Here is a 94,457-nt window from a genome sequence, read left to right on the forward strand (position 1 = left end):
CGCCACGGCGGCGGCCCGCTTCGCCGGTCCGCGGACGGCGAGCAGGGTGAGCAGCACGCCGAAGAGTCCGGCGAGCACGCAGGTCACGGGGGACGGCAGCAGGTCCAGGTGCACGGGCCGAGGTCGGCGCCGCGGGCGAGGGCGGTGGCGGCGGCGCCGAGCCCGAGGCCGGCCAGGACGCCGGTGGCGGAGGCGCCGATGCCGAGCAGCAGTCCCTGACGGGCGATCAGCCGGCGGATCTGCGCCCGGTCGGCTCCCACGCAGCGCAGCAGGGCGAGTTGGCGGGTGCGCTGGGCGAGCATGACGGAGAAGGTGTTGCTGACGACCATGCGGGCGACGGCGAGCGCGATCAGCACGAAGGACATCGCGGCGATCAGGACGACGCCGTAGAGGGTCTTGCTCTGCCGGGTCGCCTCGGTCACGGACTCCGCCCTGGTGCGGACCTCGGGTCCGCTGCCGAGGGCGGTGCGGAGCGCCTCGGCGGTGGCGGTGCGGGGGCGTCGGGGCGGAGCCGGACGTCGAGCCGGGCGGCGGTGACGGCGGTGGCGTACCGGCCCACCGTGCCGTCGGGGACGGCGAGGACCGGGTGTCCGGCGAGGCTGGGCGCGCCGCGGCCGTCGAGGGTGCCGGCCAGGCGGGCGGTGGCGGCGGTGCCGTCGGCGCGGGTGAGCCGGACGTCCGAGCCGGGTGCGGCGTCGATGCGCGCGGCGGTGTCGGCGTCGAGGAGCACCTCGTCGGGGCCGGCCGGCCACCGGCCGTCCTTCAGCAACTGCCAGCGCAGGGCGGGGTCGGCGGCGATCGCGGTCACGGTCGCGGCGTCGTCGAGCGGCTGTCCGTCGGCGGCGAGCAGTTCGCCGCGGCCGGTCTGCCGGAGGGCGGCGCCGGCGACGCCGGGGTCTGCCGGGCCCGGTCGGCGGTGGCGGGGTCGAGTCCGCCGTCGGCGGCGGGCCTGGTGACCTGGAGGTCGCCGGGGCCGACCTCGGCGGCGGCGGTCTGGCTGTAGGAGTCCACCAGCGCGCCGCTCCCGCTGACGGAGGCGATCAGGAAGACCACTCCGAGGGCGATCGCGGCCCCGCTCAGGACGAGCTGTCGCAGCAGCTGCCCGCGCAGCTCGGCCACGGTGTATCGGTACGTCGTCATCATTCCTCGGTTCGCAGGCCCCTGAACAGCGGTGACGTGCCGTCAGGGGGATGTGAACGAGCCTAGGGACGGCGTCGCGGCGGTCCGTAGGCACCGAGTCCTGATCGCGGTCGGCCTGCGGGCCGAGGGCGCAGCCGGTCCTCTCCTCCTCGGGAGGTACGCCGCCCCGGAGGCGGGCCCGCGGTTCACCGCTTCGGGTGGCGACGCTCCCGGGCCGGCCGAAGCGGTGGACCGCCGGTGTTCGATCCGGATCCCCCTGCGCGGCGGGGGAAGCGGCCGGTGCGGGGTGCGCGTTCGCACAGCGCCTGACGGAAACCTTACGCATCCACTCGGGTACGTTCGGTGACATGACGGAACGGTTCGGCACGCGCCAGGGGTGGAAGCTCCTGTGGGTCGCCGCCGTTCTCGCGGCGCTGGTGCACTCGCTGCTCTGCGTGCACGCCCCGCTCTCGGCGGCGGCCCCGACGGACTCGCTGCCGGCCGCCGCCCACTGCCCGGCCCCGGCGGGCCCGCAGCACGGCGCTCCGCACGAGGGCGACCGGCACGGGACGCCGTGCGCGGACGAGGACCAGCCGGTGACGGTCCATCAGGGCGACCGCCCGCTGCCGGCCCCCGCCGGGGCGCTCCTCGCGGAGCCGGCGGCGTCCGCCGCACCGGTGCGGCCCGCCGCCCGCGGGTCCGCTCCCGCGGTGCCCCGGCCGGACGGCGGCCGGACCAGAGCGGTGCTGGGCGTCTGGCGGACCTGACGGGCCCCGCCGCGGCTCCGTCCCGGAGTGCTGCGGCCGCCGCGTCCTGATGGCCCGTCACCCATGTACCGGCCCGCCGCGCGCGGGCCGCAGGAGATCCCTGCCATGACCTCTCTCGTGTCCCGTCCCGTCGGTTCCGTTCCCCTCTCCCCCGCGCAGCTGCTCGCGCCCGCCGCCCGTTCGGCCCGCACTCCCGCCGGGCTGGTGGGCGACACGCCCGTGCTGTGGGTGGGCGAGCCGTTCACCGCCCCCGGGCGCGGTTTCTGGGCGAAGCTGGAGGGCCGGAACCCGGGCGGCATCAAGGACCGCCCGGCCCTGCACATGGTGCGCGCCGCCCGGGAGCGCGGCGAACTGCGGCCCGGCGCGCGGATCGTGGAGTCCACGTCCGGCACGCTGGGCCTCGGCCTGGCGCTGGCCGGCGTCACGTACGGGCACCCCGTCACCGTGGTGACCGATCCGGCGATCGAGCCGCTGATGACCGGGCTGCTCACCGCGCACGGCGCGGACGTCGCGGTGGTGGACGCGCCGCACCCGGTCGGCGGCTGGCAGCAGGCGCGGCGCGACCGGGTCGCCGAGCTGCTCGCCGCGGAGCCCGGCGCGTGGTGCCCCGACCAGTACCACAACCCGGACAACGTGGCCGCGTACCGGCCGCTGGCGCTGGAGCTGATCGCCCAACTCGGCCGGATCGACGCCTTGGTGGTGAGCGTCGGCACCGGCGGGCACTCGGCGGGGGTCGCCGGGGTGCTGCGCGAGTGGTTCCCGGAGCTGCGGGTGGTCGGGGTGGACACCGTCGGTTCGACGATCTTCGGGCAGCCCGCGCTGCCGCGGCTGATGCGCGGGCTGGGCAGCAGCATCCACCCGCGGAACGTGGCCTACCCGCTGTTCGACGAGGTGCACTGGGTGGCCGCGCCCGAGGCCGTCGGGGCGGCCCGCGCCCTCGCCGTCTCGCGCTGGGCGACCGGGGGTTGGAGCGTCGGCGCGGTCGCGCTGGTGGCCCGCTGGCTGGCGGCCGCCACCGCCCCGGACACCCGGATCGCGGCGGTCTTCCCCGACGGCCCGCAGCGCTACGCCGGCACCGTCTTCGACGACGGCTGGTGCCGGGCCCGCGGCCTGCTCGGGCACCGGCTGCCCGAGCGGCCGGACGAGATCGCCCACCCCGGCGAGCGGACCGTGACCCGCTGGACGCGGTGCCGCACCGTCCTCGACCCGCTGGCCGGCGCGGGCCCGCTGCGGTCCGCCGGCGACCGCTCCGGCCCGGCGCGGGCCGCCCGGTGAGGGCGCTGTGGCGGCAGACCCGCTCCTTCGGCCCGACCGCCCGGCTGCTGATGGCCAATCAGTTCGCCATCAACCTGGCCTTCTACATGCTGATGCCCTACCTGGCCGCGCACCTCGCCGACGACCTGGGCCTCGCCGCCTGGACGGTCGGCCTGGTGCTGGGCGTGCGCAACCTCTCCCAGCAGGGCATGTTCCTGATCGGCGGCACGCTGGCCGACCGCTTCGGCCACCGCGGCCCGATCATCGCGGGCTGCCTGCTGCGCACCGCCGGCTTCGCGCTGCTCGGCCGGGTCGAGTCGCTGCCGGCGCTGCTCGCCGCGTCCGCCGCGACGGGCTTCGCCGGCGCGCTGTTCAACCCGGCGGTGCGCGCCTGCCTGGCGGCCGAGGCGGGCGAGGAGCGCCGGGTGGAAGCGTTCGCCGTGTTCAACGTGTACTACCAGGCCGGCATGCTGCTCGGCCCGCTGGCCGGACTCGCCCTGCTGGCCGCCGACTTCACCGCCGTCTGCACGGTGGCCGCGGCGGTCTTCGCGGCGCTCACCGTGCTCCAGTGGCGGGCCCTGCCGGCCCGCGGCGGCGGGCCGGGCGGGAGCGGGAGGGCGTCCTCGCGCAGTGGCGGACGGTGCTCGCCAACCGGCCGTTCCTGCTGTTCTCCGGCGCGATGACCGGCTCGTACCTGCTGACCTTCCAGGTGTACCTGGCGCTTCCGCTGGCCGCCGGCCGCGCCCTCGGCGCGGACGGCGCGAAGGCGACCACCGGCCTGTTCCTGCTGTCCGCGGCCGTCGCCGTGGCGGGCCAACTGCGGCTCACCGGCTGGGCCGGGGCCGCTTGGTCGCCCTCGCAGGCGCTGGTGCGCGGGCTGGCCGCGATGGGAGCGGCCTTCCTGCCGCTGGCGCTGCTCCCCCGGGCCGGCGCGGCGGCCCAGCTGGCGGCGCTGGCGGTCGCGGTGGCCGTCCTCGCCGCGGCGGGCGCGGTGGTCTACCCGTTCGAGATGGACACTGTGGTGACGCTCGCCCGGGGCCGCCTGGTCGCCACCCACTACGGCCTGTACAACACCGTCTCGGGGGTCGGCATCACCCTCGGCAACCTCGGGGTCGGCGCGCTCTGGGACTACGCCGCCCGCCACCGCGCCCCCTGGCTGCCGTGGCTCGCGCTGGCCGCCACCGGGCTGCTCTGCGCCACCGCCGTCCACCGCCTGGCCCGTACCGGGCGGCTTGCCCACCCGCCGCGGGAGGCGGCCCCCGCGCCGGCCTGACCCGGTCGTATTGCACACTATTTGCAACTGCAAATCTGATGCGAGAGTGGTGCGGGCCGATGCCGGAGTCGCCGGTGGTGCTGGGAATCGAGTCGTCCTGCGACGAGACGGGGGCCGGGCTGGTCCGGGACGGGGTGCTGCTCGGGCAGGCGGTCGCGTCGAGCATGGACGAGCACGCCCGGTACGGCGGGGTGGTGCCGGAGATCGCGGCCCGCGCCCACGTCCACGCGATGGCCCCGGTGGTGCGGGAGGCGCTGGATCGGGCCGGCCTGACGCTCGGTCAGGTCGGCGCGGTCGCGGTCACCACCGGGCCCGGCCTGTCCGGGGCGCTGCAGGTCGGCGTGGCCGCCGCCAAGAGCTACGCGTTCTCGCTCGGCGTGCCGCTGTACGGCGTGCACCACCTGGCCGGGCACGTGGCCGCCGCCGGGCTGGCGGGCGGCCCACTGCCGAACCCGTGCGTGGTGCTGATCGTCTCCGGCGGTCACACCTCGCTGCTGCTGGTCCGCGACCTGGCCCGCGACCCGATCGTGCACCTCGGCGACACCCTGGACGACGCGGCCGGCGAGTGCTTCGACAAGACCGCCCGCATCCTCGGCCTGCCCTACCCGGGCGGCCCGGCCGTCGACCGGGCCGCCCGCGACGGCGACCCGCACGCGGTGCGGCTGCCCCGCCCGCTCACCGGGCCGGGCGACCACCCGTACGCCTTCTCCTTCTCCGGGCTGAAGACCGCCGCCGCCCGCTGGGTGGAGGGCCACCGCGCCGCCGGCGCCGAGCCGCGGGTGGCGGACGCGGCGGCCTCGCTCCAGGAGGCGATCGCCGACACGCTGACCCGCAAGGCCGTCCGGGCCTGCGTCGACCACGGCATCGGCACCCTGGTGGTGGTCGGCGGCGTGGCCGCCAACTCCCGCGTCCGGGCGCTGACCGAGCAGCGCTGCGCCGCCGCCGGGATCGCCCTGCGGGTGCCGCCGCTGCCGCTGTGCACCGACAACGGCGCGATGGTCGCCGCGATCGGCGACCTGTTGGTCCGCGCCGGGGCCGCGCCCGCGCCGCTGGACGTGTCGATCGACCCGTCGGCGCCGCTGGAGTACGCCGCGCTGACGCCGCGGGCCCTGCGCCCGGCGGGTGCCGCCTGACTCCCCCGGCCAAGTCTCGCGGCGGGCGGGCGGGTTGACCGGAGCCCGGGCACGCCGGCGCCCCCGACCGGCCCGTACGGGGCTGGTCGGGGGCGCCGACTTCAGTGCTGCCGGGGCTCAGCTCACTGGGCGCTGTAGGTCGCGCCCGAGCCGACGAACTCGCCGGAGATGCCGTCCTGGCCGGCGAAGACCCAGAAGTTGCTGAACTGCGGGCCGTCCGGCGAGACGACCGAGTTGGTGTCCATGACCCCCGCACCCTGCTCGCCGACGTAGAACTGGCCGTGGCCGTAGTCGGCGTTCAGGCCTTCCTGGGCGGAGGCCAGGCCGGCGCAGCCGAGCAGGACCGGGGCGGTGAGGGCGAGGGCGGCAACGGTGCGGTGAAGAGCGCGCATGAGAAAAAGGTCCTTCCGATAACGGAGTTGAGGCGGAGGCGAACGGCCTCCCTGCACCCAGGAGACCCGAGCCCGACCGGGGCGGCCAGCCGGTGCGGGGCCGAATACTCCCCATGGCCGAGCAACGTGGCTCGTGCGGCCGACAGGGCCCGCCGTCCGGGCCACCTTGCGCCGGGCCACCCCTCCCCGCCGCCGTTCCGGGCCACAACACGGTTGCCCCCGAACGGAGTTGGCGGTCGCTCTCGCTCCAATGGCGGCGGCCGGAAATCGCTTGGCGCGCGCCGCTGCCTAGGATACCTTGGCTCAAAACTAGGGATCCTAGGCAGGGAGTGGGGAAGCCATGCAGGCGCTGACCGAGGCGGCGATCCGGGCGTCGTTCGTCAACTGCACCAAAGGGGAGGCCGGTCGGGCCCGGCTGCCGCGGGAGCTGGCCGAGCTGGACTGGGAGGGGCTGGACTTCCTGGGCTGGCGGGAGCCGGGCGCGCCGGAGCGCGGGTACCTGGTGGCGGAGTTCGAGGGCCGGACGGTGGGCGTGGCGCTGCGGCTGGCCAGCGGCCGGGCGCGGGCCGGGGCGGGGCGATGTGCTCGATCTGCCTGACGGCCCATCCGGCCTCGGGCGTGGCCCTGATGACGGCCCGTCGGGCGGGCCGGGCGTCGGCGGAGGAGTACGCGTCGGCGGGCGAGTACTTCTGCAGCGACCTGGCGTGCCCGCTGTACGTGCGGGGCCGCCGGCGGGTCGCGGCGGGCGGGGCGCGGATGGCCGAGAGCCTCGGCACGGAGCAGCGGGTGGCGCGGATGCGCGCGAACCTGGCCGGGTTCCTCGGGCGGGTCGTCCGGTGACGGCGCGGGAGGAGCCCGGGCCGCCCGGCGGGCCGATGGTGCGGACGGCGCTGCTGCTGGCGGCGGGGGCGTTCGTCGCACTGCTGGACACCACGGTGGTGGGGGTGGCGCTGGAGTCGTTCGCGCGGCGGTTCGGCGCGGGGCCGGCGCAGGTGCAGTGGGTGGCGACGGCGTACCTGCTGGCGATGTCGGCGGTGATTCCCGCGACGGGCTGGGCGGCCCGCCGGTTCGGGGCGGTGGCGTGCTGGACGGCGTCGCTGGCGGTGTTCCTGCTGGGGTCGGTGCTGTGCGGTCTGGCCTGGTCACTGGTGGCGCTGGTGGCGTTCCGGGTGGTGCAGGGGCTGGGCGCGGGGATGCTGTTCCCGTTGATGCGGATCCTGGTGGTGCAGGTGGCCGGGCCGCGACGGATGGGGCGGATGATGGCGCTGATCGCGGCGCCGGTGCTGCTGGCGCCGCTGGTGGGGCCGGTGGTGGGCGGGGCGCTCGTGCAGGGCGCCTCGTGGCGCTGGGTGTTCCTGCTGAACGTGCCGGTCTGCCTGGCCGTGGTGGTGCTGTCGCCGCTGCTGATGCGCAATCAGCGGGGCGACGGGCCGGGCCGGTTGGACGTGGCGGGCCTGGTGACGGTGAGCGGCGGGCTGACGGCGGCCGTCCTCGGGTTCGCCCGGCTGGGCGGGGGCCGGCCGGCGGGCGATCCGGGCGTGCTGGTGCCGCTGCTCGCGGCGGCGGGGCTGCTGGTGGCGCACGGGGTGCTGGCGCGCCGCCGGCCGGAGCCGGGGGTGGTGGACTTCGGCCTGTTCCGGGACCGGGCGTACGCCGCGTCGACCACCGTCTCGCTGCTGAACAGCTTCGGCCTCTACGGGGCGGTGGTGCTGGTGCCGCTGTTCTTCCAACAGGCCGGTGGCCGTGGGCCGTTGGCCACCGGCCTGATCATGGTGGCGCAGGGGCGGGCGCGGGGCCGCGGTGCTGCTGGTCGGGCGGGTGATCGACGCCCGGAGCAATCCGCGGGCGCTGGTGCTGGCCGGGCTGGCGCTGGTGGCGGCGGGGCTGGCGGTGTTCGCCCGGGCCGGCAGCGCGGAGCCCGGGGCCCTGCTGCTCCTCGCGCTGTTCGCGCAGGGCGTCGGCCTGGCGCTGGCGGCCTCGCCGGTGATGGTGACGCTCTACCACTCGCTGCCGCCGGCGGCGGTGCCCGCCGCGACCACCGCGAACGCGGTCGCGCAGCAGCTCGGCGCGGCGGCCGGCACGACGGTGGCGGCACTGGTGCTGCAGCACGCCTCGCACGGCGGCGCCGGGACGGTCGCGTCGTTCCGCACCGCGTTCGCGGTGGCGCTGGCCTTCGTGCTGCTGACGGCGGTCCCGGCGGCCTTCCTGCCCGCCCGGCGGAAGGTCTAGGGCCAGTTCTCCAGCAGTTGGTGCAGGCCGGCCACGATGCGGCGCCAGGAGCCGTCCACCTCGCGCGGATCGTGGAAGCCGCCGTTGGCCTCGATGCCGATGAAGCCGTGGAAGGTGGAGCGCAGCAGGCGGACGGCGTCGGTCAGGTCGGGCTCGTCCAGGCGGTAGTGGCGCATCATCGCGTAGGTGAGTTCGACCGTCCGGGCGAGTGCGTCGGTGCCGGCGAAGTCGGCCGGTTCGAAGCGCAGTTGGGTGGCGGCGTAGCGGCCGGGGTGCTGCTGGGCGTACGTCCGGTAGGCGTCGGCGAAGGCGGTGAGGGCGTCGGCGCCGGAGCGGCCGGCGACGGCGGCCGCGATGCGGTCGTTGATCTCCTCGGTGGCGAGCAGGGCGACCCGGGTGCGGATCTCCCGGAGGCTCTTGACGTGCGAGTAGAGGCTGGCGTCCTTGACGCCGAAGCCGCGGGCGAGCTCGGAGGCGGTGACCTTGTCGATGCCGACGCGGTCGGCGAGTTCGGCGGCGGCGCGGGTGATCCGGTCGACCGTCAGGCCAGCGTGCGCGCCCATTTTCCCCGTTCCGAAACCTCGACCTGCCGAGCCTGCGTCAGTGTATCCGGGTGGATCGGGGCGGATTCGGGTGCGACGTTCCGGCGTGACGAGGCGTCTGGAAGGTGGGGCCTTCGCGCCCCAAGCCGGGAAGATCATCTGATGTCCCATCAGATGGTAATGTACCGGACAAAACGGGGGCGTGGGTGACGCACGTGCCCCGGCCGATCCGCACTCTGGAGCCACCCGTGTCCGCACGCCTGTACCGCCGCAGCATTCCGCTCGCGGCCGCGGTCCTCGCCGCCTCGCTGCTCGCCGTCTCGGCCCAGGCCGACGACCCGGCGCCGGCCGACGCCACGCTGACCGCCGACCTGAACACGCTGCTCTCCGACCCGCGGCTGGCGAACGCGCAGGCGGGCGTCGAGGTGCTGGACGCCACCACCGGCGAGGTGCTGTACGCGCGCCAGCCGCAGGCGCTGTTCACCCCCGCGTCGACCCTGAAGACCGTGACCTCGACCGCGGCGCTGGACCTGCTGGGCGCGGACTACCGGTTCACCACCGAGGTCCGCAGCACCGGCACCACCTACAACGACACCCTGGTCGGCGACCTGGTGCTGCGCGGCGGCGGCGACCCCAGCCTGCTGGTGCAGGACCTCGACGAGCTGGCCTCCAAGGTCGCGGCGACCGGCATCTCCACCGTCACCGGCCGGGTGCTGGCCGACGGCACCCGCTACGACTCGACCCCGCTCGGCCCCGGCTGGGCCTGGGACGACGAGCCGTACTCGTACAGCCCGCAGATCTCCGCGCTGACCGTCGCCAACGACGCCGAGTACATGATGGACACCGCCCAGGTGGTGATCACCCCCGGCGCGGTCGGCGAGGCCGCCAAGGTCACGACGGTGCCCGCCGAGGCGCCGATGAAGTTCGTCGGCACGGTCGCCACCGGCGCGGCCGGCACCGGCTCGACCGCCGGCGTGGACCGCCGCCGCGGCAGCAACGACGTGTCGCTGTCCGGCAGCGTCGCGGCCGGCTCCGCGCCGGTCACCGCCTGGGTGACCGTCGAGGACCCCAGCACGTACGCCTCCAAGGTGTTCGCGGGCGCGCTGGCCCGGCACGGCGTGAAGGTGCAGCGCGGGGTGCAGGCCGCGAACGGCTCGGAGACCTCGCAGCCGCTGGCCTCGCACCAGTCGAAGACCCTGGCCGAGCTGATCGTCCCGATGCTGAAGATCAGCAACAACGGCATCGCCGAGCACCTCACCAAGGAGATCGGCAAGGTCAAGGGCGGTCGCGGCGACTGGGCGACCGGCGTCAACCAGGTCAACGCCTTCCTGAAGGCGAACGGCGTGAACGGCCCGACCACCCGTCAGGTGGACGGCTCCGGCCTGTCCCGCTACGACCTGATCACCCCGGCGAAGATGGCCGACCTGCTGAAGGTCGCCCAGAGCAAGCCGTGGTTCGACGCCTGGTACAACGCGCTGCCGGTCGCGGGCAACCCGCAGCGGATGGTCGGCGGCACCTTGGCCGCCCGCATGCGCGGCACCAAGGCCGAGAACAACGTGCACGCCAAGAGCGGCTCGATGAGCGGCGTCGACAACCTGCTCGGCTACGCCACCGCGCCCGACGGCCGCAAGCTCGCCTTCGTCGTGATGGTCAACAACTACGCCGGCACCAGCCCGCGCCCGGTCGTCGACGCGATAGCCGTCCGGCTGGCCACCGGGCCCGCCGCCGCCCCGGCCCAGCTGAAGTCCAACTCGCTGGTCGCGCCCTCCGGTTCCGGCGACGCCTACGCCGGCACCCGCTGGGAGGACTGCGAGACGCTGTCGCACTGCTGACGCTCCGTCACCGTGGGCCCCGTCGCACCGGCGACGGGGCCCACGGCCGTTCCCGGGGCCGGAGGATTTCCTCAATCAAGCGCTTGATCAGCGGCCCGCGCCGCGCGTACGCTCCCGCCATGAGCCAGCCCCTGACGGCCGCCGAGGCGAGCCGGGAGCGGATCCTCGCGGCCGCCACCGCCCTGTTCGCCGAGCACGGCTACGACGGCACCACCACCCGGACGATCGCCGGCGCCGCCGGACTGAACGTCGCCACCGTCGCCTACCACGTGGGCACCAAGGCCGACCTGTACCGCGAGGTGATGCGGCGGGCCCACGAGGCGGAGCGGGCCGCCGTCACCGCCGCGCTCGCCGGGTTCGCCGCCGCCGCCCCGGACGACCCGGCCCGGGCCGCCGCCGAATTCGCCGACCGCTACCTGGACTTCTGCCTGGACCAGCCGCAGGTCCCCGCACTCTGGATGCGCCGCTGGATGGCCGACGCCGCCGAGTTCGCCGACCTGGAGGAGCGCTACGCCCGCCCCCTGCTGGACGCCGTCCGCGACGGACTCCGCGCCGCACTCCCCCGGTTGACGCCCGACCGGGCCGAACTCGCGGTGTGGACGGTGCTGTGGACCACGCACGGCTTCTGCCGCTCCATGATCCGCGCCCAGGTGCCGCGCTTCCGCGCCCACCTGCGGGCGCTGGTGGTCCGCGAACTCGGCCTCGGCGAACCGATATGACGGACCGTCCGGAACTGTCCCGGCGGGAGCTCGCCGGGTACGCGATCGGCTCGGTCGGCACCGGCATCCACTCCACCGTCCCCGGGCTGCTGCTGCTCTACTTCATGACCGACGCGCTCGGCGTGCCCGCCGGCCTGGCCGGGCTGGTGGTCGCCCTGCCCAAGGCCTGGGACGCGCTGTTCAACCCGCTGGTCGGCGCGGCCAGCGACCGCGAGGCGCTGCGCACCGGACGCCGCACCCGGATCCTGCTGGCCGGCGCGCTCGCCCTGCCGGTCGCGTTCGCCGCGATGTTCCTCTCCCCGCTCACCGGCGCCGGCGCCGCCGCCTGGGTCGCCGTCACCTTCGTGCTCGCCTCCAGCGCCTTCGCGCTGTTCCAGGTCCCGTACGTGGCGCTGCCCGCCGAGATGTCCGACCGGCCGCGGCCCGCACCCGGATCATGGTCTGGCGGATCGTCTGCCTGACCGTGGGCATCCTGGTCGCGGGCGGCCTCGCCCCCGCCCTGGTGTCGCTGGCCGGCGGCGGGCGCGGCGGCTACGGCGTGATGGCCGCCGTCGTCGCCGCCCTGCTGCTGGTGACGCTGCTGGTCCCGGCGCTCGGGGCCCGCCGGGTGCCGGCCCGGCCCGGCGCCGAACCGCTCGGGCTGCGGGCGGCGCTGCGCACGGCGCGCGGCAACCGGGCGTTCTTCGCGCTGCTCGGCGCGTTCGTGCTGCAGGCCGCCGCGGTGGCGATCATGCTGGCCGCCGCGCCGTACGCCGCCACCTACTGGCTGGGCGGGTACGGGCTGACCTCGGTGCTGTTCGTCTGCCTGGTCGCGCCGAGCGCGGTCGCCGTCCCGCTCTGGGGGCGGGCCGCCGCCCGCTGGGGCCGGCTGCGCTGCCTGACCGCCGCGACCGGCCTGTTCGTCCTCGCCTCGGCCGCGCTCTGGCCCGCCGCGCACCGCGCGCACGGGCAGGCCGGGCAGGCCGGGCTCGTGCTGGCGCTGTGCGCGCTGCTGGGCGTGGCGTACGCGGCGCTGCAGGTGCTGCCGCTGTCGCTGCTGCCGGACACCGTGCACGCGGACGCGGCCCGCACCGGCCGGCTCCAGTCGGGGGCGTTCACCGGGCTGTGGACCGCCGGGGAGACGGCGGGGCTGGCCGCCGGGCCCGGACTGTTCTCGCTGGCGCTGGCCGCCGCCGGGTTCGCCTCCTCCACCACCGACCACCCGGTGGCGCAGACCGGCGCCGCCCGGGCCGGGGTGCTGCTCGGCTTCAGCCTGGTGCCGGCCGCCCTGATGCTGCTCTCGCTGCCCGCCCTGCGCGCCTACGGCCGGCGCCGGGCCGCTTCCGCCCCGCCCGCCGTCAACTCCCCGATCGGAGCCGAGTCATGACCGTCCCCCACCCCGGCCTGCCGCAGTCCGGCCGCCCCGCCGAGGAGTTGCTCGCCGAGCTGCGCGCGCTGACCGCCGGCGACCTGCCCACCCGGGGCGGGCGCACCACCGCGTACACCTACGACGCGGGCCGGCCCGAGGTCCGGGAGGCCGCCGAGCGCGCGTACCTGGCGATGCTGGAGGTCAACGGCCTCGACCCGACGGCGTTCCCGAGCGTCGTCGCGCTGGAGCGGCAGGTGGTCGGCGCGGTCGCCGCCCGGCTCGGCGGGGACGACGGCACGCCCGGCATCTTCACCAGCGGCGGCACCGAGTCGATCCTGCTGGCGGTGAAGGCCGCCCGGGACGCCCGGCCGGACGTCGCCGAGCCGGAGATCGTCGTCCCGGCGACCGCGCACGCCGCGTTCTTCAAGGCCGGCCGCTACCTGAAGGTCGCGGTGGTGCCGGTGCCGGTCGACCCGTCGACGTTCCGGGCGGTGCCGGCCGCGATGGCCGCCGCGTGCGGCCCGAACACCGTGCTGGTGGTCGCCTCCGCGCCCTCGTACGCGCACGGCGTGGTCGACCCGGTCGCCGAGATCGCCGCCGGCGCGGCCGCGCGCGGCCTGCCCTGCCACGTGGACGCCTGCGTGGGCGGCTGGCTGCTGCCCTGGCTCGCCGAAGCGGGCGCGCCCGTCCCGCCGTTCGACCTGTCGGTGCCCGGGGTGACCTCGCTCTCCTGCGACCTGCACAAGTTCGGGTACGCGCCCAAGGGCGCCTCCGTGCTGCTGTTCCGGGACCGGCCGATGCGGCTGGCCGCGTACTTCGCCTGCGCGCAGTGGCCCGGCTACCCGGTGGTCAACTCGACGGTGCAGAGCAGCAAGGGCGCGGGCCCGCTGGCCGCCGCCTGGGCCACCCTGCAGGCCCTCGGGGCGGACGGCTACCGGGAGTTGGGGCGCGCCGCGCTGTCCGCGACGCGTCGGCTGATCGCCGGCGTCGACGGGATCGACGGGCTGCGGGTGCTCGGCTCCCCGGACGCGACGCTGGTCGCCCTCGGCGCGGACGACCCGGCGCTCGACCTGTGGGAGCTGGCCGACGAGTCGCGTGCCCGGGGCTTCTTCCTGCAACCGCAGTTGAGCGTCTCCGGCCTGCCCGCCAGCCTGCACCTCACCCTCACCGGCGTCAGCGAGCAGGGCGTGGACGGACTGCTGGCCGTCCTCCGCGACGCCGTCGCCGCGGTCCGCGCGCGCGGCCCGGTCGCCCCGCCGACCGAACTGCTCGCCCTGCTCGGCGAGTTCGACCTCGCCGAGCTCGACGACCCGGCCTTCGCCGCGCTCCTCCCCGCCACCGGCTTCGCCCCGTCCCGCAGCGCCCCCGTCAACCGCCTCCTCGACGCCCTGCCCCCGCACCTGCGCGACCGGCTCGCCACGCGGTTCCTGTCGGTGCTCTACAGCCCGTACCTGGACTGAACCCGGCGGGGCCGGGGCACTTGGGGGCACGGGCGGTTCCGGGGGAGACTGGCCGCGGAACGCAGGGCCGGACGAGGGGTGCAGCCGTGACCGTCGACAAGCGCGTGGGACCGCCGAGGTTCGGGAGCGAACGCGAAACGCTGCGGGCCGCCCTCGACTACCACCGCGCGACGCTGGCCATGAAGTGCGAGGGGCTCACCGACGAGGAGCTGCGGCAGCAGTCGGCACCGCCGTCCACGCTCTCGCTGCTCGGCCTGGTCCGGCACCTGGCGGAGGTCGAACGCGCCTGGTTCCGCCGGGTGTTCGAGGACCACGACGCGCCCATGGTGTGGTCCGACCGGATCGACTTCCAGGCCGCGTACGACGCGAGCGCGTCGACCCGGGACGAGGCGTTCGGGGCCTGGGAGGCGGAGGTGGAGAACTCGCGCCGGATCGAGCGGGAGGCGGAGTCCCTGGACCGGGCCGGGCACCAGCCGCGCTGGGGCGAGGACGTGTCGCTGCGGATGGTGATGGTGCACGTGCTCCTGGAGTACGGCCGCCACAACGGGCACGCGGACCTGCTGCGCGAGGGCGTCGACGGGACGGTGGGCGCCTGAGGCGGCCCTACGACGGTCCGCCCGAAGCGGTTCCGCCCTGCGGGAGGAGGGCGGCGAGGCCGTCCGCGAGGCGCTGGAGGCCGAACTCGAAGCGGGTGTTCATGTCGGGGTCGGTGAGGTCGTCGGCGAGGGCGACCAGGTTGGGGTAGGTGTCGCCGGGGAGGGTCCGGAAGGTCTCGCCGGCGGCGCGGGCGGCCTCGCCGCGGCTGGCGCCGGCGGCCTCGGCGGCGGACAGCGGGGACTGCTCCTGGAGCACGAAGCCCTGGACGTACGCGGACAGCAGGTAGGAGGCCATCGCGGCGTCGGCGTCGCCGAAGCCGGCGGCGCGCAGGCGGTCGAGCTGGTCCTCCAGGACGGCGAGGGTGTGCGGGCCGGGGGCCAGGCGGCCGGCGACGACCTTGGCGGCGTCGCGGCGGGCGAGCAGCAGGGCGCGGTGGCGGCGGCCGTACTCGAGGAACTGCTCGCGCCAACTGCCTTCCCGGGGCGGGATCTCCGCGTCGGCGATCAGCGCGTCGTTGAGCAGGTCGAGCAGTTCCTCCTTGTTGCGGACGTGCCAGTACAGCGAGGCGGCCCGGACGCCGACCTCGGCGGCGACCTTGCGCATGGACAGGCCGGCCAGGCCGTCGCGTTCGAGGACGCGCAGGGCGGCGGCGGCCAGGCTCTGGCGGGTGACCGCGGGGGTGGGCTCGGCCATGTCGGTTCCTCGGGAGGGGTGGTCCGGGGCGGTGGATCGCGCTTGCAATCTAACACTGTTAGGGCCATTCTGAGGGCTCCAGCAGCCCCTAACATCGTTAGGGGCCGGTCGACATGCCCGGAGGGGGACGGTTTCGGTGGAAGGCTCGGCCGGCGCGCGCGAGGCGCGCCGCAAGTGGCAGGCGCTCGGCACGCTCTGCGTCACGATGTTCATGGCGATGCTGGACAACGTCATCGTCAACATCGCGCTGCCCCGGATCGGCCGGGACCTGGACGCGGGCATCAGCGGCCTCCAGTGGGTCGCCGAGGGCTACAGCCTGGTGTACGCGGCGCTGCTGCTCACCGGCGGCACGCTCGGCGACCGGTACGGCCGGACCCGGGTGTTCCGGCTGGGCCTCGCGCTGTTCACCGCCGGCTCGGCCGCCGCCGCACTGGCCGGCGGCGTCGGGATGCTGGTCGCGGCGCGGATGCTGCAGGGCGTCGGCGCGGCCCTGCTGACGCCGGGCAGCCTGGCGATCCTGCGCGAGGTGTTCACCGACGAGCGGGAGCGGGCCCGGGCGCTCGGGCTGTGGTCGGGGGTGTCCGCGCTCGGCCTGTCGATCGGGCCGGTGATCGGCGGCCCGATGGTGGACGCGTTCGGCTGGGCCAGCGTGTTCTGGATCAACGTGCCGGTCGGGCTGCTCGGCCTGGTGCTCGCCCACCGGGTGCTGCCGGTGATCGCGCCGCGCGAGCGGCGACTCGACCTGGCCGGCCTCGGGCTGTCCGCCGCCGGTCTCGGCGCGCTGGTCTACGGCCTGATCGAGGGCCCGGGCCGCGGCTGGACGTCCCCGGCCGTGCTGGCCTGCGGGGCGGCGGCCGCGGTGCTGCTGACCGCCTTCGTGCTGGTCGAACTGCGGGCGCCGGAGCCGATGCTGGAGCTGCGGCTGTTCCGCGACCGGGTGCTCGCCGGGGCGCTGCTGAGCGGCCTGATGGTCAGTTTCGGCATGTTCGGCGCGCTGTTCTTCCTGCCGCTGATGCTCCAGGGCGTGATGCGCTGGAGCCCCACCGACGCCGGGTACGCCGGGCTGCCGATGTCGCTCGTGATCACGCTCGCCGCCCCGCTGTCCGGCAGGCTGACGTCCCGTCACGGCCCGCGCCTGCCGCTGGTGCTGGGCATCGCGCTGTGCGCGGCCGGCCTCGGCGGGCTGTCGCTGTACGGCGGGCACGCGCACTACTGGTCGTACCTGTGGACGCTGGTGGTGCTCGGCTTCGGCATGGGCCTGACCTTCACGCCGGTGTCGATCGCGGTGCTGCAACGGGTCGCCCCGGCACGGACCGGGATGGCCTCGGCGACCGTCAACACGCTGCGCGAACTCGGCGGCGTGCTCGGCATCGCCGTCCTCGGCGCCGTCCTCACCGACCGCCTGACCGGCTCGCTCACCGGTGCGTTCGGCCGCCTCGGACTGCCCGCCGACCAGGTGCCGCACGCGGTCTCCGCGCTGACCGGCCACGGCGCCGGACCCGCCGCGGCGCCGACTCCCCTGCCGGTGCGGGCCGCTGTCGACACCGCCTTCGTCGACGCCCTGCACCTGGCGCTGCGCTGCGGGTCGGCCGCCCTGGCCGCCACCGCCGTGCTGGTCGCCGTGCTGCTGCACCGCGCGGCCGGCCGCCGGCCCGCAGCGGTGGCCGCGCCCGCCGTGGAGCCGGCCGGGGTCGGCCGGTGAACGGCGGTGCGGCGCCCCCGGGGTGACGGCCGTCCGTCGCCCCGGGTTCACCCGTTCCGGTAAAGCGGCGTCAAAGGGAACACCAAGTAGGGTGACGGGCAGCACAACGAGGATTGCGCGGGGATGTGGTGAACGGGGCTGGTTCGACGCCCCGTCTTCGCTAGCATGACCCGCTCAAGTGGTCGGACCGACACCGGTGTTGGGGGATGGCGTGCGCGACGTGGGCCCAGGCGGGAGTGGCGGCGGGTTCCGGGTGGCACCGGACGAGCTGGAGGCGGCGGGGCAGACCGCGGGGGGTGTCGCCGAGCGGGTGCCGGGCGAGACCTCGCGGGTGCTGGGCGCCTCCGACGACGCCGAGGGCGGCCTGCGCGGCTGGCTGACGGGCAGTGAGCTGGACGCCTGCACCACCGAGTGGAAGTCGATCCTGGACAAGCTGTCCGCGGAGATGGACCAGCAGGGCGACAACCTCCGGCAGACCGCGGCGAACTACCGCCGCGCCGAGCAGGAGGCGGGCAGCGGCATGACCGCGCCCGCCGGGCGGTGACCATGGACATCCCCACGCTCCGCGACGCGGACCCGAACCGTCTGTTCGGCGCCGCCGACGCCTACGCGGCGCTCGCCGCCTCCTTCGCCGACCACGCCGGGACGTGGCGCGACGGCGTCGACGGCCGGGTGCAGTCCTCCGGCTGGAGCGGCGACGCGGCCGAGCGCGCCCGCCAGTCGCTCTCCCGGACCACCGGCAAACTCACCGCCGCGCAGATGGAGTTGGCCCGGATCGCGCCCGTCCTGCGGGAGGGCGCGGAAGCCTTCGTGCTGGCCCAGGCCAAGCTGCGGGCCGCGCTGAACGACGCGCAGGCCGGCGGCTTCCAGGTCTCCGACGACGGCGGCATCTCCTGGCCGCCGCCCAGCGCCGCCGAACGGCACGACCCGGACGCCCCGGACCGCACCCGGCAGGGCACCGAACTGCGCGACCGGATCGGCGACGCGCTGACCGAGGCCGCGCACGCCGACCAGGTCACCGCCGAGCGGCTGCGGCAGTACACCACCGACGCCCGCACCGGCGCCGGACTCGACCCGGGCACCGCCGCGATGCGCCTGAACAGCGCGGTGCTCGGCGCGCTGAACCCGTTCGGCGGCAGCGAGGACCTGGTCCGCGCGGGCATGCCCGGCCAGGACGCCTCGCCGACCGAGGTGAACTCCTGGTGGAAGTCGCTGCCGGCGGACGAGCAGCAGCGGCTGATCAACGAGTACCCGGCCGACCTCGGCAACCGCGACGGCATCCCGACGCCGGCCCGCGACCAGGCCAACCGGATCCACCTCGACCAGCTGATCAGCGACCTGTCGTCCCGTCAGAACCCGTCGGAGTGGGACAAGAAGAAGCTGGAGGGCTTCCGCGCGATCCACGACCGGCTCCAGGACGACCAGGGCAAGCAGCCGCCCGCGTACCTGATGGTGATCGGCGACCAGGGCCAGGGCCGGGCCGCGATCGCCTACGGCAACCCGGACACCGCGGACGACGTGGTGGCCTACGTGCCCGGCCTGAACACCGAGGTCAAGAACATGGGCGCCGGTGACGCCAACCGGGCCCGCGACCTGTGGCAGTCCGCGCACGACACCGACCCGAGCCGCTCCACCGCCTCGATCGCCTGGCTGGGCTACGACACCCCGCAGGCCAAGGGGATCGGCCCGGACGCGCTGGCGGTGGCCGGCGACGAGCGGGCCAAGCAGGGCGGCGAGGCCTACCAGGGCTTCCTGCAGGGCCTGCGCGCCACCCACGAGGGCCAGCCGGCCCACCTGACGGCGCTCGGCCACAGCTACGGCTCGTTCACGGTCGGGCAGGCCGCGCAGCGGCCCGGCGGCATCCCGGCGGACGACATCATCCTGGTGGGCTCCCCGGGCACCGGCGCGCAGCAGGCCTCGCAGCTCGGCGTGGACTCCTCGCACGTCTGGGTGGGCGCGGCCGAGCACGACCCGGTGTCGCACCTGCCGAGCCACGCCGAGGCGAAGGGCATAGGCATCGGCGCCGGCATCGGCGGCCTGATCGGCGGCCTGCCGGGCGCGGCGCTCGGCGGCTTCATCGGCGACAAGATCGCCGGGCACGACGACCCGCACGAGCTGTGGTTCGGGCAGGACCCGGCGAGCTCCGAGTTCGGCGCCCGCCGCTTCGACGTGGCGGACGGCCCGATGGGCTTCCAGTCGCACTCGGACTACTGGAATCAGGGCGACGGCCGGGACGGCCACTCGCTGCGCAACATGGGCATGATCGTCTCCGGTCACGGCGACCGGGTGATCGGACAGGACCGGCGATGAACGACTTCGCGGCACCCCACCCCTCGGCCGAACTGCTGGCCGCGAAGGCGGCGGTGGACGAGCTGCTGGACTCCGCCCCGGCGGCGCTGAACCCGCCGGCCGACTGGGCGGACGGCCCGTACGTGGAGGTGGAGCACGAGCACGCCTACACCCGGGAGCCGGACGGCACCGCGCACCTGGAGAAGCGGCGCTACCTGATGACCCGGCTCTCCGCCGACCGCTACCCGGAGCTGCTCGCCCAGCTGGGCCTGGCCTGGCGGGCCCGCGGCTGGCAGGTGAGCGGCGAGGACGATCCGGTGCTGCCCGTGCTGCGGGCCGAATCGCCGCTCGGGACGCTGGAGTTGAGGATCGGCATCCCGGGGAATGCGACACTGCTGGCACGGGTGCAGGACGTGCCGCCGAGCGGCACCTCGTACCCGTTCGGCGGCGACAGCACCGTCCCGCTGGGGCCGGACGGCGTGATGGACACCATGCCGCGCCGGCACGACCCGTTCTGGTCGGTGTAGGGCCGGGTCGGGGGCGGGACAGGTGGCGGCGGAAGAGGGACTTCGGATGAGACTGCGGGTGGCGGGCGCCGTCGCGGCGCTGGTGCTGGGCCCCCTGCTGGCGGGCTGCGGCCCGTCCGGCGGGACGACGGGCGCGGCGGGCGCGGCGGGCGCGGCGGCGCCTCCCCCGGCGGACCGGGCCCGGGGGCAGTTGCAGGAGCTGGTGGACGGCACCACCTCGGCGCTGACCCCGGCGGTGCGGTTCGCCGACGACGCGTTCCGCTCGGTGCCGCACGAGAACGCGAACCGGGACAACGACGGCACCGCGCAGTTGACGCTGCGCCGGTACGTGCTGACCAAGGTCGGCGAGGCCAACCGGCCCCGGCTGCTGGAGCAGGTCAAGGCGTACTGGACCGGCCGCGGCTGGACGCTGACCGAGAACTCGGCGTACGCGGCGGGCGCGCGGACGGCGGACGGGACCGGGGTGACGGTCACCATCGGCGTGCCCGGCAACGTGACGGTGGCCGCCACCGCACGGGTGAAGGACCCGGGCGCCACCGAGCCGTTCGGGCCGGCGCCGTCCCCGCTGCCGACCGCCCCCGGCGGCGGCCCGGACACCGTGCCGCGGTTCGAGGATCCGGCCTGGTCCTGAACCTTTCCGCCCTCCCGCCCCCGCCCCTGACCTGGACGAACCGGGCCGGAACGGGTCTGATCGGGCGTCAGCACGGGTGACGTGCGCGGCATTTGCCCGGGGGCCTCTGGGGTGGCGTGGTCATGCTGGCTATAGTCGCCCATGATCTAGCCGGAACGGCGGCCGGCCGAGGGGGTTCCCTCGGTATTGCCATGCCGCCTTCCGCCATGCCGCCATACCGTCCGGTGTCCTCGGGCCGTCGTGTGTTCCGCCGTTGACCACGGGGAGAGACGACGACCATGGCACACACGACCCGACGGGGGCGCACCGCGCTCGTCGCCGTCATCGGTGGGGCACTGCTGCTCGGCGGCTGCGGCACCGGCGGCTCCCACGACAAGAAGGTGGACCTGCACGCGCTGCTGCCGGAGGCGGTCCGCAAGTCCGGGGTGCTGACGGTGGGCGCCTCGTTCACCGCCGCGCCGGTGGTGTACCGCAACGACCGCAACGAACCGGACGGGCTGGACCCGCACCTGGCCGAGAAGCTCGGCGAAGTACTCGGCATCCGGCTGGAGTTCCAGGACGCCGGAGCGTTCGCGAACGTGCTGCCGGGCCTGATGAACCGTCAGTACGACGTCGCGATGTCCGGCATCACCGACACCCGCGAGCGCGAGGAGGGCCTGGACAAGGACGGCAAGCCGACCGGTCCGGGCGTCGACTTCGTCGACTACTTCATGGCGGGCATCGGCATCGCCGTCGACAAGGGCAACCCGCAGAACGTCACCGACATCGACCACCTGTGCGGGCACACCGTGGTGGTCAAGAAGGGCACCACCCACGACGACCTGGTGCAGCGCCAGACCAAGGTCTGCGAGCACCAGTCGAAGCCGCTGAAGCTGGTGGAGACCGACACCGACACCGCCGCGCTGGACAAGCTGAAGGGCCAGGCGGACGCGTTCATCACCGACTACCCGAAGGCCCAGTACGCGGCGCAGACCGTCGACAACGGCAACGCGTTCCAGATCGGCGGCCCGCAGATCCAGCCCCGACCGTTCGGCATCGCGCTGCGCAAGGACGACGCGGCGCTGCGCGACGTGCTGATGCGGGCGATGAACCGGCTGATCACCGACGGCACCTACGACCAGGTGCTGTCCGACCACAACCTGGCGGTCGGGGCGATCCAGAACTCGGTGATCAACGGCTCGACCTGATCCCGGCCGGGCTCCTCCGGGCACTCCGGCCCGCGCCGGGGTCAGCCCGCGCGGAAGGCCAGCACCGCGAGGTCGTCGCCGAGGGTGCCGGCGTGCCGGCGGACGTCCTGGTCGAGGAAGGCGACCAGGGTGTCCGGGTCGGTGATCGGCAGCGTGCCCAGCCGGGCCGCCAGCGGGTAGAACGCGCCGTCGCGGTCGCGGGCCTCGGTGACGCCGTCGGTGTGCAGCAGCAGGCTGTGCCCGGGCGGCAGCGGCACGGCGGCGGGCGGGCGGCCGGCCCGGCCGCGAGGTGGCCGAGGCCGAGCGGGAGCTCCTCGGCGCAGCGGACGGCGGCGACCGTGCCGGGCCCGACCACCAGCGGGGCGAGGTGGCCGCGGTTGACCAGCTCGAACTGCCCGGTGACCGGGTCGTGCTGGAGCAGGACGGCGGTGACGAACAGCTCGCCGTCGCCGCGCCGCTCGGCCGCGCGCCGCACCTGGCGGTCGAGCTGGGCGGCGAGTTCGCCGAGGTCGGCGGTCTCGTGGGCGGCGATCCGGAACGCGCCGATCACGTCGGCGACGGTGCGCACCGCCTCCAGGCCCTTGCCGCGGACGTCGCCCAGCAGGATCCGGGTGCCGTGCCGGGTCTCGCACACGTCGTAGAGGTCGCCGCCGATGCCGAAGTCGGCCTCGGCGGGCCGGTACAGCCCGGCGGCGCGCAGGGTGCCGGCCCGCGCCGGGACGGGGTGCAGCACGGTGTGCTGGAGGGTGTCGACGACGGCCCGCATCCGGACCAGGGCGCGGGCCTGCCGGCGCCGCTGGGTGGAGAGCCCCGCGCCCATCACCCCGGACAGCACGGTGGCCAGGTACGTCCACAGGTGGTGCTGCTCGTGCAGGTGCCCGGAGCGCATGGCGAGCAGCGCCTGCAGGCCGACGGTGAGGACGGTGGCGCCGGCCACCGCGGCGGGGCCGACGCTGAACGCCACGACCACCGGCAGCACGGTCAGCAGGAAGCCCGCGGCCACGGACCGCGGGACGGACTCCTCCAGCGCCAGATCGGCCACCAGCAGCAGGACCGGCAGCAGCCGCGCCCAGACCGGCGTGCGCAGCGCCTCCGCCATCGCCGCCTCCCAGCGGGCGGTGGCCTCGCGGCCGTGCTGGGGGCGCGGCTCCTCGGCGGGGGCGACGCGAACGGGACTCACGGTGGGCGCGGGCATGCTGACCTCCTCGGCGGGCGCCCGGATGCGGGTGCGGTTCCCCTCCATCGTCCCGTGCCACGGGTCGGGACCACCCCTTGCCAAGGTCCCGACGACTTGGGCCGTTAGGCCCGATTCGATCATATTTCAACCATTTGCCGTGAGGTGCGTCACCCCGGTCCGCCGACGGACCGTCAGCGGACCTGCCCCCCGCGCCCCGGTGCCCCCTCCCGCCGGCGGACCGGCGGCCGACCGGCGGCGGTTCAGCGGCCGTTCAGGACGACCGGCAGGGTGCGGTAGCCGCGCAGCACCAGCCGCTCGCGGCGGACGGCCGGGCCGGCGGGCGCCAGCCCGGGGAAGCGGCGCAGCAGGGCGGGCAGCGCGGTGGTGGCCTCCAGCCGGGCGAGCTGGGCGCCGAGGCAGTAGTGCGGGCCGCCGCCGAAGCTGAGCGGCTGGCCGTCGCGGCGGGCCGGGTCGAAGCGCGCGGGATCGGGGAAGCGCCGCGGGTCGCGGTTGGCGGCGCCGAGCAGCAGCAGGACGCCGGTGAGCCGCGGAACCGGCCGGCCGCCGACGGTGAGGCCGTCGGCCAGCGCGATCCGGGAGGTGAGCTGCACCGGGGAGTCATAACGGAGCACCTCGTCGACCAGGGCGGCCGGGTCGAGGGTGCCGTCGCGGAGCCGCGCGGCGACGTCGGGCCGTTGCAGGAGCAGGGCGAGGGCGTTGCCGAGCAGGTTGCCGGTGGTCTCGAAGCCGGCGATCAGCAGCAGCGCCAGGTTGGCCAGCAGCTCGGTGTCGGACAGCCGCCGCGGGTCGGCGTCGGCGGTCGCCACCAGGGCGCTGACCAGGTCGTCCTTCGGGTCGGCGCGCCGACGGGCGGTCAGGTCGGCGAAGTACTGGGCGAGTTCGGCGGCGGCGCGGTCGGCAGCGAGCAGTTCCTCGTCCTCGATCAGCACCTCCAGGGTGGCGGTGAGGTCGGCGGCCAGCGGGCGGAACAGGTGCCGGTCCTGCTCGGGGACGCCGAGCAGTTCGCAGATCACGCCGATCGGCAACCGGAACGCGAAGGCGTCGAGGAAGTCCAGCGGCCGGTCGCCGTGCGCGGCGAGTTCGTCGAGCAGGCCGTCGACGGCGGCGGTGACGGCGGGCGCGAGGAGGGCGACCCGGCGCGGGGTGAACACCGAGGCGATCAGCGAGCGCATCCGGCCGTGGTCGGGCGCGTTGCGTTCCAGGATCGAGTCGCCGAGCAGGGTCTTGCCCTGGTGGTCGGCGTAGTCGGCCACGAACTGGGCGCTCAGCTCCGGGTCGAGGACCCCGAAGGCGGGGGTGCGCAGGACTTCGTTGGCCTCCTCGTAGCCGGTGACCATCACCATGTACTCGTCGGTCTGCGCGGCGGGCCCGACCGCCCGCAGCTGCTCGTACAGCGGGTACGGGTCGCGGCGGCCCTCCGGTCCCAGCAGTCGGCCGACGATCGTCTCGATGTCCATGTCCGTCTCCCCCGTCGGTGGTGGTCCGTCTCTCCGCTGCGCCAACGGCCGGGCGGCGCGCCGGGGTTCCCCGCGCGCGGCCGGCGGGCCGGGGCGCTCGGTAGGCTGGCCGGCCATGGAGATCTGGATCAATCCGCGGTGCAGCAAGTGCCGTACCGCGCAGAGCGAACTCGACGCGGCGGGCGTGGAGTACACGGTGCGCCGCTACCTGGACGAGCCGCCGACGGCCGCCGAACTGACCGCCGTGCTGGGCCGCCTGGGCCTGGAGCCGTGGGACGTGGCCCGGCTGGACGATCCGGTCGCCAAGGAGCTGGGGCTGCGCTCCTGGGGCCGCGAGGACGCCGACCGGGCCCGCTGGGTGGAGGCGATGGCCGCCAACCCGGCGCTGATCCAGCGCCCGATCATCACCGCCGACGACGGCTACACGGTGATCGGCCGCACCGCGGACGCGCTGAAGGACGTGCTCTCGCACTGACGGCCGCGCGGCGGGTGACAGCGGGCTGACAGCGAGCTGTGAGCGGGCCGCGGCAGGCTGGGCCGAACCTCCGATCCGACGGGAGCCCAGCCGTGCCCGACCTGCCGATCCGTCAGCTGACCGTCACCGCCGTCCGCCGCCCCACCCCGCGCACCGTGCGGGTGAGCTTCGCGCTGCCGCCGGGCGGCTTCGCCCTCGCCGGGCCCGACCAGCAGGTCAAGCTGTACTTCCCGCGCCCCGGCCAGGACCGGCCCGAGCTGCCCGCGGCCGCCCCCGGCCAGGACCTGATGGACTGGTGCCGGGCCTGCCACGCCGTCCCGGAGCACCGCCGCCCGTGGATGCGGTCCTTCACGATCCGCGCCCACGACGCCGAACTGCACACCGTGGACGTCGACTTCCTGCTGCACGGCGACGGGCCGGCCGCCGACTGGGCGGCCCGCGCCCGGCCCGGGCAGGTGCTCGCCGCGTTCGGCCCCTCCCCCGAGTTCGCCCGGCCGTTCCCGCTGGACGGCGACCGGCCGCTGCTGTTCGCCTGCGACGAGTCCGCGCTGCCCGCGCTCGGCACCCTGGTCGAGGCCCTGCCGGCCGGCGCCCGGGCCCACGCCTGGATCGAGACCGCCGGCCCCGAGGAGCACCAACCCCTGCTCGGCTTCGGCGAGTTGACCGCCCACTGGGTCGACCGCGGGGACGCCGCGCCCGGCGAGCGGCTGCTCGCCGCCGTCCGCGCCGCCGAACTGCCCGCCGGCCTCGACCGCGCCTGGCTGGCCGGCGAGGCCGGCACCGTCCGGGCGCTGCGCCGCCACCTGCTGACCGAACGTCAGCTGACCCGCGAGAACGTCCACTTCACCGGCTACTGGCGGCTGCGGCTGACCCAGGACGACGCGCCCACCGCCGAGGACCTCGCCGACGCCCGGGAACTGCTGGCGCAGTACGGCGGCTGAGCACCCGCCTGGTACCGTCCGCCGGTGACCCTGTTCCCGCCGCCGCTGCTCACCCGCCTGCTGTCCGCCGAGCGGATCCTGATCGCCGGCGCCGGCGGCGGCTTCGACGTGTACGCGGGCCTGCCGCTGGCCCTCGCGCTGCGCGCCGCCGGCCGCGAAGTGCACCTGGCGAACTCCTCGTTCAGCAACCTGTACGGCCTCGGCCTCGACGTCTGGCAGGCCCCCGACCTGGCCCGGATCACCCCGGACGTGCGAAGCGCCGACTCCTACTTCCCCGAACGCTCGCTGGCCCGCTGGCTGCGCGCCCACCGGCAACCGGACACCGTCTGGGCGTTCCCGTCCACCGGCGTGCAGCCGCTGCGCGCCGCCTACCGGGCCCTGGTCGAACAGCTCGGCATCGACGCGGTCCTGCTGGTCGACGGCGGCACCGACATCCTGCTGCGCGGCGACGAGGCCGGACTCGGCACCCCCGAGGAGGACATGGCCTCGCTCGCCGCCGTCGCCGGACTCACCGAGGTCCCCACCCGGCTGGTCGCCTGCCTCGGCTTCGGCATCGACGCCCACCACGGCGTCAACCACTCCCTGGTGCTGGAGAACCTGGCCGCCCTGCAACGCGACGGCGGCTACCTCGGCGCGTTCTCCCTCCCCGCCGACAGCCCCGAGGCCGCCCTCTACCTGGACGCCGTCGAGCACGCCCGGGACGGGTGCCCCGAGCACCCCAGCATCGTGCACGGCTCGATCGCCGCCGCGCTGCGCGGCGAGTTCGGCGACGTCCGCTTCACCGAACGCACCGGCAACAGCGCGCTGTTCATCAACCCGCTGATGACGCTGTACTTCGGCGTCACCGTCGAGGCCCTCGCCGCCCGCAACCTCTACCTGGACCGGCTGGAGGACACCGTCCTGATGCGCCAGGTCGCCACCGCGATCGCCGCCTTCCAGGACTCGCTGCCCCGGCAGCGCCCGCCCCGGGCCTACCCGCACTGAGCGGCCGTCAGGCCTTCCGGGCCGCTGCGGCGATCTTCGCAGTGGTGTGGAAGAAGCGCGAAGTGGCCTGACCCCGGTAGGACTTGGGGAAGGCGGTGGCCGGGTTGCCGTTCATCCGGCCGCCCCGCAGGCGCATCACCACGAAGGCCGCGTCGCCGCTGGCGCCGATCATCTCCCAGTCGCCCTTCGGGGACGCCACCGGCAGGACCAGCTCCGGCGGCGGCGGCTCGGAGAGGAACAGCACGCACAGCCGGACGTCCTCGGTGACCTCCACCCCCGCGAACGGGTCCAGCGCGACCAGCGCCTCGACCTCCTCGACCGTCCGCAGCATCACCGGCACCGGGTACCCCAGGCCCTCCGCGAGCCCCGCCTCGATCCGCGCCGTCAGCGCCGCCCGGTCGGTCTCCGCGCTGCGGAAGAACACGTTGCCGCTCTGGATGTACGTCCGCACCCCGTCCAGCCCGAGGGCGGTGAACAGCTCCCGCAGCCGGTCCATCCTCACGGTGCGGCCGCCGACGTTGACCGCCCGCAGGAAGGCGATGTAGGTCTCCATGCGCGGAGTGTAGGCCGGGCCGCCGACAATCCCGCGCACCGTCGGCGCCGAGGTCGACTTCCAGCAGGCCGCGGCGTCGAGGTGGTGGAACGCCGGTAGCGGCCCCGGCGAGCCGGGCCGCCCCCGCCGACGGGCCGTCAGCCGTTCGGCAGGACCACCGCGCGCCCGTTGACCTTCCCGGCGTGCAGCCGCTCGTACGCGACCGGGGCCTGGTCGATGCCGTACGTCTCCACGTGCACGTCGATCACCCCGGCCCGGGCCAGGTCGAGCACCTCGATCAGCTCGGAGCGGCTGCCCCAGTACGGGGAGCTGACCGAGACCTCGTAGGGCAGCACGCCGAAGCCGACCGCCAGCGTTCCGCCGCCGATGCCGACGATGGTGACGTCGCCCTCCACCGCCGCCAGCTGCCCGGCCAGCGCGGTGGTGGGCGGCGCGCCGACGAAGTCGAACACGGCCTCCGCGCCGAGCCCGGCGGTCAGTTCGCGGACCTTGCCGGCGGCCGCGGCGTCCGACAGCACCGCCTCGTGCGCGCCGACGGCCCGGGCCAGTTCGAGCTTCTCCTCGCTGATGTCCAGGGCGACCACCCGGGCCGCGGTCATCGCGCGCAGCAGCTGGATGGCGACGTGGCCGAGGCCGCCGGTGCCGATGACGACCGCCGTCGAGCCGGGAACCAGCTTCGGCAGCGAGCGCTTGATCGCGTGATAGGGCGTCAGGCCGGCGTCGGTGAGCGGCACGGCGCGCACCGGGTCGAGGTCGCCGAGCGGCACCAGGTGCCGCGGGTCGTCGACCAGCAGGTACTCGGCCAGTGCGCCGGGCGCGCCCAGGCCGGGCGGCATGATGCCCAGCTCGCGCGCCCGCAGGCAGTAGTTCTCCTTGCCCTCGGCGCACTTGGCGCAGCTGCCGCAGCCCCACGGGCCGTACACGGCGACCGACTCGCCCTCGGTGAAGCCGGTGACGCCGGCGCCGAGCGCGGCGACCGTGCCGACGCCCTCGTGGCCGAGGGTGAGCGGCAGCGGGAACGGCAGCTGCTCCGCCGTCCAGCTCATCACGGCGATGTCGGAGTGGCAGACACCGGCGGCGGAGACCTTCAACAGGACCTGCCCGGGGCCGGGTTCGGGATCGGGGACGGTGACCACCTCGGGGTGGCCGCCGACGGTGCGGTACTGGACTGCCTTCATGGCTGGAAAACCCTCCTGAGCGCGGAATCCCCCCTGACGGGCGGTCAGCGGGCGGAGTAGCCGCCGTCGACCAGGTGGTAGCTGCCGGTGACGAACGAGGCCCGGTCGGAGAGCAGGAACGCCGTCAGCTCGGCGACCTCCTCGGCCCGGCCCAGCCGTCCGGCGGGGTGCAGCGCGATCAGCTGCTCGCGCCCGGCCGGGTCGGTGTCCTTGAGCAGCGGGGTGTCGATGAAGCCGGGGCCGACCGCGTTGACCCGGACGCCCCGCGCGGCGTACTCCAGCGCGGTGGTCTTGGTCAGGCCGACCACGCCGTGCTTGGCGGCGACGTAGGCGGGCGAGCCGGCGAAGCCGTTGGTGCCGAGGATCGAGGCCATGTTGACGATCGCGCCGCCGCCGGCCGCGAGGATCTCCGGCAGCTCGTGGCGCATCGAGTAGAAGACGCCGTCCAGGTTGGTGGCGATCACCCGCCGCCAGGCCTGCGGGTCGTACTCGCCGGTCGGGGCGGTCGCGCCGCCGATGCCGGCGTTGTTGACGGCCAGCGACAGCGGGCCGAGGCCCTGCACGGTGGCGCGGACGGCGGCCTCCACGGACGCCGGGTCGGTGACGTCGACCTGCACGGCGAGCGCGTTCGCGCCGGTCGCCCGGATCGCGTCGGCGGCCTCCCGGGCGCCGTCCAGGTTGTAGTCGGCGACGGCGACGTCCGCGCCGCGCGCGGCGAGCAGGGTGGCGACGGCCAGGCCGATGCCGGAGGCCCCGCCGGTGACGAGGGCGGTACGTCCGGTGAACTCCTGGGTGGTCATGGGCGGTCGGTCCTTTCGTGCGCCGCGCCGGGGTGGGCGCGGGTGGTGCGGACGGCGCCGGCGGTCGGCCGGTGCGCGGGTTCGGCGGCGACCAGGTCGAAGGCCCGGTCGATCAGCGCGGGCAGGTCGCCCGCGGGGTCGCGCACCCAGGTGCGGGTGGCGGCGTGCAGGGCGGCGACGCCGAGGCCGACGGCGACGGCGGGCCGCAGGTCGGTCTCGGGGTGCAGGCCGAGCCGGTCGGCGACCAGCCGGATCGACCGCTCCTCCTCGGCGACGGCGATCCGCCGGTAGGCGGCGGTCAGCGCGGGCTCCTCGTCGATCAGCGCGAACAGTTCGCGCATCCCGGGCCGGCCGTGCCAGGCCGGGTGGTCGCCGTCGTGCAGCCAGGCGGTGACGGCGGCCCGGTACGCGGCGAGCGGCGGCTCGGCGGCGGGCCGGACGGCGAGGACCTCGTTGATCCGGGCGAAGTCGGCGCGCAGGCAGTCGAGGACGGCGTCCTCGCGGGACGGGAAGTAGCGGCTGAAGGTGCGCCGGGAGACGTCGGCGGCGTCGGTGACGTGCTCGACGGCCAGCGCGGCCAGGCCGTGCTCCAGGGTGAGGCGCAGCGCGGCGTCGGCCATCGCCTCGCGGGTCCGGCGGGCCTTGCGGTCGCGCCGTCCGAGCGGGACCGGTGCCGGCTGCTGGTCGGTGCTCATGCGAACCACCCTACTCCCGGAAATGTCCCGGCGGGACATGAGTCCCGCCGGGACATCCGGGCCCGGGCCGCGCTGCTCACGCCCCGGGCGGTTCCACGCATGGGGTCACTGGCCGGAGGGGCCCCAGAGGCGGTCGGTGCAACGGGCGTAGGTGTCGCGCCAGTGCGGCCAGTGCCGGGCGGTCTCGTCGTCGCAGTCGGCCAGCAGGCGGTCGATCTGCGCCGGGTCGACGCCCTCCAGCAGCCAGACCAGGGCGTCGGACGGGGCCGGGCCGTCGGCGTAGCGCAGCAGGTCGAGGAGTTCGGGCAGGGTGCCGATCCGGGAGCCGGCCTGGAAGACGCCGGCCATCCGCGGCAGCAGCTGGCGCTCCTCGATCCGCAGGTGGGTCTCCACCCGGGCGGCGAGCTCCTCGACCGCGTACGAGACCGGCCAGGCGCTGGCGGGGTCGCGGGTGGCGATGCCGACCAGGGTGGTGGTGCGGGTGAAGCACTGGTCGAGGTTGTGGTGGTCGGACTCCAGCCAGTTGAGCAGCAGCCGCAGTTCGGGCGCGAAGCGGCGCAGCAGCGGCCACAGCCGGGTGTCCTGCTGCTCGTGGTGGCAGGTCACCATGGCGGTGACGAAGTCCCAGTGTCGCTTGAGCGCGAGCGCGCTCTCGTGGTCGTCGGGCTGGAGCAGTCGCAGGGCCTGCGGGATCCGGGCGAGGTCGCGCCGGACGGCGGCGTGCACCAGGCGCAGCCCGGCGAACGGGAGGAGCTCGGCCACCGGCGCGGCGGGGATCTCCTCGCGCGGGGCGGTGACGGTCGTCGGGCCGACGGGCAGCAGGTGGCGGGACATGGCGCTCTCTTCACGACTGGCGGGGCTGGCCGGAGCGGGGAGCCGCGGTTGCGGCGCCCCGGTCCAGTTCTCCGGTCCACGGGTTCCAGGGTGGGAGCAGTGCATCAGGGGCGAATGAACGACCGATTGATGTGCAGGTCAGAGCGGTTTCGGTGCCGTTGCGGCCGGTTCCCGAACGCAAGTGGCGGCCGGCCGGTCGGATTCCGGTCAGTCGGATTCCGGTCCGGCGGTGTTGGCGGTCAGCCACTCCAGCGTGTGCGGGATCATCTTCTTGAAGTCCGAGGTGAGGTGCTTGCCGCCGGGCTGCTCGTAGTACTCGACGGTGGTGGGGGCCTTGGCCTTGCCGACCCAGGCCTTCACCAGCTTGGTCTCGTACGGGTTGGCGCCGCCCGCGGTGGCCAGCATCCGCACGTCGGCGGTGCCGGCGCCGATCAGCAGGTCGGGGCTGTTGGCCTGGCGTTCCTGCTCGTGGCCCTTCCAGAGCGGCGAGTCGGGGTTCCAGTAGCCGTCGATCGGCACCGCGGCCTTGAACACGTCGGGGTGCTGCAGGGCGAGCTTGGCGCTGCAGAACGCGCCGGTGGAGGCGCCCATCACGGCCCAGCCGTCGCGGCCCTTGACGGTGCGGAAGTTGGCGCGGACGAAGTCGGGGATGTCCTGGGACATCCAGGTGCCGATCTTCGGCTGGCCGGGGATGTCGGCGCACTCCAGGGCCTTGGACTCGTTGGAGTCCAGGTTCTGCACCGGCATGATCATGATGAACGGGTGGGCCTTGCCCTCGGCCGCCATCTGCTGGTCGATCTCCTGGATCGGCAGCTGGTTGTCGGTCCAGGTGTTGTAGCCGGCGCTCTGTCCGCCCGCGTACAGGGTGAGCACCGGGAAGCCGGTCTTCGCGTACTTCGGGTCGTTGTACTGCGGGGGCAGCCACACCCAGACCTTGCCGCTGACGCCGGACTTGGCGCCGGTCAGGGTGGTCATCATGATCGGCCCGGCGCCGGTGTCGCGGACCTTGGACAGCTGCGCGGCCGGGCCGGTCGGCATCAGCACCTTGGACGGCTTCGGCGGCGGGCTGCTGCTCTGCGCGGCGGACGCGGACGGGCGGTCGGCGGAGATCGCGGCCTTGGCGTCGCCGGCGCCGCCCGGGTTGCTGCCGCAGGCCGCCAGCGGGGCGGCGAGGGCGAGCAGGGCGGCGGCGGTCAGCAGGCGGCGGGCGACGGGGCGGGGCTGCGGCAGCACGGATCGGTCTCTCCGGGCGGGGGCCGACCCGGCAGCCGGGAGGGGCCCTGGTCATTGGGCTGTGACCGGGTCCGCCGTGCCCTGGCGGCCGGCGCTCCCCGGTGGACGGCCGCGGCCGCACGTGCGTGCGGCGGGCCGTCCGAGATCCTATGACGTGCTGCCCCCGGGCCCGGTTGCGACGGGGTGAACAACCTGCCGACCGGCGGGGGCGGCCCCCGCCGGTCGGCGGGGCCGCCCGGGGCTTCCGGCGCGGTGGGTCAGTTGCGCCAGGTGTCGTTCAGCGTGATCTTGCCGGTGGACGGGACGGTGGCGGTGCGGTTGGCGCCGCTCTCCCAGGTGACGGCGCCGGCGGCGTCCTTGCGGATGTACTTGTACTGGATCGCGGTGCCGGCGGGCAGCGCCACGTCCAGCTTCCACACCGGGTAGGCGGCGGAGGACAGCGGCAGCGCCTTGGAGGTGTCCCAGCCGCCGAGCCCGGCGACGTCGCCGACCACGAAGATGTTCTGGCCGTACACGGTGGTGGCGTTGACCGCGAAGGACGCGCCGGCCGAGCTCGCCGGGGCGGTGGCGCCGACGTACAGCGCGACGGCGTCGCCCGCGCCGACCGTGGCGGTGAACTTCCCGTCGGAGCCGACGGTGTAGGTCGGGCCGGAGCAGCCGCCGCTCACCGGGTCGCCGTGCTGGACGTCGCAGTAGGTGCCGGCGGGCAGCGAGGTCTGGAAGGTCTGGGTGACCGCCGAGGTCTCCCGGTTGATCGCCACGTAGCCCTTGCTGCCGCGGCCGAACGCGATGGCGTTGTTGCCGTTGGACCACCAGTTGGTCATCCCGGTGCCGGCCACGGCGTTGCGGAAGCCGACCATGTTGGCGACCTGCCGCCAGGCGTGGACGCAGTTCCAGCCGTTCTGGTAGCAGGCGGTGACGGTGCCGCCGTTGGGCGGGCCGTCGTCGTTGCTGCTGAACGCGTAGCCGGAGTAGACGTTCGGCGAGCCGTAGGGGTTGGCCAGCATGAACACGTTGGCCAACGTGTAGGTGGAGCCGTCCTTGTAGGTGAGGGTGGAGCCGTTGCGCTCGGTGTCCCAGTTGTCGACGAAGGTGCGGGCCTGGGCGGAGGGCAGCAGGCCGCTGCCCCAGCTCTGCAGGTCGGATATCTTCCCGCCGTTGAAGGCGCTCTTCAGCCACGTCCCGGAGCGGAACTCGTCCACGTCGCCGGTGCCGGTGTACTCGGAGGGCTGGACGGGCTCGCCCGCGCCGTAGATGACCTCCTGCACCCAGTAGGCGTTCGGGTTGCTCATCTTCGCCTTGACGGCGGCGAGGTCACCGGCGGCCACGTGCTTGGCGGCGTCGATCCGGAAGCCGTCCACGCCGAGCGACAGCAGGTCGCTCAGGTAGTTGGCGATGGTCTGCTGGACGTACGCGGAGCCGGTGTTGAGGTCCGCCAGGCCGACCAGTTCGCAGTTCTGGACGTTGGAGCGGTCGTTGTAGTTGCTGATCGAGCTGCGGCAGCTGTGGAAGTCCTGGTCCTGGTAGTAGCCCGGGTAGTTGTACTTCGTGTAGACGGTGCCGCCGGTGCCGGTGCCGCTGCCGGAGGTCATGTGGTTGATCACCGAGTCGGCGAGCACCTTGACGCCGGCCGCGTGGCAGGTGTCGACCATGTTCTTGAACGAGGTGCGGTCGCCGAGCCGGCCGGCGATCCGGTAGCTGACGGGCTGGTAGGAGGTCCACCACTGGGAGCCCTGGATGTGCTCCTGGGGCGGGGAGACCTCGACGAAGCCGTAGCCCTTGGGGCCGAGGGTGTCGGTGCACGCCTTGGCCACCGAGTCGAACTTCCACTCGAACAGGGTGGCGGTGACGTCCTTGCTGCTCGGCGGGGCGGCCGCCGCGGTGGGGGCCAGCGTGAGTCCGGCGCCGGCGGTGAGGCCGAGCGCGGCGAGGGCGGTGCAGGCGGCGACGGCGCGCTTCCTGCGGGTGGGGGCAGGGGTGGGCAAGGGAGCACTCCTGGGGGGAAGCCCGGTCCGCGGACGCAGGTCGCGGACGGGAGGCGGCGGGGTGGGGGGCCGCGACGGCGGGGGTCGGTGCCGTCCGTACGACGTGGGGGGTCGCTACTGCAAGTCTCTGCAAGAGTGTTGAAACTTGCTGGAAACTTTCAGTGGCATGACCATAGGGTCCGCCCGGACGGCCGTCAAGGGAGCCTGCGGCCCGCTTCCGGCCCGGAAAAACGGCGGCGCCGGCCCGCCGCTGACAGTTCGTCAACGGCGGACCGGCGCGGGGCCGGACGGGAGCCGGGGGCTCAGCCCAGCTGCTGCTCGATCAGGTCGCAGGCGCGGGCGGTGCCGCCCTCGGAGGCGGCCAGCGCGCTCAACTCCCGCAGGCGGTCGGCCACCTGCTCGTCCCCGACCAGGGCGGTGAGCGCCGACCACAGCGCCTCGGGCGTCGCGTCCTCGGTGTCGAGGCGGCGGGCGACGCCGAGCTCGACCAGGCGGTCGGCGTTCATGAACTGCTCGGCGGCCTGCGGCACCGCGATCATCGGGACGCCCGCCAGCAGCCCTTCGCCGCAGCCGCCCATGCCGGCGTGGGTGACGAAGGCGTCGGCCTGCTCCAGGATCGCCCGCTGCGGCACCCAGGGGTGCACCTCGACGTTGGCCGGGATCTCCCCGAGCTCCGCCGGGTCGGTGTGCTTGCCGATCTGCAGCACCACGTGCCAGTCGGGGCGGCCGCCGAAGGCCGCCAGGCAGTTGCGGTAGAACGCGGGCTGCCGGGTGAACGCCGAGCCGAGCGACACCAGCAGCACCTTCCCGGCGCCGGCCGGGCGCTGCCAACTGCCCTGCTCGGCCCGCAGGTCGAAGCAGGGGCCGACGAAGTCGACGGCCTTGCGGTCCACCCGGTCGGCGTGCGGCTGCATCGCCTCGGTGATCATCGCGACGGCGCGGGCCGGCCTGCCGGAGAACGCGTCCACGTCGACCGTGTCGGCGCCGCTGCCGGCCAGCCACTCCGCGAAGCGCCCGAAGTAGGCGTCGGCGCCGGGCAGTCGGCGGATCTGGTCGCTGACCTCCTCCTGGTACCCCTCCCACCCGACCAGGGTGGGCGAGAGCTGCACGATCGGCCGCCCCTGCGCCTCGGCGAGCGCCCGCGCGGCGTACGCGCCGATGTCGTACAGGTAGAGGTCGGCCGGATCGGCGTCGTAGTGCGCGTGCAGCCGGGGCAGCATCGCGATGGCGTCCTCCAGGAAGACCCGCATGGCGCCGATCGGGTCCTCCGGCCAGTCGTGGTCGGCGACCGGCAGGGTGGACGGGTACGGGACGAGTTCGGCCCCGGTGGGGGCGATCAGCCCGGTGACGGACGGGTCGTTGAAGTACGTCACGCGATGGCCGCGGGCGACGAGCTCGCGGATCACTTCGAGGCTCGGGCGGACGTGGCTGACGGCCGGGATGCCGATCATGGCGATATGGGCACGACGGGTCACGCGAAGAGCACCTGCTTCCGGTCTACGGGGTGGGAAGGGAACACCGCACCGCCGGCGCGCCGTTCAGGGGGCGCCGGGGCGGGGGGACGCGAGGCTCGGGGCACTGCCCCGGCCGCGTCAGCCGTAGATCTGGTGGAAGAAGGACATGGCAGGACCCTAACCCGGCGGCCGGAGCGGCGCACCCGAATTAATTGCCCGCCTTTTACCGGTACTTGACCGGCCGTCAGATCGCCGACGGGCCGCGCTCGCCGGTGCGGACCCGGACGATGTCCTCCACCGGCACCGTCCACACCTTGCCGTCGCCGATCTTCCCGGTGCGGGCGGCGGCCACGACCGCCTCGCAGACCCGCTCGGCGTCCTCGTCCTCCACCACCACCTCGATCCGGACCTTCGGCACCAGGTCGATCCGGTACTCCGCGCCCCGGTACACCTCGGTGTGCCCGTGCTGCCGCCCGTACCCGCTGGCCTCGGTGACGGTCAGTCCGTGCACCCCGATCTCCTGCAGCGCGGTCTTGACCTCGTCCAGCTTGAACGGCTTGACGACGGCGGTGATCAGCTTCATACCGGGCGGGTCCTGTCGGGTGCTGGGGCGGATGAGGCGGCCGCCCCGTACGGGTGGACGGGGGCGGAGCCGTGGCTCAGGACGCCGTGATCGTACGCGGTCTCGGCGTGCACGGCGAGGTCCAGACCGGTGCGCTCGTGCTCGGGCGCGGCGCGGAACCCCATCACCCGGTCGATCGCCCGGCCGATGCCCCAGGTCACGCCGAAGGCGTACCCGGCGACCACCAGCACCGCCGTCGCCTGCCGGGCCAGCTGGCCGAAGCCGCCGCCGTGCAGCAGTCCGGCGGGGCCGCCGGTCATCACGGCGGTGGCGAACACGCCGATCAGCACGGTGCCGAGGACGCCGGCCACGAAGTGCACGCCGACCACGTCCAGCGAGTCGTCGTAGCCGAAGCGGAACTTCCACCCGACGGCGTAGCAGCAGACCACGCCGGCGGCCAGGCCGATCACCAGCGCGCCGAGCAGGTCCACGCTGCCGCAGGACGGGGTGACGGCGACCAGTCCGGCCACCGCGCCGGAGGCCGCGCCGAGGGTGGTGGCGTGGCCGTCGCGGCGCTTCTCGACCACCAGCCAGCCGAGCAGTCCGGCGCAGCCGGCCGCCTGGGTGTTGAGGACCGCGGCGGCGGCCAGGCCGTTGGCGCCCAGCGCGGAGCCGCCGTTGAAGCCGAACCAGCCGAACCAGAGCAGTCCGGCGCCGAGCAGCACCAGCGGCAGGCTGTGCGGCCGCATCGCCTCCTTGCGGAAGCCGAGCCGGGGTCCGAGCAGCAGGGCCAGGGCGAGGCCGCTGGCGCCGCAGTTGACCTCGACGACGGTGCCGCCGGCGAAGTCGAGCGCGCCGAGGTTCTGCTGGATCCAGCCGTCGGGGGCGAACACCCAGTGCGCGACGGGCACGTAGACCAGCAGCGTCCAGACGGCGGTGAAGGCCACCCAGGCGCCGAACTTGGCGCGGTCGGCGACGGCGCCGGAGATCAGCGCGGCGGTGATGATCGCGAAGGTGAGCTGGAAGGTGGCGAACAGCAGGGTGGGGACGTGTCCGGTGACGCTGTGCGGGGTGAGGCCGGCCATGCCGAGGTGGTCGAGCGAGCCGATCAGCCCCCAGCCGGCGTCGGGGCCGAAGGCGAGGGTGTAGCCGGCCAGCAGCCAGACCACGGTGACCACGGCGATGGAGACGAAGCTCATCATGATCATGTTGAGCACGCTCTTGGTGCGCACCATGCCGCCGTAGAACAGCGCGAGGCCGGGCGTCATCAGCAGGACGAGCGCGGTGCAGGCCAGCAGCCAGGCGGTGTCGCCGCTGTCCAGGGTGGGCGGGGAGTCAGCGAGGGGCATGGCGGGAGTGTCGCCGGGCGGGGTTTCGCGCCGTCGTCACCGGTGTTTCCGGGGTGTTTCGGATGAACCAGAGGTTTCCGTCCCCTCACACGCCGGGGCGCGCCGGTGCCCGGCAGCCGATTCGGCTGCCGGGCACCGGTCACTGAGGGTGTGTCAGCTGGTCTGGACGGCGGTGTCGTCGACCACGAAGGACGTCTGGAGCGACGAGTCCTCGACGGCGTTGAACTTCACCGTCACCGACTGGCCGGCGTAGGCCGACAGGTCGATGGTCTTCTGGACGTAGCCGGTGTTCTTGTCGAGGTTCGAGTACGTGGCGACCGAGGTGCCGTTGACGGTCACGGTCAGCTTGTCGTACGCGGTGGAGGTGGTGGTCTCGGCGGTGTCGATGTGCAGCCAGAAGCTCAGCGACGCCTTGCAGCCGGCCGGGATGGTGACGGTCTGCGAGATGCTGTCGGTGTGGGCGGAGCCGTAGCCGTCCATCCACGCCTTCCAGGAACCGCTGTGCGCGGCCTGCGAGGTGGAGTTGTCGACCACGCCGCTGGTGGTGGTCCAGGGGCTGGCGGTGCCGGTCTCGAAGCCGGGGTTGCCGAGCAGCTGCGCCGGGGTGCAGGTGCCGCCGCCGCCCGAGGTGACGGTCCAGGTGAAGGACGCGGTGCCGGTCTTGGCGGCGGAGTCCTTCGCGGTGACCGTGACGTTGTAGGTGCCGGCCGCGGTGGCGGTGCCGGTGATCACGCCGGTCGAGGAGTTGATGCTCAGGCCGGTCGGCAGGCCGGTGGCGGTGTAGGTCAGCGGCGCGGTGCCGCCGGTGGCCTTGATCGCCAGGTTGACCGAGGCGTTCAGCGCGGTCGACTGGTTGCCGGGGCTGGTCACGGTCGGGCCGCCGGTGCTGGGCACCGAGCCGACGTTGACGGCCGCCCAGGCGGTCGCGGTGGCGTTGTACTCGGCCGAGTTGGCGCCGTACAGGTCGGTCGCGGCGGACAGCATGCCGGCCCGGGCGTTGGCGTAGTTGGTGGTGGAGGTCCAGTACGTGGTCAGCGCCCGGTACCAGATGGCGGCGGCCTTGTCGTGGCCGATGCCGGTGACCGAGATGTTGTTGTAGGTCGGCGAGTTGTAGCTGACGCCGTTGATCACCTTGGCGCCGCTGCCCTCGGACAGCAGGTAGAAGGCGTGGTTGCCGACGCCGGACGAGTAGTGGACGTCCTTGTTGCCGACCGTGGAGGACCAGTAGTCGGCGGACGAGCCGTCCTTGGAGGGCTGGTCCATGTAGCGCAGCGGCGTGCCGTTGCCGTTGATGTCGATCAGCTCGCCGACCAGGTAGTCCGGGTTGTCCTTGGCCAGGTTCGCGTAGAACTCGACCATGTTGCCGAACACGTCCGAGGTGGACTCGTTCAGGCCGCCGGACTCGCCCGAGTAGTTCAGGTTGGCGGTGTTGGAGGTGACGCCGTGCGTCATCTCGTGGCCCGCGACGTCGAGTTCGGTCAGCGGGTGGGTGTTGCCCGAGCCGTCGCCGTAGGTCATGCAGAAGCAGCTGTCGTCCCAGAAGGCGTTGACGTAGTTGCTGCCGTAGTGGACCCGGCTGTAGGCGCCGGCGCCGTCGTTGCGGATGCCGTTGCGGCCGAAGGTGTTCTTGTAGTAGTCCCAGGTCATCGACACGCCGAAGTGGGCGTCGACGGCGGCGGACTCCTTGTTGGAGGCGGTGCCGTCGCCCCAGGTGTCGGTGGACTTGGTGAACAGGGTGCCGTTGCCGCTGGTCCCGTTGTTCAGGTTGGTGGTGTACATGTTGCCGCGGGTCGGGTCCTTCATCTGGTACGTCGACCCGGACAGCGAGGTGCCGATGGTGACGTTGCCGACGAAGACGCCGGTGCCGGTGCCGGTCTCGATGCCTTCCCACTTCTGGATGACGTCGCCGGTGGTGGCGTCGGTCACCACGTGCAGCTTGCTCGGGGTGCCGTCCTTCTGGACGCCGGCGACGACGGTCTCCCACGCCAGGCGCGGGTTGTTGTCGGCGGCCCAGACGACCAGGCGGGGCGCGGTCTCGACCGAGGCGTTCGACTCGGCGGCCAGCGCGGTGGCCTGGCCCTTGGCGGCGGCCAGCTTCGGGGTGGTGGAGAGGCCGTTCAGCGACGCGGTGGAGGCCCGGTCGACGCCCTTGGTGGAGCCGTTGGCGGCCTGGTGGACCACCATGTCGCCACCGAGGACGGGGAGTCCGTTGTAGGTGCGCTCGTAGCGGAGGTGCTGGGTGCCGTCCGCGTCCTTGGACGCGTCCTTGACCACCAGCTTCTCGGCGGAGCCCAGGCCCAGGTTCTGGGCGACCTGGGCGGAGCGGTTGCCCGCGTCCGCGATCAGCTGGGCGCGCCCGGCGGCGGCCTGCTGGTCGGCGACCTGCGCCGTCGCGGACGGGCCGGCGGGGGCGGCCTGGGCCACCGCCACCGGGATCGCGGTCACCAGCATGGCGGTGGTGGCCGCGAGAGCGGCCATGCTCACGCGGGCATGCGTGTAGCGAGACATACAGAGACTCCTTTACCGACCGTCGCGGGGTCACGAGCGGTGGAGAGAATCTGGCCGCGGTTGCGGCGCAGCGGGGGCCCCAGCCGCCGGTCGCGGCGCGGGGTGCGGTGCATTGGCGCGGAACTGGGCTGCGGGGTGCCGGTGGCCTGGGGAGGGCTCCACCGGCTGTGAGTGGGGCTACCTGTCTTCGCAGCGAGGGGAATCGTGGCAGCAAACACCCCGTGAATGACAGATGCATGCCACGGATTGACTCATTTATGACCGCCCTACAAGACCGTCAAGGGCGGTCCATGGTCCGGCATTTGGGACGGTGTCGGGAAGGGCCCGACCCGCGGCCGGACCCGACCGATGCTTTTCGGCCATCCCGGCAAGGGGCCCCACCCGGAGGTGAGACCCCTGTTACCGGCGGGGAACCATTACTTCTGGACGAACACCGCGACCGTCCGGCCCGGCACCGTGAAGGTGCCCGAGGCCGGGTCGAAGGCTGCCTGCCGGACCACCGGGTCGGCGCCCGCGGCCTGCACCCGGTGCAGCGCCTGCGCGGTGCCGCGCAGGCCCGCCACGGTCTGGGTCTGCGCGGTCGGGGTGGCGTTGAAGACCACCGTGAGGCCCTTCTCCGCGCCCTTCAGGCCGGTGCCGTCCAGGTGCATGGTGATCACGCCCGGGTTCTCCCCCGCGGTGCCGGACAGCGGGAACGACAGCCGGCGCTGCACCTCCGCGGCGCTCGACAGCGAGAACAGCGGCGAGGACTGACGGATCTTCAGGAACTGCTGGTAGATCGCCGTACTGGCGCCCGTCTCGTTGCAGCCCATCCGCAGCTTCGGGTCGGCCAGCAGTTGCTTGCTGCGGTCCCACATCGCCTGGTTGTCGGCCGCCATCGGCAGGCCGCGGCCCCAGCCGTTGCCCTGCGCGCAGTCCCAGGAGATCGCGTTGAACCAGTCGCCGGAGTCGAAGGAGTTGGCGTCCAGCGACTTCGAGCGCAGCAGGTCGCTGCCGGCCTGCGCGAAGCCCGGGCCCTGGGAGAGCGCGGTCAGCGACAGGCCGAGCGCCTGCATCCGGGCCCGGTCGGCGGGCGAGGTGCCCTGCGGCAGCTTGAACGCCAGCGCGTCGTACAGGTCGGCGTTGTCGTGCGCGTCCAGGTACTCCACCGCCTCGCCGGGGTTCGCCGCGTAGCCGGTCGGGGCGCCGTTGTAGTCGACTCCCTTGCCGGTGACGGGCTTTCCGGCGGAGTCGGTGAACGCGTAGCCGGCCAGGTTGCCGGTCAGGCCGACCTTGATCTGGTCCATCTGGTGCAGCAGCCGGGCCTTCTGCTCCTCCGGGGTGCCGTTGTCCGCCGAGCCGTTCGGGTCGGTGTACAGGCCGGACGCGAAGCCCTGCTGCGGGGCCGAGGACAGCATGAAGTTGCCGCCGCGGCCGGCGTCCCGGATCCGGTCGTTGAAGGTGGCGATGCCGGTCCCGGCCATGTTGACCTGGGTGGCCTGGACGAACCGGGAGTCGTTGGCGACGGTGCCGAAGTTCCAGCCCTCGCCGTACAGGAAGACGTTCTTCCCGTCGACGCCGTCCTTCTGCGGGGTGAGCCCGGCCAGCGCGGACTGCACGTCCAGCATGGTCGACTTCGGGTCCAGGCCCATCAGGTCGAAGCGGAAGCCGTCCACCCGGTACTGCTTGGCCCAGGTGAGCACCGAGTCGACCACCAGCTTGTTCATCATGGCGTGCTCGGGCGCGGTGTCGGCGCAGCAGGAGTCGGTGGTGACCTTGCCGCTGTCGCTGAGGCGCTGGTAGTAGCCGGGGACGACCTTGTCGAGCACCGAGTGCTCGTCCTGCCCGGCCGCCGCGGTGTGGTTGTACACCACGTCGAGCACCACCCGCAGGCCGGCGTCGTGCATCGCCTGCACCATCTCGCGGAACTGCACGGTCCGCGCCGTGCCGTTCGGGTCCGTCGCGTACGAGCCCTCGGGCACGGTGTAGTGCAGCGGGTCGTAGCCCCAGTTGTAGGCGTCGTCGGCCTGCACGGCCGCCACGCACTCCTGCTGCTTGTCCGAGGCGGCGGGCAGCGCGGCCAGGTCGCAGGCGGGGAGCTTCTGCTCGGCCCGGTTCTCCCGGATGGTGGCGATGTCGAAGGTCGGCAGCAGGTGAACGGTCGTCACCCCGGCCGCGGCGAGCTCCTTCAGGTGCTGCATGCCCGCGGACTTCGACTGCGTGAACGCCAGGTAGGTGCCGCGCTCGTCGGCCGGCACGGTGCTGTCGGCGGCCGAGAAGTCCCGCACGTGCAGCTCCTGGATCTGCTGCTTCACGGCCGGGATCGCCGCCGGGCTGCGGTGCTGGTCCCAGCCCTTGGGCTTGGTGGCCGGGGCCGACAGGTCGGCGACCAGGCTGCGCTTCGAGTCGGCGGCCAGCGCCGTCGAGTACGGGTCCGTGACGGTGTTGACGACCACCTTCTGGACGCTCGGCGCCCACACCGTGACCTGGTACAGGTAGTACTTTCCGTCGAGTTCCTTGGCGTCCTTGGTCAGCGACCAGACGCCCGACGCCTCGTCGCGCTTCAGCGGCACGGTCCTCGGGGTGCCGCCGCTCGCCCGGTCGAACAGCTGGACGGCGACCTCGGTCGCGGTCGGCGCCCACAGCGACAGCGTCACCGTGCGGTTGCGGCCGTTGCCCCGGCCCGGGCCGGTGTACACCGGACCGAGCTGGGCCTTGGCGGCGCGGCCCGCGTACAGGTCGTCCAGCACGCCGGGGATCTGCACGCCGGTGGCGGCGAGCGCCGCGCCGTTCGGCAGGTGCTCGGCGAACAGCAGCTGGCCGCGCAGCGCGTCGGTGATCCGGCCGGCGTCGCGCGGGTCGACGGTGAACGCCCGGTAGCCCGCCAGGTGCGGGAACTTCGCCTTCTGGGCGTCCGTCAGGCCGGCCGCCGGGGTGAGCCGGATCCAGTGGCCGGGCTTGGACAGCACGCCCTGCTCGACGGTGATGCCGCCCTGCGGGTCGTAGATCAGCTGGGCGCTGGTGCCGCCCTTCAGCTGGGCGTCCGCCGCACCGTAGCCGGCCGGCACCACGACGGTCCGCGCGTCGATCCACTGGGCCTTCGCGGAGCCCGGGTCGAGCTGCGAGGAGGCGCCGGCGGTCTGCGGCAGCAGGTAGCCCTCCTGGCCGCCGACGATCCACACCTCGCGGCCGGAAGTGGCGAAGTTCAGCGACTGGTCCTGCGGCAGGTCCTTGTCGTTGCCGTTGTGGATGATGTAGCTGAGGCTGGTCGCGCCCGCCGCCAGCGGCACCTCGAAGACCGCGCCGAACGCGTCCTTGCGGGCCGGCATCAGCGGGTTGCCCCAGTCGGTCGGGGTGGCCGCGCCGGTCCAGTCGTGCAGGCCCCAGCCGTCGTAGTCGCCGTCGGCCCGCCGGTAGTGGATGACGGCCTTGCCCTCCGGCACCGGCTGCGCCCCGTCCGGGTTCGCGGTGCGGACGGTCGGGTCGCCCTCCTTGACCCACACCTCGCCGGTGGCGGAGACGTCGATGTGCCGGTCCTGCTCGACGTCCTTGGTGCCGTTCTTCTCCACCACGAACCCGACGTCGGACGCCCCGCTCTTCAGCTTCACGTACGCGAACGCGCCGTACGCGTCCCGCCCGACGAAGCCGTGCCCGTCCGGCCAGGTGGTGCCTTCGCCGTCGGCGATGTCGCCCCAGGTGTACAGGTTCCAGCCGTCGTAGTTCCCGTCCTGCCGCTGGTAGTGCACCACGGCGTACGGCCGGGTCACGGCGCTCGGCGCGGGCGCCGGCGGCTGCTGGCCGGTGGTGAACCGGCCTTCGGCGGAGGCGAGCCGGCCCGCCGAGTCCTGCACCACGGCCTTGAACCGCACCACCGTGCCGGGCGCCACCCCGTCCAGGTTCCGGGTGACCCGGTACACCCCGTTGTCGGCGGTGCCGAGGGTCTGCCACGGCCCGTTGCCCACCTGCGCGGCGAAGGTGACGCGGTCGAAGCCGCCGCCGGGCACGGTCGCGCCGAGCGCCACCGTCCCGTACGAGCCGTCGGCCGGGGCGTTCACCGTGATCGACGGACCGTCAGCGGGCTTGGCCAGCTTGTGCTTCGCCTTCAGCACCAGCGAGGACATCGCCGGGACGGTGACCGTCGCCCTGCCGTCCGCGCCGCTGCTCACCTTCCCCTGGAACCCGTACAGGCCGTCGAAGTCCATGCCCGCCGAGAAGGTGTCCAGCGTGACGGTCTTCGCCTCGGCCGCGTTGTTCACCGCCACCAGGTACTCGACCTGCTCCTTGGCGTCGATCCGGGAGAACGCGTACACGCCCGGCCCGTCCGCCGCGTACCGCTCCACCTGCGCGCCGTCCGCGAGCGCCGGGTTGTCCTTGCGCAGCTTCGCCAGCCCGGCGATGCCCCGGTACAGCTCACCGTCCTTGCCGTACCGGTCCTGCGAGCCGGGCGTCCCGCCGATCACCGCGTCGCTGTTGTACGACGGGGTCTTCGAGGCGAACATGTCCTGCCGGGCGTCCTTGTCGCCGCCCGCGCCGGTGAAGCCCTGCTCGTCGCCGTAGTAGACCACCGGCTGACCGCGCGTCAGGAACTGCAGCTCGCCGGCCAGCCGGTCCTTCTTCAGCAGCAGCTCGCCGGACGCCCCCGGGTTGTCGCTCTGCAGGAACGACCCGAACCGGCCCATGTCGTGGTTGCCGAGGAAGGTCGGCAGCTCGTACGCGTCGGTGTCCGCCGTCGTGTACCGGTAGTCCTGCGCGTACAGCTCGCTCAGCGCCTTCGCCGAGCCGTTCTGCGACACGTACTTGCGGGCCGCCTCCTGGAACGCGAAGTCCAGCGTCGCCTGCAGCTTGCCCTCGGTGACGTACGGGGAGGTCACCGCCGGGTCGCCCGAGTACACCTCGCCGAACATGAAGAACTTCTTGTTGCCCTGCTGCGCCGCGAACTGCTTCAGGGCCGGCGCCCACTGCTCCCAGAACGCCAGGTTCACGTGCTTGACGGTGTCGATCCGGAAGCCGTCCACCCCGGTCTCGGCCACCCACTGCTGGTAGATCTTCTCCATCCCCGCGACGACCTTCGGGTTCTGGGTGTCCAGGTCGTCCAGCCCGGAGAAGTCGCCCTCGGTCGCGGACTCGCCGACGAAGGTCGAGTTGCCCCGGTTGTGGTACAGCGACGGGTCGTTCAGCCAGGACGGCGTCTTCGCGTTCGCGTCCGCCGGGGTGCGCAGCACCGGGGAATAGGGGAAGGAGTCCTTCGAGATGCTCGGCCACTGCGCCCGGGCGTCGGCGACCGCCGTCTCGTCCACCGGGTTCCCGTCCGCGTCGAGCGTCGGGTACGCGCCCGCCGACCGGTAGTCGTAGGAGCCCTCCGCGTAGTCGATGACGTCCGCGGTGTGGTTGGTGATGACGTCGAAGAAGACCTTGATGCCGCGCTTGTGCGCCTTGTCGATCAGCTCCTTGAGCTGCGCGTTGGTGCCGAAGTGCGGGTCGACCTGGGTGAAGTCGGTGATCCAGTAGCCGTGGTAGCCCGCCGAGGCGTCCGCCCCCGCGCCCTGCACCGGCTTGTTCTTGAAGATCGGCGCCATCCAGATCGCGGTGGTGCCGAGGTCCTGGATGTAGTCGAGCCGGTCGATCAGGCCCTTCAGGTCGCCGCCGTGGTAGAAGCCCTTGTCGGCCGGGTCGAGGCCGTTGTCCATCCGGCCGCCGGTGATGCCGCCGGTGTCGTTGCCGGTGCTGCCGTTGGCGAACCGGTCCGGCAGCACGAAGTAGAACTGCTCCCGGGTCAGGTCGTGCCGGGCCGCGGTCGCCGCCAGCGCCGCGTCCGACGGCGGGGCCGGCGGGGCGGGCGCCGCGGCCGACGCCAGCGGCACGGCGCCCAGGGTGGCGGCGATCAGCGAGGCCGCCACCAGGACGGAAGCCCGTCCGGGACGGCGGTACGGGGTCGTGCGGCGCGGGGAACGGGACTGGGCATCGGCCACGGCGGGGCTCTCCCTAGGGGCGCTCGGGCAGGGTGGGTGGCGTGGAACCTAGCGCTCTGCAAGATGTTTCAGCAAGATGCGAAAGGCGTTCCGGCCGTGAGTCATATCGAGTCGTGACCTGAGCCCGCCCCGCGGCCCCCCAGGGGTCCGGGCACGAACCACACCCCGGTTCGACCCCCGGTAACCCGCGCGCCACAATGGACCGCATGCGCCTCGAAAACCGATCGACCCCTACCCCCGTAGGGGGACAGTCGGTGAAGAATCCCCAACCAGAGGATGAGCAAGCGACCACACCTCGTCTGGCAGACTTCTCGTCCATGGGGGAACCGACCGAGATCCACGCAGCCGACGCCGAACGCGCCGAGCGGGGCGCGCGCGACGGTTCCGACCCGGGCACGGACCACACCGCCCGCACGCCCGGCGGAGCCACCCGCGTCGCCCAGACGCCCACCGCCGCCCTCCGCGGCCGCCTCCGCGAACAGCGGCGCACCCCGCGCCGCCCGCGGCTGCTCTTCGAACTCGCCCTGATCGGCATCAGCTACTGGCTGTACTCGCTGGTCCGCAACGCCGTTCCCGAACAGGCCGCGATAGCGCAGAAGCACTCCAGCTGGGTCTGGGACCTCGAACACACCCTCGGCATCGCCGTCGAGCGCTCGATCAACCACGGCGTGAACTCGGTGACCTGGCTGATCGTCGGGATGAACTACTACTACGCCACCCTGCACTTCATCATCACCATCGGCGTGCTGGTCTGGCTCTACCGCTCCCACCCCGGCCGCTACGCCGCCACCCGCACCGTGCTGTTCATCACCACCGGCATCGCCCTGGTCGGCTTCTACTTCTTCCCGCTGGCCCCGCCCCGGCTGATGACCGACGGCGGCTTCATCGACACCGTCAAGGTCCACGACACCTGGGGTTCGATGGCCTCCGGCGCCGGCGCGCACGTCTCCAACCAGTTCGCCGCGATGCCCTCCATGCACATCGGCTGGTCGATGTGGTGCGGCCTCACCATCTTCTTCCTGGCCCGCCGCACCTGGGTCCGCGTGCTCGGCCTCGCCTACCCCCTGGTCACCCTCAGCGTGATCGTCTCCACCGCCAACCACTTCTGGCTGGACGCCGTCGGCGGCGAGATCTGCCTGCTGGTCGGCTTCCTCGCCGCCCGCGTGATCTACCACAACTGGGTCTACCGCCTCCCCCGCCGACCGGACGACCCCGCCGAGCAGGCCCTGACGGTCCCGGTCTCCTGGGACACCAAGGTCTCGGCGTAGCGAAGGCGGAGCACCGGACCGGGGCGCGAGGGACTGCGCGAGGCGGAAGGCACCCACCCGCAAGACCGCGCCCCGGGCAGTGACGTGCACGTGATCCCGACCTTCCGGCTCCGTCCTCACTCCGTCCCGTAGAACAGCCGCTCCACCGCGTGCCGCGCCCGCCGCGTCGTGCGCCGGTAGTCGTCCAGCAGCTCCCCCGAGTGCCCGACCCCGTAGCCCAGGTACCGGGCCACGCCCGCCAGTTCCCGCGCGTCGCCGGGGAAGCTGTCGCCCGCCCGCCCGCGGACCAGCATCACCGCGGCGCGGACCCGGGAGGCCAGCACCCAGGCCGCGTCGAGCACCTCCGCGTCCTCCTGTTCCACCAGCCCCGCCGCTGCGGCCGCGGCCAGCGCCGCCCTGGTGCGGGTGGTGCGCAGGTCCGGGACGGCGTGGCCGTGGCGGAGCTGGAGGAGCTGCACCGTCCACTCGACGTCCGCCAGCCCGCCGCGGCCGATCTTGGTGTGGGTGGTGGGGTCGGCGCCGCGCGGCAGCCGTTCGGTCTCGATGCGGGCCTTGATCCGGCGGATCTCCATCAGGTCGCGTTCGGGGACGCCCGTCCCCGGGTACCGCAGCGGGTCGATCAGCTCCCGGAACCTCTCGCCGAGCTCGGGGTCGCCCGCCATCGGCTCGGCCCGCAGCAGCGCCTGGCTCTCCCAGGCGTGCGACCAGCGCGCGTAGTACCCGGCGTACGAGGCGAGGGTGCGGACCAGCGGGCCGTTGCGGCCCTCGGGCCGCAGGTCGGCGTCGACCTCCAGCGGCGGTTCGACGGAGGGCGCGGAGAGCAGGGTGCGCAGCTCGCCGATGACGGCCTTGGCGGCGGCCGCCGCGTCCTCGTCGAGGACGCCGAGTCGCGGCTCGTGGACGAAGAGCACGTCCGCGTCGGAGCCGTAGCCGAGTTCGTGACCGCCGAACCGGCCCATGCCGATGACGGCGAGCCGGGTGGGGAGTTCGCCGTTGCGGGCCTCCCAGCCGTCGACGGCGGCGCGCAGCGCGCCCTGCAGGGTGGCGGCGGTGATCGAGGTGAGCGCCTCGCCGGCGGCGTCCAGCGCGGTGGCGGGGTCGTCGTCCAGGCGTCCGAGCAGGTCGGCGGCGGCGGTGCGGAACAGTTCGCGGCGGCGGACGGCGCGGGCGGCGGCGACGCCGGCGGCCGGGCCGGGGCGCGGCCGACCGCGGCCAGGATCTCCGACTCCAGGGCGGCCCGGCCGCGCGGGTTCAGCCCGTTCGGGTCGCCCAGTATGGCGACCGCCTCGGGGGCGCGCAGCAGCAGGTCGGGGGCGAAGCGCCCGGCGGACAGCACCCGGGCCAGCTGCTCGGCGGCGGCGCCCTCGTCGCGCAGCAGGCGCAGGTACCAGGGGGTGCCGCCGAGCGCGTCGGAGACCTGGCGGAAGTTGAGCAGTCCGGCGTCGGGGTCCGCGGAGTCGGCGAACCGGCCGAGCAGCACCGGCAGCAGGGTGCGCTGGATGGCGGCCTTGCGGCTGACGCCGGAGGCGAGCGCGGAGATGTGCCGGAGCGCGGCGGCCGGGTCGGCGTAGCCGAGCGCGGCGAGGCGCTGCTTGGCGGCCTCGGCGGTGAGTCCGGCGGCGCCGGAGCGGGTGACCCGCAGTTCGGCGACCGGCAGTTCGGCGACGGCGTCCAGCAGCGGGCGGTAGAACAGCCGCTCGTGCAGCCGCCGCACCTCCACCGCGTGGCGCTTCCACTCGCGTTGCAGCGCGGCGACCGGGTCGAGCCGGCCCGCGCCGCCGTCGCCGTCGCCGATCAGCGGGGCCATGGTGCGGGCCAGCCGGCGCAGGTCGGCGGGGTCGGTGGGCATCAGGTGGGTGCGGCGCAGCCGGTGCAGCTGGATGCGGTGTTCGAGGGTGCGCAGGAAGCGGTAGGCGCCGTCCAGCGAGGCGGCGTCGGCGCGGCCGACGTAGCCGCCGGCGGAGAGTGCGGAAAGCGCTTCCAGGGTGTTGCCGGAGCGCAGTGACTCGTCGGTGCGGCCGTGCACGAGCTGCAGCAGCTGAACGGCGAACTCGACGTCCCGCAGGCCGCCCGGGCCGAGTTTGAGCTGCCGGTCGAGTTCACCGGCCGGGATCGCGTCGACCACCCGGCGGCGCATCTGCTGGACGTCGGCGACGAAGTGCTCGCGGGCCGCGGCCTGCCAGACCAGCGGGGCGACGGCCTCGCAGTAGGCCCGGCCGAGTTCGGCGTCCCCGGCGACCGGGCGGGCCTTCAGCAGGGCCTGGAACTCCCAGGTCTTGGCCCACCGGCCGTAGTAGGCGAGGTGGCTGGCCAGGGTGCGCACCAGCGGTCCGTTGCGGCCCTCGGGGCGGAGGTTGGCGTCCACCGGCCAGATCACGCCCTCGCCGGTGGTGTCCGAGCAGAGCCGCATCAGGTGCGCGGCCAGCCGGGTCGCGGACTGCATGGCCCGCTGCTCGTCGACGCCGTCGCGCGGCTCGGCGACGAAGATCACGTCCACGTCGGAGACGTAGTTGAGCTCCCGGCCGCCGCACTTGCCCATGCCGATCACCGCCAGCCGGCAGGCGGCGGCCGCCTCCGGGTCGTGGGCGGCGGCGAGGTCGAGGGCGGTCTGCAGGGTGGCGCCCGCGAGGTCGGCGAGTTCGGCGGCGGTCTGCGGCAGGTCGGTGGTGCCGGACAGGTCGCGGGCGGCGATCGCCAGCAGGCAGCGCCGGTAGGCGGCGCGCAGCGCGTCGGCCTCGCCGTTGCCGCCGTTCCCCGCCTCCTCGGTCGCGGGCCGGACGCGGCGGGCGAGTTCGCCGAGGAAGTCGCTCCGCCCGGGGTGGATGTCGCGGAGCTCGAAGCTGACCAGGGCGTGCCAGTCCCGGGGGTGCCGGGCCAGGTGGTCCCCGAGTGCGGTGGACGCCCCGAGCACGCCGAGCAGCCGGTCCCGCAGCGGCTTCGAGGTGGTGAGGGTGTCGCGCAGCGTGTGCCGCTCGTGCGGATCGAGCGCCTCCAGCAGCCGGGCCAGCCCGAACAGCGCCTGGTCCGGATCCGCCGCCGCCCCGAGCGCGTCCAGCAGCACCGGATCGGCGGCGAGCCCCTGCAGCTCCGGTTCGTCGAGCAGCCGCACCGCCTGGTCCGGATCGGAGAACCCGCGCCGCACCAGTCGGGTCTCCAGCCGGCTCACCCGGCTCCCGGCCCGTTCCTCCACCACTGACCCGCCTCCCGTGGCCGTCCCTCCCCGAAGCGTACGTTCCCGGCGCGCCAACCTCTGGCAGCACTCGGCGCGGGCCTCCTACGCTGGCTGCATGACACGGGGGATGATCAGCCGTCAGTCGGTGCTCCGGGCGATCGAGGAGTTCGACGAGCTCGGCCGCGAACTGTTCCTGGACAGGTACGGGTTCGGACGCGCGCGCGACTACCTGCTGGTCCACGAGGGGCGCCGGTACGACTCCAAGGCCGTCGCGGGCGTCGCGCACAAGTACGAGTACGGCCGGGCCCTGACCAGCGGCGAGTTCTCCGGCGGCCTGCACGCCGCCGTCCGCTGGCTCCGGCGGGCCGGCTTCCAGGTCGCGTCCCCGCAGCGGGTGGACTGGAGCTGGGACGAACTGCTGCTGACCTGCGCCGCGGTGGCCGCGGGCGGCTGGCACCCGGTCCCGGCCGGCGGCCCGGCGGCGGCCGAACTCTCCGCCCTCCTGCGCACGTTACCCGTCCCGGCGGACGTCCTGCGCGACGACGCGCTCCGGACGCCGGCCGAGGTGGCGCGCAAGTCCCGGGACCTCGCCGCCCTGCGCGACGGGCCGGCCGCGGACGCGGCGGCGACGGGCCGCCGGAGCAGCGGATCGTCCGGGCGTTCCTGGCCGGCCCGCTGGAGATGGCCGCCGCGGCGGAGCTGCTCCGGGCCGGCCTGGCCACCGGGGCGTTCACCGGGCTCCCGCCGGAGGGCCCCGAGGACGAGGAGTTCGACGCCCCCGAGGGCCGGCTGCTGCTCCGTCAGCACCTCGTCCGGGAGCGGGACCGCACCCTGCGCCGCAAGAAGATCGACGCCGTACTCCAGGCCGGCGGCTCCCTGGCCTGCGAGGTCTGCACCTTCGACTTCGCCGAGCGGTACGGCGAACGCGGCGAGGGCTACATCGAGTGCCACCACGTGGTTCCGCTGCACGTCGCGGGCGAGGGCCGCACCGGGCTCGCCGACCTGGCGCTGATCTGCGCCAACTGCCACCGCATGATCCACCGTCGCGCGCCCTGGCCCACCCCGCAGGAGCTCCGCGAGGGGTTGCTGAGCTGACGGGCGGTCAGGTCGGTGGGGATGGGAGGCGGCGTTGCAGGGCCGCGGCAGGTTCGGCGGTCGACGGGATCGTCAGGGCCAGGGTGCCGAGGGCGAGGTGGAGTTCGGTGAGGCGGCCGGGGGTGGGGCGAGGCGGAGGAAGGACTCCAGGGCGCGGGTGGCTGCGGGCGGGTCGGCGAGGGCGGTGTGGGCGAGGACGAGGTTGCCGAGGTCGGCGATGCCGTGGCCGGGGTGGAGGAGGGCGACGGCGCGGGTGAGGAGGGTGTCGCCTTCGGCGTGGCGGCCGAGGGCGTGCAGGACCACGGCCTTCTCGTAGTGGTACCAGCCGTTGGCGGGGCGGCGGCGAGGGCCCGGTCGAGGTCGGCGAGGGCTTCGGGGTGGCGGCCCAGCAGACGGTGCGTCAGGCCGCGGGCGGCGAGGATCCAGGGGTGGTCGTGCGGGGCGAGTCCGAGGGCGCGGCCGTAGTCGGCGAGGGCGGCCTCGTGCTGGCCGAGCAGGCGGTGCGCGTCGCCGCGGTGCGCCAGGTGGAGCGGGGCCGCGGGGTCGAGCCGCACCGCGCGGTCGTACTCGGTAAGCGCTTTCCGGTACTGCCCGGTCGCCTGCAGCGTCTGGCCGCGGGAGTCGGCGATCCAGGCGCGGCCGGTCTCCTGGCCGACCACCTGGTCGAAGTCGGCCAGGGCCTCCGCGTAGCGGCCCATCACCCGGTGGGCCTCGCCGCGCTGGGCGACGGCCCAGTCGCTGCCGCGGTCGAGTTCGACCACCCGGTCGAAGTCGGCGAGCGCCTCGGGGTGCCGTCCGGCCGCCAGGTGCACGTGGCCGCGGAGCGCGAGCACTCCGGGGGTGTCGGGTTCGAGGGCGAGGGCCCGGTCGAAGTCGGCGACGGCCTCCTGGTGACGACCCATCAGGCGGTGCACGTCGCCCCGGGCGGCGTGCGCCCACGCGTGGCCGGGCGCGAGCTCCAGCGCCCGGTCGAGGTCGGCGAGCGCCTCCTGGTGACGGCCCGTCACCCGGTGGACCTGGGCGCGCATGACGACCGCCCAGTGGTACGCGGGGTCGAGCTCCAGGGCCCGGCCGTAGCAGGCGAGCGCCTCCTCGAACCGTCCGGCCTCCCGGTGGAGCAGCCCGCGCGCGGTGTGCGCCCACACGTACTCGGGGTCGATCTCGACGGCCCGGTCGAACGCGGCCAGCGCCTCCTCGTGCCGTTCCAGCTCCCGCAGGGTCTCCCCGCGGTGGCCGAAGGCCCAGCTGTGGGACGGGTCGAGTTCGACGGCCCGGTCGAAGGCGGCCAGCGCCTCCTGGTGACGCCCCGTCAGCCGGAGCGTCTCGCCGCGGGTGGCGTGGGCAGCGGCGTGGTCGGGGTCGAGTGCGAGGGCCCGGTCCAGGTCGGCGAGCGCCTCCTCGAAGCGCTGCCCGACGATCAGGGCGCGGGCCCGGCTGTGCAGGGCCTGCGGCTGGTCGGGGTCGAGGCTCACGGACCGGTCGAACTCCGTCTGCGCCAGGTCGTGCCGGCCGGCCGCGTGGTGCCCGATCCCGCGGAACCGGTGCGCCCGGGCCCGCCCGGGCCGGTCGAGCGCGGCGTCCGCCAGCAGCAGCGTCATCACGGCGACCGCCGGCTGCGGCTCCGCCATCGCCGCGAGCACCCGCTCGCCCCACTCCCGGACCTGCCGGGCGTCCGCGTCCTGCCCGGCCCGGACGAGCAGTTGCGCCCAGCGCCGGGTCGAGGCGGTGCCGTGGCGCCAGGCGTCGAGCAGTTCCCGCAGTGCGTCGGGCAGCGCCCGGTCGGGGTCGGCGCACAGCCGGTGGTAGGTCTCCTGGAAGCGGTGCCCGCGCCAGCGCTCGTCCCGCCAGCGCGCACTCAGGTCCCCGCTGTCGCAGGCCAGTCGGCCGCGCCACTCGGCGAAGGTGTCGGCCAGCCGGGTGTGCTGCTGCTGCCAGCGGGCCGGCGACTGCTGGCGCTGGAGCCGCAGCATCGCGGTGCGCACCACCTCGTGGTAGTGGCAGCGTCCGGCCCGGTCGGTGACGAACGGCATCGACCGGAGCCAGCTGAACAGTTCCCGGGCCTCCTCGTCGTCGACAGCGGCCCGGTACACGTCCTCGTCGAGCTCCTGCGGCAGCGCGCAGGCCAGTGCGGCCGCCCGCCGGGCCGGGCTGGTCTCCCACTTGAGGAAGCGTTCGACGGCGGTGCCGCTCGGGTCGCCGACCTCGGCCGCGCCGGCGGGCTGCGACTCGGCGAGGGTCGACACCAGCAGCGGCAGCCGCCCGGAGAGCCGCAGCACCACCTCGACGACGTGCTCGTCGGTGACGCCCTTGGCCGCCAGCAGCTGCCGGGCCTCGGTCTCGGTGAACACGTCCAGCGGCAGGTCGGTGACCAGGTCCAGCCAGTCGCCCCAGCACTGCGCGTCCAGCCGGCCCTGCCCGGCGAGCACCACCAGGACGTTCGCGGGCAGTTCGCCGTACTTGTCGCTGACCAGCAGGTCACGCAGCCAGGTGTCCAGCGCCGGGCCGGTCCGCTCGTAGGTGTCGAAGAACAGCACCACCCAGCTGCGGTGCTGCGCGACCTCCGCCAGCTCCCGCAGGAACACCGGCGCCAGCGCCTGGACGGGCGACAGCACCAGCTGCACGTCCTCGTGGCTGCGGAACCGGGCGCTCAGCAGGCCCTTCAACTGCTCGGCGCCGGCGGCGACCTGGGTCGCGTCCAGGGCGCCGGTGAACGCCCCCACGCCGGGGATCATCCCCAGCCCGACCAGGCCGACCCGCGACGCGATCACGCTCCCGGGCGAGGGCGACGACGTCCCCTCCCCCGCCACCACGACACCGGCGTTCGCCTCGTGCCGCCGCTGCTGATAGGTGTTCAGCAGCCGCTCCAGCGCCTTCATCGGCGCCCCCTGCTGACCGAACTGCCCGGCGAGCGCCTTCATCGCCTCCATCGGGTCCGTCACCGACTCGTCCACGTACCCGGTGACGGCCTGCGCCTCCCGCGCCGCCGCCTCCAACTGCCGCACCAGCGTGGACTTCCCCACCCCGCCCGGCCCGTGCACATGGAACAGGAACTGCCCCGCCTCCTCCGGCGCCTGCCCCAACACCTCGCCGAACGACGCCAGTTCACTCCGCCGCCCGACGAACCCGCTCCGCCGCCGACGCCGGATCAACTCCTGCCGCGACGGCCCGCGCCCGCCGCTCACTGCGCCGGCCCGGCCATCGGCACGGCGTCCCGCTGCTGGACCTCCGGCGGCTGTTCGAGCTGGAGCTCCTTCTTCCGCTGCTCCTCCTTGAGCCGCTCCACCTCCTCGGCGAAGCAGGCCGCCGCCTCCTCCGGGGGCAGCCGCTTGTACCGGCGGATCCCGAGGCTCAACGACTGGATCTCCATGTCCAGCGCGTCCGCGGTCTGCTGCAGGTTCATGCTCCGCTCGCGGAACTTGAAGTACGAGATGACGCCCGCCGAGATGCTCACCGAGGCGCTCAGCGCCACCGCGAACCAGCGCCAGCCGCCCTCCTCGGCGGAGGCCGTGGTGGAGACGGAGGTCAGGATCGACCCCACCAGCACCGAGACCTGGAAGAAGTTGTGGCGGTTGCGGTACTTCCCCGCGCCGCGCCGGTAGCTGTCCCGGATCTCGACGACCGACTCGCGGTACTCGTGGAACGCACTGGCGACGGCCCGGTTCTGCCGCGCCAGCACGGACCTGCGCTCGGACTCCAGCTTCCTCAGCTTCGTCCGCGCCGCGAGCAGGCTCCCCCCCAGGTCGAACCAGGTCTTGGAGGCCCCGAACACCGACAGCGCGAGGGGCGCCCCCAGCAGGAAGTTCAGCCCGAACCGCCCCTGCCCCGGCCGCGAGTAGTCGACGAACACATTGATCGCCACGATCCCGAGCACCAGCGCCGGAACGCCCGCGCACCCCCACAGCAGCGTCAGCCGCTTCCGGAACATCAGCCGGTCGATCTCCGCCTCGGCGTCGATCACCTCGTGCTCCACAACCAGCAGGTCCCGCGCCCCGGCCATGATCACCCCCAACCGCGGAAGCCTAGCAAGCCCGGCCCCGCGCCTGCCCGGAAACGGACGAGGCCCCGGGCCGGCGTCACTCCGGTCCGGGGCCTCGCACGGCGAGCCGGGGCTACAGCACCTGGAGGATCTTCTTCAGCTCGAAGGGGGTGACCTCGGAGCGGTACTCCTCCCACTCCTGGCGCTTGTTGCGGAGGAAGAAGTCGAAGACGTGCTCGCCCAGGGTCTCGGCGACGAGTTCGCTGCGCTGCATGAGGTCGATGGCCTCGCCAAGGTTCTGCGGCATGGGCTGGATACCGAGGGCGCGGCGCTCGGCGTCGGTGAGGGCCCAGACGTCGTCGTCGGCGCCGGGCGGGAGTTCGAGGTTGTCCTCGATGCCCTTGAGGCCGGCGGCGAGGGTGACCGCGTAGGCGAGGTAGGGGTTGCAGCCGGTGTCGAGGGAGCGGACCTCGATCCGGGTGGAGCCCTGCTTGCCGGGCTTGTACATGGGGACGCGGATCAGCGCGGAGCGGTTGTTGTGGCCCCAGCAGATGTAGGACGGGGCTTCGCCGCCGGCGCCCGCGGTGCGCTGGGAGCCGCCCCAGATGCGCTTGTAGGAGTTGACCCACTGGTTGGTGACGGCGGCGGTCTCGGCGGCGTACTTGAGCAGGCCGGCGATGAAGGAGCGGCCGACCTTGGAGAGCTGGTACTCGGCGCCGGACTCGTGGAACGCGTTGCGGTCGCCCTCGAAGAGGGAGACGTGGGTGTGCATGCCGGAGCCGGGGAAGTTGGAGAACGGCTTGGGCATGAAGCTGGCGTGGACGCCCTGTTCGAGGGCGACCTCCTTCATGACCAGGCGGAAGGTCATGATGTTGTCGGCGGTGGAGAGCGCGTCGGCGTACCGCAGGTCGATCTCCTGCTGGCCGGGGGCGCCCTCGTGGTGGCTGAACTCGACCGAGATGCCCATGGATTCGAGCATCGTGATGGCCTGGCGGCGGAAGTCGTGGCCGATGCCGCGCGGCGTGTGGTCGAAGTAGCCGGACTGGTCGGCGGGCGTGGGCGGGGTGCCGTCGCCGGGGAGGTCCTTGAGCAGGAAGAACTCGATCTCGGGGTGGGTGTAGAAGGTGAACCCCTGGTCGGAGGCCTTCTCCAGGGTGCGCTTGAGGACGTAGCGCGGGTCGGCGTAGGACGGCGAGCCGTCGGGCATCAGGATGTCGCAGAACATCCGGGCGGTGCCGGGGTTCTCGGAGCGCCACGGCAGTATCTGGAACGTGGTCGGGTCCGGCTTGGCGATCATGTCGGACTCGTACACGCGGGCGAAGCCCTCGATCGCGGAGCCGTCGAAGCCGATGCCCTCGTCGAAGGCCTGCTCCAGTTCCGCCGGCGCCACCGCCACCGACTTGAGGAAACCGAGGACGTCGGTGAACCACAGCCGGACGAACCGGATGTCACGCTCTTCGAGTGTGCGAAGCACGAACTCCTGCTGCTTGCCCATGGGGACAGTCTCACCTCTGCTCTTTACGCCCGTGTTACGCCTTGGCGTCCGTACGCCCCGGCCTCGCGCCGGGCCCGCCTCGCATGTCGCTTCGGACACGTCGTCACCCATCATGGCGGATCCCCGCCCGGTTGCCGACCCGCGGCGACCGCCCGTCACCAGGCCCCCCGCGACATAACGTCAGTTAGACGATTACACTCGGGGTCATGCCGAATCTGCGTCTCGCCCTGTGCCAGATCGACCCCTGGGTCGGTGACCTCGCCCGCAACAGCGAGGAGGTGCTGCGCTGGTCGAAGCGGGCCGCCGAGTCCGGCGCCGACCTGATCGCGTTCCCGGAGATGGTGCTCACCGGCTACCCGGTGGAGGACCTGGCGTTCCGCGGCTCCTTCGTGGAGGGCTCCCGCGCCGCCCTGGTCGACCTGGCGGCGAAGCTGCAGGCCGAGGGCCTGGGCGAGGTCCCGGTGGTGGTCGGCTACCTGGGCCGGGCCGAACCGGGCACCAAGTACGCGGGGAAGCCGCAGAACTGCGCGGCGGTGCTGCGCGGCGGCGAGGTGGTCACCCGCTTCGCCAAGCACTTCCTGCCGAACTACGGCGTCTTCGACGAGTACCGCTACTTCGTGCCGGGCGACCAGCTGACGGTCCTTCGGCTGCACGGCGTGGACGTCGCGCTGGCGATCTGCGAGGACATCTGGCAGGAGGGCGGCCGGGTCGCCGCCACCGGCCAGGCCGGCGCCGGCCTGCTGCTGTCGATCAACGGCTCCCCGTACGAGCGCGACAAGGACGACGTCCGGCTGGAACTGGTGAAGCGCCGCGCCGCCGAGGCGGGCTGCCCGCTGGTGTACCTGAACATGGTCGGCGCGCAGGACGAGCTGGTCTTCGACGGCGAGACCCTGGTGGTCGCCGCGGACGGCGAACTGCTCGCCCGCGGACCGCAGTTCGAGGAGGCGCTGCTGGTCATGGACCTCGACCTGCCGGCCGCCGCCGAGCCGGCCCTGCCGGACGGCGCCGTCCTCGCCGACGGCCTGCGGCTGACCCGCGTCGACCTCGGCGGCGAGCCGAAGCCCGCCCCGGCCGAGCCGCTGCTGCCGCGGATCGGCGAGCGCCTGGACGACGAGGCCGAGGTGTACGCCGCGCTGGTCGAGGGCACCCGGGCGTACGTCCGCAAGAACGGCATGCGCTCGGTGCTGATCGGCCTGTCCGGCGGCATCGACTCGGCGCTGGTCGCCGCGATCGCGGTGGACGCGATCGGCGCGGAGAACGTGTACGGCGTGTCGATGCCCTCGCGCTACTCCTCGCAGCACTCCCGCGACGACGCCGCCGAGCTGGCCCGCCGCACCGGCCTGCACTTCCGCACCGTCCCGATCGCCCCGATGTTCGACGCCTACATGGGCGCCACCGAGCTGACCGGCCTGGCCGAGGAGAACCTGCAGTCCCGGCTGCGCGGCACCCTGCTGATGGCGATCTCCAACCAGGAGGGGCAGATCGTCCTCGCCCCCGGCAACAAGAGCGAGCTCGCGGTCGGCTACTCGACCCTGTACGGCGACTCGGTCGGCGCCTACGGCCCGATCAAGGACGTCTACAAGACGCTGATCTTCCGGCTGGCCCGCTGGCGCAACGCGCAGGCCGAGGCGCGCGGCGAGGTGCCGCCGATCCCGGAGAACACCATCAGCAAGCCGCCGTCCGCCGAGCTGCGGCCCGACCAGGTGGACACCGACTCGCTGCCGGACTACGACCTGCTGGACGCCGTCCTGGACCGGTACGTCGAGGGCGACCAGGGCCGGGACGCGATCGTCGCCGAGGGCTACCCGGCCGACGTGGTGGACCGGGTGGTGCGCCTGGTCGACACCGCCGAGTACAAGCGCCGGCAGTACCCGCCGGGCCCGAAGGTCTCGCCGAAGAACTTCGGCCGCGACCGCCGGCTGCCGATCACCAACCGGTGGCGGCAGGGCTGACACCGCGGGCGGCAGGGGCTAGGGTGAGCGCCGCGACACGCGCCCGACCACGGACGGCGCGCCGGCCGGAGGAGGTGGGAGAGATCACCGTGCAGGTATTCGAGGTACTCCCCCGCCGTCGGGCCGCGGTCTGACCGGACGGGGAGCCCGCATGGCCCGTCGAGAGGTCCCCGTGTCACTCCCCCTCCCCCCTGCCCGCCCCGCCGAGGCCCTGCTGGTCGACCGGCTGCGGGCCGCCGGCTGCGTCTTCGCCGAGGACGAGGCCCGGCTGCTGGCAGCCGCCGCCGACCACCCCGCCCGGCTCGCCGAGATGCTCGAACTGCGGTGCGCCGGGCACCCGTTGGAGCAGGTGGTGGGCTTCGCCGAGTTCGCCGGCCTGCGCATCGCGCTCGCCCCCGGCGTGTTCGTGCCGCGTCGGCGCAGCGAGTTCCTGGTCGAGCGTGCCGCCGCACTGGGCGCCCCCGGCACGGTCGTCCTGGACCTGTGCTGCGGCTCCGGCGCGATCGGCGCGGCGCTGGCCGCCCGCCTCGGCGCCGTCGAACTGCACGCCGCCGACGTCGACCCGGCCGCCGCCGCCTGCGCCCGCCGCAACCTGGCCCCGTACGGCGGCGCGGTGCACCTGGGCGACCTGGACGCACCGCTGCCCGGCGACCTGCGCGGCCGGGTCGGGCTGCTGGTCGCCAACGCCCCGTACGTGCCGACCGGCGAGATACCGCTGCTGCCGCCGGAGGCCCGCGACCACGAGCCGCAGGTGGCGCTGGACGGCGGCGCCGACGGCCTCGCGGTGCAGCGCCGGGTGGCGGCCGTCGCCCCGCGCTGGCTGGCGCCCGGCGGCCACCTGCTGATCGAGACCAGCGGGCGGCAGGCCCCGGCGACCGCCGCGCTGATGACCGCCCGGGGCCTCGCCGCCCGCATCGAGCAGGACGAGGAGCGGGACGCCACCGTGGTGATCGGCACCCGGCGCGGCTGACGCGGGTCGCGGGCGGCGGCCGGGCGACGCCCCGGTTCGCCGGCCGCGGGTCAGTAGCGGTAGGTGGCCGCCACCGCGAGGTGGTCGCTGGCGTCGGCCGGGAGGGTGCGGGAGTCGGTGGGGATCAGGCCGCCCTTGCTGAGGATCTGGTCGATCCGGGCCATCGGGAACGAGGCCGGCCAGGAGAAGCCGAAGCCGTCGCCGGCCGCGCCCTGCGCCGAGCGCATCTGCGAGGTGATGGGGGCCAGGCTGCGGTCGTTCATGGTGCCGTTCAGGTCGCCGAGCAGCAGCACCTTGCGCAGCGGCTCGTGCTCGATGGCGTCGCCGAGGGCCTGCGCGCTGACGTCCCGGCGGCCGGCGGTGAAGCCGCTGTCGAACTTGACCCGCACCGACGGCAGGTGGGCGACGTACACCGCGAGCGGGCCCTTGGGGGTGGTGACCTCGGCCCGGAAGGCCCGGGTCCAGCCCATCTTGATGTCGACCACGGTGACGCCGTCGATCGGGTAGGTGGACCACAGGCCGACGGTGCCCTCGACCGCGTGGTACGGGAACTTCTGCGCCAGCCCGGCCGCGTACCCGGGGGCCGCGGCGGCGGACAGCTCCTCCAGGGCGACGATCTGCGCGCCGGAGCCGGTGAGCATCCGGACGGTGCCCTGCGGGTCGTCGTTGGCGGCGGCCACGTTGTGGGTGAGCACGGTGAAGTCGCCGGGGCCGCTGCTCTTGTCGACCAGCAGCGCGCCGAACAGGTTCAGCCAGACGGCGGCGGGCAGCAGCGCGGCGACCACCGCGTACCCGGCGCGCCGCCACAGCGCCAGGGCCAGCAGCACCGGCACGGTCAGGCCGAGCCAGGGCAGGAAGGTCTCCAGCAGGCTGCCGAGATTGCCGACCGCGTTCGGCACCTGGGCGTGCGCCACCAGCACCACCGTGACCAGCACGCCGGCCAGGGTGAGCGGCCAGCCGCGCCGCCGGTCGAACCAGTGGCGCAGCCGGTCGCGCCACGTCCTCGCCCGCTCGTCGTCCGCCACTGCCGCCGGGCCGTCCGCCCGCACCATGCCCGCTCCTCGCCGCCGTGCCCGTCGGCTCCTGCCGACCGCTCCGACCTGCTCCGATCCGATTCTCGGCTCAGCCTATGACGGGAGGGACGCGGCAAAGTGTGCGAAGAGTTCCCTCGCCGGGCCGGCCGGGATCATCGGGCGGCGAGGCCCTCCAGGGCGGCGTCGATCATCTGGCGGGGCAGGTCGGGGTCCTCCAGCGGCGCGTCGTCCCACAGGACGGTGCGCAGCAGGATCGGTCCGATCAGCAGTTCGCAGAGCAGTTCGGTGTCCAGGTCGGAGCGGAACTCGCCGGCCTCGACGCCGCGCCGGACGATCTGCCGGATCAGCTCGCGGCGCGGATTGACCACCCGTTCGTGGTACGTCTGCTTGAGCTCCGGCCAGCTGTTCATCTGCCCCAGCGCGGACTTGACGATCCATCGGGAGCGCTTGGCCAGGCCGCGCCGGCGCATGTAGTCGACGGCGCCGATCAGGTCGTCCCGGTAGGTCGGGCCGGACAGCGGCGGCATCGGCGACTCCAGCCGGGCCACCACGTCCACCAGCAGGGCCTCCTTGTTCGGCCAGCGCCGGTAGATGGTGGCCTTGCCGACGCCGGCCTCGGCGGCGATCCGCTCGATGGACAGCTCGGCCAGGCCGACGCCGCTCTCCATGAGCTTCTCGACCGCGCCGAAGATCGCCTGCTCGGCGGCCTCGCTGCGCGGGCGGCCCGCCGCGGAGCGTCCTGCTCCGCGGCGGGGCCGTGGCACGGCTTGAGCGGAGTGTCGGCGCTTGTCATGGCCTTATTCTCCACCCTCGCAGTCAGACCTTGGCGGGATTCGCCCCGGTGTTCGCCGGCTCCGGCGTGCCCGCGGGGGCGCCGGGGGCGGCGGCCTTGCCGGGCAGCAGCACCAGGGCGAGCACCGCGCCGACCACGGTCACGCCGGCCGAGACCGCGGAGACCACGTGCATGGCGTGGATGAAGGAGTCCTTGGCCGGGTCGACCAGCGCCGACAGGTGCAGCTTCTCGGCCACGCCGAGGGTGGACTCGATCGACTCGCCGGCCCGCTCGCGGACCTGCTCCGGCACCGCGCCGAGGTGGTCCTCCATGCCGTTGCGGTAGACGGTGGACAGCAGCGCGCCCAGCACCGCGATGCCCAGCGAGCCGCCGACCTGCCGGAAGGTGTTGTTCAGCGCGGAGCCCGCTCCGGCCTTCTCGCGGGGCAGCGCGCCCATGATGGCGACCGTCACCGGCGGCATCACGTGCGCCATGCCGGTGCCCATCACGAAGCCGAGCACGACCAGCAGCCAGATCGGGCTGGTGGCGGTGAGGAAGGCGTAGCCGAGGAAGCCGACGGTGACCAGCAGCATGCCGCCGGCGCAGGTCGTCCGGATGCCGATCCGGTCGACCACCAGCCGGGCCCGGGGGGCGAAGATCAGCTGGGCGACGGCCAGCGGCAGCATCAGCTCACCGGCCTGCAGGGCGCTGTAGCCGCGGACGCTCTGGATGTAGAAGACGCCGAAGAACGAGACGCCCATCAGCGCGAAGAACACGATGCCGACCACGCCGATCGACGCGGAGAACACCTTGTTGCGGAACCAGGTGACGTCCAGCGCGGGGTGGCTGGTGCGCTTCTCGAACAGCACGAATCCGGCCAGCGCGAGCAGGCCGACCAGGGTCGGCACCCAGGCCTCGGCGGCGGTGAAGTCGGCGAGTTCGCCGCCCTTGATGATGCCGTAGATCAGCGCCACCAGGCCGACGACGGAGAGCAGCACGCCGACCGGGTCGAGCTTGCCGGGGGCGGGGTCCTTGGAGTCCGGGACCAGCCAGGCCATCAGGCCGAGCGCGAGGATCACGATGGGGACGTTCACCAGGAACACCGAGCCCCACCAGAAGTGCTCGATCAGCAGGCCGCCGGTGATCGGGCCGATGGCGATCGCCAGGCCGACCGCGCCGGCCCAGATGCCGATCGCCTTCGGCTGCTCGTGCCGCTCGAAGACGTTCATGATGATCGCCAGTGTGGCCGGCATCACGAACGCGCCGCCGAGGCCCATCACGGCGCGGTAGCCGATGAGTTCGCCGGGGCTGGCGGCGAGCGCGGACAGCAGCGAGCCGAGGCCGAAGACGAGCATGCCGGCCAGCAGCGTCCACTTGCGGCCGAAGCGGTCGCCCAGCAGGCCGGCGGTGAAGAGCAGGCCGGCGAAGACCAGGGTGTAGGAGTTGATCGCCCATTCCAGGTCGCTCTGGCTCGCGCCGAGGCCCACCGGGGCGGGGGTGGCGATGGTCTTCATCGCCACGTTGAGGATCGAGTTGTCGAGCACGACGACGAGCAGGGCGAGCACCAGGGTGCCCAGGATCCACCAGCGTCGGCGGTGTACGGCTTCCGGTATCCGAGGGGCCGGGAACGGCGCGGTCGGCGAGGTCATACGGACACCCTAGCCGCCGTTTCAATACGAGACGGTCTCGTATCGTAACGGTAGGGACACCGAACGGCAAAGACCTCCCCAAGAACCCTCCCGAGTGGCCGGATCCCGCCGCCGCCGACCGCAGGACTCCCGCCTCTTTGCTGACGGGCCGTGGCGTGCAAGCATGGAGCCAGATCCGGGGACGCCGTACGGCGCCACGAGACGACACACACCAGGAGTCTGTTCGATGAACGCCTCTCCGCTTCAGCCTGCCCAGACGCAGGACGCGCCCACCAACACCCTCTACGGCGGGGTCACCAACCGCCGTGTGACCGTCCGGGACCTCGCCAAGGCCAAGCGCAACGGCGAACGCTGGGCGATGCTCACCGCCTACGACGCGCTCACCGCCGGCGTCTTCGACGAAGCCGGCATCCCCGTACTGCTGGTCGGCGACTCCGCCGGCAACTGCCACCTCGGCTACGAGACCACCGTGCCGGTGACCATGGACCAGATGGTGATGATGTCCGCCGCCGTCGTCCGAGGCACCCAGCGCTCCCTGATCGTCGCCGACCTGCCGTTCGGCTCCTACCAGGAGTCCCCCGCCCAGGCCATGCACAACGCCGCCCGCCTGATGAAGGAGGCCGGCGTCCACGCCGTCAAGCTCGAAGGCGGCGAGCGCAGCGCCCGCACCATCGAGCTCCTCGTCGAGGCCGGCATCCCGGTGATGGCCCACATCGGCCTCACCCCGCAGTCCGTCCACGCCTACGGCGGCTACCCCGTCCAGGGCCGCGGCGACGAGGCCGCCCACCAGCTGCTGCGCGACGCGAAGGCCGTCCAGCAGGCCGGCGCGTTCTCCGTCGTCCTGGAGGCCGTCCCCGCCGAGCTCGCCACCGAGGTCACCGCCCACTCCGCCATCCCCACCGTCGGCATCGGCGGCGGCCCCGGCACCGACGCGCAGGTCCTGGTCTGGACCGACTTCGCCGGCATGACGGCCGGCCGCGTCCCCAAGTTCGTCAAGCAGTACGCGAACCTGCGCCAGACGCTGGCGCAGGCCGCGGGCGAATTCGCCGCGGACGTCCGGGAAGGCACCTTCCCGGGCCCGGAGCACAGCTTCCAGTAGAACGTGCGCGCCGGCAGGGGCGTGCGGGGACCGGCAGGCCCCGCGCGCCCCTGTTTCCGCACCCGCCCTTCAGGTCGCTGTCATCGCGTCTGACAGCGCGCTGACAGCGGGGTGACAGCCGGGCCCGGCACGGTGTTCCCATGACGGAAATCTTGCGGAACGCCGTGGAGGTCCACGGCATCGTGAAGCACTACGGGGAGACGAAGGCCCTCGACGGGGTCGATCTGACGGTGCGCGAGGGGACGGTGCTGGGTCTGCTCGGGCCGAACGGGGCCGGGAAGACCACGCTGGTGCGGGTGCTGTCGACGCTGATCAAGCCGGACGCGGGCACGGCGTTCGTCGGCGGGTACGACGTGCTGCGCCAGCCGAAGCAGCTGCGCCGGACGATCGGCCTGACCGGCCAGTACGCGTCGGTGGACGAGCTGCTGTCCGGCTACGAGAACCTCTACCTGATCGGGCGGCTGCTGGACCTCTCCTCGCGGGAGGCCAAGGCCCGCGCCGCGGAGCTGCTGGAGCGGTTCTCGCTGACCGAGGCGGCCAAGCGCCCGGCCAAGGGCTACTCGGGCGGCATGCGGCGCCGCCTGGACCTCGCGGCGTCGATGATCGGCCGCCCGAAGGTGCTGTACCTGGACGAGCCGACCACCGGCCTGGACCCGCGGACCCGCAACGAGGTGTGGGACGAGGTGCAGCGGATGGTCGGCGAGGGCTCGACGGTGCTGCTGACCACCCAGTACATGGAGGAGGCGGAGCAGCTCGCCGACGAGCTGACCGTCATCGACAAGGGCCGGGTGATCGCCAACGGCGGCATCCAGGAGCTGAAGACGCAGGTCGGCGGGCAGAGCCTGCAGGTGCGTCCGCTGCGCCCGGAGGAGCTGCCGGAGATGGCCCGCTGCCTGCACGAGGCGGGCATCCCGGCGACCTTCTCCGAGGAGTCGGGGCTGCTCTCGGTGCACCTCACCGACGAGGGCCAACTGACCACCGTGATCGGCGCGTTGGGCACCCGCGGGTTCGGGATCGCCGGCATCGACACCAAGCTGCCCAGCCTGGACGAGGTGTTCCTGACGATCACCGGCAAGTCCTCCGTCCCCGCCCCGTCCCGTGAGAAGGAGGCCGTCGCATGAGCGCCGCCACCGTGACCGCCGCCCCCGCGCTGCCCGCCGACGACACCCGGATCGGCCTGCGCGCGAACCTGCGCCACCTGGGCGCGCTGACCCGCCGCAACCTGATGCGGATCAAGGCCGACCCGGAGTCCATGCTGGACGCCCTGCTGGTACCGGTCATCATGATCGTGCTGTTCGTCTACGTGTTCGGCGGCGCGATGGCCAGCAACCAGCACGAGTACATGCAGTACATGGTGCCGGGCCTGCTCGGCACCACCGGCCTGAACCTGGCGATGGCGCTGGGCACCGGCCTGAACACCGACTTCCAGACCGGCGTGATGGACCGTTTCCGCACCCTGCCGATCGGCCGCTCGGCGGTGCTGCTGTCGAAGATGATCGCGGAGACGCTGCGGGCGGTCGTCGCCTTCGTGGTGCTGATCGGCTTCGCGATGATCCTCGGCCTGGACATCAAGGGCGGTCCGCTGAACCTGCTGGCCGCGGTCGGCCTGTCGCTGGTGTTCGGGGCCTCGCTGATGTGGGTGTCGATGCTGCTGGGCATGTCGCTGCGCAGCGCCCAGGCGGTGCAGGGCATGTCGATGCTGGTGATGATGCCGCTGCAGTTCGGCAGCTCGATCTTCGCCAACCCCAGCACCATGCCGGGCTGGCTGCGGGCGTTCACGAAGCACAACCCGCTGTCGGCGCTGGCCGACGCCTGCCGCGCGCTGATCAACGGCACGCCGGTCGGCGGCTCGGTGGTGACGGTGCTGGTCTGGGCGGCGGGCATCACCGTGGTGACCGCGCCGCTGGCGGTGGCCCGGTTCCGCAAGCGCACCTGACGGCGCGGCAGCCGACGGTGCGTCAGTCGCCGGCCGGGTCGAACGTGCCGGGGTCGTTCATCAGGGCGGTCGCCTCACCGAGGGTCAGGCGACCGCCCTTCTCGTGCGCCGCGGCGTAGCCGTCCGGGCCGAGCAGTTCGCGCAGCGCCTGCACGCTGCGGGTGTGCTCGGCGCGCTCCATGAAGGAGCCGGGGGTGCCGCTCAGGCCGTCGTGGGCGCCGAGCAGTTCGGCGGCGCGGCGGGCGGCGGCCGGGTGGCCGTACTGCCGGGCGTACTCGACCAGGGCGCCGGCGATCGGGGTCATCAGCATCATCGCCATGTGCTCGACGAAGACGGTGGCGCCGCCTTCGAGTTCGGTCATCGCGCGGCGGCCGTCCCGCATCAGGTCCAGCCCGGTGCGCGGGTCGCCGGAGCGGGCGACCACCCAGCCGCGGATGCAGGTGATGATGCCGCCGAACACCGAGGGCAGCGGTCCGCGGACGGCCGGGTCGGCGGGCAGCTGGTCGAGCACGGCGAGGGCCTCGGCGTACTCGCCGCGCCGGACGTGCAGGTGGCACATCACCAGGCGTCCGTAGAGCCGGGCGCCCTCGGCGTCGCCGGTCCCGGCGGCGGACTCGGCGATGGCCTCGCGGACCATGCGCTCGCCGGCCTCCGGGTCGCGTTCGGCCACCACCTCGCCGAGCCGGGCCCGCAGCATCGGCACCTCCTGGTGCGCCCCGAGCTGGGTGCTGAGCTCGATGGCCTGCCGGAAGGCGAGTTCGGCCTGCGCGGCGTCGCCGGACTTGGTGGCGTTCTCGGCCTTGGCGGAGAGCGCGTCGGCCAGGCCCCAGCGGTCGCCCATCGCGGTGTAGAGGGCGAGCGCCTCCTCGCTGTCGGCTATCGCCTGGTCGAGGCCGCCGGCCAGGTCGTTCAGCAGCCGGGCGCGCAGTTGCAGGGCGTACGCCAGGTCGCCGGGCCCGCCGTGCGCGCGGGCGCCGGCCACCGCGTCGTCCATCACCTCGCGGGTGCGTTCCATCTCGCCGGTGAGGAAGACCGTGAAGACCCGGCTGAGCACCGGGTTCCGGTAGGACTGCGGCAGGTCGGGGGTGTAGGTCTCCAGGATCCGGCGGGCGGTGCGCAGCGCCCCGGAATTGTCGAGCATGCTCATGTCCCCGGAGAACATGCTGAGCAGCCGGTGCAGCCCGAGGTGCCGGCGGGCCTCGGCGAGCTGCTCGGGGGGCATCGGCAGCGGCACGTCCAGCGGGCCGACGGCGAGCGGGACGGGCGGCGGCGCGTCCTCGGCGAACGGGTCGGGGCCGAGCGCGGCGACCGCCTCGAACCAGGCGCGGGACTCGGCGCGGTAGTCGCGCAGCATCCAGTAGCCGGCCATCGACAGCGCCAGCACCAGGGCGTCCTGCTCCTGGCCGGCGTCGACGGCGCGGCGCAGCGCGGCCCGGATGTTCTCCTGCTCGCTGTCCAGGCGGGCGAGTTCGTCGAGCTGCTCGGGCCCGCGCAGGCGGGCCCGGGCGGCCCGGCCGAGTTCCCGGTAGTGCCGGGTGTGCCGGTCGGCGACGGCGGTCTCGGCGGCCTCGGCGAGGCGCTCGGCCGCGTACTCGTGGATGGTCTCCAGCATCCAGTACCGGGGCTGGTCGCCGAGCCCGGCCACCAGCAGCGACTTGTCGACCAGCGACAGCAGCAGGTCCGCGACCTCCGCCCGGGGCACCTCGGCGTCCGCCACCACGGCCTCGGCTGACTCCAGGGTGCAGCCGCCGGCGAACACCGACAGCCGGCGCAGCACGGCGCGCTCGCGGTCGCCGAGCAGGTCCCAGGACCAGTCGACGACGGCGCGCAGGGTCTGCTGGCGGGGCAGCAGGGTGCGGGAGCCGGCGGTGAGCAGCGCGAACCGGGAGTCGAGGCGGTCGGCGAGCTGGCGGGGCGTCAGTCCGCGCAGCCGGGCGGCGGCCAGTTCGATGGCCAGCGGCAGGCCGTCGAGGCGGCGGCAGAGTTCGGCGCAGGCCGCCGGGTCCTCGTCGGTGCGGAAGCCGGGGCGGGCGGCGGCGCCGCGTTCGCCGAGCAGCCGCAGCGCGGACGGGTCGGGCAGCGGTTCGACCGGCAGCACGGCCTCGCCGGGGACGCCGAGGGGTTCGCGGCTGGTGGCGAGCACGGTGACGCCGGGGCATTCGGCGAGCAGCCGGTCGGCGAGGTCGGCGGCGGCCTGGATGACGTGCTCGCAGTTGTCGAGCAGCAGCAGGACGCGGCGGCGGCCGAGGTGGTCGACCACCCGGCGGGCCGGGTCCTTGCGGCCGCCCTCGATCACCTCGGCGACGGCGCTGCCGGTGTGCAGCACGGTCTCCCGCAGGCCGAGCGCGGAGGCGACGGCGTCGGGGACGGCGGCCGGGTCGTCGAGCGGGGCGAGTTCGATCTGCCAGACGCCGCCGGGCCAGCGGGCGGTGTCCTGTTCGCGGCGGCCGGCCTCGACGGACAGCCTGGTCTTGCCGGAGCCGCCGGGACCGGTCAGGGTGGTCAGCCGGCCGGCCGTCAGGGCGTCGGCGACGGTGGCGAGTTCGCCCTCCCGGCCGACGAAGCTGGTGCGGCCGGGGCGCAGGTTGCCGGCGGCGGGGACGGCCGGCGGGGCGGCGGGGGCCGGGGCGGGTTCGGGGCGGCGGTGAGCAGTTCGCGGTGCAGGGCGCGCAGTTCGGGGCCGGGGTCGGTGCCGAGCTGCTCGGCGAGGGTGCGGCGGATCTCCTCGTAGCGGGAGAGCGCCTCGGCGGTGCGGCCGGCGGCGCGCAGGGCGCGCAGCCGGAGGGCCTGGAGCTGCTCGTCGAGGGGGTGGTCGCGGCAGAGTTCGGCGAGTTCGGCGGTGACCTCGGCGGCCCGGCCGAGGGCGAGCGCGGCGGTCAGCCGGTGGCGGCGGGCCTCCTCGCGCTGGGTCTCCAGGCGGGCGGCGGGGGCGGTGCGGTCGGGCAGGTCGGCGAGGGCGGGGCCGCGCCACAGGGCGAGGGCGGCGGTGAGCCGGTCGGCGGCGGCGGCCGGGTCGCCGTCGGTGAGGGCGCGGGCGCCGTCGGCGGCGAGCCGCTGGAAGTCGGCGACGTCGGTGTGGGCGCCGGTCAGCCAGTAGCCGGCCGGTCCGGAGCCGATCTCGGCGCGGCCGACGGTGCGGCGCAGCCGTCCGACCAGGGTCTGCAGGGCGGCGGCGGCGTCCTGCGGCGGTTCGTCGGCCCACACCTCGTCGACCAGCAGTTCGGCGGGGACGGGCCGGCCCTGGCGCAGGGCGAGCGCGGCCAGCAGGGCGCGCAGCCGGGCGCCGCCGAGCGCGACCGGGGTGCCGTCGTCGTGGTGGGCGGTGGTGGTGCCGAGGATGCCGTAGTGCACCCGCCCATTCTGGTGGACGCGCCGACCCGCCGGGGCGCACACCCGTGCGGAACGTCCGTCCGCAACCGTTCGTTCACGGGGCGCCGCTTGTCCGGCGCGCCCGGCGGCGGGCATGATCGGACGCCTGTCCCACCCGACCCCAGCTCCGGAGCACTGTCGCCATGACCTACGCCAGCACCGGCCAGCGCAGCGCGGAGAGCCGGGTCAGCCCGATCTTCCTGGCACTGGCCGGCACCTTCCTCGCCGCGGGCCTCGCGCTGGCCACCGGCTGGGGCAACACCCGGCTCGGCGTGTTCCTGTTCGTGGTGTCGGGCTGGATGGTGTCGCTGTGCCTGCACGAGTTCGCGCACGCGCGGACCGCGCTGGCGGGCGGTGACATCACGGTCGGCGCCAAGGGCTACCTGACGCTGAACCCGCTGAAGTACGGGCACGTGCTGCTGAGCTTCGTGCTGCCCGTGGTGTTCATGATCATGGGCGGCATCGGCCTGCCCGGCGGCGCGGTGTACATCGAGCGGGGCCGGATCTCCGGCCGGCTCAAGCACAGCCTGATCTCGGCGGCCGGCCCGCTGGTGAACGCGCTGTTCGGCGTGCTGCTGCTGGTGGCGGTCAGCCAGAACTGGTTCGACGACCCGGGCGTGCCCACCGTCTTCCAGGACGTCGAGCTGCCGGTCTCGCCGCTGCCGCTGGCGCTGGCCTTCCTCGGCTACCTGCAGGTGACCGCGGCGATCCTGAACCTGCTGCCGGTGCCCGGCCTGGACGGCTACGGCATCATCGAGCCCTGGCTGTCGTACAAGACCCGGCGCGCCATCGAGCCGATCGCGCCGTACGGCATGCTGCTGCTGTTCGCGCTGGTCTGGCAGAGCCAGGTCGGCCAGTGGCTGTTCGACCTGACGGTGCGGATCTTCGACCTGTTCGGCGCGGACATCCGGTTCTCGGAGGTCGGCCGGATGCTGTTCAGCTTCTGGAAGACCTACTAGGCATCAGGCCTGCGGCTGGGCGGCGCGGGCGGCCCGGGCGGCGCGGTCCTTGCGCAGGTAGTACCAGGCGATGTTGCTGGCCACGCCGGCCATCAGGACCCACACCACGCCGAGCCAGTTGCCCTCGACGAACGAGACCACGGCGGCGGCCACGGCGAGGACCAGGACGATCGTGGCGTACAGGGCGTTGCGGGGCATGGCGGGACTCCTCGGGCGGGCGCGGTGTGCGCTGCCATTCTCGCCGACCGAACACCGCGCCCCGGCCGGGGGTGGCCCGGCGGCGCCGCGGGGCGGCGCCGCCGTCCGCTCACACGTCGGTGATCCGCAGGCCCGCGTGCGCCTTGTAGCGGCGGTTGACCGAGATCAGGTTGGCCACCAGCGCCTCCACCTGGTGGGCGTTGCGCAGCCGTCCGGCGAAGACGCCGCGCATGCCGGGGATCCGGCCGGCCAGCGCCTGCACGGTGTCGGTGGCGGCGCGGTTCTCGCCGAGCACCATCACGTCGGTGTCGATGGTCTCGACCGACTCGTCCTGCAGCAGCACCGCCGACAGGTGGTGGAAGGCGGCGGTGACGGTGGAGTCCGGCAGCAGCGCGGCGGCCTGCTGGGCGGCCGAGCCCTCCGGGACCTGCAGCGCGTAGGCGCCCTGCTTGTCGAAGCCCAGCGGGTTGACGCAGTCGACCACGATCTTCCCGGCGAGTTCGGCGCGCAGCGAGGTCAGCGTCTCGGCGTGGCCGTCCCACGGCACGGCGACGATCACCACGTCGCTCTCCCGGGCGCACCGCGCGTTGTCGGCGCCGCGGACGCCGAGGCCGAGCTCGGTGGCGCAGTCCTCGGCGCGCTCGGCGCTGCGGGAGCCGATCACCACCTGCTGGCCGGCCTTGGCGAGCCGGTAGGCCAGGCCGCGGCCCTGGTCGCCGGTGCCGCCGAGGACTCCCACGACGAGGTCGGAGACGTCGGGCAGCTCGCGGCCCGGTCCGGCCGCCGGGTTCACTGAATCGGGTTGCGTCATGCCGAAGATCCTGCCAAACGCGACGCCCGCCGAGCATGCTGTCGCGCATGGACGCGGTGAGAGTTTCCGCACTCCGGCAGTCGCTGACCGGCACCGGCTGGCCCGAGCGGGCGGGCGACTTCGCCGCCGCGCTGCGCGGCTCGGTGACCAGGCGCAGCGCCAGCGGCCTGCTGCTGGTCGGCACGCCCCGCTACGAGCCCTGGCACCTGGCCGCGCACCTGAGCGACGAGGCCGCCTACAGCGGGGTGCCGGAGCTCGTCCCGACCCTGCTGCGGCACACCGTCCCGGCGGGCGCGCCGGGCCACCTGGCGTGCGGGCTGCCCCGGCTGGAGGAGGCGCGGGCCGGCGCGACGGTGCTGCTGGTCGCCCCCGCGCCCGCCGACGCGCCGCTGCTGGAACGGCTGGACGGCGCCCGCCGGGCCGGCGCGGTGCTGCTCGCCCTGGACGACGGCGACCCCGAGCTGTCCGCCCTGGCGCACGAGCGGCTGACCGTCCCGGACGCCGGGCCCGAGCCGTTCGAACTGGTGCAGCACCTGGTCAGCTCGGCCACCTCGACGGTGCCGCCGCGCTCCCGGCTGGCCCGGCTTGCGGAGCGGCTGACCGCCTCGCCGGTGCTGCGCTGGTGACCGCCGGACGAATATTCGCTTGCCCCGTTCCGTCCCGGTCCCGCAGCATCTGACCACGTGACAGCTGCTGCCCGTTTCCTCCGCAAGGTCGTACCGGACCTGACGCCATGGCGATCCTCCCGGGATTTCCGCCTGCTCTGGTCGTCGGGCTGCATCACGGCCTTCGGCAGCCTGCTCACCTACATCGCGGTGCCGATCCAGATCAAGCAGCTGACCGACTCCCCGGTCGCCGTCGGCCTGGCCGGCGCGTTCGAGCTGGTGCCGCTGGTGGTGTTCGGCCTGTGGGGCGGGGCGCTGGCGGACGCGCTGGACCGGCGCCGGCTGGTGCTGCTCAGCGAGGCGGGCCTGGCCCTGATGGCCGCCCTGCTGCTCGCCAACGCGCTGCTCCCGCACCCGCTGCTGTGGCCGATCTACCTGGTGGGGGCGCTGACCGCCGCGCTGGACGGCCTGCAGCGCCCGGCGCTGGACTCGATGATCCCCCGGGTGGTGGCGCACGATCAGCTGCCCGCCGCGTTCACCCTGCTCTCGCTGTACCGCAACGCCGCCTCGGTGGCCGGTCCGGCGCTGGCGGGCGTGGTCGTCGCTGTCGCCGGGCCGCGCAGCGCCTTCGCCCTGGACGTGCTGACCTTCCTGGTCTCGCTGGCGCTGATCGCCCGGCTGCGCCCGGTGCCGCCCGCGGAGAGCGCCGAACGGCCCTCGCTCCGCAGCCTCGGCCAGGGCCTGCGCTACGCGTGGAGCCGGAAGGACCTGCTGGGCACCTACGCGATCGACACGGTGGCGATGCTGTTCGCCTTCCCGGTCGCGGTGTTCCCGTTCCTGGCGTCCGCGCTGGACGCCGAGTGGGCGCTGGGCCTGCTGTACTCGGCGACGGCGGTGGGCGCGCTGGCGGTCTCGGCGACCGGCGGCTGGATGGCGCGGATCCACCGGCACGGCCGGATGCTGCTGGTCGCCGCGCTCGGCTGGGGCGCCGCGATGACGCTGGCGGGGCTGGTCGGGAACGTCTGGCTGGTGCTGCTGTGCCTGGCCGCGGCGGGCGCGGCCGACCAGATCAGCGGGGTGGCCCGGTCGACGATCTGGAACCAGTCCATCCCCGACGAGCTGCGCGGCCGTCTCGCCGGGGTGGAGCTGCTGTCGTACTCGGTGGGCCCGCAGCTGGGCCAGGTCCGGGCGGGCGGGATGGCCGCGCTGGTCGGGGTGCGGGCCTCGATCTGGACCGGCGGCGTGATGTGCGTGCTGGGCGTGCTGGCGCTGACGGCGTCCGTCCCGAAGCTGCTGGCCTGGGACTCGCGCACCGACCCGCACGCGCTGGCGGTGCGGGCCGAGCACGAGCGGCAGGCCACCGGGGTGTGACGGCCCGTCAGCCCCTGTCCTCCGGCGGGCTGTCGTTCCAGCGCGGGTCCTCGCGCCACTCCTCGTTGCGCTCGGCGGCGGTCTCCAGGGCGTGCGCGGCCTCCTCGCGGCTGCCGTACGGGCCCAGCCGGTCCTTGGCCGGGCACTCCGGGCCCTCCTCGACCTTGCCGTGCTTGAGGCAGTAGAACCACTCCCCCGGCTTCCCGGTGGGCTTGCTGCGGCCGAACGCCATCGTCTCGTCTCCCGTCCCCGTGCCCCGCGGCGGCGCCGCGGCGGTCAGCAGTGATCATTCCCGCCGCTCCGGCCGCGCACACGGCCCGGGACGGGCGGATGGCGGCCGATACACTCGCGGTCATGGCTCTGGTACCCGGCACGCAGTCCCCCACCCGCAAGGTCCCCGCGCACATCGCGCGTCCGGAGTACGTCGGCAAGCCCGCGCCGACCCCGTACACCGGACCCGAGGTGCAGACGGCGGAGACCGTCGAGAAGATGCGGATCGCCGGGCGGATCGCGGCGCGGGCGATGGCGGAGGCCGCGAAGCTGATCGCCCCCGGCGTCACCACCGACGCGCTCGACGCCGTCGCGCACGAGTACATGTGCGACCACGGCGCCTACCCGTCCGACCTCGGCTACCGGGGCTTCCCGAAGTCGATCTGCACCTCGATCAACGAGGTGATCTGCCACGGCATCCCGGACTCGACCGTGCTGCAGGACGGCGACATCGTCAACATCGACGCGACCGCGTACATCCACGGGGTGCACGGCGACCTGAACGCCACCTACCTGTGCGGCGACGTGGACGAGGAGTCCCGGCTGCTGGTGGAGCGCACCCGGGAGTCCCTCGACCGGGCGATCAGGGCGGTCAAGCCGGGCCGGCAGATCAACGTGATCGGGCGGGTGATCGAGTCCTACGCGAAGCGCTTCGACTACGGCGTGGTCCGCGACTTCACCGGCCACGGCATCAACACCTCGTTCCACTCCGGCCTGATCGTCCCGCACTACGACAGCGACCGGGCCACCCAGGTGATCAAGCCCGGCATGACCTTCACCATCGAGCCGATGCTCACCCTGGGCACCTACGACTACGAGATCTGGCCGGACGGCTGGACGGTGGTCACCAAGGACCGTCGGCGCACCGCCCAGTTCGAGCACACCCTGGTGGTCACCGCCGACGGCGCGGAGATCCTCACCCTGCCCTAGCCGGACCGGGACAGCGCAACGGCCCGTCGCCCCACCGGGGGTGACGGGCCGTCTGCACAATCGTTCCTGCGCGCCCGGCCGAACCGGCTCAGCCGATCAGCCACTGCTCCTCGGCGACCGCGCCGACCTCGGTGCAGGCGTCGGTCAGCACGTCCAGCACCCGCAGCGGGTCCGGCAGCGGCTGCTCGGGGCCGCGCAGCCAGCGCACCCGGGAGCCGTCGGCCAGCGCGGCCGGCGGGACCAGGGTGTACGAGCCGCGGCAGTGCCAGCGCAGCCCGGGGTGCTCGGAGACCGTGTCGGGGGTGGAGTCCAGCGCGCTGGTCCACCACTCGTCCTCGTCCTGCGGGGTGCCGCGGGTCGCGGTGAAGAACAGGTACCGGTCGGCGCCGACCGCCGCCACCGGGCCGCCCACGCCGAGCGCGTCCAGCCGCTGCAGGGCGAGCACGCCGGCCTCGGCCGGGACGTCCAGCACGTCGTGCGCGCGGCCCGTCGCGGTGACGAAGTTCGCCTCCGGGTCGCGGGTCAGCCAGCGGGCCAGCTGCTCGGCGTCGACGGTGGCCTGGGACTGCCAGGCGAAGGACACCGGGTGCTGGGCCGGGGCCGGACAGCCGACCCGGTCGCACGAGCACCGGTACCCGGCCGCCGGGTGCGCCGCCGGCGCCACCGGGAACCCCGCCCGGACCGCCCCCAGCAGCAGATCCAGCTTCGCAGCCGCGTCCCCTCCGGCGTCCGGATCGTCCTGCCTCCGGTCCCGCCGCCACCAGGACGTCCACCTGCTGCTGGCTTCCATCTGGCCCCTTCCGCACCCGCTGAGCTGCCGTGCCAGGTGCGGCACGGCCTCCGACGCAACAACCGACGCCAACGCACGGAGCCGCTCGCTGCTTCCCGAATCGGTGCACCGCGCGCGGGGGCGTCTGCCGACGGCCGGGGCCGGGTTCTCCGGACGGCCGACGTCCGGGGCGGGTACGGAGTGCGAGAGTCGCGCTCGGCGGGCGGGCGCACCTCGGCGCGCCCCACCCGGCCCGTACGGGCCCGCGGACCCGGGGCTGACCCCGGGAGGCGTACGTAGCAGGATAAGGCTCCCGGAGCCCTGTCCATGACCGTCCGCGGTGCCGTCCCCGTCACATCCGCGCCACACCGCCGCTGCACGGCGGACACAACCGCCCGCACCGGACATCCCGCCGCGCGTCCTACCCTGGAGCGGTGAAGAGCGCCGACACCTCATTCCTCGGGGGCCCGCTGGACGGCCGGGTCCTGCCGATCCTGCTGAGCCCGCTGCACACCCCGCCGAAGGTCTACCGGGTGCCCGTCCCCGCGCACGGCGACACCCCGGCGGTCACGCTGGTCTACCGGCGCGCCAAGGAGTACAACGCCAAGGGCCGGTTCCGCTGGCGCTACGAGTACGACGACGCCGCCAGCGGCTGACGGGCCGTCACGCTCCGGCCGGGCGGGGCTCAGGCCTCCTCGGCCAGGATCAGGTACAGCTTCTTCTTCGCCTCGGCCAGCACCGCCAGGCCCTTGGCCCGCTGCTCCTCGGTGCCGGTCATCATGACCTGGCGCACCGCGTGGTCCACCGCCGCGAGCGCGGCGCCGACCTCCTGCACGGCCTCCCAGTCGCCGCGCCGGCCCGCCTCGTCCCACGGGGACCCGGAGCCCTGCTCGGCCTCGGCCCGGCCCTGCTCGGTCAGTTCGAACAGCTTCTTGCCGGCCTGCTCGGTGGCGCTGACCAGGCCCTCCTCCTCCAGCAGCTGGAGCGTCGGGTAGACCGAGCCCGGGCTGGGCCGCCAGACGCCGCCGGTGCGCTCGCCGATCTCGGTGATCATCTCGTAGCCGTGCATCGGCCGCTCCCGCAGCAGCGCGAGCAGCGAGGCCCGCACGTCACCGCGCCGGGCCCGCCCGCCGCGCCGGCCGCCGTGCCCGCCGTGGCCCCGAAGCCCCGGCCGCGCGGCCCGAACCCCGGCCCGAACGGCGGCATCGGCCGCCCCGGCCCGCCGAACGGCCCGAACGCCGCCCGCGCCTCGAACTCCTCGCCCTCGCCGGCCCGTCCCGGACGCCCGGCCCCTCGGCCCGGCGCCGCCGGCCCTCTCCGCCGAATCGCTTGTCGTACCGCATGACGGAACACCTGCTTCCCATGGTTGTCGGACACTCCGATCGTCGAAGCATCTCGATAACTCGACGATATATCGGTAACTGTCGAACGACAACCCTTTTCCGATACCCGCCCGCCCCGCCCCCGACCCGACACACCCCCGAAACGCCCCCGCACCGCCGCCACCAGCCACTACCGTGACGCCATGGCAGGCGAACGCGATCTTCGACAGCTGCTCTCCGGCATGAGCCCCGTCCTCAACCCGGGCCGGTACGTGTACTGCACGCTGCCCGGCCGGGTCCCGACCGGGCTGCGGCCGGTCGTCACGGTGGCCGAACCCGAGGGCGTCACCTTCGTCGTCTCCGAGGAGGAGGCCGACTCGCTCGGCCTGCCGCACACCTTCACCGCCGCCTGGATCACCCTGCGGGTGCACTCCGCGCTGGACGCCGTCGGCCTCACCGCCGCCGTCGCCACCGCGCTCGCCGACCGGGGCATCAGCTGCAACGTGGTGGCCGGCTTCCACCACGACCACCTGTTCGTCCCCGCCGACGACGCCGACCGCGCCCTGGCCGCCCTCGACTCCCTGGCCGGCCAGCACGCCTGACGGCCCGTCGACTCCCCGGGTTTCCGCCGCCCGGCACGGGCGAGAATCCGGACGGAGGGCCCGCCGGACGAGAGGGACGCCGTGGAACACGCCAGCTGGAGCGCCGACACCGCCGCCGTCCTCGGGGCCGGCCTCGCCGAGGCCGTGGACGGCGGGCAGTTCCCCGGCGGCGTGCTGACCGTCGGCCAGGTCGGCGCCGGCCGGGCCACCGTCGGCCACGGCCTGGTCGCCCCCGAGTGCGGCGACGCCCGGCCCGGCCCGCACACCCGCTACGACCTGGCCTCGCTCACCAAGGTCCTCGCCACCTGGCCGCTGATCGGCGCCGCCGTCCGCACCGGCCGGCTCGACCTGGACGCCCCGCTGCGCGCGCTCCGCCCCGAACTGCCCTCCCCCGGCGGCGACCTGACCGCCCGGCAGCTGCTCTCCCACACCTCCGGACTGCTCCCGCAGACCGGCCTGGCCCGCTACGAGCACACCGGCCGCCCGCTGATCGAGCACCTGTGCGCCGAACCGCTGGTCGGCCCGCCCGGCGGCCGGCACCGCTACATCGACCGCGGCTTCATCCTGCTCGGCCTGCTGCTGCCCGAGCTGCTCGGCCGCCCGCTGCACGAGCTCGCCGAGGAGCTGTGGCGGGGGCTCGGCCTCACCCGCACCGCCTACGGACCGCTGCCCCGCGACCCGCAGCTCGCCCCGACCGAGCAGCGGCTGCGCGGCGCGCCCGCACCTGGGGCGCCCCGCACGACCCGAGCGCCGCCCTGCTCGGCGGGGTGGCCGGCCACGCCGGGGTGTTCTCCTGCGCCGCCGACCTCGCCGTCTTCGCCGAGCACCTGCTGGGCGGAACCGGCCCGCTCGCCGACTGGTTCGCCGAGAGCCGCCGCCCCTGCACCGCCGTCGAACCCGGCCTGCACCGCGGCCTGGCCTGGCTGGTCACCGCCGACGACGACGTCGCCTACCACCACGGCTTCACCGGGACCAGCCTGTTCCTCGCCCCGCGCACCGGCCGCTACGTGGTGCTGTGCACCAACGCCGTCTACCACGGCTGGGACCGCGCCCGGCTGGCCGGCCTGCGCACCCTCGCGCTGCGCACCCTGGCCGGCTGAGCGCCGCGGCCTCAGCCCAGCGGCTTCCACCGGCCGCCGGTCAGCACCGTCAGCACCTCCCGGCTGCGGAGCTGCCCGGGCCGCGGGCGGGCGGGGGCGGCGGCGAGCAGCGCGATGTCGTCCTCCGCCGGGTCGGGCGCGCCGGCCAGCACCGCGTCCAGCAGCCGCTCCGGGCCGGCCCCGGCGGGCAGCCGGCGGGCGGTGAGCCGGCGCAGCGATCGGTCGATGTCCTCGTCGCGGCGCTCCACCAGGCCGTCGGTGAACAGCAGCAGGGTGTGCTCGGGCGGCAGCACCACGATGCTCGGGGCGTAGCCGTTCTGCCCGGTGCCGAGCGGCGGGCCGGGCTCCACCGGCAGCAGCGCCACCTCGCCGTCCGGGCGGACCACGGCGGGCGGCAGGTGGCCGGCGCTGGCGAAGCAGTACCGGCCGCGGGCGGGTTCGGCGTACACCGCCAGGCAGGTGGAGGGGCGGTAGTCGTGCACGTCGCCGGCCAGGCCGTCCATCCGGGCCAGCAGCCGGTCGGCGTTCGGCTCCAGCAGGGCCATGGCGCGCAGCATCGCCTGGTAGTGGCTCATGTGGGCGGCGGCCTCGATGCCGTGGCCCATCACGTCGCCGATGGCGAGCACGGTGCGGCCGTCGGGCAGCGCCACCGTCTCGTACCAGTCGCCGCCGATCAGGGCACTGGTGCCGGCCGGGCGGTAGCGGAAGGCGACCGTGATGTCGGGGTGCGGGCTGCCCGGCTCGGCGAGCATGGCGCGCTGCAGGTCGACGGCGACGGCGTGTTCGCGGCTGTAGCGGCGGGCGTTGTCCAGGTGGATGGCGGCGCGCACGGCGAGGTCCTGGGCGGCGACCGCGTCGTCCTGGTCGAAGCCCGGGGACGGGTCGGTGCGCAGCAGGGTGACGGTGCCGATCCGGTGGCCGCGGGCGGTGAGCGGCACCACCATGCCGGAGTGGATGCCGACCGCCCGGTAGTCGGCGATCCGCTCCGGGTTGGGGGCGGTGCGGCGCAGGTCGGCCTCGGTCATCAGGTTCTCGATCACCGGCCGGCCCTCGGCGAGGCAGCGCGGCACGGCGGAGTCGGGCCGGTAGTCGACGTACTCGCCGCGTTCGCCGACCTGCCGGACCTGTTCCAGCAGCGCGGGTTTGGCGGCGATCGCGGTGCGCAGCAGGCGGCGGCCGCCGTCGGGGAGGGTGCGGGCGTGCCGGCTGTCGGGGTGCGGGAGCAGTTCGACGGTGGCGGCGTCGGCGAGGTGGTCGACCAGGAAGGCGGCGAGTTCGCCGCAGGTGGTGTCCACGTCGAGGGTGGTGCCGATCCGGGTGGCGGCGGTGTCGAGCAGGGCGAGCCGGGCCCGGGCCTGTTCGAGTTCGTGCTGCTGCCGGCGGGCGGCGGTGACCTCCAGCACGACGCCGACCACGCCGACGGGCCGCCCGGCGGTCTCCAGCCGGTGGTACGCGCCGTACCAGTAGCGGTGCTCCTGCGGGGAGCCGGCCCGGGTGTGGCCGCTGGAGGTGATCTCGCGGGGGCGGCCGTCGGCGAGGACGGCGCGCAGCACGTCCTCGCGGGGGTCGATGCCGGGCAGCAGTTCGGCGATCGTCCGGCCGAGGTGCTCCTCGGCCGGGACGCCGTTCATCGCGGCCAGTGCCGGGTTGACGTAGCGGTAGCGCAGCGCGGTGTCGAGGACGGCGACGCCGGCGGGGGTGCCGTCCAGGACGCGGCGCAGCGGCTGCGGCAGGTCGTTCCAGGGGGTGTCGGCCACGGCTGCGGCACCTCCTCGCCGGGGGCCCGGGCACTGTGACCAGTAAACACAGCGGGCGGGGCGGGGGCGATCCGGTACCGACGGGGCGGGCGTTCCCGGGCCGGTGCTCCGGTGCGGGGCCGGGGTGTCACTCGAACGGGGCCGTCCCGGGTGCCCGGCGGGCGGGACGGCCGATGGTCGTCGCAAGATCTGTCTCGCCCCCCAGGAGGTTCCCCATGAGCGCGTCCGTCGGCCCGACCGCGGCATCGACCGGGCCGGGTGGCCCACCGGCCCGCGGGAACCGGCCCTGGGTGACCGGGACGGTGCTGTTCGCCGGTGTGCTGATGCTGGTGAGCGGTGTGCTGGAGCTGTTCCGGGGGATCATGGCGATCGCCGAGGACGACGTCTTCGTGACCACTCCCCGGTACGTGTTCCGCTTCGACCTGACCTCCTGGGGCTGGATCCACCTGGTGGTCGGCGTGCTGCTGGCGCTGACCGGTCTGTTCGTGATCAAGGGCATGCTGTGGGCCCGGATCCTGGGTGTCGGCTTCGCCGCGGTGAGCATGATCGACAACTTCCTCGCGGTGCCGTACTTCCCGCTGTGGTCGCTGGTGCTGATCGCGCTGGACGTCTTCGTGATCTGGGCGCTGTGCGCCTACCACCGCGAGGCCTGACCGCGCGTCGCACTGGTGACGCGCAGCACTGCCGGGGCCCGCTCCTCCCAGGAGCGGGCCCCGGCCGTTCGCCGGACCGCGTCAGTTGTTCAGGGCGGCGACGCCGGCCTGGGCGAACTGCTCGTCCTGGTCGGCGCTGGGGGCGCCGGCCACGCCGACGGCCGCGATCGGGGCGCCCTTCAGCTGGACCGGGGCGCCGCCGCCGAGGAACAGCGTGCCGGGGATGTCCTTCAGGTTCGGCGCCTGGGCCAGGCGCTTGACCAGCTCGGAGGTCGGCGCGTTCCAGGAGACCGCGGTGTAGGCCTTGCGCTCGGCGGACTCGAAGGACTGCGGGCCGGCGCCGTCGCCGCGCAGCTCGACGATCACGTTGCCGTTCCGGTCGACGACGGCGACGGAGATCTTCTGGCCGGCCTTCGCCGCGGCGTCCAGGCTGGCCTGGGCGGCCTTGGTGGCGGCCTCGACCGTCAGGTGCGAGGACTGGAAGGTGTTCTTGTTCTGGACGTCCGACGCGACGGCGGCGGCGGGGGCCTGGTGCGGCGTCTCCGCGCTGGCGGAGACCGCGCCGACCACGCTCGCCCCGACCGCGGCCACCGCGACGGCGCCGGTGACAACGCGGGTACGGGTGCTCAGCTTCTTCATCTTCGGCTCCTGGATCGGAAGTTCGGCGCCGGACTGCGGTGTGCTCCGGCCTGCACTCCATGTTTCGTCGCCGACCCCCCTCCGCGGATCGGCGGACCGGCTGGTCCGGCGGAGCATGATGGACGACAACCGTGTCAGCCGATCGGTTGATGTGCGGGCTGCGATCCGCGGGCACCATCCAGGTGCCGGCAGCAAGCGAAAGGAGGCAGCCGTGATGCGTCAACCCCTCTCCCGGGCCGCCGATCCGGACGCGGGCTGGCTGACGGTAGTCCTGCGGCTGGTCTTCCTGCTGCTGCTCGGCACCTCGCTGGCGCGCTACCTGACGCACCATCTGGCCAGCCCGCTCACGCCGTGGGTGGTCGTGCTGAGCCTCGCGCTGGGCGCGGGCCACCTGTCGGGGCTGTCCGAGCGCCGGCCGGCCTGGCTGGCGGGGGTGCTGGCGAGCTGGGCGGTGCTGGTGCTGATGGCGCCCAGCTTCGCCTGGTGCGCCGTCCCGCTGGTGTACACGGTGCTGCGCGCCTTCCCGCCGCGCACCGCGATCCCGCTGGTGACGGTGCTGACGGTGCTGGTGGTGGTCGGCGAGCTGCGGCTGCCCGGCGCGGATCCGACGATGCTGCTGCTGCCGCCGGCGGTCGCCGCGCTGGCCACCGCCGTCTTCCTGTACATGCAGCGGCAGGGCGCCCGGCAGCGGAAGCTGATCGTCGACCTGATCCGGACGCGGCGGGAGCTGGCCGCGGTGGAGCGCCGGCAGGGCGCGCTGTCCGAGCGCGAGCGGCTGTCCGTCGAGATCCACGACACGCTCGCCCAGGGCCTGTCCAGCCAGCAGATGCTGCTGCAGGCCGCCGATCTCGCCTGGGAGCAGGACGCGGCGGCCGCCCGCGGCCACGTCCGGACGGCCGCCGCGATCGCCGCCCGCAATCTCGCCGAGGCCCGCCGCTTCGTCCACGACCTCGCCCCGGCCGATCTCGCCGAGCAGGGCACGCTGGAGGCCGCGCTCGCCGCGCTCGCCGCGCGGGAGGCGGCGGAGAGCGGCCTGCCGGTCGGCTTCCACCTGGACGGCAGCCCGGCGCCGATGCCGGCCGCCGCGCAGGCCGCGCTGCTGCGGATCGCCCAGGGCGCGCTGGCGAACGTGCGGGAGCACGCCGGGGCCGGCCGGGCCTCGATCACGCTGTCCTACCTGGGCGACCAGGCCGTGCTGGACGTCGCGGACGACGGCCGCGGCTTCACCCCGCCCCGCGCCGGGCACGGCGGCGGCGCGGGCGGCGATCGCGGGCACGGGCTGCCCGCGATGCGGGCCCGGCTGCGGCAGCTTGGCGGCACGCTCACCGTCGAGTCGGCCCCGGGCGAGGGCACCGTGGTCTCGGCCGCCATCCCGCTGGAGACCGCGCCGGAGGGCGCCGAGCCGCGGGGCCGCGCCGTCGGCGGCGCCGCTCCGCACCGCAAGGAGGGTTCATGAACGACACGGTCAGGCTGATCGTCTGCGACGACCACGCGATGGTCCGGGCCGGGCTGCTGGCGCTGCTGTCCAGCGACTCCGGGATCGAGGTGGTCGGCGAGGCCAGTACCGGGGAGGAGGCGGTCGTGCTCACCGCCCGCCTGCACCCGGACGTGGTGCTGATGGACCTTCAACTCGGCGACGGCATCGACGGCGTGGAGGCCACCCGGCGGATCCTGGCCGGCCCGGGCGACAGCCACGTCCTGGTGCTGACCACCTTCGACACCGACGCGGACATCACCCGTGCCATCAACGCCGGCGCCACCGGCTACCTGCTGAAGGCAGAGCGGCCGGCCGAGCTGTTCGCCGCGATCCGCTCGGCGGCGGCGGGCCGGCCGGCGCTGTCCCCGCCGGTGGCGTCCCGGGTGATGGCCCGGATGCGCTCCCCGCTGCCCCAACTCACCGACCGTGAGCAGGACATCCTGGATCAGCTCGGCCAGGGCCTGGGCAACCGGGAGATCGCCCGGGCGCTGTTCATCAGCGAGGCCACCGTCAAGACCCACCTCGGCCGGATCTACGCCAAGCTCGGCGTCGACACCCGCTCCGGCGCGGTCGCCATCGCCAAGGAGCGCCGCCTGCTGCGCTGATCGCCCGGGCGCGCGGCCCGGCTCCGGGACAACTGAAGATCGATCGGGCGCGTCCGAAGCCTTGCCACGCACAGTGAGCAGAAGTCAGTATTCCTACCGGCCGGTAGACCTGACGGGACGACGGCTTCCGGAGGAGCGCGGAACGGACCGGAACGGGGCGGCGACGAGCACCCTGTCCGACCTGACGCGAACGCGTAACATACGCGAAACCCTCCGCTCACCCTCTCCTTGCCGCCCTGTCGTTCGAACGCGACAGGTTGGCCGGGAACCGATGTCATGAAAGGCGGACGCGCACCATGCCGACCGCATCAAGCCCACCCGAGCCGCGGCGCCGTCTCGGCGAGCACGGGCTCGCCTGGGCGTTCCTGCTGCCCTCGGTAGTGGTCTTCGCGCTCTTCATCCTGTATCCGCTGGGGCGCACCTTCTACCTGAGCGCGCACGCCAACGACCTGTTCGGCGCGCCCTCCCGGTACGTCGGGATGAAGCACTACACCGACCTGCTGAGCTCCGCGGACTTCCGCCACACCCTGGTCACCACCGCCCTGTTCGTGCTGTTCACGGTGGTCCCCGGGGTGCTCGGGGCACTGCTGCTGGTGCTGCTGATGGAAAGTCGGATCCGCGGCGTGCGGCTGCTCCGGTCCGCCTTCGCGCTGCCGTTCGCCTTCTCGGTGGCCAGCGCCTCGGTGGTCTTCTCGGTGTTCTACAACCCGGCCAGCGGCGTCCTCAACGGCCTGCTGTCGAACCTCGGCCTGGGCCCGGTGGGCTGGCTGACCGACTCCAAGTGGGCGCTGTTGTCGGTCGCGGTCTCCACGATCTGGATGAACCTCGGCTACAACGTGCTGGTGCTCTCCGCGGGCATCGGCTCGATCCCCGGCGAGATCACCGAGGCCGCCCGGCTGGACGGCGCGTCCGGGCTGCGGCTGGCCCGGTCGATCACCGTCCCGATGCTCGGCCCCAGCCTGTTCTTCCTGGTGGTGATCTCCACCGTGAACGCGCTGCAGAGCTTCGGCCAGATCCACATCCTCACCAGGGGCGGCCCGGACGGCTCCACCCGCACCCTCGTGTACTCCGTGTACGAGAAGGCGTTCGCCTACGGCTCCAGCGACTTCGGCACCGCCAGCGCGCAGGCCGTGGTGCTGATGGTCGTCGTACTGGCCTGCACAGCCGTGCAGTTCGGAGTCCTGGAGCGGAAGGTGCACTACGCATGACCACCCTCACCAAGGCGCCCGAGGTCGCCGAGCCGGCCCGCGCCGCCCGCCGGCCGCTGCAGCTCCGCGCCCGGCTGGGCCGGGCCGGGGTCTACGCGGTGCTGGCCGTCGCCGTGCTGACGGTCGCCTTCCCGGTGTACTACGTCTTCGCCGGCGCGTTCATGCGGCCGGACGAGATCGCCAGCTACCCGCCCGCGATGGTGCCGCACTCGGTCACCGGCCAGAACTTCTCCGGCGCCGTGCACGCCATCCCGCTGGTCCGGCAGTACGGCAACTCGGTGCTGGTGGCGGGCCTGATCACGCTGGCGCAGCTGTTCACCTCGGTGCTCGCCGCGTACGCCTTCGTGTTCCTGCCGATGCGCGGCCGGGCCGTGGTGTTCGGCCTGTTCCTGGCCACCCTGATGGTGCCGTGGGAGGCCATCATCATCCCCAACTACCTGACGCTGTCGGGCTGGGGGCTGGGGAACACCTACTTCGGCCTGGTGCTGCCGTTCCTGGCCTCCGGGTTCGGGACCTTCCTGCTGCGGCAGTCGTTCCGTCAGTTCCCGGGCGAGCTGCGGGACGCCGCCCGGATCGACGGCGCGGGCCACTGGCGGTTCCTGTGGCGGATCCTGGTGCCGCTGAACAAGCCGGCCCTGGCCGCGCTCGCCATCTACGTGTTCCTGTCCTCCTGGAACCAGTACTTCTGGCCGCTGATCATCACCCGCACCGCGGAGATGCAGACCCTGCAGATCGGCCTGTCCTCGCTGCGGGACTCCGAGATGGCCGACCCCGGCCTGATCCTGGCCGGCGTGGTCCTGTCGCTGCTGCCCACGCTGGCGCTGGTGCTGTTCGGCCAGCGGTTCATCGTCCGCGGCCTGACCGCGGGCGCCGTCCGCTGACGGGCGGTCAGCCCCCGTTCTCGCCCCACCGCTCCCGGTTCCCACCCTCGCAGAAGAGAGAAATCCCGTGAAGAGAAGTTCCCGCGCGCTCGCCGCGCTGCTGGTGTCCGGCCTCGCTCTGACCGCCTGCAGCTCGACCGGCTCCGGCGGCTCCTCCGACGACTCGGGCGCGCCGGCCGCGTCGGCGCTGGACCAGGCGTCCGGCGTCACCACCATCGAGTTCTGGCACTCGATGACCGGCAAGAACGCCGAGGCGCTGACCGCGCTGGTGAACCAGTTCAACACCGCGCACCAGGGCAAGATCGAGGTCAAGCCGCTGTTCCAGGGCACCTACGACGACCTGATCGCCAAGTACAAGGCCTCGGTGCAGCAGAAGGCCACGCCCGCGGTGGTGCAGGTCTACGACATCGGCAGCCGCTTCATGGTCGACTCCAAGCAGATCGTCCCGGCGCAGGCCTTCGCCGACAAGGACGGCTACTCGCTGGAGGACCTGCAGGCCAACATCCGCAACTACTACTCCTTCGGCGGCAAGCTGCAGTCGATGCCGTTCAACTCCTCGATGCCGCTCCTCTACCTGAACGAGGACGCCTTCAAGGAGGCCGGCCTCGACCCGGCCAAGCCGCCCACGACGCTCGCCGAACTCGGCGACATGGCCAAGAAGCTGACCAAGAAGGACGCCGACGGCAAGACCGTCCGGTACGGCTTCGGCGCGGCCATCTACGGCTGGTTCGTCGAGCAGCTGCTGGCCGAGAACGGCGCGCTGTACTGCGACTCCGACAACGGCCGCTCCGGCAAGGCGGGCAAGGCCGCCTTCGACTCCGCCAAGGGCGCCGAGATCGTCCAGTGGTGGGCCGACCTGGTCAAGGGCGGCTACGCGGCCAACACCGGCCGGCAGACCACCGACGCGCAGGCCGCGTTCAAGGCCGGCACGGTCGCCATGCACCTGGAGTCCACCGGCGTGCTGCGCGGCTACACCGAGGCCGCCAAGTTCACCGTCGGCACCGCGGCCTTCCCGAAGACCGCGGCCGACGACCAGGGCGGCCCGATCATCGGCGGCGCCTCGCTGTGGATCTCCGGCCCGGGTCACTCGGACGCCCAGAAGCGCGCCTCCTGGGAGTTCGAGAAGTTCCTCTCCGCCCCGGAGCAGCAGGCCGCCTGGCACACCGGCACCGGCTACTTCCCGGTCAACACCAAGGCGCTGGACCTGCCCGCCGACAAGGAGTGGGTGGCCAAGTACCCGCAGTTCCAGACCGCGATCAGCCAGCTGAAGGCCACCAAGCCGACCACCGCCACGGCCGGCTGCGCGCTGGGCGTCATGCCGCAGGCCCGCAAGGGCGTGGAGACCGCGATCGAGCAGACCATCGCGGGCACCAAGAGCGCCCAGCAGGCGCTGAGCGACGCCGCCAAGGAGCTCCAGCCCGCCATCGAGAGCTACAACAGCTCGGTCGGCTGACCCCGCCGACGCCGAAGGGCCCGGCCGCCGTGCGGCGGCCGGGCCCTTCGGCACCAGAAGCGGAGGGCGGCGGACGAGTCGGCCTGTACGCCGGGTAAACGCCATCTTCGGCGGTGATCATGCCCTGACCTGCGGCTTTGCCTGGCCAGGGGGAGGCTGAGAGCCCGCTAGGGACTTCTCAGGGACTTTCAGCCGAGATCGGCGAACCACGTCTCGATGGCAGCGAGGCCGCGCGCGCCAGCCTCCGGCATGAAGTGAGTGTAGGTCCGGAGGGTGAACGCCGGGTCCGAGTGCCCCAGCCAGGTGGCAAGGGAGACGATCGACTCACCCGCTTCGAGCATCACCGAGGCATAGCTGTGGCGCAGGACATGGAACCCGTGCTCCCGGCTCGGCTCCCAGACGCGGGTCGCCTTCTCGCCCTCCTTCGGCTCGGGCAGCGACGAAATCACTCCAGCTGCGGCGAGTGCCGGCTTCCAGGTCTTCGTGTTCCAGGTGGCCCGGTTGATGGCGCCACGGTGTGTCGTGCTGACGAGCAACGGCACGGTGACCGTGCGGCGCTCGTCTCGTGGCAGGTCCGGCTCTTCCGGGTCGAGCCAGGGCAGCGTGACCTCTACCGGCGCGAACCTCTCCTGGTGCGACAGCAGCTTCTTCGCCAGACCGGCAGTCAGGGGGACGTCACGCTCCTTGCGGCCCTTCGGCGGGCCGAAGTACAGCTGCGACTTGTAGCGCAAGATCTGGCGCTCGACATGGACGGAGTCCCCCCGCACGTCACCCGGACTGAATGCAAACGCCTCCCCTTGCCGGAGCCCGCAACCGAGGCCCAGATCGAGCGCGACTCGGTATCGCTCGGGCAGCCCCTCGCGTACGGCGCCCACTCGGTCTCGTGACCATGATCGCGCCTTCCTCTCGGGCCTTTTCGGCGGCTTGATCGTGCTGTTCCCCTTGCAGGGGTTGCGGAACAGGCGCTTGTCCTCCACTGCGGCCTGCATAATCGCCTTCAGGTACACCCATGCGAGATACGCCGTGCCCTGGCCAACCTCGCGCTGGACATCAGCGGACCACTTCCGGAGCTCCGGAACTCCGATGTCCCGCAGGGCGGTTTCGCCGAGTTGGGGGATGATCTGGCCCCAGATCCGGTAGCGCATGCTCTCCAGCGTCTGCGCCGGGTGCACCTGGGACGGCCACCAGTGCTTTTCGACGTAGTCGCGCATAGTGATCTGGCCGTCTCGCGTGTCGACGAAATCGCCTCGCCTGACATCCGTTTGAGTGTCGGCCAGCCAGCTCTTGGCGTCTGCAGCGGTGTCGAACGAACGGTCGCGGACACCCGGTATGCCCTTGACCCGGTAGCGGGTGCACTTCCCCCACAGGTCTGTTCGCTCGCGCTTGCCTGTCTCCTTGTTGGATCGCTTCTTCAGCCACCTGTCTTCTATGTACCCCGCCACTCGAGACCTCCTCTGTTCCGCTTTGCTGACGTGCCCGGCGCACCTCCGTGTCGCGCGCACCACACAGACGACTTCCGCGTGCACGAAATTCCGCATGCAGACGACTTCTTCAACCACTTGTTCCTACGGGCCCGAGCGCTTCCCCGGCTGACCTCCCTCGGAGGCCGTCATCATCAAGCTGCTCGGCGCGGAGAGCGCGACTGCGACGGCTTGTTCAGCGGGTTGAGAACCGGATTCGAACGCGAATCGGCTTCTTGCTGCTCCGTCAGCCATGCGTCGAGCAGGTCTCGGCGGTACATGACCCGACCTCCCGGGCCCATGCGGAAGCTGGGCGGGCCCTGCCTCCGATGACGCCAGATGTAGAGGGTGTTCACCGAGATGCCGAGGTACGTCGCCGCGTTCTGCACGTTCAGGAACGCTGTCTCGACGGCGGGCTGGGCCTGTTTGCGCATCACGAGTCTCCTGGCGAGGGCGCCGCCACAACGGCGGGGGGCTGGTCTCCCGCCGACCGCGTGGGCCTACCTGCAGAACCCTGCCGGCGGACGACCAGGATCCGAACGATCGCCGGTTTGGCCAGGCCGTCATCCAGTGATAGGAGTCGCCACCCCAGGACAGAAAGGCAGTTCGAGATCACGGCACACACGGACTTCGGTCGCGAGAGCCAGCGTCGCGACCCTTCTGCGGATTGCTGCCATAAGACCAAGGAATAGGTGCGGCCCAGATCAGCAAATCACCGATCTGGGCCGCACATGGAGGTGCTCCATGGGGAACGCGCTGGGCGGGTCCACTGAGTTGAGGGCGACGCAGCATGCCCACCGGGCAGCGAGTCGGCCTACCTAACCCGTCAAGGGGGAGACCGGTTCCAGTCTGACCGAGGATCACAGCTGATGCTGTTGCGAGCTAGCTGGCGGGGAGAGGGTGAAGGGCCCGGACGATTGCTTCAGCATGGCCGATCGCGATTTCTGCTACCTCAGGGCTCGGCGTCTTACCCTGATGCGCAGCCTCGTTCCTGACGCGGGCGAGCTCGTGGCCAACCCTATTTTGGGAGGGCCCCGGCTTTCCACCTAGGCTCGTGCACAGCGCGTGCAGGTTCATGATGCCATTGACATCCTTGATCATTTCGTCAATGAATTCGGGCTTGAGACCCTTGTCCTTGAGGCGGCTAGCAACGTAGACACCCAAGGCAACTTCGGCTGAGGTCGCCGCGTCGATGACCGCCTGGCGAGTGTCACCACCCAGCTTCGCGTTGCGCGCGTATAGCAGCAATCGGTGTTGGACTGGAAGGCGATCTTCGCGGGAGGCGCGGGCAAACGCCCCCTTCAGCTGAGCACGGCTCAGCGGGCTTGCCCCGATGAAGACAGTCCTAAGCAGCACCGGACTCGCGGTCAGGTACCCATCGCTGGCTGCAATGTGGATGGCTGACTGATGGGAGCTGTCGAAATCGGCCAGTGGCTCCCCACTCCATGCTGAAGCCCACTCCTGCACGATCCTGAACCATCCGAAGTACGCGTCGCCCAGGGCCTTGAACTCTGGCGCATCTGTCATCTGAGCCTGCGGCTGGAGGAGTACGGAGGCGGAGGCTGCCGTCACGTAGCAGAGCTGCGTTGTGCTCTTCCACCCCCAGCGACCCTCGAAGGTCTGGACGAGCTGGGCGGGGAGTGGCCTGCCGCGGAAGTCCGGCGGCGCCTCGAGCCTTGCTCCGCCAGCGACGATTGGCAAGGTGATGTCCACGGGGTGCCCGCCAATGCGAACCTGTACTACGAGGCCCAGGTCACGGACATCTACGGGCAAGCCCCATGGGAAGTGGGCAATGCCCGAATACCTGCGGCGTTGTGGCATGTACGAAATCATCGCTCGATGCCGATCGAGGTTCTATGAGACGCGCTCAGCGTTGAGCGAGATGGGGCACTCGCGGTGACGGAGCGCGCTGCGTCGCCACGTCGGTAGAGCGTAAAGGGTCAGGTAAGCGTCCGGTAGCGAGAAGTCGGTGAGAGTGGGGGTTCCCGTCAGGTGTTGAGCAGAGCCCGCCTCACAGGCCCGTACGCGGGCCGGTGCAGCAGACTGTCGTCGCCTAGTTTGAACAGGTGGATGGGCCATTTCTCCCCGCGCTCGGCGTAGGAGTGGAAGTCGACGAGCTTTCCGTCGGAGCGCCGTCTCGGGTCCTTGACGCGCTGGATCAGGCCGAGGCGGTGAAGCATCAGATGGGACTCGTAGACGTCCCGGGGCAGGAAGTACTCGGAAGTTCGCGCCTCGGGGGAGAAGTAGGCGCCGGGCCTCCTCAGGTAGCGCTTCTCCAGGTGGCGGAAGGCGAAGTAGAACCTGATCTCGGCGGGGGTCAGCAGGTAGAGCCAGCCCTGTGTCACGAACTCGGCGGGGAGCCTGATGACGTGTTCGAAGGGATCAGGGGCATGGTAGAAGGCCGTCTCCTTGCGATGCTTGCCGGACTCGTCCAGTGCCATCACAGCCCGGGGCGGAGTGCCGACGTTGCGTTGGATCAGTCCCTCGTCGGCCAGGCGCTTCAGGGCGGAGCGGACCTGGCGCTCGCGGTTGGCCCGAGAGGAGATGGGGACCTTGATGCCGGCGTTCTCCGTTGCCTTCGAGAACGTGAGGCTGGTCCAGGAGAGGGCTTCCTCGTGACTGCTGAGGGGAAGCGGGCTGGGCCCCGCTGAGCCGTAGCGCCTTCGGCACTGGGCCTCGAAGAGAATCAGCAGGTACAGCTGGAGGTTGACGCCCCGGGTCGCAGCGATGCGGACGATGGGGGGCGTATGCGTTTCGTCGAACCTGGTGAAGAAGAAGCTGCTCCGGATCGCGAACGTGCTCAGCCGACCTGTCGAGGCGTTCGCCGCATGCAGCTGGGAGCACAAGCCCGTCGCCCTCCTCCACTGCTGCTCCATGGCCTCCAGGTCCGCCAGACGTGCCGCCCGCCGTTCTGCACTCCTCGGCATCACAACCCCCTCTTGCAACCCTTTGGCCGCATGTTTGCATCGCTCTGACCAGCACAGACAGCTCAGCAGTAGAAGACTTTATGCGGGCCAAAGGGTTCCCAGCTCGGATGGATCAGCCTTCGACCCTTTGGCCGCACACCAGCACCTCTCTGACCAGCACAGACAGCTCAGCAGTAGAAGACTTTATGCGGGCCAAAGGGTTCCCTGGAGCGCCTTTCGTTGCTGTCCCCCGATGCATAAACCTATCGGTGCCGGGGTGCTCCCGGTGTCGGCCTGGGTAACACCGGCAACGTAGATCGAGGGGAAGTTGGTCCAGTGGCCAAGAACAACAAGAGCAAGAAGAAGAGCGCCCGCCCGGGACGGGCTCCTGCGGGGCGCGCCGGGCGCCGGCCGAGCCCGAGTCGTCCGGCGGCACGGCGGCCGGAGGGGCGCCGCAGCGACAAGATCACGATTGTTTCCAGCGTGATCGGGCTCCTGCGACTGCTCTGGGAGATCGGTGAGAAGATCAAGTGGTAGCGCCTGGTCGTGTGCTCGGCCCGGATCCTGCTCGCCCGGGCCGGGCATACGACCAGGGGCCACGGCGACATGCGTGGGACATTCTGCGGGGTTCGTCCCCGGTTGCGCTGCCTGCCACTGCGCTGGTGGCAGAGCGGTTTGTCAGGAGTAGTTGGCGGTTCTCGTCAGCGCTAGTTGGCGGACATCCCTCATGATGATCACAGACAGTGATCATTCGACTCGGTAGGGAGGGCGGCGAGCGTTCGGGCGTGGTCGTTCAGGGCCTGGCGAAGCGCGGTGTAATAGCGATCGCGCCGGGTGTCGATGAACCGGAGAAGTGCGTGCTGGACGCTGGCCTGGTCGACGTCGAGCCCGGCGGGGGCCAGTGGGGCTCCAGGATCGCGCCGAGCGGATGCGGCTGCCCGGTGGAGTCGGTCACCTCGGAGTCGTCGTCGGACGGCAGGGCGAACAGGCGTCGCCGCCGCAGGCTGTCGCCCAGCCGAGGGGGCGGGGCGGACCCAGGTTCCTCTTACTGGCCGCGAACGCTACTGAGCAAGCTAGTCAGCTCTGGCGGTTGCAGGGCCTTCCAATCGACTCTACTCACCCTCGGGGTCATCATGTGATCATAAATGCGATCGCAGGTAACTATGGACTTTTCGACGATGAATAGCAGGCCCTCCCAGTCGCTGACATCAAACACCTCGCCATCAACGAGATCCAGTGGAAAATAAGCTACTGGCCAGCGGCCAAATCGTGCATCTTCCAGCGACTGTCTCATTTGATTGAGGCGGGATGTAACTCCAATCACGGCATGGGGGCCGCCTTCGAGGAAATCAAACCCGGAAGGCCCTGAATATCGAGAAAATGTCGCCTGCCGCTCCGACCCTGCCAGATCCCAGACTGCCGCAAAGGCCTGCAAGAGGCGCGCAATCCGCTCATCGAGAACCTTTGCCTTCGTCGATGAGACCTCATCTTGAAAGTTCAGCCTGAAGTCTTCCAGGCTGGTCAAAGTAATATTTGTGTTCCGAGTGACGCGGATTGCTCCAGCCTGGAATCCGCTCTCAGAAAAAACAAGTCCGCGGTCGGCTCCGATGTCATCGACTATTCCCTGGAGGGTGAGGATTCTCTCCTTCGGGACCCGTCGCCCCCATGCCTTGCACTCGACCAGCCAAAGAATATCCACCCCAGCAATACTCATGCGGGCCGCTACGTCGATGTCATGCTGGGCTCGTGCACCTTCAATGGTTTCATCGACGCGCGTATCGAATCCGAGCTCAGACAAGAAGGAGGAGACTTCTTGTTGATATTTCTGCCATTCTGGCGTCCGGGCCAATTGAATACTCCAGTAGGTGCGAGTGGCACTAGGTTCTGTCTGCTTCGCCGGCGGCGCCCAGTCGCACCCGGTGGCGCTGGAGGTCGACCTCGGCGACCTCCACTGTGATCATCTCGCCTTCATCGACAAGCTGATCCGGGGTTTCGACCGCCTCGTCAGTCAGCTCTGAGAGGACGTTAAGTCCGTTTCTGGATGATCTGGTGTCGCCCGTTCGTGGGTACGGAGGCTTTCGAGCCGACTCGCGTGTCGTGTGCATGATGGGGTCGGGGCATGGAACGGATGCCGTACTCAACAGACTTGTCCGACGGGCAATGGGCCTTGATCGAGCCGCTGGTCACCGCCTGGAAGAAGGAGCGGGTGTCGCGATCGGCGACCGGAGACCCGGGCTCCTGTGACCTGCGCGAGGTCGTGAACGCCCTGCTGTACCAGAACCGGACGGGCTGTCAGTGGCGGCTCCTGCCGCACGACCTACCTGCCTGGTCGGCGGTGTTCTACTACTTCACCCTGTGGCGCCAGGACGGCCTTGACCAGCGGATCCAGGAGATCCTGCGCTGCCAGGTGCGTGAGCGGGCCCGCCGATTAGAGGACCCGTCCCTGGTGATCATCGACACTCAGTCCGTCCGCGCGGCGGCCGGCGTGCCGAAGGAGACCACGGGGCTGGACGCAAACAAGAGGACGCCCGGAAGGAAGCGGGGACTGGCCGTCGACGTGCTGGGCCTGATCATCGGCGTGGTGGTCCTGGCCGCGAGCGCACACGACAACGAGGCCGGCATCGCTCTGCTGGACCAGGCGGCCGAACGGTGCGGGATGCGTCTGGAGAAGGCCCTGGTCGACCAGGGCTTCAAGGACGCCGTGATCATCCACGGGGCGGTGAAGGACATCACCGTCGAGGTGGTCCGGCGCAACCCCGACGACGCGGGCAAGGGGTTCGTCCCGCAACCGAAGCGGTGGGTGGTCGAGCAGGTCAACGGCACCCTCATGCTCCACCGGCGCCTCG

Annotated in this window: 83 protein-coding genes and 7 pseudogenes; 47 read left to right on the forward strand and 43 right to left on the reverse strand. The window is 73.3% G+C overall.

The window, feature by feature from the left end:
* Window positions 1-83: 83 nt before the first annotated feature.
* Genes KCH_RS10725 through KCH_RS10735 form a run of 3 tightly spaced genes read right to left on the reverse strand, consistent with a single transcriptional unit; the run spans window position 84 to window position 1,140 of the window.
* Window positions 84-422 carry an FtsX-like permease family protein gene (locus tag KCH_RS10725; protein ID WP_035861911.1) on the reverse strand — a complete coding sequence of 113 codons (339 nt, stop codon included), beginning with the start codon at window positions 420-422 and terminating at the stop codon, window positions 84-86.
* Window positions 419-808: a hypothetical protein gene (locus tag KCH_RS10730; protein ID WP_035861914.1), complete on the reverse strand. Its 390-nt coding sequence runs from the start codon at window positions 806-808 to the stop codon at window positions 419-421. The genes KCH_RS10725 and KCH_RS10730 overlap by 4 nt, the downstream gene beginning before the upstream one ends.
* A complete protein-coding gene (locus tag KCH_RS10735) occupies window positions 805-1,140 on the reverse strand; it encodes a hypothetical protein (protein ID WP_035861917.1) in 336 nt (111 codons plus the stop codon). The genes KCH_RS10730 and KCH_RS10735 overlap by 4 nt, the downstream gene beginning before the upstream one ends.
* A gap of 347 nt (window positions 1,141-1,487) precedes the next feature.
* On the opposite strand from KCH_RS10735, the gene KCH_RS10740 reads away from it, so the two are divergent.
* The 5 genes from KCH_RS10740 (at window position 1,488) to tsaD (ending at window position 5,546) form a co-directional block, all read left to right on the forward strand.
* On the forward strand, window positions 1,488-1,886 hold the full coding sequence (locus KCH_RS10740; protein ID WP_035861922.1) for a hypothetical protein: 399 nt from the start codon (window positions 1,488-1,490) through the stop codon (window positions 1,884-1,886).
* A gap of 105 nt (window positions 1,887-1,991) precedes the next feature.
* Window positions 1,992-3,161 carry a PLP-dependent cysteine synthase family protein gene (locus KCH_RS10745; RefSeq protein ID WP_051652948.1) on the forward strand — a complete coding sequence of 390 codons (1,170 nt, stop codon included), beginning with the start codon at window positions 1,992-1,994 and terminating at the stop codon, window positions 3,159-3,161.
* Window positions 3,158-3,823 carry an MFS transporter gene (locus tag KCH_RS47150; protein WP_425268755.1) on the forward strand — a complete coding sequence of 222 codons (666 nt, stop codon included), beginning with the start codon at window positions 3,158-3,160 and terminating at the stop codon, window positions 3,821-3,823. Before KCH_RS10745 ends, KCH_RS47150 begins: the two co-directional genes overlap by 4 nt.
* Entirely contained in the window at window positions 3,709-4,413 is a 705-nt protein-coding gene (locus tag KCH_RS47155) for an MFS transporter (protein WP_425268756.1), read from the forward strand. Before KCH_RS47150 ends, KCH_RS47155 begins: the two co-directional genes overlap by 115 nt.
* Before the next feature lie 59 nt (window positions 4,414-4,472).
* Window positions 4,473-5,546 carry a tRNA (adenosine(37)-N6)-threonylcarbamoyltransferase complex transferase subunit TsaD gene (gene tsaD / locus KCH_RS10755; RefSeq protein ID WP_035861924.1) on the forward strand — a complete coding sequence of 358 codons (1,074 nt, stop codon included), beginning with the start codon at window positions 4,473-4,475 and terminating at the stop codon, window positions 5,544-5,546.
* A gap of 122 nt (window positions 5,547-5,668) precedes the next feature.
* Here the strand turns inward: tsaD and KCH_RS10760 are convergent, their stop codons facing one another.
* Window positions 5,669-5,938, reverse strand: a complete 270-nt coding sequence (locus KCH_RS10760) for a hypothetical protein (protein ID WP_035861927.1) — start codon at window positions 5,936-5,938, stop codon at window positions 5,669-5,671.
* A gap of 340 nt (window positions 5,939-6,278) precedes the next feature.
* Here KCH_RS10760 and KCH_RS10765 point away from each other — a divergent pair.
* A pseudogene (locus tag KCH_RS10765) lies at window positions 6,279-6,778 on the forward strand (FBP domain-containing protein).
* 35 nt (window positions 6,779-6,813) lie between these two features.
* Window positions 6,814-7,047, forward strand: a pseudogene (locus tag KCH_RS44300) (MFS transporter); the annotation flags it as partial.
* A gap of 305 nt (window positions 7,048-7,352) precedes the next feature.
* Here the strand turns inward: KCH_RS44300 and KCH_RS44305 are convergent.
* Window positions 7,353-7,604 (reverse strand): hypothetical protein, encoded by a 252-nt coding sequence (locus KCH_RS44305; RefSeq protein ID WP_244305278.1) that lies wholly within the window; start codon window positions 7,602-7,604, stop codon window positions 7,353-7,355.
* A gap of 134 nt (window positions 7,605-7,738) precedes the next feature.
* On the opposite strand from KCH_RS44305, the gene KCH_RS44310 reads away from it, so the two are divergent.
* Window positions 7,739-8,167, forward strand: a complete 429-nt coding sequence (locus KCH_RS44310; RefSeq protein WP_244305280.1) for an MFS transporter — start codon at window positions 7,739-7,741, stop codon at window positions 8,165-8,167.
* Here KCH_RS44310 and KCH_RS10775 read toward each other — a convergent pair.
* Window positions 8,164-8,730, reverse strand: a complete 567-nt coding sequence (locus tag KCH_RS10775; RefSeq protein WP_035861929.1) for a TetR/AcrR family transcriptional regulator — start codon at window positions 8,728-8,730, stop codon at window positions 8,164-8,166. The two genes, KCH_RS44310 and KCH_RS10775, sit on opposite strands and share 4 nt — an antisense overlap.
* A gap of 227 nt (window positions 8,731-8,957) precedes the next feature.
* Between KCH_RS10775 and dacB the strand changes: the two genes are divergently transcribed.
* The 6 genes from dacB to KCH_RS10800 all read left to right on the forward strand — a co-directional run bounded on the left by dacB (window position 8,958) and on the right by KCH_RS10800 (window position 14,664).
* Complete coding sequence (gene dacB / locus KCH_RS10780; RefSeq protein ID WP_051652949.1) at window positions 8,958-10,541, forward strand: D-alanyl-D-alanine carboxypeptidase/D-alanyl-D-alanine endopeptidase; 1,584 nt, start codon at window positions 8,958-8,960, stop codon at window positions 10,539-10,541.
* A gap of 119 nt (window positions 10,542-10,660) precedes the next feature.
* Window positions 10,661-11,260 carry a TetR/AcrR family transcriptional regulator gene (locus tag KCH_RS10785; protein WP_035871495.1) on the forward strand — a complete coding sequence of 200 codons (600 nt, stop codon included), beginning with the start codon at window positions 10,661-10,663 and terminating at the stop codon, window positions 11,258-11,260.
* Window positions 11,257-11,721 carry an MFS transporter gene (locus tag KCH_RS45975; RefSeq protein ID WP_279635853.1) on the forward strand — a complete coding sequence of 155 codons (465 nt, stop codon included), beginning with the start codon at window positions 11,257-11,259 and terminating at the stop codon, window positions 11,719-11,721. The genes KCH_RS10785 and KCH_RS45975 overlap by 4 nt, the downstream gene beginning before the upstream one ends.
* The gene (locus KCH_RS10790; RefSeq protein WP_279635854.1) at window positions 11,697-12,626 is read left to right on the forward strand and encodes an MFS transporter; all 930 of its coding nucleotides are present in this window, start codon (window positions 11,697-11,699) and stop codon (window positions 12,624-12,626) included. The genes KCH_RS45975 and KCH_RS10790 overlap by 25 nt, the downstream gene beginning before the upstream one ends.
* A complete protein-coding gene (locus KCH_RS10795; RefSeq protein WP_035861931.1) occupies window positions 12,623-14,068 on the forward strand; it encodes a pyridoxal phosphate-dependent decarboxylase family protein in 1,446 nt (481 codons plus the stop codon). The genes KCH_RS10790 and KCH_RS10795 overlap by 4 nt, the downstream gene beginning before the upstream one ends.
* A gap of 86 nt (window positions 14,069-14,154) precedes the next feature.
* Window positions 14,155-14,664 (forward strand): DinB family protein, encoded by a 510-nt coding sequence (locus tag KCH_RS10800; protein ID WP_035861935.1) that lies wholly within the window; start codon window positions 14,155-14,157, stop codon window positions 14,662-14,664.
* Window positions 14,665-14,671: 7 nt separating this feature from the next.
* Here the strand turns inward: KCH_RS10800 and KCH_RS41165 are convergent, their stop codons facing one another.
* Window positions 14,672-15,358 (reverse strand): TetR/AcrR family transcriptional regulator, encoded by a 687-nt coding sequence (locus KCH_RS41165; RefSeq protein ID WP_051652950.1) that lies wholly within the window; start codon window positions 15,356-15,358, stop codon window positions 14,672-14,674.
* 136 nt (window positions 15,359-15,494) lie between these two features.
* Here KCH_RS41165 and KCH_RS10810 point away from each other — a divergent pair, with 136 nt between their 5' ends.
* From KCH_RS10810 to KCH_RS10835, 6 genes are all read left to right on the forward strand, one after another.
* A complete protein-coding gene (locus KCH_RS10810) occupies window positions 15,495-17,060 on the forward strand; it encodes an MFS transporter (protein WP_035861938.1) in 1,566 nt (521 codons plus the stop codon).
* Window positions 17,061-17,313: 253 nt separating this feature from the next.
* Window positions 17,314-17,604: a WXG100 family type VII secretion target gene (locus tag KCH_RS10815; RefSeq protein WP_035861941.1), complete on the forward strand. Its 291-nt coding sequence runs from the start codon at window positions 17,314-17,316 to the stop codon at window positions 17,602-17,604.
* Window positions 17,605-17,606: 2 nt separating this feature from the next.
* On the forward strand, window positions 17,607-19,370 hold the full coding sequence (locus KCH_RS10820; RefSeq protein WP_035871500.1) for an alpha/beta hydrolase: 1,764 nt from the start codon (window positions 17,607-17,609) through the stop codon (window positions 19,368-19,370).
* The gene (locus KCH_RS10825) at window positions 19,367-19,876 is read left to right on the forward strand and encodes a hypothetical protein (protein WP_035861943.1); all 510 of its coding nucleotides are present in this window, start codon (window positions 19,367-19,369) and stop codon (window positions 19,874-19,876) included. Before KCH_RS10820 ends, KCH_RS10825 begins: the two co-directional genes overlap by 4 nt.
* Window positions 19,877-19,922: 46 nt before the next feature.
* Window positions 19,923-20,507, forward strand: coding sequence for a hypothetical protein (locus KCH_RS10830; protein ID WP_035861945.1), 585 nt, complete (start codon window positions 19,923-19,925; stop codon window positions 20,505-20,507).
* Window positions 20,508-20,785: 278 nt separating this feature from the next.
* Entirely contained in the window at window positions 20,786-21,694 is a 909-nt protein-coding gene (locus tag KCH_RS10835; protein ID WP_035861948.1) for an ABC transporter substrate-binding protein, read from the forward strand.
* Between the two features lie 41 nt (window positions 21,695-21,735).
* Here the strand turns inward: KCH_RS10835 and KCH_RS47160 are convergent, their stop codons facing one another.
* The 3 genes and pseudogenes from KCH_RS47160 to KCH_RS10845 all read right to left on the reverse strand — a co-directional run bounded on the left by KCH_RS47160 (window position 21,736) and on the right by KCH_RS10845 (window position 24,349).
* Window positions 21,736-21,951, reverse strand: a complete 216-nt coding sequence (locus KCH_RS47160) for a SpoIIE family protein phosphatase (RefSeq protein WP_425268894.1) — start codon at window positions 21,949-21,951, stop codon at window positions 21,736-21,738.
* 47 nt (window positions 21,952-21,998) lie between these two features.
* Window positions 21,999-23,012, reverse strand: a pseudogene (locus KCH_RS10840) (PP2C family protein-serine/threonine phosphatase); the annotation flags it as partial.
* Between the two features lie 119 nt (window positions 23,013-23,131).
* Entirely contained in the window at window positions 23,132-24,349 is a 1,218-nt protein-coding gene (locus KCH_RS10845) for a cytochrome P450 (protein WP_035861951.1), read from the reverse strand.
* A gap of 115 nt (window positions 24,350-24,464) precedes the next feature.
* Here KCH_RS10845 and KCH_RS10850 point away from each other — a divergent pair, with 115 nt between their 5' ends.
* The 3 genes from KCH_RS10850 (at window position 24,465) to KCH_RS10860 (ending at window position 26,749) form a co-directional block, all read left to right on the forward strand.
* Window positions 24,465-24,824, forward strand: coding sequence for an arsenate reductase family protein (locus KCH_RS10850; RefSeq protein WP_035861955.1), 360 nt, complete (start codon window positions 24,465-24,467; stop codon window positions 24,822-24,824).
* 92 nt (window positions 24,825-24,916) lie between these two features.
* The gene (locus tag KCH_RS10855; protein WP_035861957.1) at window positions 24,917-25,765 is read left to right on the forward strand and encodes a siderophore-interacting protein; all 849 of its coding nucleotides are present in this window, start codon (window positions 24,917-24,919) and stop codon (window positions 25,763-25,765) included.
* A gap of 24 nt (window positions 25,766-25,789) precedes the next feature.
* Window positions 25,790-26,749, forward strand: coding sequence for a DUF1152 domain-containing protein (locus tag KCH_RS10860; protein ID WP_244305282.1), 960 nt, complete (start codon window positions 25,790-25,792; stop codon window positions 26,747-26,749).
* A 7-nt stretch (window positions 26,750-26,756) separates the two neighbouring features.
* Here the strand turns inward: KCH_RS10860 and KCH_RS10865 are convergent, their stop codons facing one another.
* The 12 genes from KCH_RS10865 to pulA form a co-directional block, all read right to left on the reverse strand.
* Window positions 26,757-27,302, reverse strand: a complete 546-nt coding sequence (locus KCH_RS10865) for a DUF1697 domain-containing protein (protein ID WP_035861960.1) — start codon at window positions 27,300-27,302, stop codon at window positions 26,757-26,759.
* A gap of 137 nt (window positions 27,303-27,439) precedes the next feature.
* Window positions 27,440-28,480 (reverse strand): NAD(P)-dependent alcohol dehydrogenase, encoded by a 1,041-nt coding sequence (locus KCH_RS10870; RefSeq protein WP_035861962.1) that lies wholly within the window; start codon window positions 28,478-28,480, stop codon window positions 27,440-27,442.
* A gap of 44 nt (window positions 28,481-28,524) precedes the next feature.
* The gene (locus KCH_RS10875; RefSeq protein ID WP_035861964.1) at window positions 28,525-29,280 is read right to left on the reverse strand and encodes an SDR family NAD(P)-dependent oxidoreductase; all 756 of its coding nucleotides are present in this window, start codon (window positions 29,278-29,280) and stop codon (window positions 28,525-28,527) included.
* A complete protein-coding gene (locus tag KCH_RS10880) occupies window positions 29,277-29,975 on the reverse strand; it encodes an acyl-CoA-like ligand-binding transcription factor (protein ID WP_051652953.1) in 699 nt (232 codons plus the stop codon). Before KCH_RS10880 ends, KCH_RS10875 begins: the two co-directional genes overlap by 4 nt.
* 105 nt (window positions 29,976-30,080) lie before the next feature.
* On the reverse strand, window positions 30,081-30,809 hold the full coding sequence (locus KCH_RS10885) for a hemerythrin domain-containing protein (protein ID WP_035861965.1): 729 nt from the start codon (window positions 30,807-30,809) through the stop codon (window positions 30,081-30,083).
* Window positions 30,810-31,016: 207 nt separating this feature from the next.
* Complete coding sequence (locus KCH_RS10890; protein ID WP_035861966.1) at window positions 31,017-32,042, reverse strand: alpha/beta hydrolase; 1,026 nt, start codon at window positions 32,040-32,042, stop codon at window positions 31,017-31,019.
* Between the two features lie 257 nt (window positions 32,043-32,299).
* Window positions 32,300-34,027 (reverse strand): carbohydrate-binding module family 20 domain-containing protein, encoded by a 1,728-nt coding sequence (locus KCH_RS10895; RefSeq protein ID WP_035861969.1) that lies wholly within the window; start codon window positions 34,025-34,027, stop codon window positions 32,300-32,302.
* Between the two features lie 302 nt (window positions 34,028-34,329).
* A complete protein-coding gene (locus KCH_RS10900) occupies window positions 34,330-35,478 on the reverse strand; it encodes a macrolide family glycosyltransferase (RefSeq protein WP_035861972.1) in 1,149 nt (382 codons plus the stop codon).
* 247 nt (window positions 35,479-35,725) lie between these two features.
* Window positions 35,726-36,064: a P-II family nitrogen regulator gene (locus KCH_RS10905; RefSeq protein ID WP_035861976.1), complete on the reverse strand. Its 339-nt coding sequence runs from the start codon at window positions 36,062-36,064 to the stop codon at window positions 35,726-35,728.
* Window positions 36,061-37,392 carry an ammonium transporter gene (locus KCH_RS10910; RefSeq protein ID WP_035861979.1) on the reverse strand — a complete coding sequence of 444 codons (1,332 nt, stop codon included), beginning with the start codon at window positions 37,390-37,392 and terminating at the stop codon, window positions 36,061-36,063. The genes KCH_RS10905 and KCH_RS10910 overlap by 4 nt, the downstream gene beginning before the upstream one ends.
* A 153-nt stretch (window positions 37,393-37,545) precedes the next feature.
* Complete coding sequence (locus KCH_RS10915) at window positions 37,546-39,900, reverse strand: M4 family metallopeptidase (protein ID WP_035861982.1); 2,355 nt, start codon at window positions 39,898-39,900, stop codon at window positions 37,546-37,548.
* A 416-nt stretch (window positions 39,901-40,316) separates the two neighbouring features.
* Window positions 40,317-45,848, reverse strand: coding sequence for a pullulanase-type alpha-1,6-glucosidase (pulA, locus tag KCH_RS10920; RefSeq protein WP_035861985.1), 5,532 nt, complete (start codon window positions 45,846-45,848; stop codon window positions 40,317-40,319).
* A gap of 317 nt (window positions 45,849-46,165) precedes the next feature.
* Between pulA and KCH_RS10925 the strand changes: the two genes are divergently transcribed.
* The gene (locus KCH_RS10925; RefSeq protein ID WP_035861990.1) at window positions 46,166-47,116 is read left to right on the forward strand and encodes a phosphatase PAP2 family protein; all 951 of its coding nucleotides are present in this window, start codon (window positions 46,166-46,168) and stop codon (window positions 47,114-47,116) included.
* Between the two features lie 116 nt (window positions 47,117-47,232).
* On the opposite strand, the pseudogene KCH_RS10930 reads toward KCH_RS10925, so the two are convergent.
* Window positions 47,233-50,306 (reverse strand): annotated as a pseudogene (locus tag KCH_RS10930) (bifunctional [glutamine synthetase] adenylyltransferase/[glutamine synthetase]-adenylyl-L-tyrosine phosphorylase).
* Between the two features lie 97 nt (window positions 50,307-50,403).
* Between KCH_RS10930 and KCH_RS45980 the strand changes: the two are divergent.
* Together KCH_RS45980 and KCH_RS45985 are read left to right on the forward strand one after the other, a co-directional pair.
* Window positions 50,404-51,300, forward strand: a complete 897-nt coding sequence (locus KCH_RS45980; RefSeq protein WP_279635957.1) for a ScoMcrA-related endonuclease — start codon at window positions 50,404-50,406, stop codon at window positions 51,298-51,300.
* Window positions 51,228-51,383: an HNH endonuclease gene (locus KCH_RS45985; protein WP_279635939.1), complete on the forward strand. Its 156-nt coding sequence runs from the start codon at window positions 51,228-51,230 to the stop codon at window positions 51,381-51,383. Before KCH_RS45980 ends, KCH_RS45985 begins: the two co-directional genes overlap by 73 nt.
* Window positions 51,384-51,826: 443 nt before the next feature.
* On the opposite strand, the pseudogene KCH_RS10945 reads toward KCH_RS45985, so the two are convergent.
* The 3 genes and pseudogenes from KCH_RS10945 to KCH_RS10955 all read right to left on the reverse strand — a co-directional run.
* Window positions 51,827-54,310 (reverse strand): annotated as a pseudogene (locus tag KCH_RS10945) (tetratricopeptide repeat protein); the annotation flags it as partial.
* Between the two features lie 251 nt (window positions 54,311-54,561).
* Window positions 54,562-55,386, reverse strand: a complete 825-nt coding sequence (locus KCH_RS39410) for a DUF4231 domain-containing protein (RefSeq protein ID WP_244305632.1) — start codon at window positions 55,384-55,386, stop codon at window positions 54,562-54,564.
* A 106-nt stretch (window positions 55,387-55,492) separates the two neighbouring features.
* Window positions 55,493-56,854, reverse strand: a complete 1,362-nt coding sequence (locus KCH_RS10955) for a glutamine synthetase family protein (protein ID WP_035862000.1) — start codon at window positions 56,852-56,854, stop codon at window positions 55,493-55,495.
* A gap of 206 nt (window positions 56,855-57,060) precedes the next feature.
* Between KCH_RS10955 and KCH_RS10960 the strand changes: the two genes are divergently transcribed.
* Window positions 57,061-58,806 (forward strand): NAD+ synthase, encoded by a 1,746-nt coding sequence (locus tag KCH_RS10960; protein ID WP_035862002.1) that lies wholly within the window; start codon window positions 57,061-57,063, stop codon window positions 58,804-58,806.
* Between the two features lie 172 nt (window positions 58,807-58,978).
* Window positions 58,979-59,776: a putative protein N(5)-glutamine methyltransferase gene (locus KCH_RS10965; protein WP_051652956.1), complete on the forward strand. Its 798-nt coding sequence runs from the start codon at window positions 58,979-58,981 to the stop codon at window positions 59,774-59,776.
* A 50-nt stretch (window positions 59,777-59,826) separates the two neighbouring features.
* Here the strand turns inward: KCH_RS10965 and KCH_RS10970 are convergent, their stop codons facing one another.
* The 3 genes from KCH_RS10970 to KCH_RS10980 all read right to left on the reverse strand — a co-directional run bounded on the left by KCH_RS10970 (window position 59,827) and on the right by KCH_RS10980 (window position 63,231).
* Window positions 59,827-60,828, reverse strand: a complete 1,002-nt coding sequence (locus KCH_RS10970) for an endonuclease/exonuclease/phosphatase family protein (protein WP_051652957.1) — start codon at window positions 60,826-60,828, stop codon at window positions 59,827-59,829.
* A gap of 134 nt (window positions 60,829-60,962) precedes the next feature.
* Entirely contained in the window at window positions 60,963-61,574 is a 612-nt protein-coding gene (locus KCH_RS10975; protein ID WP_035862005.1) for a TetR/AcrR family transcriptional regulator, read from the reverse strand.
* 52 nt (window positions 61,575-61,626) lie between these two features.
* Entirely contained in the window at window positions 61,627-63,231 is a 1,605-nt protein-coding gene (locus KCH_RS10980) for an MFS transporter (protein ID WP_035862009.1), read from the reverse strand.
* A gap of 226 nt (window positions 63,232-63,457) precedes the next feature.
* On the opposite strand from KCH_RS10980, the gene panB reads away from it, so the two are divergent.
* The 3 genes from panB to KCH_RS10995 all read left to right on the forward strand — a co-directional run bounded on the left by panB (window position 63,458) and on the right by KCH_RS10995 (window position 66,266).
* Window positions 63,458-64,330, forward strand: coding sequence for a 3-methyl-2-oxobutanoate hydroxymethyltransferase (panB, locus tag KCH_RS10985; RefSeq protein WP_035862012.1), 873 nt, complete (start codon window positions 63,458-63,460; stop codon window positions 64,328-64,330).
* Between the two features lie 140 nt (window positions 64,331-64,470).
* Window positions 64,471-65,451, forward strand: coding sequence for a daunorubicin resistance protein DrrA family ABC transporter ATP-binding protein (locus tag KCH_RS10990; protein ID WP_035862015.1), 981 nt, complete (start codon window positions 64,471-64,473; stop codon window positions 65,449-65,451).
* The gene (locus tag KCH_RS10995; RefSeq protein WP_035862018.1) at window positions 65,448-66,266 is read left to right on the forward strand and encodes an ABC transporter permease; all 819 of its coding nucleotides are present in this window, start codon (window positions 65,448-65,450) and stop codon (window positions 66,264-66,266) included. Before KCH_RS10990 ends, KCH_RS10995 begins: the two co-directional genes overlap by 4 nt.
* 22 nt (window positions 66,267-66,288) lie before the next feature.
* On the opposite strand, the gene KCH_RS11000 is transcribed toward KCH_RS10995, so the two are convergent.
* Window positions 66,289-68,592, reverse strand: a complete 2,304-nt coding sequence (locus KCH_RS11000) for an ATP-binding protein (RefSeq protein ID WP_341865370.1) — start codon at window positions 68,590-68,592, stop codon at window positions 66,289-66,291.
* 191 nt (window positions 68,593-68,783) lie between these two features.
* Window positions 68,784-69,617: an AfsR/SARP family transcriptional regulator gene (locus KCH_RS46575; protein WP_051653932.1), complete on the reverse strand. Its 834-nt coding sequence runs from the start codon at window positions 69,615-69,617 to the stop codon at window positions 68,784-68,786.
* Window positions 69,618-69,778: 161 nt separating this feature from the next.
* Here KCH_RS46575 and KCH_RS11010 point away from each other — a divergent pair, with 161 nt between their 5' ends.
* Window positions 69,779-70,594, forward strand: a complete 816-nt coding sequence (locus tag KCH_RS11010; RefSeq protein ID WP_035862020.1) for a site-2 protease family protein — start codon at window positions 69,779-69,781, stop codon at window positions 70,592-70,594.
* A gap of 3 nt (window positions 70,595-70,597) precedes the next feature.
* On the opposite strand, the gene KCH_RS11015 is transcribed toward KCH_RS11010, so the two are convergent.
* Together KCH_RS11015 and npdG are read right to left on the reverse strand one after the other, a co-directional pair.
* The gene (locus KCH_RS11015; RefSeq protein ID WP_035862021.1) at window positions 70,598-70,792 is read right to left on the reverse strand and encodes a hypothetical protein; all 195 of its coding nucleotides are present in this window, start codon (window positions 70,790-70,792) and stop codon (window positions 70,598-70,600) included.
* Between the two features lie 109 nt (window positions 70,793-70,901).
* Entirely contained in the window at window positions 70,902-71,603 is a 702-nt protein-coding gene (gene npdG, locus KCH_RS11020) for an NADPH-dependent F420 reductase (protein ID WP_035862025.1), read from the reverse strand.
* Between the two features lie 47 nt (window positions 71,604-71,650).
* On the opposite strand from npdG, the gene KCH_RS11025 reads away from it, so the two are divergent.
* Together KCH_RS11025 and KCH_RS11030 are read left to right on the forward strand one after the other, a co-directional pair.
* Window positions 71,651-72,229: a hypothetical protein gene (locus KCH_RS11025; RefSeq protein ID WP_035862027.1), complete on the forward strand. Its 579-nt coding sequence runs from the start codon at window positions 71,651-71,653 to the stop codon at window positions 72,227-72,229.
* A gap of 57 nt (window positions 72,230-72,286) precedes the next feature.
* The gene (locus KCH_RS11030) at window positions 72,287-73,579 is read left to right on the forward strand and encodes an MFS transporter (RefSeq protein ID WP_035862030.1); all 1,293 of its coding nucleotides are present in this window, start codon (window positions 72,287-72,289) and stop codon (window positions 73,577-73,579) included.
* Between the two features lie 7 nt (window positions 73,580-73,586).
* Here the strand turns inward: KCH_RS11030 and KCH_RS11035 are convergent, their stop codons facing one another.
* Window positions 73,587-73,811: a hypothetical protein gene (locus KCH_RS11035; RefSeq protein WP_035862033.1), complete on the reverse strand. Its 225-nt coding sequence runs from the start codon at window positions 73,809-73,811 to the stop codon at window positions 73,587-73,589.
* A 122-nt stretch (window positions 73,812-73,933) separates the two neighbouring features.
* Between KCH_RS11035 and map the strand changes: the two genes are divergently transcribed.
* On the forward strand, window positions 73,934-74,779 hold the full coding sequence (map, locus tag KCH_RS11040; protein ID WP_425268757.1) for a type I methionyl aminopeptidase: 846 nt from the start codon (window positions 73,934-73,936) through the stop codon (window positions 74,777-74,779).
* 88 nt (window positions 74,780-74,867) lie between these two features.
* On the opposite strand, the gene KCH_RS11045 is transcribed toward map, so the two are convergent.
* Window positions 74,868-75,569: a bifunctional DNA primase/polymerase gene (locus KCH_RS11045; RefSeq protein ID WP_035862048.1), complete on the reverse strand. Its 702-nt coding sequence runs from the start codon at window positions 75,567-75,569 to the stop codon at window positions 74,868-74,870.
* A 413-nt stretch (window positions 75,570-75,982) separates the two neighbouring features.
* On the opposite strand from KCH_RS11045, the gene KCH_RS11050 reads away from it, so the two are divergent.
* Window positions 75,983-76,204 (forward strand): hypothetical protein, encoded by a 222-nt coding sequence (locus tag KCH_RS11050; RefSeq protein WP_035871521.1) that lies wholly within the window; start codon window positions 75,983-75,985, stop codon window positions 76,202-76,204.
* Between the two features lie 29 nt (window positions 76,205-76,233).
* On the opposite strand, the pseudogene KCH_RS11055 reads toward KCH_RS11050, so the two are convergent.
* Window positions 76,234-76,983: pseudogene (locus KCH_RS11055) on the reverse strand (PadR family transcriptional regulator).
* A gap of 90 nt (window positions 76,984-77,073) precedes the next feature.
* Between KCH_RS11055 and KCH_RS11060 the strand changes: the two are divergent.
* Together KCH_RS11060 and KCH_RS11065 are read left to right on the forward strand one after the other, a co-directional pair.
* Entirely contained in the window at window positions 77,074-77,472 is a 399-nt protein-coding gene (locus tag KCH_RS11060) for an ACT domain-containing protein (RefSeq protein ID WP_035862054.1), read from the forward strand.
* Between the two features lie 171 nt (window positions 77,473-77,643).
* Window positions 77,644-78,572: pseudogene (locus KCH_RS11065) on the forward strand (serine hydrolase domain-containing protein).
* Window positions 78,573-78,583: 11 nt separating this feature from the next.
* Here KCH_RS11065 and KCH_RS11070 read toward each other — a convergent pair.
* A complete protein-coding gene (locus tag KCH_RS11070) occupies window positions 78,584-80,329 on the reverse strand; it encodes a SpoIIE family protein phosphatase (protein ID WP_051652958.1) in 1,746 nt (581 codons plus the stop codon).
* Between the two features lie 215 nt (window positions 80,330-80,544).
* On the opposite strand from KCH_RS11070, the gene KCH_RS11075 reads away from it, so the two are divergent.
* Window positions 80,545-80,982: a DUF7144 family membrane protein gene (locus KCH_RS11075; protein ID WP_425268758.1), complete on the forward strand. Its 438-nt coding sequence runs from the start codon at window positions 80,545-80,547 to the stop codon at window positions 80,980-80,982.
* Window positions 80,983-81,063: 81 nt separating this feature from the next.
* Here the strand turns inward: KCH_RS11075 and KCH_RS11080 are convergent, their stop codons facing one another.
* A complete protein-coding gene (locus KCH_RS11080) occupies window positions 81,064-81,621 on the reverse strand; it encodes a GlcG/HbpS family heme-binding protein (RefSeq protein WP_035862057.1) in 558 nt (185 codons plus the stop codon).
* Window positions 81,622-81,835: 214 nt separating this feature from the next.
* Here KCH_RS11080 and KCH_RS11085 point away from each other — a divergent pair, with 214 nt between their 5' ends.
* The 5 genes from KCH_RS11085 to KCH_RS11105 all read left to right on the forward strand — a co-directional run bounded on the left by KCH_RS11085 (window position 81,836) and on the right by KCH_RS11105 (window position 87,245).
* Window positions 81,836-83,077 (forward strand): sensor histidine kinase, encoded by a 1,242-nt coding sequence (locus KCH_RS11085; RefSeq protein WP_084223457.1) that lies wholly within the window; start codon window positions 81,836-81,838, stop codon window positions 83,075-83,077.
* On the forward strand, window positions 83,074-83,703 hold the full coding sequence (locus tag KCH_RS11090) for a response regulator (RefSeq protein WP_035862060.1): 630 nt from the start codon (window positions 83,074-83,076) through the stop codon (window positions 83,701-83,703). The genes KCH_RS11085 and KCH_RS11090 overlap by 4 nt, the downstream gene beginning before the upstream one ends.
* A gap of 296 nt (window positions 83,704-83,999) precedes the next feature.
* Window positions 84,000-84,911 (forward strand): carbohydrate ABC transporter permease, encoded by a 912-nt coding sequence (locus KCH_RS11095; protein ID WP_051652959.1) that lies wholly within the window; start codon window positions 84,000-84,002, stop codon window positions 84,909-84,911.
* Window positions 84,908-85,792, forward strand: a complete 885-nt coding sequence (locus KCH_RS11100) for a carbohydrate ABC transporter permease (protein ID WP_051652960.1) — start codon at window positions 84,908-84,910, stop codon at window positions 85,790-85,792. Before KCH_RS11095 ends, KCH_RS11100 begins: the two co-directional genes overlap by 4 nt.
* 67 nt (window positions 85,793-85,859) lie before the next feature.
* Complete coding sequence (locus tag KCH_RS11105) at window positions 85,860-87,245, forward strand: ABC transporter substrate-binding protein (RefSeq protein WP_035862068.1); 1,386 nt, start codon at window positions 85,860-85,862, stop codon at window positions 87,243-87,245.
* Between the two features lie 188 nt (window positions 87,246-87,433).
* Here KCH_RS11105 and KCH_RS11110 read toward each other — a convergent pair whose 3' ends face one another.
* From KCH_RS11110 to KCH_RS11125, 4 genes are all read right to left on the reverse strand, one after another.
* Window positions 87,434-88,687 carry a tyrosine-type recombinase/integrase gene (locus tag KCH_RS11110; protein ID WP_208865944.1) on the reverse strand — a complete coding sequence of 418 codons (1,254 nt, stop codon included), beginning with the start codon at window positions 88,685-88,687 and terminating at the stop codon, window positions 87,434-87,436.
* Window positions 88,688-88,860: 173 nt separating this feature from the next.
* Window positions 88,861-89,139 carry a helix-turn-helix domain-containing protein gene (locus KCH_RS11115; protein ID WP_035862071.1) on the reverse strand — a complete coding sequence of 93 codons (279 nt, stop codon included), beginning with the start codon at window positions 89,137-89,139 and terminating at the stop codon, window positions 88,861-88,863.
* 448 nt (window positions 89,140-89,587) lie between these two features.
* Window positions 89,588-90,418 carry a hypothetical protein gene (locus KCH_RS11120; protein WP_157031989.1) on the reverse strand — a complete coding sequence of 277 codons (831 nt, stop codon included), beginning with the start codon at window positions 90,416-90,418 and terminating at the stop codon, window positions 89,588-89,590.
* Window positions 90,419-90,693: 275 nt separating this feature from the next.
* Window positions 90,694-91,581 carry a hypothetical protein gene (locus tag KCH_RS11125; RefSeq protein WP_035862078.1) on the reverse strand — a complete coding sequence of 296 codons (888 nt, stop codon included), beginning with the start codon at window positions 91,579-91,581 and terminating at the stop codon, window positions 90,694-90,696.
* Between the two features lie 366 nt (window positions 91,582-91,947).
* On the opposite strand from KCH_RS11125, the gene KCH_RS41170 reads away from it, so the two are divergent.
* Window positions 91,948-92,148 carry a hypothetical protein gene (locus KCH_RS41170; protein WP_157031990.1) on the forward strand — a complete coding sequence of 67 codons (201 nt, stop codon included), beginning with the start codon at window positions 91,948-91,950 and terminating at the stop codon, window positions 92,146-92,148.
* Window positions 92,149-92,656: 508 nt separating this feature from the next.
* On the opposite strand, the gene KCH_RS39415 is transcribed toward KCH_RS41170, so the two are convergent.
* Entirely contained in the window at window positions 92,657-93,460 is an 804-nt protein-coding gene (locus KCH_RS39415; RefSeq protein WP_279635855.1) for a restriction endonuclease, read from the reverse strand.
* A gap of 22 nt (window positions 93,461-93,482) precedes the next feature.
* On the opposite strand from KCH_RS39415, the gene KCH_RS41175 reads away from it, so the two are divergent.
* Together KCH_RS41175 and KCH_RS11130 are read left to right on the forward strand one after the other, a co-directional pair.
* Window positions 93,483-93,629: a hypothetical protein gene (locus KCH_RS41175; RefSeq protein WP_157031991.1), complete on the forward strand. Its 147-nt coding sequence runs from the start codon at window positions 93,483-93,485 to the stop codon at window positions 93,627-93,629.
* Window positions 93,630-93,730: 101 nt separating this feature from the next.
* A partial coding sequence (locus KCH_RS11130) for an IS5 family transposase (RefSeq protein WP_035862081.1) occupies window positions 93,731-94,457 on the forward strand: 727 nt, incomplete at its 3' end.

It is taken from the genome of Kitasatospora cheerisanensis KCTC 2395 (assembly GCF_000696185.1).
Classification (GTDB): domain Bacteria; phylum Actinomycetota; class Actinomycetes; order Streptomycetales; family Streptomycetaceae; genus Kitasatospora; species Kitasatospora cheerisanensis.

Excerpts from the sequence above, each read along its gene's own strand:
- KCH_RS10735 (WP_035861917.1), bottom strand. The coding sequence starts at position 1,140 with ATGACGACGTACCGATACACCGTGGCCGAGCTGCGCGGGCAGCTGCTG.
- KCH_RS10740 (WP_035861922.1), top strand. The coding sequence starts at position 1,488 with ATGACGGAACGGTTCGGCACGCGCCAGGGGTGGAAGCTCCTGTGGGTC.
- KCH_RS10745 (WP_051652948.1), top strand. The coding sequence starts at position 1,992 with ATGACCTCTCTCGTGTCCCGTCCCGTCGGTTCCGTTCCCCTCTCCCCC.
- tsaD (WP_035861924.1), top strand. The coding sequence starts at position 4,473 with ATGCCGGAGTCGCCGGTGGTGCTGGGAATCGAGTCGTCCTGCGACGAG.
- KCH_RS10760 (WP_035861927.1), bottom strand. The coding sequence starts at position 5,938 with ATGCGCGCTCTTCACCGCACCGTTGCCGCCCTCGCCCTCACCGCCCCG.
- KCH_RS10775 (WP_035861929.1), bottom strand. The coding sequence starts at position 8,730 with ATGGGCGCGCACGCTGGCCTGACGGTCGACCGGATCACCCGCGCCGCC.
- KCH_RS10785 (WP_035871495.1), top strand. The coding sequence starts at position 10,661 with ATGAGCCAGCCCCTGACGGCCGCCGAGGCGAGCCGGGAGCGGATCCTC.
- KCH_RS45975 (WP_279635853.1), top strand. The coding sequence starts at position 11,257 with ATGACGGACCGTCCGGAACTGTCCCGGCGGGAGCTCGCCGGGTACGCG.
- KCH_RS10790 (WP_279635854.1), top strand. The coding sequence starts at position 11,697 with ATGGTCTGGCGGATCGTCTGCCTGACCGTGGGCATCCTGGTCGCGGGC.
- KCH_RS10795 (WP_035861931.1), top strand. The coding sequence starts at position 12,623 with ATGACCGTCCCCCACCCCGGCCTGCCGCAGTCCGGCCGCCCCGCCGAG.
- KCH_RS41165 (WP_051652950.1), bottom strand. The coding sequence starts at position 15,358 with ATGGCCGAGCCCACCCCCGCGGTCACCCGCCAGAGCCTGGCCGCCGCC.
- KCH_RS10820 (WP_035871500.1), top strand. The coding sequence starts at position 17,607 with ATGGACATCCCCACGCTCCGCGACGCGGACCCGAACCGTCTGTTCGGC.
- KCH_RS10825 (WP_035861943.1), top strand. The coding sequence starts at position 19,367 with ATGAACGACTTCGCGGCACCCCACCCCTCGGCCGAACTGCTGGCCGCG.
- KCH_RS10830 (WP_035861945.1), top strand. The coding sequence starts at position 19,923 with ATGAGACTGCGGGTGGCGGGCGCCGTCGCGGCGCTGGTGCTGGGCCCC.
- KCH_RS10835 (WP_035861948.1), top strand. The coding sequence starts at position 20,786 with ATGGCACACACGACCCGACGGGGGCGCACCGCGCTCGTCGCCGTCATC.
- KCH_RS10845 (WP_035861951.1), bottom strand. The coding sequence starts at position 24,349 with ATGGACATCGAGACGATCGTCGGCCGACTGCTGGGACCGGAGGGCCGC.
- KCH_RS10850 (WP_035861955.1), top strand. The coding sequence starts at position 24,465 with ATGGAGATCTGGATCAATCCGCGGTGCAGCAAGTGCCGTACCGCGCAG.
- KCH_RS10865 (WP_035861960.1), bottom strand. The coding sequence starts at position 27,302 with ATGGAGACCTACATCGCCTTCCTGCGGGCGGTCAACGTCGGCGGCCGC.
- KCH_RS10870 (WP_035861962.1), bottom strand. The coding sequence starts at position 28,480 with ATGAAGGCAGTCCAGTACCGCACCGTCGGCGGCCACCCCGAGGTGGTC.
- KCH_RS10875 (WP_035861964.1), bottom strand. The coding sequence starts at position 29,280 with ATGACCACCCAGGAGTTCACCGGACGTACCGCCCTCGTCACCGGCGGG.
- KCH_RS10880 (WP_051652953.1), bottom strand. The coding sequence starts at position 29,975 with ATGAGCACCGACCAGCAGCCGGCACCGGTCCCGCTCGGACGGCGCGAC.
- KCH_RS10885 (WP_035861965.1), bottom strand. The coding sequence starts at position 30,809 with ATGTCCCGCCACCTGCTGCCCGTCGGCCCGACGACCGTCACCGCCCCG.
- KCH_RS10900 (WP_035861972.1), bottom strand. The coding sequence starts at position 35,478 with ATGATCGGCATCCCGGCCGTCAGCCACGTCCGCCCGAGCCTCGAAGTG.
- KCH_RS10905 (WP_035861976.1), bottom strand. The coding sequence starts at position 36,064 with ATGAAGCTGATCACCGCCGTCGTCAAGCCGTTCAAGCTGGACGAGGTC.
- KCH_RS10910 (WP_035861979.1), bottom strand. The coding sequence starts at position 37,392 with ATGCCCCTCGCTGACTCCCCGCCCACCCTGGACAGCGGCGACACCGCC.
- KCH_RS10915 (WP_035861982.1), bottom strand. The coding sequence starts at position 39,900 with ATGTCTCGCTACACGCATGCCCGCGTGAGCATGGCCGCTCTCGCGGCC.
- KCH_RS10925 (WP_035861990.1), top strand. The coding sequence starts at position 46,166 with ATGGGGGAACCGACCGAGATCCACGCAGCCGACGCCGAACGCGCCGAG.
- KCH_RS45980 (WP_279635957.1), top strand. The coding sequence starts at position 50,404 with ATGACACGGGGGATGATCAGCCGTCAGTCGGTGCTCCGGGCGATCGAG.
- KCH_RS10955 (WP_035862000.1), bottom strand. The coding sequence starts at position 56,854 with ATGGGCAAGCAGCAGGAGTTCGTGCTTCGCACACTCGAAGAGCGTGAC.
- KCH_RS10960 (WP_035862002.1), top strand. The coding sequence starts at position 57,061 with ATGCCGAATCTGCGTCTCGCCCTGTGCCAGATCGACCCCTGGGTCGGT.
- KCH_RS10970 (WP_051652957.1), bottom strand. The coding sequence starts at position 60,828 with ATGGTGCGGGCGGACGGCCCGGCGGCAGTGGCGGACGACGAGCGGGCG.
- KCH_RS10980 (WP_035862009.1), bottom strand. The coding sequence starts at position 63,231 with ATGACCTCGCCGACCGCGCCGTTCCCGGCCCCTCGGATACCGGAAGCC.
- panB (WP_035862012.1), top strand. The coding sequence starts at position 63,458 with ATGAACGCCTCTCCGCTTCAGCCTGCCCAGACGCAGGACGCGCCCACC.
- KCH_RS10990 (WP_035862015.1), top strand. The coding sequence starts at position 64,471 with ATGACGGAAATCTTGCGGAACGCCGTGGAGGTCCACGGCATCGTGAAG.
- KCH_RS10995 (WP_035862018.1), top strand. The coding sequence starts at position 65,448 with ATGAGCGCCGCCACCGTGACCGCCGCCCCCGCGCTGCCCGCCGACGAC.
- KCH_RS11010 (WP_035862020.1), top strand. The coding sequence starts at position 69,779 with ATGACCTACGCCAGCACCGGCCAGCGCAGCGCGGAGAGCCGGGTCAGC.
- KCH_RS11015 (WP_035862021.1), bottom strand. The coding sequence starts at position 70,792 with ATGCCCCGCAACGCCCTGTACGCCACGATCGTCCTGGTCCTCGCCGTG.
- npdG (WP_035862025.1), bottom strand. The coding sequence starts at position 71,603 with ATGACGCAACCCGATTCAGTGAACCCGGCGGCCGGACCGGGCCGCGAG.
- KCH_RS11025 (WP_035862027.1), top strand. The coding sequence starts at position 71,651 with ATGGACGCGGTGAGAGTTTCCGCACTCCGGCAGTCGCTGACCGGCACC.
- KCH_RS11035 (WP_035862033.1), bottom strand. The coding sequence starts at position 73,811 with ATGGCGTTCGGCCGCAGCAAGCCCACCGGGAAGCCGGGGGAGTGGTTC.
- map (WP_425268757.1), top strand. The coding sequence starts at position 73,934 with ATGGCTCTGGTACCCGGCACGCAGTCCCCCACCCGCAAGGTCCCCGCG.
- KCH_RS11045 (WP_035862048.1), bottom strand. The coding sequence starts at position 75,569 with ATGGAAGCCAGCAGCAGGTGGACGTCCTGGTGGCGGCGGGACCGGAGG.
- KCH_RS11060 (WP_035862054.1), top strand. The coding sequence starts at position 77,074 with ATGGCAGGCGAACGCGATCTTCGACAGCTGCTCTCCGGCATGAGCCCC.
- KCH_RS11075 (WP_425268758.1), top strand. The coding sequence starts at position 80,545 with ATGAGCGCGTCCGTCGGCCCGACCGCGGCATCGACCGGGCCGGGTGGC.
- KCH_RS11080 (WP_035862057.1), bottom strand. The coding sequence starts at position 81,621 with ATGAAGAAGCTGAGCACCCGTACCCGCGTTGTCACCGGCGCCGTCGCG.
- KCH_RS11085 (WP_084223457.1), top strand. The coding sequence starts at position 81,836 with ATGCGTCAACCCCTCTCCCGGGCCGCCGATCCGGACGCGGGCTGGCTG.
- KCH_RS11090 (WP_035862060.1), top strand. The coding sequence starts at position 83,074 with ATGAACGACACGGTCAGGCTGATCGTCTGCGACGACCACGCGATGGTC.
- KCH_RS11095 (WP_051652959.1), top strand. The coding sequence starts at position 84,000 with ATGCCGACCGCATCAAGCCCACCCGAGCCGCGGCGCCGTCTCGGCGAG.
- KCH_RS11100 (WP_051652960.1), top strand. The coding sequence starts at position 84,908 with ATGACCACCCTCACCAAGGCGCCCGAGGTCGCCGAGCCGGCCCGCGCC.
- KCH_RS11115 (WP_035862071.1), bottom strand. The coding sequence starts at position 89,139 with ATGCGCAAACAGGCCCAGCCCGCCGTCGAGACAGCGTTCCTGAACGTG.
- KCH_RS11125 (WP_035862078.1), bottom strand. The coding sequence starts at position 91,581 with ATGGAGCAGCAGTGGAGGAGGGCGACGGGCTTGTGCTCCCAGCTGCAT.